Source organism: Saccharospirillum salsuginis, assembly GCF_014651855.1.
Taxonomy (GTDB): domain Bacteria; phylum Pseudomonadota; class Gammaproteobacteria; order Pseudomonadales; family Natronospirillaceae; genus Saccharospirillum; species Saccharospirillum salsuginis.
The window spans coordinates 57,672-173,014 of the sequence record NZ_BMXR01000007.1; the positions used below are offsets into that span (position 1 = coordinate 57,672).

97 protein-coding genes, 1 tRNA gene and 1 pseudogene (2 of these 99 cut by a window edge) are annotated in these 115,343 nt (G+C 59.6%); 52 read left to right on the forward strand and 47 right to left on the reverse strand.

All coding sequences use genetic code 11. The annotated features are described in order from the left end of the window. From putP to IE111_RS14355, 7 genes are all read left to right on the forward strand, one after another. Positions 1-520: the final stretch of a sodium/proline symporter PutP gene (gene putP / locus IE111_RS14325; protein WP_189609925.1), read on the forward strand. Its footprint begins 941 nt before the window's first position; only the last 520 of its 1,461 coding nucleotides appear in the window; its start codon lies beyond the left edge, outside the window; it ends in the stop codon at positions 518-520. Between the two features lie 447 nt (positions 521-967). Next, positions 968-1,798 carry a transporter substrate-binding domain-containing protein gene (locus tag IE111_RS14330; RefSeq protein ID WP_189609927.1) on the forward strand — a complete coding sequence of 277 codons (831 nt, stop codon included), beginning with the start codon at positions 968-970 and terminating at the stop codon, positions 1,796-1,798. A gap of 169 nt (positions 1,799-1,967) precedes the next feature. Beyond that, a complete protein-coding gene (locus IE111_RS14335) occupies positions 1,968-2,645 on the forward strand; it encodes an amino acid ABC transporter permease (RefSeq protein ID WP_189609930.1) in 678 nt (225 codons plus the stop codon). Next, the gene (locus IE111_RS14340; protein ID WP_189609933.1) at positions 2,642-3,304 is read left to right on the forward strand and encodes an amino acid ABC transporter permease; all 663 of its coding nucleotides are present in this window, start codon (positions 2,642-2,644) and stop codon (positions 3,302-3,304) included. Before IE111_RS14335 ends, IE111_RS14340 begins: the two co-directional genes overlap by 4 nt. Beyond that, complete coding sequence (locus IE111_RS14345) at positions 3,301-4,023, forward strand: amino acid ABC transporter ATP-binding protein (protein WP_189609935.1); 723 nt, start codon at positions 3,301-3,303, stop codon at positions 4,021-4,023. Before IE111_RS14340 ends, IE111_RS14345 begins: the two co-directional genes overlap by 4 nt. Positions 4,024-4,035: 12 nt before the next feature. Continuing rightward, a complete protein-coding gene (locus IE111_RS14350; protein WP_189609937.1) occupies positions 4,036-4,806 on the forward strand; it encodes an AraC family transcriptional regulator in 771 nt (256 codons plus the stop codon). Positions 4,807-4,928: 122 nt separating this feature from the next. Beyond that, positions 4,929-5,273, forward strand: coding sequence for a carboxymuconolactone decarboxylase family protein (locus IE111_RS14355; RefSeq protein ID WP_189609940.1), 345 nt, complete (start codon positions 4,929-4,931; stop codon positions 5,271-5,273). Between the two features lie 122 nt (positions 5,274-5,395). Here the strand turns inward: IE111_RS14355 and nhaD are convergent, their stop codons facing one another. Together nhaD and IE111_RS14365 are read right to left on the reverse strand one after the other, a co-directional pair. Beyond that, positions 5,396-6,751 (reverse strand): sodium:proton antiporter NhaD, encoded by a 1,356-nt coding sequence (gene nhaD, locus IE111_RS14360; RefSeq protein WP_189609942.1) that lies wholly within the window; start codon positions 6,749-6,751, stop codon positions 5,396-5,398. Positions 6,752-6,823: 72 nt separating this feature from the next. Beyond that, positions 6,824-7,153 carry a hypothetical protein gene (locus IE111_RS14365; protein ID WP_189609944.1) on the reverse strand — a complete coding sequence of 110 codons (330 nt, stop codon included), beginning with the start codon at positions 7,151-7,153 and terminating at the stop codon, positions 6,824-6,826. 171 nt (positions 7,154-7,324) lie between these two features. On the opposite strand from IE111_RS14365, the gene IE111_RS14370 reads away from it, so the two are divergent. The 4 genes from IE111_RS14370 to IE111_RS14385 all read left to right on the forward strand — a co-directional run bounded on the left by IE111_RS14370 (position 7,325) and on the right by IE111_RS14385 (position 12,886). Then, a complete protein-coding gene (locus IE111_RS14370; RefSeq protein ID WP_189609946.1) occupies positions 7,325-7,915 on the forward strand; it encodes a DUF998 domain-containing protein in 591 nt (196 codons plus the stop codon). Then, a complete protein-coding gene (locus IE111_RS14375) occupies positions 7,912-8,793 on the forward strand; it encodes an AEC family transporter (protein WP_189609948.1) in 882 nt (293 codons plus the stop codon). Before IE111_RS14370 ends, IE111_RS14375 begins: the two co-directional genes overlap by 4 nt. 204 nt (positions 8,794-8,997) lie before the next feature. After that, a complete protein-coding gene (gene cfa, locus IE111_RS14380) occupies positions 8,998-10,218 on the forward strand; it encodes a cyclopropane fatty acyl phospholipid synthase (RefSeq protein ID WP_189609950.1) in 1,221 nt (406 codons plus the stop codon). Between the two features lie 532 nt (positions 10,219-10,750). Next, positions 10,751-12,886: a M4 family metallopeptidase gene (locus tag IE111_RS14385; RefSeq protein WP_189609952.1), complete on the forward strand. Its 2,136-nt coding sequence runs from the start codon at positions 10,751-10,753 to the stop codon at positions 12,884-12,886. A gap of 150 nt (positions 12,887-13,036) precedes the next feature. On the opposite strand, the gene ppsR is transcribed toward IE111_RS14385, so the two are convergent. Further along, on the reverse strand, positions 13,037-13,867 hold the full coding sequence (ppsR, locus tag IE111_RS14390; protein WP_189609953.1) for a posphoenolpyruvate synthetase regulatory kinase/phosphorylase PpsR: 831 nt from the start codon (positions 13,865-13,867) through the stop codon (positions 13,037-13,039). A 227-nt stretch (positions 13,868-14,094) separates the two neighbouring features. On the opposite strand from ppsR, the gene ppsA reads away from it, so the two are divergent. Continuing rightward, positions 14,095-16,467, forward strand: a complete 2,373-nt coding sequence (ppsA, locus tag IE111_RS14395) for a phosphoenolpyruvate synthase (RefSeq protein ID WP_189609955.1) — start codon at positions 14,095-14,097, stop codon at positions 16,465-16,467. Between the two features lie 12 nt (positions 16,468-16,479). Here the strand turns inward: ppsA and IE111_RS14400 are convergent, their stop codons facing one another. The 3 genes from IE111_RS14400 to IE111_RS14410 form a co-directional block, all read right to left on the reverse strand. Then, a complete protein-coding gene (locus IE111_RS14400) occupies positions 16,480-17,040 on the reverse strand; it encodes a NapC/NirT family cytochrome c (RefSeq protein ID WP_189609957.1) in 561 nt (186 codons plus the stop codon). An 11-nt stretch (positions 17,041-17,051) separates the two neighbouring features. Then, positions 17,052-18,236, reverse strand: a complete 1,185-nt coding sequence (locus tag IE111_RS14405; RefSeq protein ID WP_189609959.1) for a hypothetical protein — start codon at positions 18,234-18,236, stop codon at positions 17,052-17,054. A 107-nt stretch (positions 18,237-18,343) separates the two neighbouring features. After that, positions 18,344-19,390, reverse strand: coding sequence for an endonuclease/exonuclease/phosphatase family protein (locus IE111_RS14410; RefSeq protein ID WP_229805370.1), 1,047 nt, complete (start codon positions 19,388-19,390; stop codon positions 18,344-18,346). A 265-nt stretch (positions 19,391-19,655) separates the two neighbouring features. Here IE111_RS14410 and IE111_RS14415 point away from each other — a divergent pair, with 265 nt between their 5' ends. Continuing rightward, on the forward strand, positions 19,656-21,089 hold the full coding sequence (locus tag IE111_RS14415; protein WP_229805371.1) for an MBL fold metallo-hydrolase RNA specificity domain-containing protein: 1,434 nt from the start codon (positions 19,656-19,658) through the stop codon (positions 21,087-21,089). An 11-nt stretch (positions 21,090-21,100) separates the two neighbouring features. On the opposite strand, the gene IE111_RS14420 is transcribed toward IE111_RS14415, so the two are convergent. Continuing rightward, the gene (locus IE111_RS14420) at positions 21,101-22,336 is read right to left on the reverse strand and encodes an MFS transporter (protein WP_189609961.1); all 1,236 of its coding nucleotides are present in this window, start codon (positions 22,334-22,336) and stop codon (positions 21,101-21,103) included. Positions 22,337-22,428: 92 nt separating this feature from the next. On the opposite strand from IE111_RS14420, the gene IE111_RS14425 reads away from it, so the two are divergent. Continuing rightward, positions 22,429-23,367 carry a LysR family transcriptional regulator gene (locus IE111_RS14425; protein ID WP_189609963.1) on the forward strand — a complete coding sequence of 313 codons (939 nt, stop codon included), beginning with the start codon at positions 22,429-22,431 and terminating at the stop codon, positions 23,365-23,367. Between the two features lie 10 nt (positions 23,368-23,377). On the opposite strand, the gene IE111_RS14430 is transcribed toward IE111_RS14425, so the two are convergent. Both IE111_RS14430 and IE111_RS14435 read right to left on the reverse strand, forming a co-directional pair. Beyond that, positions 23,378-24,592, reverse strand: coding sequence for an ammonium transporter (locus tag IE111_RS14430; protein WP_189609965.1), 1,215 nt, complete (start codon positions 24,590-24,592; stop codon positions 23,378-23,380). Positions 24,593-24,857: 265 nt separating this feature from the next. Next, a complete protein-coding gene (locus IE111_RS14435; protein WP_189609967.1) occupies positions 24,858-25,166 on the reverse strand; it encodes an isoamylase early set domain-containing protein in 309 nt (102 codons plus the stop codon). A 387-nt stretch (positions 25,167-25,553) separates the two neighbouring features. Between IE111_RS14435 and IE111_RS14440 the strand changes: the two genes are divergently transcribed. The 3 genes from IE111_RS14440 to IE111_RS14450 all read left to right on the forward strand — a co-directional run bounded on the left by IE111_RS14440 (position 25,554) and on the right by IE111_RS14450 (position 29,290). After that, positions 25,554-26,810, forward strand: a complete 1,257-nt coding sequence (locus tag IE111_RS14440) for a hypothetical protein (RefSeq protein ID WP_189609969.1) — start codon at positions 25,554-25,556, stop codon at positions 26,808-26,810. Continuing rightward, the gene (locus IE111_RS14445) at positions 26,794-28,209 is read left to right on the forward strand and encodes a GTPase/DUF3482 domain-containing protein (RefSeq protein WP_189609972.1); all 1,416 of its coding nucleotides are present in this window, start codon (positions 26,794-26,796) and stop codon (positions 28,207-28,209) included. Before IE111_RS14440 ends, IE111_RS14445 begins: the two co-directional genes overlap by 17 nt. Positions 28,210-28,276: 67 nt before the next feature. Then, complete coding sequence (locus tag IE111_RS14450; protein WP_189609975.1) at positions 28,277-29,290, forward strand: alpha/beta hydrolase; 1,014 nt, start codon at positions 28,277-28,279, stop codon at positions 29,288-29,290. 54 nt (positions 29,291-29,344) lie between these two features. Here IE111_RS14450 and IE111_RS14455 read toward each other — a convergent pair whose 3' ends face one another. Beyond that, positions 29,345-29,785 carry a hypothetical protein gene (locus IE111_RS14455; protein ID WP_189609977.1) on the reverse strand — a complete coding sequence of 147 codons (441 nt, stop codon included), beginning with the start codon at positions 29,783-29,785 and terminating at the stop codon, positions 29,345-29,347. A gap of 434 nt (positions 29,786-30,219) precedes the next feature. Between IE111_RS14455 and IE111_RS14460 the strand changes: the two genes are divergently transcribed. The 7 genes from IE111_RS14460 to trhO all read left to right on the forward strand — a co-directional run bounded on the left by IE111_RS14460 (position 30,220) and on the right by trhO (position 43,751). Next, positions 30,220-32,271 (forward strand): type VI secretion system Vgr family protein, encoded by a 2,052-nt coding sequence (locus tag IE111_RS14460; protein WP_189609979.1) that lies wholly within the window; start codon positions 30,220-30,222, stop codon positions 32,269-32,271. 35 nt (positions 32,272-32,306) lie between these two features. Further along, entirely contained in the window at positions 32,307-34,670 is a 2,364-nt protein-coding gene (locus IE111_RS14465) for a type VI secretion system Vgr family protein (protein ID WP_189609982.1), read from the forward strand. Then, positions 34,670-35,302, forward strand: a complete 633-nt coding sequence (locus IE111_RS14470) for a transthyretin-like family protein (RefSeq protein ID WP_189609984.1) — start codon at positions 34,670-34,672, stop codon at positions 35,300-35,302. Before IE111_RS14465 ends, IE111_RS14470 begins: the two co-directional genes overlap by 1 nt. Before the next feature lie 45 nt (positions 35,303-35,347). Beyond that, positions 35,348-39,592, forward strand: coding sequence for a hypothetical protein (locus IE111_RS14475; protein WP_189609986.1), 4,245 nt, complete (start codon positions 35,348-35,350; stop codon positions 39,590-39,592). 19 nt (positions 39,593-39,611) lie between these two features. Next, entirely contained in the window at positions 39,612-41,084 is a 1,473-nt protein-coding gene (locus IE111_RS14480; protein ID WP_189609988.1) for a leucine-rich repeat domain-containing protein, read from the forward strand. A 670-nt stretch (positions 41,085-41,754) separates the two neighbouring features. Beyond that, on the forward strand, positions 41,755-42,540 hold the full coding sequence (locus IE111_RS14485; protein ID WP_189609989.1) for a hypothetical protein: 786 nt from the start codon (positions 41,755-41,757) through the stop codon (positions 42,538-42,540). A gap of 212 nt (positions 42,541-42,752) precedes the next feature. Continuing rightward, positions 42,753-43,751: an oxygen-dependent tRNA uridine(34) hydroxylase TrhO gene (trhO, locus tag IE111_RS14490; RefSeq protein WP_189609992.1), complete on the forward strand. Its 999-nt coding sequence runs from the start codon at positions 42,753-42,755 to the stop codon at positions 43,749-43,751. Here the strand turns inward: trhO and IE111_RS14495 are convergent. The 3 genes from IE111_RS14495 to IE111_RS14505 form a co-directional block, all read right to left on the reverse strand. Continuing rightward, the gene (locus tag IE111_RS14495) at positions 43,733-44,800 is read right to left on the reverse strand and encodes an aldose epimerase family protein (RefSeq protein ID WP_189609994.1); all 1,068 of its coding nucleotides are present in this window, start codon (positions 44,798-44,800) and stop codon (positions 43,733-43,735) included. The genes trhO and IE111_RS14495 overlap by 19 nt on opposite strands. A gap of 98 nt (positions 44,801-44,898) precedes the next feature. After that, positions 44,899-46,050 (reverse strand): galactokinase, encoded by a 1,152-nt coding sequence (gene galK / locus IE111_RS14500; protein WP_189609996.1) that lies wholly within the window; start codon positions 46,048-46,050, stop codon positions 44,899-44,901. Further along, positions 46,050-47,099 carry a UDP-glucose--hexose-1-phosphate uridylyltransferase gene (locus IE111_RS14505; RefSeq protein WP_189609998.1) on the reverse strand — a complete coding sequence of 350 codons (1,050 nt, stop codon included), beginning with the start codon at positions 47,097-47,099 and terminating at the stop codon, positions 46,050-46,052. The genes galK and IE111_RS14505 overlap by 1 nt, the downstream gene beginning before the upstream one ends. Positions 47,100-47,272: 173 nt before the next feature. Here IE111_RS14505 and IE111_RS14510 point away from each other — a divergent pair, with 173 nt between their 5' ends. From IE111_RS14510 to murI, 4 genes are all read left to right on the forward strand, one after another. After that, entirely contained in the window at positions 47,273-48,289 is a 1,017-nt protein-coding gene (locus IE111_RS14510) for a LacI family DNA-binding transcriptional regulator (RefSeq protein WP_189610000.1), read from the forward strand. Positions 48,290-48,608: 319 nt separating this feature from the next. Beyond that, a complete protein-coding gene (locus tag IE111_RS14515; protein WP_189610001.1) occupies positions 48,609-48,902 on the forward strand; it encodes a hypothetical protein in 294 nt (97 codons plus the stop codon). Positions 48,903-49,202: 300 nt separating this feature from the next. Beyond that, on the forward strand, positions 49,203-50,324 hold the full coding sequence (gene ald / locus IE111_RS14520; protein ID WP_189610003.1) for an alanine dehydrogenase: 1,122 nt from the start codon (positions 49,203-49,205) through the stop codon (positions 50,322-50,324). A gap of 388 nt (positions 50,325-50,712) precedes the next feature. Further along, complete coding sequence (murI, locus tag IE111_RS14525; RefSeq protein WP_268245032.1) at positions 50,713-51,498, forward strand: glutamate racemase; 786 nt, start codon at positions 50,713-50,715, stop codon at positions 51,496-51,498. Between the two features lie 19 nt (positions 51,499-51,517). Here murI and IE111_RS14530 read toward each other — a convergent pair whose 3' ends face one another. After that, positions 51,518-51,772 (reverse strand): DUF2164 domain-containing protein, encoded by a 255-nt coding sequence (locus IE111_RS14530; RefSeq protein ID WP_189610007.1) that lies wholly within the window; start codon positions 51,770-51,772, stop codon positions 51,518-51,520. Between the two features lie 158 nt (positions 51,773-51,930). On the opposite strand from IE111_RS14530, the gene IE111_RS14535 reads away from it, so the two are divergent. The 7 genes from IE111_RS14535 to IE111_RS14565 all read left to right on the forward strand — a co-directional run bounded on the left by IE111_RS14535 (position 51,931) and on the right by IE111_RS14565 (position 61,978). Further along, positions 51,931-53,220 carry an ABC transporter substrate-binding protein gene (locus tag IE111_RS14535; protein ID WP_189610009.1) on the forward strand — a complete coding sequence of 430 codons (1,290 nt, stop codon included), beginning with the start codon at positions 51,931-51,933 and terminating at the stop codon, positions 53,218-53,220. A gap of 86 nt (positions 53,221-53,306) precedes the next feature. Then, a complete protein-coding gene (locus tag IE111_RS14540; RefSeq protein WP_189610011.1) occupies positions 53,307-55,133 on the forward strand; it encodes an ABC transporter transmembrane domain-containing protein in 1,827 nt (608 codons plus the stop codon). Between the two features lie 354 nt (positions 55,134-55,487). Next, entirely contained in the window at positions 55,488-57,116 is a 1,629-nt protein-coding gene (locus IE111_RS14545) for a BCCT family transporter (RefSeq protein WP_189610013.1), read from the forward strand. A 380-nt stretch (positions 57,117-57,496) separates the two neighbouring features. Then, on the forward strand, positions 57,497-58,576 hold the full coding sequence (locus IE111_RS14550) for an ABC transporter ATP-binding protein (RefSeq protein ID WP_189610015.1): 1,080 nt from the start codon (positions 57,497-57,499) through the stop codon (positions 58,574-58,576). A 77-nt stretch (positions 58,577-58,653) separates the two neighbouring features. Further along, the gene (locus tag IE111_RS14555) at positions 58,654-59,751 is read left to right on the forward strand and encodes an ABC transporter substrate-binding protein (RefSeq protein WP_189610017.1); all 1,098 of its coding nucleotides are present in this window, start codon (positions 58,654-58,656) and stop codon (positions 59,749-59,751) included. 106 nt (positions 59,752-59,857) lie between these two features. Next, positions 59,858-61,123, forward strand: coding sequence for an ABC transporter permease (locus tag IE111_RS14560; protein WP_229805372.1), 1,266 nt, complete (start codon positions 59,858-59,860; stop codon positions 61,121-61,123). A 3-nt stretch (positions 61,124-61,126) separates the two neighbouring features. Then, positions 61,127-61,978, forward strand: a complete 852-nt coding sequence (locus IE111_RS14565; protein WP_189610019.1) for an ABC transporter permease — start codon at positions 61,127-61,129, stop codon at positions 61,976-61,978. Positions 61,979-62,135: 157 nt separating this feature from the next. Here the strand turns inward: IE111_RS14565 and IE111_RS14570 are convergent, their stop codons facing one another. From IE111_RS14570 to IE111_RS14605, 8 genes are all read right to left on the reverse strand, one after another. Further along, positions 62,136-62,642, reverse strand: coding sequence for a glycine cleavage system transcriptional repressor (locus IE111_RS14570; protein WP_189610021.1), 507 nt, complete (start codon positions 62,640-62,642; stop codon positions 62,136-62,138). A gap of 2 nt (positions 62,643-62,644) precedes the next feature. Then, a complete protein-coding gene (gene gcvP, locus IE111_RS14575) occupies positions 62,645-65,536 on the reverse strand; it encodes an aminomethyl-transferring glycine dehydrogenase (RefSeq protein ID WP_189610024.1) in 2,892 nt (963 codons plus the stop codon). A 109-nt stretch (positions 65,537-65,645) separates the two neighbouring features. Continuing rightward, on the reverse strand, positions 65,646-66,035 hold the full coding sequence (gene gcvH, locus IE111_RS14580) for a glycine cleavage system protein GcvH (protein ID WP_189610025.1): 390 nt from the start codon (positions 66,033-66,035) through the stop codon (positions 65,646-65,648). 149 nt (positions 66,036-66,184) lie between these two features. Next, on the reverse strand, positions 66,185-66,388 hold the full coding sequence (locus tag IE111_RS14585; protein WP_189610027.1) for a hypothetical protein: 204 nt from the start codon (positions 66,386-66,388) through the stop codon (positions 66,185-66,187). Between the two features lie 430 nt (positions 66,389-66,818). After that, the gene (locus IE111_RS14590) at positions 66,819-67,382 is read right to left on the reverse strand and encodes a cob(I)yrinic acid a,c-diamide adenosyltransferase (RefSeq protein ID WP_189610029.1); all 564 of its coding nucleotides are present in this window, start codon (positions 67,380-67,382) and stop codon (positions 66,819-66,821) included. A gap of 183 nt (positions 67,383-67,565) precedes the next feature. After that, positions 67,566-69,236, reverse strand: coding sequence for an ATP-binding protein (locus tag IE111_RS14595; RefSeq protein ID WP_189610031.1), 1,671 nt, complete (start codon positions 69,234-69,236; stop codon positions 67,566-67,568). Further along, positions 69,233-70,123, reverse strand: a complete 891-nt coding sequence (locus IE111_RS14600) for a ketopantoate reductase family protein (protein WP_189610033.1) — start codon at positions 70,121-70,123, stop codon at positions 69,233-69,235. The genes IE111_RS14595 and IE111_RS14600 overlap by 4 nt, the downstream gene beginning before the upstream one ends. A gap of 264 nt (positions 70,124-70,387) precedes the next feature. After that, complete coding sequence (locus tag IE111_RS14605) at positions 70,388-71,377, reverse strand: GGDEF domain-containing response regulator (protein WP_189610035.1); 990 nt, start codon at positions 71,375-71,377, stop codon at positions 70,388-70,390. Between the two features lie 182 nt (positions 71,378-71,559). On the opposite strand from IE111_RS14605, the gene IE111_RS14610 reads away from it, so the two are divergent. From IE111_RS14610 to gspD, 7 genes are all read left to right on the forward strand, one after another. Further along, positions 71,560-73,440, forward strand: a complete 1,881-nt coding sequence (locus IE111_RS14610; protein WP_189610038.1) for a DUF294 nucleotidyltransferase-like domain-containing protein — start codon at positions 71,560-71,562, stop codon at positions 73,438-73,440. Positions 73,441-73,444: 4 nt separating this feature from the next. Further along, the gene (locus IE111_RS14615) at positions 73,445-74,176 is read left to right on the forward strand and encodes a 3'-5' exonuclease (RefSeq protein ID WP_189610040.1); all 732 of its coding nucleotides are present in this window, start codon (positions 73,445-73,447) and stop codon (positions 74,174-74,176) included. A gap of 307 nt (positions 74,177-74,483) precedes the next feature. Then, positions 74,484-74,771 (forward strand): co-chaperone GroES, encoded by a 288-nt coding sequence (gene groES / locus IE111_RS14620; protein ID WP_189610042.1) that lies wholly within the window; start codon positions 74,484-74,486, stop codon positions 74,769-74,771. Between the two features lie 41 nt (positions 74,772-74,812). Then, on the forward strand, positions 74,813-76,462 hold the full coding sequence (gene groL / locus IE111_RS14625) for a chaperonin GroEL (RefSeq protein ID WP_189610044.1): 1,650 nt from the start codon (positions 74,813-74,815) through the stop codon (positions 76,460-76,462). A gap of 167 nt (positions 76,463-76,629) precedes the next feature. Then, positions 76,630-77,364, forward strand: coding sequence for a type II secretion system protein N (gene gspN, locus IE111_RS14630; protein WP_189610046.1), 735 nt, complete (start codon positions 76,630-76,632; stop codon positions 77,362-77,364). Further along, the gene (locus tag IE111_RS14635) at positions 77,365-78,285 is read left to right on the forward strand and encodes a type II secretion system protein N (RefSeq protein ID WP_189610048.1); all 921 of its coding nucleotides are present in this window, start codon (positions 77,365-77,367) and stop codon (positions 78,283-78,285) included. Positions 78,286-78,317: 32 nt separating this feature from the next. Continuing rightward, positions 78,318-80,273: a type II secretion system secretin GspD gene (gspD, locus tag IE111_RS14640; protein WP_189610050.1), complete on the forward strand. Its 1,956-nt coding sequence runs from the start codon at positions 78,318-78,320 to the stop codon at positions 80,271-80,273. 227 nt (positions 80,274-80,500) lie between these two features. Here gspD and IE111_RS14645 read toward each other — a convergent pair whose 3' ends face one another. From IE111_RS14645 to IE111_RS14665, 5 genes are all read right to left on the reverse strand, one after another. Then, positions 80,501-81,235, reverse strand: a complete 735-nt coding sequence (locus tag IE111_RS14645; protein ID WP_189610052.1) for an SGNH/GDSL hydrolase family protein — start codon at positions 81,233-81,235, stop codon at positions 80,501-80,503. Between the two features lie 252 nt (positions 81,236-81,487). Beyond that, a complete protein-coding gene (locus tag IE111_RS14650) occupies positions 81,488-81,889 on the reverse strand; it encodes a SirB2 family protein (protein ID WP_189610055.1) in 402 nt (133 codons plus the stop codon). Positions 81,890-81,891: 2 nt separating this feature from the next. Next, on the reverse strand, positions 81,892-84,207 hold the full coding sequence (locus IE111_RS14655) for a nitric-oxide reductase large subunit (protein ID WP_189610057.1): 2,316 nt from the start codon (positions 84,205-84,207) through the stop codon (positions 81,892-81,894). A gap of 357 nt (positions 84,208-84,564) precedes the next feature. Next, a complete protein-coding gene (locus tag IE111_RS14660) occupies positions 84,565-85,107 on the reverse strand; it encodes a PEP-CTERM sorting domain-containing protein (RefSeq protein ID WP_189610059.1) in 543 nt (180 codons plus the stop codon). Between the two features lie 378 nt (positions 85,108-85,485). Then, on the reverse strand, positions 85,486-85,740 hold the full coding sequence (locus IE111_RS14665; protein WP_189610061.1) for a hypothetical protein: 255 nt from the start codon (positions 85,738-85,740) through the stop codon (positions 85,486-85,488). A gap of 961 nt (positions 85,741-86,701) precedes the next feature. Between IE111_RS14665 and IE111_RS14670 the strand changes: the two genes are divergently transcribed. From IE111_RS14670 to IE111_RS14685, 4 genes and pseudogenes are all read left to right on the forward strand, one after another. Continuing rightward, the gene (locus IE111_RS14670; RefSeq protein ID WP_189610063.1) at positions 86,702-86,971 is read left to right on the forward strand and encodes a hypothetical protein; all 270 of its coding nucleotides are present in this window, start codon (positions 86,702-86,704) and stop codon (positions 86,969-86,971) included. Positions 86,972-86,982: 11 nt separating this feature from the next. Next, positions 86,983-87,171: pseudogene (locus IE111_RS24805) on the forward strand (type II toxin-antitoxin system RelE/ParE family toxin); the annotation flags it as partial. 8 nt (positions 87,172-87,179) lie between these two features. Continuing rightward, positions 87,180-87,491, forward strand: a complete 312-nt coding sequence (locus IE111_RS14680; RefSeq protein ID WP_189610067.1) for an addiction module antidote protein — start codon at positions 87,180-87,182, stop codon at positions 87,489-87,491. A 133-nt stretch (positions 87,492-87,624) separates the two neighbouring features. Beyond that, complete coding sequence (locus IE111_RS14685; protein WP_189610070.1) at positions 87,625-88,272, forward strand: tyrosine-type recombinase/integrase; 648 nt, start codon at positions 87,625-87,627, stop codon at positions 88,270-88,272. A gap of 9 nt (positions 88,273-88,281) precedes the next feature. On the opposite strand, the gene IE111_RS14690 is transcribed toward IE111_RS14685, so the two are convergent. After that, positions 88,282-90,198 (reverse strand): ATP-binding protein, encoded by a 1,917-nt coding sequence (locus tag IE111_RS14690; RefSeq protein WP_189610072.1) that lies wholly within the window; start codon positions 90,196-90,198, stop codon positions 88,282-88,284. A 294-nt stretch (positions 90,199-90,492) separates the two neighbouring features. Continuing rightward, positions 90,493-90,584: transfer RNA gene (locus IE111_RS14695), tRNA-Ser, on the reverse strand. Positions 90,585-90,750: 166 nt separating this feature from the next. Between IE111_RS14695 and IE111_RS14700 the strand changes: the two genes are divergently transcribed. Beyond that, positions 90,751-91,074, forward strand: coding sequence for a YqfO family protein (locus tag IE111_RS14700; protein ID WP_189610074.1), 324 nt, complete (start codon positions 90,751-90,753; stop codon positions 91,072-91,074). A 59-nt stretch (positions 91,075-91,133) separates the two neighbouring features. Here the strand turns inward: IE111_RS14700 and adk are convergent, their stop codons facing one another. Next, complete coding sequence (gene adk, locus IE111_RS14705; RefSeq protein ID WP_189610076.1) at positions 91,134-91,784, reverse strand: adenylate kinase; 651 nt, start codon at positions 91,782-91,784, stop codon at positions 91,134-91,136. 353 nt (positions 91,785-92,137) lie between these two features. Next, positions 92,138-94,753, reverse strand: coding sequence for a phosphoenolpyruvate carboxylase (ppc, locus tag IE111_RS14710; RefSeq protein ID WP_189610077.1), 2,616 nt, complete (start codon positions 94,751-94,753; stop codon positions 92,138-92,140). A 240-nt stretch (positions 94,754-94,993) separates the two neighbouring features. On the opposite strand from ppc, the gene IE111_RS14715 reads away from it, so the two are divergent. Further along, positions 94,994-96,346, forward strand: coding sequence for an aldehyde dehydrogenase family protein (locus IE111_RS14715; RefSeq protein ID WP_189610079.1), 1,353 nt, complete (start codon positions 94,994-94,996; stop codon positions 96,344-96,346). A gap of 138 nt (positions 96,347-96,484) precedes the next feature. Here the strand turns inward: IE111_RS14715 and IE111_RS14720 are convergent, their stop codons facing one another. From IE111_RS14720 to IE111_RS14750, 7 genes are all read right to left on the reverse strand, one after another. Beyond that, on the reverse strand, positions 96,485-98,236 hold the full coding sequence (locus IE111_RS14720) for a glycogen debranching N-terminal domain-containing protein (RefSeq protein ID WP_189610082.1): 1,752 nt from the start codon (positions 98,234-98,236) through the stop codon (positions 96,485-96,487). A gap of 8 nt (positions 98,237-98,244) precedes the next feature. Then, positions 98,245-99,666: a carbohydrate ABC transporter permease gene (locus IE111_RS14725; protein ID WP_189610084.1), complete on the reverse strand. Its 1,422-nt coding sequence runs from the start codon at positions 99,664-99,666 to the stop codon at positions 98,245-98,247. Then, a complete protein-coding gene (locus tag IE111_RS14730; RefSeq protein WP_189610086.1) occupies positions 99,659-100,759 on the reverse strand; it encodes a carbohydrate ABC transporter permease in 1,101 nt (366 codons plus the stop codon). Before IE111_RS14730 ends, IE111_RS14725 begins: the two co-directional genes overlap by 8 nt. A 170-nt stretch (positions 100,760-100,929) precedes the next feature. After that, positions 100,930-102,162, reverse strand: a complete 1,233-nt coding sequence (locus tag IE111_RS14735; RefSeq protein WP_189610088.1) for an extracellular solute-binding protein — start codon at positions 102,160-102,162, stop codon at positions 100,930-100,932. A gap of 94 nt (positions 102,163-102,256) precedes the next feature. Continuing rightward, entirely contained in the window at positions 102,257-103,213 is a 957-nt protein-coding gene (locus IE111_RS14740) for a LacI family DNA-binding transcriptional regulator (RefSeq protein ID WP_189610090.1), read from the reverse strand. Between the two features lie 261 nt (positions 103,214-103,474). Continuing rightward, a complete protein-coding gene (locus tag IE111_RS14745; RefSeq protein WP_189610092.1) occupies positions 103,475-104,017 on the reverse strand; it encodes an NUDIX hydrolase in 543 nt (180 codons plus the stop codon). Between the two features lie 49 nt (positions 104,018-104,066). Next, positions 104,067-104,426: a DUF3135 domain-containing protein gene (locus IE111_RS14750; protein WP_189610093.1), complete on the reverse strand. Its 360-nt coding sequence runs from the start codon at positions 104,424-104,426 to the stop codon at positions 104,067-104,069. 213 nt (positions 104,427-104,639) lie between these two features. On the opposite strand from IE111_RS14750, the gene IE111_RS14755 reads away from it, so the two are divergent. The 3 genes from IE111_RS14755 (at position 104,640) to IE111_RS14765 (ending at position 106,807) form a co-directional block, all read left to right on the forward strand. Beyond that, on the forward strand, positions 104,640-105,257 hold the full coding sequence (locus IE111_RS14755) for an NUDIX hydrolase (RefSeq protein WP_189610095.1): 618 nt from the start codon (positions 104,640-104,642) through the stop codon (positions 105,255-105,257). A 111-nt stretch (positions 105,258-105,368) separates the two neighbouring features. After that, a complete protein-coding gene (locus tag IE111_RS14760; RefSeq protein WP_189610097.1) occupies positions 105,369-106,361 on the forward strand; it encodes a DUF4062 domain-containing protein in 993 nt (330 codons plus the stop codon). Further along, entirely contained in the window at positions 106,361-106,807 is a 447-nt protein-coding gene (locus tag IE111_RS14765; protein WP_229805373.1) for a helix-turn-helix domain-containing protein, read from the forward strand. The genes IE111_RS14760 and IE111_RS14765 overlap by 1 nt, the downstream gene beginning before the upstream one ends. A 51-nt stretch (positions 106,808-106,858) precedes the next feature. Here IE111_RS14765 and IE111_RS14770 read toward each other — a convergent pair whose 3' ends face one another. The 9 genes from IE111_RS14770 to IE111_RS14810 all read right to left on the reverse strand — a co-directional run bounded on the left by IE111_RS14770 (position 106,859) and on the right by IE111_RS14810 (position 115,105). Then, positions 106,859-107,791, reverse strand: a complete 933-nt coding sequence (locus tag IE111_RS14770; RefSeq protein ID WP_189610099.1) for a DegV family protein — start codon at positions 107,789-107,791, stop codon at positions 106,859-106,861. A gap of 174 nt (positions 107,792-107,965) precedes the next feature. Then, positions 107,966-108,601, reverse strand: coding sequence for an endonuclease III (gene nth, locus IE111_RS14775; RefSeq protein WP_189610101.1), 636 nt, complete (start codon positions 108,599-108,601; stop codon positions 107,966-107,968). After that, positions 108,598-109,353, reverse strand: coding sequence for an electron transport complex subunit E (locus IE111_RS14780; RefSeq protein ID WP_189610103.1), 756 nt, complete (start codon positions 109,351-109,353; stop codon positions 108,598-108,600). Before IE111_RS14780 ends, nth begins: the two co-directional genes overlap by 4 nt. Next, positions 109,353-110,063 carry an electron transport complex subunit RsxG gene (gene rsxG, locus IE111_RS14785; protein WP_189610105.1) on the reverse strand — a complete coding sequence of 237 codons (711 nt, stop codon included), beginning with the start codon at positions 110,061-110,063 and terminating at the stop codon, positions 109,353-109,355. Before rsxG ends, IE111_RS14780 begins: the two co-directional genes overlap by 1 nt. Next, the gene (locus IE111_RS14790) at positions 110,056-111,084 is read right to left on the reverse strand and encodes an RnfABCDGE type electron transport complex subunit D (protein ID WP_189610106.1); all 1,029 of its coding nucleotides are present in this window, start codon (positions 111,082-111,084) and stop codon (positions 110,056-110,058) included. The genes rsxG and IE111_RS14790 overlap by 8 nt, the downstream gene beginning before the upstream one ends. Next, positions 111,081-112,862: an electron transport complex subunit RsxC gene (rsxC, locus tag IE111_RS14795; RefSeq protein ID WP_189610108.1), complete on the reverse strand. Its 1,782-nt coding sequence runs from the start codon at positions 112,860-112,862 to the stop codon at positions 111,081-111,083. Before rsxC ends, IE111_RS14790 begins: the two co-directional genes overlap by 4 nt. Then, positions 112,859-113,440 carry an electron transport complex subunit RsxB gene (rsxB, locus tag IE111_RS14800; protein ID WP_189610110.1) on the reverse strand — a complete coding sequence of 194 codons (582 nt, stop codon included), beginning with the start codon at positions 113,438-113,440 and terminating at the stop codon, positions 112,859-112,861. Before rsxB ends, rsxC begins: the two co-directional genes overlap by 4 nt. Before the next feature lie 6 nt (positions 113,441-113,446). Next, positions 113,447-114,031: an electron transport complex subunit RsxA gene (gene rsxA, locus IE111_RS14805; protein ID WP_189610112.1), complete on the reverse strand. Its 585-nt coding sequence runs from the start codon at positions 114,029-114,031 to the stop codon at positions 113,447-113,449. 216 nt (positions 114,032-114,247) lie between these two features. Further along, positions 114,248-115,105 (reverse strand): DMT family transporter, encoded by an 858-nt coding sequence (locus IE111_RS14810; protein WP_189610114.1) that lies wholly within the window; start codon positions 115,103-115,105, stop codon positions 114,248-114,250. A 200-nt stretch (positions 115,106-115,305) separates the two neighbouring features. Here IE111_RS14810 and IE111_RS14815 point away from each other — a divergent pair, with 200 nt between their 5' ends. Then, positions 115,306-115,343, forward strand: partial view of a UDP-glucose dehydrogenase family protein gene (locus IE111_RS14815; protein WP_189610116.1) — the 5' portion only. 1,309 nt of this gene lie beyond the right edge of the window; 38 of the gene's 1,347 nt are visible here — the first part of the coding sequence; the start codon lies at positions 115,306-115,308; the stop codon falls past the right edge of the window.

Sequence of the window (115,343 nt, forward strand, 5' to 3'; positions counted from 1 at the left end):
GGCGCTGTTCCATCCGCTGGTGGCCGGTGTTCTGCTGGCGGCGATCCTGGCGGCCATCATGTCCACGGCCGACTCCCAGTTGCTGGTGTCCTCTTCCGCTCTGACTGAAGATTTCTATAAGTCCATCTTCAACAAGGATGCCGATCCGAACTCGCTGATGAAGATCGGCCGTATCGCCGTCGTCGTCATCGCCGTAGTCGCCTGGTTCCTGGCGTTGAATCCGGAAAGTTCTGTTCTGGGTCTGGTGTCCTATGCCTGGGCCGGCTTCGGTGCCGCCTTTGGTCCGGCCGTCATCCTGTCGCTGTATTGGCCGCGCATGAACCGTTTCGGCTGCCTGGCCGGTATCGTGGTCGGTGGCTTGACTGTGGTGATCTGGAAGCAACTGTCCGGTGGCATTTTCGATGTCTATGAAATCGTACCCGGCTTCCTGCTGGCAACACTCGCCATCACTGTTGTCAGCGTTATGAGCTCTGTCCCGTCCCGCGAGATGGAGTTGAAGTTCCAGGAAGTGAACGGCTAAACCCATCTCTTTCGGTTCGTGCACGATAAAGCCGGCGTTCCGCCGGCTTTTTTTATTTACCCTGCCATTGAATTCTTCCGTTGTTGTAAACTCTTCAAAATAAATATGCACTGAATCAGTGCGTCATTCGATAGGTTTTCAATCCATATTGGAGCGGAAAACTCGACAATTGGAATTTAATATCACTCGTTAATTCCTTTTCGATTGGCGATAAACACATTGATAGGATTCAGGAAGTTTATCGTAGGATTTATCAAATCTTTCCGGTCGGTCTGAGTAATATAGATAGGGACTTGCGAATCCTTCCGACGATATTCGAAGTCGAATAATAATGATAAATCGCTGTCCGAGGCATTGAACCGTTCAGCTTCGATACGCCGTCACCATCGCCTGTATCCGAAGGTGCGGTTGGCCGTGGCCAGCGCACAAATTGGAGAGTCAAACCACATGAATAACCTGTTCAAAGGTGCCGCATCCGCTGTGTTGGCACTGTCTGCTTCTGTCCTGATCACCGGCCAGGCCGCCGCCGATAAACTCGACGATGTCCTCGCCGATGGCGAGTTGCGGTGCGCTGTCGTACTGGATTTCCCGCCCATGGGGTTCCGCGATTCCAATAACGAACCGGTCGGTATGGATGTCGACATGTGTGCCGATCTCGCTGCCGCCATGGGCGTCGATCACCAGGTGGTCGGCGTGACCTGGGCCGAGCGGATTCCCGCTTTGATCTCCGGTAAGGTGGATGTTGCCATCGCCTCATCTTCCGACACCCTGGAGCGGGCTCAGACCGTGGGCTTCACCGTTCCCTACATGGTGTTCCAGTTCCAGGCGCTGTTGAAAGAGGATGCGGACATCACCGCATGGGAAGACCTTGAAAGCGCCCGTGTTGGTGCCGCTGTCGGTACCACTTACGAGAGCGAGTTCCTGGCCTACAAAGACACCCATTGGCCGGATGCCGAGGGTCGCTATGTTTCCTTCCAGAGTGAGAATGAATCGTTCCTGGCCGTGTCGCAAGGCCAGGTCGATGCGGTCATCGTCACCGATACGGCCGCAGCGAATGTCGTCAATTCCGACAAGTACGGCGAACTGAAACTGGGCCCGGTGGCTCCGTTCGGTGCCGACTATGTCGGCATGATGACCCTGCGTCAGGAATACGGCTGGATCAATTATCTCAACCTCTTCATCAACCGTCAGATCCGCAGCGGTCGTTTCGACGAGTTGTATGCCAAGTGGATTGGCGGCGAACCGCCGGCACTGGACATTCCGGGTGTTTACTACTGATTCGGCTGCGCCTTTGCCGGATTCGAGTCGGATATTCCGGCGGTACTCGACCGGCAAAGGTCTTTTTTCGAATCCCGTAGTACCGTGAAAAGTACCGAGAATAGTACCGTGAAACCAAGCAGTGGCCTGTCCACAGACAGGTCCACTTGGCTCAGAGGTAGAGAGCTGTATGGATTATCAATTCTTGTGGCGCCCGGTCATCCAATCACTGCCGCAAATGCTGGGTGGTGCTTCGGTGACTTTGCAGGTGTCGGTTCTGTCCATGGCGATTGGCATGGTATTGGCGCTGATACTCTGTTTCGCCAAGATGTCGTCCTTCGCCGGTTTACGATTCGTCGCCAATATCTGGATCGAGATCGCCCGTAATACGCCGGCATTGTTTCAATTGTATTTCTTCAAATTCGGTCTGGGTGCGGTCGGTATTCTGATCGATTCCTACATTACTGTCGTCATGGCCCTGGCCTTCAATACCGCCGGGTATATGGCGGAAACGTTTCGAGGCGGTTATGCCGCCATCCCCAACACCCAGCTTCGGTCGGCGCGATCCCTGGGAATGACCGCCTTCCAGGCTCAGGTGCATGTCATGTTTCCGCAATTGCTTCGAGCCGTCTATCACCCCATGACCAATCAATTCATCTGGGTCATCCTGATGAGTTCGCTGGGCATGCTGGTCGGGCTGAGGGAGCTGTCGGGGGAAACCCAGTTCCTTTATTCGAAGACATTCCGTGCTTTCGAATACTTCGCGGCGACCGCGATCATCTATTACCTGATCGCCAAACTGGTACTGGGGCTGATGACGTTGATCGGCAACAAGGTGTTCGGGTTGAACCGGGGAGGTGTTGCATGACCACCGTAGCCGTTTTCGGCGATTTACAACCGCAGGACCTGCTTTTCCTGGGCGAGGCTGCCTTGCGTACTCTGTTGATTTCCAGTGTGGCCATCGCGACCGGAAGTCTGGCGGGCATTGTCTTCGGCTGGATGATGGCGGCCGGCAACCGGACGGTGCAGTTCGCGATGAATGCACTGCTGGATATTTTTCGCAGTGTGCCCTTGCTGATTCAGCTCATCCTGTTCGATGCCTTCGTCTCCATCGCCGGGTTTCCGATGCCGGCTTTTTGGTCGGGCACTATGGTTTTGTCCGTCTACACCTCGGCCCTGGTGGCTTCGGTGGCACGCGGCGGTATCGAGTCCGTGCCGGCCTCCCTGCGCCGCGCCAGCCGGTCGTTGGGGCTGAGCTACTGGCAGGACATGCGGTATGTCGTCTGGCCGGTCGGGCTGAGATCGGTATTCCCGTCCTGGGTCGGGGTATCGCTCAGCGTGATGAAGGACTCCGCCCTGGTGTCCGTCATCGGGTACATCGAGTTGCTCAAGGCGTCCCAGATTCTCATCACCCGCACAGCGGAAACCTTCTTCATTCTGGGTATCGCGGGTCTGTTTTATTTTGCTCTGTCATTTCCGCTGTCCCGGGCCGGGCAGTACGTGGAAAGAAGGTGGCAACAGTCATGATTAGTGTGAAAAACGTTCGTAAGTCCTTCGGCGATGTCGAAGTGTTGAAAGGCATCGATCTGGAAGTGAACCAGGGTGAAGTCCTGTCGGTCATCGGCGCCTCCGGTTCCGGCAAGTCGACGCTGCTGTATTGCATCAACGGTCTGGAACCCGTTCAACAGGGCGTGATCGAAGTGGACGGCATGAGCGTTCACGACAAGAAGACCAACCTGAATCACTTGCGCCAGAAGATCGGCATGGTGTTTCAGCAGTGGAATGCCTTCCCGCACCTGACCACCCTGGAAAATGTGGCCCTGGCGCCGCGAAAGGTGAAAACGCTGCCCAAGGCGGAAGCCGAGGCTCTGGCGGAAAGCCAACTGAAGCACGTCGGGCTCGGCGACAAAATGCACCTCTATCCCAACGCCTTGTCCGGCGGTCAGCAACAGCGATTGGCCATTGCGAGAGCCCTGGCGATGGAGCCGAATTACATGCTGTTCGACGAGGCGACTTCCGCGCTGGACCCCGAACTGGTCGGCGAGGTGCTCGATACCATGCGCCTGTTGGCGGAAGAGGGGATGACCATGATCGTCGTCACCCACGAGATGGGGTTTTCCCGGGATGTCTCGGATCGCGTTGCCTTTTTCCACAAGGGGGTCATCGAGGAAATCGGCGAACCCGAGCAGGTGTTCGGTCAGCCGTCGAGCGAACACCTGCAAAAATTTCTCGCCAAGGTTCGTTAAGAGGTCGATGCCATGCGGGATGCCGTGAGCAAATTGATGCGGATGCCGCAGCAGCCCGATCACCACCATCACACCCATCATCAGCTTGTGCTGGGTATCGAAGGGCAGGCGGTGTTCGATCTGTTGGGCGGTGGCGAAAGCCGGATCGCGCTGGGAGACGGCTGCCTGGTTCCATCGCAATGCGAGCATCAGTTTCAAGGGTCGCACGCCAACCGGATGCTGGTGGTGAACTTCGAACCCGGTGGTGTGTTTCAGAATGAACTGGAGCGGGAGATGCTGCAGCAGCTGTTTTTCAGGCCGCTGTATATTTCCGTCGATGCGCAGTTTTGCGATCTGTTGAAAGCTCTGGCGTATGAATTGCACCAGTCCGGATCGGCCGCGCACATACAGCATCACATTCGTTCGCTGATGCTCTACTCACTGTATGAGCGCGTGGTGGGGCGGCAACCGGAAGCAGCCTCCGGCCATGATCGACTGAATCTGACCCGGCTGGATGAGTACATTCAGGCTCACCTGCATGAAAAAATTCAGGTCGCACAATTGGCGGAACTGTGCCATATGAGCGTGAGTCGATTTCATGCCTGTTTTCGGGAGCGAACCCGCTTGTCCCCGTACCAATACGTCATGAAACGTCGTGTTGAGCGAGCGGCCTGGCTTCTGCAATCGACTTCCCTGCCGGTCAGCGAAGTCGCCGGTAGAACCGGGTTCGTCAGTCGCAGCTCCCTGAATGTGGCCATCAAGCGGGAGTTCGATGTCTCACCGGTTAAGCTGCGCAGGGATTAGCGGTATCTCTTGAGAGGTATATGTGACGCGGTTTTTAAAGGTTTTTGGCATAAGTTGATCCGCGTCAACTCCCGGCACTCGCCTACCTTGTACATTAGTAAAAACTAAATAAGGAGGCGATTATGAACGCAATGCTCGACAACCTGAAAGCCCTGACTCCCAGCCTGATTGCTTTACGCAAAGATCGGCCGGACATGTACGATGCCTTTCAATCGGTAGGCAAGACAGTCTACAAAGACGGGGAAATCTCTCATCTGAACAAGGAACTGATGGCGACGGCGATCGCTCTCAGCCAAAAATGCGACCCCTGCATCGCGCATCATGTGAAGGCCCTGGTGCGCATGGGGGTGACTCGCGGCGCTTTTGAGGAAATGCTGGAAGTCGTGGTGCAGATGGGCGGTGGCCCGGGCTTGATGAAAGCCGGGGAAGCCCTTGGCGTATTCGACGAGCTGACGAAAAAAGACTGACGCTGGATTGACTGGATTAAAAAAGGCTCCTTTGGGAGCCTTTTTTGTACATGGACGTACTTATACTGCGGGTACAGGGCGGTCCGACGTTGCGGGGTGCGGGAGCCGTGTTTGACTGCCCGCTACACCATCATCTGATACGTAAACGCACCGGCCACATAGCCCAGCAGCGCCAGTGGGGTGATGTATTTGAGATACCAGAAGAAGTTGATGCGTTCCATCCCCATAGCGGCGACGCCCGCCGCCGAGCCGATGATCAGACAACTGCCGCCGGTACCGGCCGAATACGCCAGGAATTCCCAGGTCGGGTGATCGGTCGGGTATACGCTGAGGTCGTACATGCCCATGGTGGCGGCAACCAGGGGAACGTTGTCGATGACGGCGGACATCAGGCCGATCAGGAACACAATCACGTTGATGTTGCCGATCGTCTCGTCGAGCCAGACCGCGAGATGATGCAACAGGCCGGTCGCCTCCAGCGACGAGACGGCCAGCAGAATGCCGAGGAAGAACAGGACGCTCGGTGTATCGATGCGCTTCAGGATACGGGTGATGTGGAGCTCGGTGTCGTCGTCGTAATCCGCGCGGTGATGAATGATTTCACTGACCACCCAGAGTACGGACAGACTGAGCAGCATGCCCATGAACGGGGGCAAGTGGGTGAGTGTTTTGAAAATCGGTACGAACAGCAGGCCGCCGACGCCGACACCGAAAATGATGTTGCGATGGCGTTTGGTGACGATGTCGACTTCGTGCTGGTGCACGCGCTGTGGCGGCTTCACGTTCTGACCGCGTTGCGACCAGCTTAACCAGAGCATGGGCACGATCGCGCAGACCAGTGACGGGATGATCAGCGTCTTGATGATGGCCAGTGTGGTGATCTGGCCGCCGATCCAGAGCATGGTGGTGGTGACGTCGCCAATCGGCGACCAGGCTCCGCCGGCATTTGCCGCGACCACGATGATCCCGGCGAAAAACAAACGTTCCTGTCGGCTGGCGATCAGTTTGCGGATCAGGGAAATCATCACGATGGTCGTGGTCAGGTTGTCCAGAGCAGCGGACATGAAGAAGGCCAGGCCGGTAACCATCCACAGCAGCGCGACCTTGCGAGTCGCTGTTATCCGGTCGGTGATGATGGCGAAACCGCCGTAGGCGTCGACAAATTCGACGATGGTCATGGCGCCGAGCAGGAAAAACAGGATGGAGGAGATTTCACCGAGAAAGGTGAGCAACTGGTGTTCGCCGACCCAGGTATGAACCAGCTCGGCACTGTTCATATGGGCGTTTTCTTCCAGGAACCAGTTCGGCAGGCTGTCGATGGCGACCAGATCACCGGCGAAGAGGATGTAGACCGACCAGCAGAGCACCGCGCTCATGATGGCCGGGGCCGTTTTGTCGATCTTCAGGCCGTGTTCGGCGATGATCGCCAGGTAGCCCAGGGTAAAAAAGGCAATGATCAGAAAAAGCGCAAGGGACATTTGCAGCTCCTGTTAAATGTGTTTCAGGCACGGTCGGAAAATCCGAACGGACGCCCGCGAGAAAAAGGGAGGTCACACTATAACAGGGTAGGGCGGGGCTTGCGGCCAGTAACTCCAGTGATGACTGACGGAGATCAACTCAGCGCAGGGCGCACTGTTGAGCCCTGTGTTTCGCATTGGGGCCGCTAAAGTCGGCCGGGTGTTGTCAATACCCAGGAAGGGAGGGTCGGAGCTGGTCGGGTCGTTGCCCGACAGGGCGGCGAAGCCGTCCCGAACCGGCTCATCCGGGGCCGCCTCCGAATCGATGCACCGCTGAGTCTCCGTCGTTTGCGCCCAGGCCGGCACACTGGCCAATACCGTCAAGGCGAACAGCAGTGAATGCAACGAATGAAAGGCAGACATGGGTGGCATCTATCCGGTCGGAGACCGGCGTATTATTCAGAAAGTCGGTTCAATTGCAAAAACAACCCGGTTTACCGGGTCGGACGGAACGCCTCTTCCTACTTTATGACACTGTACGAGCCCCCGATGGCTCGGTAAGCTAGCCGCTCATTTTTGTGGAGTCCGTCACGGGTGTTGACCAAAACCGTCTTTCTATCGGCCCTGGCCAGTGCCTTGCTCATCCTCATGCCCTGGGTGTTGGGCGCACAGGTGAGTGGCTATGATGCGACCCGCTTCATCAGCGAACTGGGGGCGTTGGATATGCCCAATCGGTCCATGGCCAACGGCGCCTTCTTCCTGATCGGTGCTTTTTGGATGGGCACGACCGAGGCCGTCCGTAAAGGACTCGAGCCGGCGCCGATGGACCCCTGGATACGATTCGGCGTCATCGCCTTTGCCGCCAGCTACATTGGCAGTGTGATCTTCCCCTGCGATTACCAGTGCCCTGTGGGCGGTTCCTTCAACCAGACCGTACACAACACCCTGATCTGGGTCCTGTACGCCGGTGCCTTTGTCGCCGCGGTGCGCATGCCGCTGCCGGGGCGAGTCGGTCTCGGCCGCACCCTTAAAGTACTGACCGTGGTGTGTTTCATGTCCATGCAACTGGCGGCCTGGGAGCGGGACTGGTGGCCGGGTATCTGGCAACGCGCCTATGAAGCCTGTTTCGTCGTGCTCTGGTGGCTCTGGCTGAACAACCTGTACTCGCGGAAGGAGGCCGAATGATCGAACGCATAGCCGGCATTGTCGTCCCCATCTTCCTGGTGGTGGTGGTCGGTTACCTGTACGGGCGCAAGCATGCCCCCGACATGGAAGCGGCCAACCGCATCAATATGGACGTCTTCACCCCCTTTCTCATTCTAAGCGTCTTCGCGTCCAGACCGCTCAACCTGGGCGACTATGCGCCGCTGGCACTGGCGGGAATTCTGGTCACCCTGGTCCCCGGCATCGGTGCCTGGCTGCTTGCCCGGGCCATGGGCGTGCAATGGAAAACCTTCGTACCGCCGATGATGTTCCGCAACAGCGGCAACATGGGCCTGCCGCTGTTCCTCTTCACCTTTGGCGAGCAGTACATGCCCGCCGCCGTCATCCTGTTCATCGTCGAAAATACACTGCATTTCACGGTCGGCATGTGGATGCTCAACCCGGGAACCCGGCTGTTGCAGGTGCTGCGCAACCCGATGATTCTCGCCGCCATCGGCGGCCTGGTGATCGCCGGGTCCGGCATCAGCCTGCCCGACTGGCTGGTCCGCTCCCTTGAACTGCTGGGCGACATCGCGGTACCGCTCATGCTGTTCGCTCTCGGCGTCCGTCTCGTCAACCTCGACCTCGCCGGCTGGCGCATCGGGCTCGTCAGCGCCGTCGCCGCGCCGATTCTGGGTGTGATCATCGCCTGGCCTTTGGCCGTCGGCTTCGGTCTCTCGCCCGTCCAGCAGGGCATGCTCATCCTGTTCGGCGCCTTGCCGCCGGCGGTACTCAACTACCTGGTCGCCGAACGGTACAACCAGCAGCCCGAACAGGTGGCCGCCATGGTGCTGTTTTCCAATGCGGCCAGCCTGGTGGTGATGCCACTGGTGCTAGCCTGGGTACTTGGGGGCTTGTAGGGCGGCGGCGCGGATTCCGCCACACCGCCTCCGAGTCACCATCAAACGCTGTAACCGTGCAAAATTTGTACTATTGACTATATTGAGGGAATTAATTCGAACACACCCGAACACTCGGGTTAGTGTGCATGTATGGATGCCTGAGGGCCTTCAATAGCAGTAGAGCGCATTCAGGCACTTTATTGCGGATTACAGGAGGTTGGGATGGCCAGTTATACCGAGATCAAGACGGACAGCCAACGCAGTCTGGCGCACTCAAACCGGGACGCCTGGCAACAACGCTCCCGACGCAAGATCAGCCCCAACACCAATCCCCCCGATTTTTTCGTCAAACTCCTCGAGCCCGCCGATATTCGCCTCAACGGCGACCGTCCCTGGGATATTCGCGTTCACAACCCCAAACTGTACAAGCGGGTTTTGCGCCACGGCTCGATCGGTTTCGGCGAAGCCTATATGGAGGGCTGGTGGGACTGCGACCGGCTCGATGAGATGTTCACCCGGTTGCTCGGCGCCGGTATCAGCCAGAATGTCAGTGGTGTGATGCGGCTGAAAATGGCGTTGGGCGCTCTCAATTACCGGTTGTTCAACTTTCAGAGCATCAAGCGCGCCTTCCACGTCGGAGAACACCATTACGACATCGGCAACGACCTCTATCGTCGAATGCTCGACCCCCTGATGAACTACAGCTGCGGTTACTGGGCCGAGGCGGATAGCCTCGACGATGCGCAGATCGCCAAGCTGGATCTGGCCTGCCGCAAGCTGAAACTGGAGCCGGGCATGAAACTGCTCGACATCGGCTGCGGCTGGGGGGCCATGGCCCTGCATGCGGCCCGGCATTACGGCGTCGAGGTGACCGGGGTTACGGTCTCCCGGGAGCAGAAGAAGTGGGCCGACGAATTGACCAAAGACCTGCCGGTCGATATCGAATTGATGGATTACCGGTCATTGACCGGGCAGTACGACCGCATCGTGTCGATCGGGATGTTCGAGCATGTCGGCGTCAAGAATTACCGGACCTATTTCCGCAAAGCGGCCGATTTGCTGACCGACGACGGCCTTTTTCTGCTGCATACCATCGGCGATGAGCGTCGCAGCCACGCGCCGGAGCCTTTCATCCACAAATACATCTTCCCGAACGGCAAGATTCCCTCACGCCGGGAAATCAACGACACCAGCTTTGGTTTGTTGAGATTGGAAGACTGGCACAATTTCGGACCGGACTATGACCGCACCCTGATGGCCTGGGCCAACAATGCCCAGGCGGCGTGGCCCGAACTCGGTGACCGCTACGATACCCGGTTCCGGCGGATGTGGATGTACTACCTCCACAGTTGCGCCGGGTTCTTCCGCTCACGCAAGGGGCAGTTGTGGCAGTTGGTGTTCAGCAAGCCGGACAACCGGAACGAGTACCGCAGCCTGCGCTGAACGCCATCAAAGACTCTGAACCGGAACGTCGAACGGCCGCCTTGAGCGGCCGTATTTGTGTCTGAATCCCGGTCTGAGGTCGTAATTGTGTCTTTCTGTTCATAAATGGAACGACCGTCATTAAATAGCAGATTGAATACCAACCTTGCCAATAATCGCAATAAAACATTCCGCAATGTGAAATGGTTAACATTGTTTGAAAAAAATTGACCTTTTGCTGACCAATCCACTGTCACGACTGAAAAATTGTTGCATCCTGAAATTCGTTCGGTGACCCCGAACCGGGCTTGTTCAAAAGCCCAATTGGTTTGAGAAAGAGAGCGGCATCGCCTACCGCGGGCATTCCCCGCCGCTCTGGTCGTCTTCTGCAGTCTTGCCAACACAATGCTGGCCGTGGGTCGGGGCAGTGCTTTGCATCAGCACATCAAGGAAGGGTGAGCTGGTGAAAGCATTGCCGTGGGGTGACCCTCCCAACCGATCCGCGTCCGGAGTCAAAACCCATAAAAAAAAGATCAAAAGGATTACAAGAACCATGAAAAAACTCCCAACGAGGATGACTCTCTCACTCGCCGTGGCCCTTGCGGCCGGCGCCCAGGCGGCAGACCGCGTTCCGGCGACCCCGGATCTGTTTTCCGCCCAGGGCATTGCCGCAAGCGCGGATGTCTCACTGAACGAGGTCCGTTCCCGGACCCTGGCCAACGGCAAAACCATTACCCGCTACCAGCAAGCCCATCAGGGCGTACCCGTCTGGGGACAGGTCGTCACCCGGTCCGGCCAGGGCGTGGCCGCGGACGTCAGCGGTGACGTGCTGGAAGGGCTGGCCACCGAAGTGCCTTCCGTGCGTCCGTCCGTCAAGGCGTTCGACGCGGTCAATCGAGCCATGAACCACGTTATGACCCTGCGTAATCAGCAGGGCATTACCAGCGGCGCCACCTCGGTCGCGGCGTTGCAATTGGCGGCGAAGAACCAGAACCAGCAGTTGTTCATTCACATCGACGATCAGGACCAGGCGCGCCTGGCCTACCTGATCAACTGGGTGGAATACGGCGACGAGCCGTCACGCCCCTTCGTCTTTGTCGATGCCCATACCGGCGAGGTGCTGGAACAATGGGAAGGTTTGGCGCATCAGGACGCGACCGGGCCCGGCGGCAACGAGAAGACCGGTCAGTACGAGTACGGTACCGACTACCCGGCGATGCAGGTGGATGAAAACTGCCGCATGGACACGCCGAACGTCGAGACGGTGGACATGCAGAACAACACCAGCGGTGGCAGCGTGTTCTCCTTCACCTGCCCGTACAACGACAACCGCTATACCAACGGTGCTTATTCGCCGCTGAACGACGCGCATTTCTTCGGCAACGTCGTGTTCAACATGTACAGCGACTGGTACAGCACGGCCCCGCTGACGCAGAAACTGCGCATGCGCGTTCACTACGGCAACAACTACGAAAACGCCTTCTGGGACGGCCAGCAGATGACCTTCGGCGATGGCGCCAACCGCTTCTATCCGCTGGTCAGTCTGGATGTGTCGGCGCACGAAGTCAGCCATGGCTTCACCGAGCAGAATTCCGGTCTGGTGTATCGGGATCAGCCGGGCGGCATCAATGAGGCCTTCTCCGACATGGCCGGTGAAGCGGCCGAGTACTACATGAAGGGCAGCAACGACTGGATGGTCGGTGCCGATATTTTCAAAGGAGACGGGTCTTTGCGTTATATGGACGACCCGACCAAGGACGGCAACTCCATCGGCCATGCCTCCGACTACTACAGCGGTATGGACGTGCACTACAGCTCGGGCGTGTTCAATCGGGCCTTCTACCTGATGGCCACCAGCAACGGCTGGGACACCCGCAAGGCGTTTGATCTGTTTGTGCTGGCGAACCAGATGTATTGGGGCACGAACAGTGATTATGTGGATGCAGCCTGTGGCGTGGTCGATGCCACCGGCGACCTGGGCTACGACCTGAGCGTCGTGACCTCGGCCTTCGACACGGTCGGTGTCTCCACTTCCGGCTGTACCGGTGGCGGCGACCCGGGTGGCAGCGAACTGGAGAACGGCGTTCCGGTCACCGATCTGAGCGGTTCCCAGGGCAGTGAAACCCGCTTCACTCTGGACGTGCCCAGCGGCGCCAGCGATCTGCTGTTCGAAATGTCCGGTGGCAGCGGCGATGCCGATCTGTATGTGAGCTTCGGTAGTGAACCGACCACCAGCAGCTATGACTGCCGTCCGTGGAAAAACGGCAACAGCGAAAGCTGCTCGTTCGCGAGCCCGTCCACAGGGACCTACCACGTGATGATCCGTGGCTACTCGTCCTATTCCGGCGTGAGCCTGACGGGTTCTTTCACCGACGGTGGCACCGGCGGCCCGGATTCCGGTTCGGAGTCCAATCTGTCCGCGAGCCAGGGCCAGTGGCTGTACTTCCCGATCGACGTGCCGGCCGGCATGAGTTCACTGGATGTGGACATCAGCGGCGGTAGCGGCGACGCGGACCTGTACGTGCGTCGCGGCTCCCAGCCGACCACCAGCAGCTATGACTGCCGTCCGTACAAGTGGGGCAACGCTGAGGAATGCAGCTTCAGCAATCCGGCCGCGGATACCTGGGTTGTCGGCATTCGCGCCTATGAGTCCTTCTCCGGTGTGACCATGAACTGGTCCTACCAGTGATGTGATGCTCTGATGTGACAGAGGCAAACTGACAGGGGGCTTCGGCCCCCTTTTTTAATGGACCCCCTCCCTGACCCTCCCCCAAGGGGAGAGGGAATAAAAATCAGTCCCCTCCCCCTCTGGGGGAGGGTTAGGGAGGGGGAGAATCTTTCACGCACTCCGAATCCGGTCCCGCAATCCTTTCTCGACAATAATCCGCGTCGAAATCTCCTCGATCGATAGTCGCGTCGTGTCGATGTACGGAATCCCGAACCGTTTGAACATGGCCTCGGCCATCCGCACCTCGTCCTCGCACTGGCGCAGCGACGCGTAATCGCTGTTCGATTTGCGGCCGTCGCGAATCTGGTTCAGTCGCTTGGGGTCAATGGTCAGGCCGAAGAGCTTGCTACGATAGGTCTCCAATATCTTGGGCAGGCGAGGGTGTTCGAAATCCTCGTCGGTCAGCGGGTAGTTGGCGGCGTAGACATTGGCCTGCAACGCCAGAAAGATACTGGTCGGGGTTTTGCCGCTGCGGGACACACCGACCAGAATGATGTCGGCCTGATCGTAGTGATGGATATGGCGACCGTCGTCGTTGTCCAGCGCGAACTGCATGGCGTCGATCCGGCGCTGGTAGGGGCCCTGGTCGGCGGAGACCTCGGGGCGACCGATCCGGATATTGGACGGCTGGCCCAGCAGATGTTCGAGCGGCGACAGAAAGGTGGTGATAATGTCCACCAGGTGGGCATCGCAATCATGAATGATGGCGCGAACCTTGGGGTCGATGATGGTCTCGACCACGATGGGCGTCAGGCCGCTTTCGCGACCGGCCTTGGCGATGCGGTCGACGGCGTTGCGGGCCTTTTGTTCGGTATCGACGAAGGACAGGATGGTTTCGTCGAAACTCAGGCCATCGAAGTGGGACAACAGGCTGTGGCCGACGGTCTCGGCCGTGATGCCCGTGCTGTCGGAAATGAAGTACACCGGTCTGGGATTTGCCATGGGAACTCCTGCTTGAATCGAATAACGCGCTGGCAGCCGACTCATCCTAAGTCCGACAGGCTGCTAGGCTACAGAGTATAGGGTCACATAATTTGATCCCGCGCAAACATTGAAGGGGAAAATGTCGATCATTCATTGGATGAATGCACAATCGGCGTAATATGAGGTTTAATACAACCGCCTATCAACAACACTCACCACGGCCAAGAAAAATACTGGAGACAGCCATGGATTTCGTCGTCGATTTCAAAGAACTCGGTATAAAGGACGTCCCGCATGTGGGCGGCAAGAATGCCTCCCTGGGCGAGATGATCAGCAACCTGGCATCGGCCGGGGTCAGTGTCCCCGGCGGTTTCGCCACCACCGCGGAGGCCTATCGGGAGTTCCTGCGTTTCGAAGGCCTGAAGGACCGCATTGACGAGACGCTGAACTCACTCGACGTCGATGATGTCGAATCCCTGGCCCGCGCCGGCAGTCAGATCCGATCCTGGGTACTGGCCGCGCCCTTCCCGGACAAACTTGAGGCGGAAATCCGCCAAGCCTACCAGGAACTGACCCACGGTAACCCGGATTTGACGCTGGCCGTTCGTTCTTCGGCCACGGCCGAAGACCTGCCCGACGCCTCTTTCGCCGGCCAGCAGGAAACTTTCTTGAACATCCACGGCATCGACGCCGTCCTGCACGCGGTCAAGGAAGTCTTTGCCTCCCTGTTCAACGACCGGGCCATCGCCTACCGGGTGCACAAGGGGTTCGACCACGGCCAGGTGGCGCTGTCGGCCGGTATCCAGCGCATGGTGCGCAGCGACGTCGGCGCCTCCGGCGTGATGTTCACCATCGACACCGAATCCGGCTTCGAGGACGTGGTGTTCATCACCTCGGCCTACGGACTGGGGGAAACCGTGGTGCAGGGCGCGGTCAACCCGGATGAATTCTACATTCACAAACCGGCGCTGGAACGGGGCAAGAATCCGATCCTGCGTCGTACACTCGGCAGCAAACTGATCAAAATGATCTACGGCGACGCCGCCCAGGCCGGCAAGTCGGTCAAGACGGTCGAGGTGCCGGAGCAGGAACGTCAGCGATTCTCGCTGACCGATGCCGAAGTCACCGAACTGGCCAAGCAGGCCGTCATCATCGAAAAACACTACGACCGTCCGATGGACATCGAATGGGCCCGCGATGGCAACGATGGCAAGCTGTACATCGTCCAGGCCCGGCCGGAGACAGTGAAGAGCAACCACGGCAACGTCATCGAGCGCTATGCACTGAAAGAGCGTGGCAAGCGGCTGGTCGAAGGGCGCGCCATCGGTCAGCGCATCGGCAAGGGGCCGGTCAAGGTCATCCAGGACTTGACCCAGATGCACCAGGTGCACGCCGGCGACGTTCTGGTCACCGACATGACCGACCCGGACTGGGAACCGATCATGAAGCGCGCCTCGGCCATCGTCACCAACCGTGGCGGGCGCACCTGTCACGCGGCCATCATCGCCCGTGAACTGGGCATTCCGGCGGTCGTCGGCTGTGGCAACGCCACCGAAGCGCTGGCCAAGGAAACCGAGGTCACGGTGTCCTGCGCCGAAGGCGACACCGGTCGGGTCTACCGGGGCCAGTTGGACTTCGAAGTCGACAAGAGCGACCTCAGCGCCATGCCCGAGCTGCCGTTCAAGATCATGATGAACGTCGGCAACCCGGACCGGGCGTTCGACTTCCGGGGTCTGCCCAACGCCGGTGTCGGCCTGGCGCGTCTGGAGTTCATCATCAACCGCATGATCGGCGTGCACCCCAAGGCGCTGCTGAACTACGACGAAGTGCCGGTCGAGGTGCGGGAAAGCATCGATCACCGCATGGCCGGGTACGACGACCCGGTCGCTTTCTACATCGAAAAGATCGCCGAAGGCGTCTCCTGCATCGCCGCCGCCTTCTACCCGAAACCGGTGATCGTGCGCCTGTCGGACTTCAAGTCCAACGAATACGCCCACCTCGTCGGCGGCAGCCAGTACGAGCCCCAGGAAGAAAACCCCATGCTCGGCTTCCGCGGCGCCTCGCGCTATGTGTCGGACGCCTTCCGCGACTGCTTCGATCTGGAATGCCAGGCGATGAAGAAGGTGCGTGGCGAGCGGGGTCTGGACAACGTTCAGTTGATGGTGCCGTTTGTCCGCACCGTGGAAGAGGCCAGCCAGGTTGTCGATATCCTGGCCGAGAACGGCCTGCGCCGGGGCGAAGACGGCCTCAAGCTGATCATGATGTGCGAATTGCCGACCAACGCCCTGTTGGCCGACGAGTTCCTGGAACACTTCGACGGCTTCTCGATCGGCTCCAACGACCTGACCCAGTTGACACTGGGCCTCGACCGGGACTCCGGGCTCATCGCGCATCTGTTCGACGAGCGCAATGCCGCCGTCAAGAAGCTGCTCAGTATGGCGATTCAGGCCTGTCGCAAGCAGGGCAAGTACATCGGCATCTGCGGGCAGGGTCCGTCCGACCACCCGGACCTGGCCGAATGGCTGATGAAGGAAGGCATCGATTCCGTCTCCCTGAACCCGGATTCCGTGCTGAACACCTGGCTGTACCTGGCCGAGCATCAGGCCACGAAAGCCTGATATCGACCCGTGTCACCGGGGCAGGCGGTGCGCCACGCCCCGGTGGCAATCGATGCAGGTCATCCCCTTTTCCTGCCAGAAGGTCGGGTTATGGCTGTTTTGAGCCCGAACCGATTGCAGTGCCGGCTCCCAACGTGTCGGATCGTGACAGGTACGACACGCCCGGGAGTCGTTCGACGCCATGTCGCGCCAGATGGCTTCGGCCATCTCTCCCCGGTGTGACTCGAAATTCTCCAGATTGATGGTCCCGACCAGCTGATGATACACATCGGCCGTGGCCTTCGCCTTGGTGATCAGCTTCGGCACGAACTCGTGGGGGATATGGCAATCGGCGCAGGTCGCGGCGACGCCATGCTCGTTGGAAAAATGGGCCGAGGCCTGATATTCCTCAACCACGGTATCCGTGCCGATGTGGCAGCCGTAGCAGAACTCATTGGTGCTGGTGGCGTGCATCACGCCGTTGAAACCGGCCCAGGCCACCATCCCCATCAGCAGCGCCAACCAGCCACCCAGGGGGATCAGCAACCACCGCCATCGGGGTGGCCAGCGCCACAGCGACTTCCAGAAACCCATAAACCGACTCCTCAACGTGGCCGTGTCGAACGATCGAAAGCGGGATCAAGCGCTGTGATCGTGTCCTGCAGTACCTGAACGGTATAGGGCATGTTGTGGATGCCGAGACTACGATCTTCACTGAAGAACTTGTAATTGAACAGCGCCGCCATTTCCGCTTCCGAACGCATCAGATCGTCCGGCGCCCGGCCGTTGAAGTCTCCGGATGCGGTGTAGATCGGTGCCGGACCTTGCTGCAGCAGACCGGTCCCGCCCGGATTAACCAGTCGGTCGAGCAGGCCCTGAACCTCGGCCTGAGCGATTTCCTCCGACCCGTCGGCATCCCAGTCCGCGCCGGCCGGCGTGTCGAACAGTCGGCTGCCATCAACGGCTTCGATGCCTTCATGACAACCCTGACAGGCCGCCGCATTGACCGTGACGTCCTCGCCTTCGATGTGAGCGATATTGAAACTGTGACCGCCCACCGAGGCGCTTAAACTGTAGCGCCCCTCCGGCAGCGGCATGTGGCAACCGACACAGGCCCCTTCCACATCGAATCGGTGTTGCGAGCTGCCGTAGGTTTGGTTCTCGAATTCAAAAGCCCCGGTCCCGGCGACCAGGTCGGCCTGGGGGCCGTGGTGGGGACCGAAATAGCTGCGCACCTGATTCGCCGGAGTGGCCTTGACCGCATCCGCGGCGGCCGTGCGCGCCTGGTGGCAGTTGGCGCAGAGATTACCAGCACCCATATCGAACTCGCGACCGCTGACCAGAGTCACAGCCTCGGTCGTACGCAGGCTGAAATCGCCGCGTTCATGGGGCTCATGGCAGGTGAAACAATTCGGCTGGGAGGGCCATTCGATGAAACCATCCCGATCCACCTCGCCGCTGGCCAGGGTTTGTACAAACCCCTCGTGCGTGTGGCAACTCTGACACCCCCCGCCATTGGCGTAAAAAGCGTGGGGCTCTTCCAGATCGAAGCCGAGGTGGTGGCCGGATTCCAGATATTGCGTACGTGCGCCCTGCAAGGGGTAATCCGCCGTTTCACCGTGGCAGGTCGCGCACTCGGAAGGAAAGGACCCATCAACCGAGGCGAGACCGGTCGAAGCCTGCTGATCATCCGGCTCCGCCAATGGCAACCAGCGCCCGGCCGTCAGAGAGGCGAGTGCGATTACAGTCAAAATGGCGATGAGTATCGCGATCGGAGTATGTCTGGACATGGTCTCTCCCTGAAAGGATTGTTATTGGTTTTATAGGCAACCAGTGTGTCAACGCGAGGCATCGACAACTTGATCCATATCAGAGAATAGACGCTTTTATGACAGAGTCAGATCCGGTCGCAGTCCAGCCAGACCGCGCGATGATCCGACGCCCGCGCCACCACCTCCGCGAAGGGGTCTTCCGGAACTGGCCAGAAAACACCGGTATCGCCAACCCGCCAATGTCGGGACGGCAGCAGATAATCGCTGCGCATGCCCCAATCGGCCGTATGCTGATCGGCATCGGCGACATCCGGTCTCACCCCGACGGCTCCCGGACTGATCGGTCGAACGGCTTGAACCCGGGCATGACCCAACAATGCCTGAATCGCCCCCGGGCGACTGTCCCCGGCAATCGGCGAGGCATTCAGATCGCCGGCCACGACAAAAGCCGCGTCCGGAGACAGGCCACCGCGACGGCCGGCATCATCCACCGGGTACTCCGCGCCACCAATATAATCCACCCAGAACCGAATCTCATCGCCATTGCGACACACATTCCGCCGCTCCGGCCCATCGAACGCCGGCGGCGTCGGATGACTCACCAACAAATGAAACGGCCGGTCCTCCCCGCGCAACACCAGATCCCAATGCGACTTGCTCGACACCGGCAATACCGCCAGATCATCCGCATCGTAAAACGCCGACCCATCCGGCCAGCGCGGCAGATCCGCCCCCGGCATGTCCCGCCACAAAAACTGCCGGAACGTCCGACACGCCTCCACATCGATCGGCACCCGGGACAACACCGCCATCCCGTATTGCCCCGGAAAGGCCCCAAACCCCAACGGCGATGACCGCCCAACCGCCAGACTCTCATCCTTCACCAGATCCCGCCCCGACGGCACACCCGTATTCACCGGCGCGGTAAACGCATACGGATACGGCGTCATCACCCGACCCAGCCACACCTCATTCAACAACCGCAACGCCCGGTGCTCATCGTCGTAATCCAGCTCATTCAACACAAGCACATCCGCATCCAGCCGTCGAATCACCTCCACCACCGCCCGCAACTGCGCGCTGCCGACTCCCTCCAGTTCCCTGACCAGAGCCATGGGTTCTTCCCGAAATAAAGCGACATTGAAGGTCACGATTCGCAATGGACGAGTCATAGATCTCCTAACAAACAAAGGTTTTGGATGCGTTGTATGTGTTGGCACGACTGAAAGCGCACGAGGTGGGGGGAATCCCAGCCGGGGATGTCCACAGCATGGATGCTGTGGCCAAGTCTACATGGATGTATTCACGACGACCCCGGATGGGGTTTCCCCCACCTCGGGCGCGGATTAATACCATAGAAGAAAACTGAGCCACACTTAGCCTTACCACCTGACCCAAATCAAGGCACCCAACTCAACATGGACTAACTTACCCCAAATGACCAACGAAAAGGCCCGATCCGAGATGTCCGCCAACCCGACCCTGCAGTTTCTGGGCGCCGCCCAACAAGTCACCGGCTCCTGCCACCTCATCCGCATCAACCGCAAAAACATCCTGCTGGATTGCGGCATGGTCCAGGGCGCCAACCAGGTCCGTGAATGGCACCGGTTCCGCTTCCGGTTCAACCCCGAAAAAATCGACCTGGTCATCCTCTCCCATGCCCACATCGACCACAGCGGCCTGCTGCCCCTGCTCGTCGCCAAAGGCTTTCGCGGCAAAATCCTCTGTACACCGGGCACCCGCGACCTGCTGCCGGTACTGTTGAACGACTCCGTCCTGCTCTACCAGAAAGACCTCGAATGGCAGAACAAACGCCTCAAGCGCCAGGGCAAACCGACCCTGCCCACCGTCATGACCACAAAAGACGTCGACCGGGTCATGAAACAGGTCGAGCGACTGTCCTACGACAAACAGGGCTTCCCGATTCCCGGCATCGAGGTCGTCTTCCGCGACGCCGGCCACATCCTGGGGTCCGCCATCGTCGAACTCTGGCTCAAGCACGGCCAGAGCATGCGTCACCTGGTGTTCTCCGGGGATCTGGGCAACACCGCCACCGTACTGATGCACCGCCCCAGCCAGATCGACCAGGCCGACATCGTATTAATGGAAAGCACCTACGGTAACCGCAACCACCGACCGTTCAGCGACACCTACGAAGAACTGGCCAGCGTGCTCGAACAGGCCCATGGCGACGGCGGCAATGTGTTCATTCCCGCCTTCGCCCTGGGGCGCACCCAGGAACTCCTGTATTGCCTGGGGCAGCTCTACCACCAGGGCCGATTGAAACAAAGCCGGGTGTTTCTGGACAGCCCCATGGCCTCCAGCATCACCGACATCTACAACGACAGCCTGCAGCGGCTCGACAAGAAAGACACCCGGGCGATGGCCGACCGGAACGCCCGTACCCTGCAGGAATTTCTGCCCATCCTGCGGGTCACCGAATCGGTCGAAGAATCGATCGCCATCAATCGAATCAGTCAGGGCGCCATCGTCATCGCCGGCAGCGGCATGTGTAATGGCGGTCGCATCACCCACCATCTGAAACATAACCTCTGGAACAGCCAGAACCACCTGATTTTCGCCGGCTTTCAGGCACGGGGCACCCTGGGACGGCAACTGGTGGACGGGGCCACCCGGGTCAAGCTGTTCGGCCAGACCATCGCCGTCAAGGCGCAGGTTCACACCCTGGGCGGATTTTCGGCCCACGCCGGGCAAACCGAACTGATCGAATGGGCGCGTCACATTGGCGGTCGCCCCCGGTTCTATCTCGTCCACGGCGAGCCCGAGGCACAGGAAGTCCTGCGGCAGGCGCTGGTTGAATACGACATCGACGTCGAGATTCCCGAGCCCCGTCAGAAAGTGGATCTGTAACGCCGTATCGGTCAGGACGCTTCGGCACGGGCTTCCACTCGGGGCAAACGCCGACCGACACATCCGGTCAGCCCGCGCAGCGCGAGCAGGCCGGCAAGCCCCAACCAGAGTCCGTCGATACCGATCCACTGGACCGCGTAGGACAACCCGTAGGCCATGACCACACCACCCAGCTGCAGACTTAGGCTGAGCACGCTGAACAAGGTCGAGCGAACCTCGCTCGGGACTTCCTCGGCCATCAGCATCTCGAAGGGTGCGTTGATCATCGACAACACCAACATAAACATCAGGTAAGCCGGTGCGTAACCCGCCAAGTGTTCCTGCAGGGCGAGGATCGCCATCAGTGGGCCCAGCATCAGAACGATGCCCAGAATCAACCGATCCGGAGTAATCGGAAAGCGCCGGTTCAGGACGCCGATCACCATGGGGCCCAAAGCAGCCGCCAGGAAATAGCCGGCGGCCAGCCAGCCGAAGACGGCATAGTCGACGCCGGGTGCGATTTGGGTGACCCGTGGCTGCCAGTAGGCTTCGAGCGAAAACAGCACCAGCCCGATGATAACGGCGGTGGCGAAGACGGATTTCAGTCGTGGGTTGCCGAAACCAAAGGTGACCGCGATGCGCAACTGGCTGCGGATCCCGCCGTCACCCGCTTGCGGCTGTTTCGGATCCCCCTCGTGGAACAGCCAGCGCAGCAACAACAGGTGCACGCCGGTGACGGCCGCCTGCGCCCAAAGGTTCCACTCGGTCGGACGCATCTTATCCGCCCGGACGGGCTCCAGCCAATCCGGCAGGTAACCCCCGAGCAGGGCGCCACAGGCAATGGCCAGAGCCGTAGCCACATGGAAGCGGGCGATGGCCGAAGGTATCCGGTCACCCTGGTTTGAGGCGTTTAACCGGTCGACCTGCCAGGCTTCAATGCTGCCGGAGTCGAGCGCCCGGCCGATGCCCAGCAAGGCGATGGCGGCCATTGCGCCCCAAAAGGAATCCATCAGGGCGGCCAGCAGGACACCCGCAAGCACCAGCAGGCGAGATACCCCGTAGACTCGAACCCGGCCATGAATATCCGCCATGGCGCCAAGCGGCAGCTCCAGAACGGCTGTCGTGGCACCGAAGGTGCCGAACAGTAAGCCGATTTGCCAGAGATCGAAGCCTTTTTCCTGGAGAAACAACGTCTGGACGGCGAGAAACAGGCCGATGCCAAAGCCGGCCAGACCGTGGTGCAGCGTGAGTCGGTTTATCAGCGACATGAGGGCGAGTCTCCTTGCGTTGGCGTTGTCGAGACTCTAGGCTGACGTTACTGTAAAATAAATAGAGCGTATATTTATAATGGATAAACCAAGTGTTTAAAATAGACTGGCTGCAGTCGTTCGTCCGCGTCGCCGACACCCGCAGTTTCAGCGAAGCCGCCCGTCGATCCGGCCTGACCGCCATGGCGATCAGCAAGCACATCGCCCGATTGGAATCCGAACTGGGCGAACCCCTGTTCGAACGCAGCACCCGGGTCGTGCGCCTGACCGAGTTCGGCGGTCTCTTTCTGGAACGGGCGGAACATTTGCTGCGTGAACAGGCGGCCCTGGCGGACTGGGTGCACAGCCGTCACGAGGAGCCGAGCGGCGTACTCAAGGTGATGGGCATGGAATCCGCCTTGCTGGCTTTGGTCGTTCCCCATGTCAGCGCGTTTCATGAACGCTACCCACGCATCGAACTGCACATCGACTCGGTCAATGAACTGGTGGACCCGGTGACGCGGCCCTTCGATATCGCCTGGGGCGTCGGGCGGTATCTGGGCGACCTGCATCCCGGCCTGGTGCGGCGCCGACTGATGACGACCGACTACGGTGTCTTCGCCAGCCCCGACTACCTGCAACGATACGGCGTCCCTAATCATCCCGGCGAACTGGTCGATTCCCATCATCGCGTGTTGCCGCAACTGCACGATGAGCCGAACAACTTCCTGATCATCAACGATACGGGCATCACTGGAGGGGATTTCCCCGTTTGCTACCTGGACGCGCCCGTCAAGACCAGCGCGGGGCATCTGGAACTGTGTATTCAGGGGATGGGATTGATGAATGCGTCTTCGGATCTGCCCGACGTCCGGCGGGCGGTGGCGGCGGGTCGGATTGTGCCGGTCCTGGAGGAGTACTGGTTCAGATCGATGGATATTTACATCTATACCCACCAGGTGCGCCAGCGACAGCCGAAGGTGGATGCCTTCCTGGCGTTCTTTCAGGAGCGGATAGGAGTGTTGGGCCAGCCGGCGGTGGAGCCTGACTGACCCATAGGGATCAGTCGTCGTCGGAGGTCGAACCGATCTTGTGAATGCTGAGGTCGGCGCCGTTGAATTCCTCTTCTTCCTCGAGCCGCAGACGGGCGATCTTCCCGACCAGTCCATAGACCAGGAAACCGCCGATAACGGCGACCAGGACACCGGTCAGTGAGCCAACCAACTGGGCCATGAAGCTGACCCCGCCCAGACCACCCAGGGCCTGGCTGCCGAAGATGCCGGCCGCGAGACCACCCCACAAACCGCAAAGACCGTGCAAGGGCCAGACACCGAGCACATCGTCCACCTTCGGCAGGCGATTCTGCGCCCAGGTGAAGATCACCACGAAGAGACCGCCGGCCACGCCACCGGTCACTAGGGCGCCGATGGGGTGCATGATGTCCGAGCCGGCGCAGACGGCGACCAGGCCGGCCAGTGGGCCGTTATGAATGAAGCCCGGGTCGTTGCGACCGGCCAGCATGGCGACGATGATGCCGCCGACCATGGCCATCAGGCTGTTGACGGCGACCAGGCCGGAAATGCCGTCCAGTGTCTGGGCGGACATGACGTTGAAGCCGAACCAGCCGACGGTGAGGATCCAGGCGCCGAGGGCCAGGAAGGGAATGTTGGACGGCGCGAAGGCGACCAGCTTGCCACTTCGGAAACGCCCCATCCGGGTGCCCAGCAGGTAGACGGCGGCGAAGGCGATCCAGCCACCGACCGCATGCACGACGATGGAACCGGCGAAATCGTGGAATGCGGCGCCGAACTGACGTTCGAGCCAATCCTGGAAGCCGAAATTGCCGTTCCAGACCAGCCCCTCGAAGAACGGATAGACCAGCGCGACGATCAGGAAGGAACCGGCCAGGAACGGATAGAACCGGGCCCGCTCGGCGATGCCGCCGGAGACAATGGCTGGAATGGCGGCGGCGAAGGTCAACAGGAAGAAGAACTTGACCAGGTCGTAGCCGTTGCGTTCGGTCAGGTATTCGGCACCGGTGAAAAAGGTCTGGCCGTAGGCGACCCAGTAGCCGATGAAGAAATAGGCGAGGGTGGATGCGCCGAAATCGGTCATGATCTTGACCAGGGCGTTGACCTGGTTCTTGTGGCGTACGGTGCCCACTTCCAGGAATGCGAAGCCGGCGTGCATGAACAGCACCATGATGGCGCCCAGCAGAATGAAAAAGGTGTTCGAGCCGTTGATCAGGGTTTCAACGGCACTGCTCAGATTTTCCAATGCGGGTCTCCTTGCGGATGTGTCGTATCGGGCATTCGGATCATTTGTTGTTATGCACCGCGGTGGTGCTTGTGGACGCGCTGATCCGAGGTTCGGGGGAGGTAATAGCGAGATCTGTGCCGATTCAGTGCGATTCGGCGGAAGGGCTTATGGTTGAGGCGCAAAAAGGGTGCAAACCCTTGGGTGGCGTCCGGATTGGAGCATCAAGGGCTGAGTTTTTGGTGTAAAACGGTGCAAGCCGGGGTTTGGCTGCACCGATTTTGGGCTAGAGCCGTACGACGGAGTTCTCTACCGCGAGTTCGGGCACCTGGACATAGTCGTCCGCTTCCCAGTCGTTTTCCCAGACCCGGCCGTCGATGAGGTAGCGGTACTGGTATTGCTGGCCGGCTTCGAGGTCCATTTCGAGTTTGAAGTCGCCGGTTTTGAGGCGCTTCATGGGGGTTTTCTCACGCGACCAGTCGTTGAAGTCGCCGACCAGGGTGACGGTTTCTGCTTTGGGGGCGGCGTCTTTCGGTAACGTGAAGGTGCATTTGCAGATGGGTTTGGATTTCAGATAGCGCTTCTTGATACTCATGGTGGTGCGTCCCTCCTGTGAGCCTGATTGGCTGGATTCAGACTAGCATCATACGGACCAATTTGAAGGAAAAATGAAAGTGGATGCCATGATCTGGGTCAGTGGATTGTAGGAGGTGGGGTCCGCGACCGGTGCCGGGGGTAACTCCCTCGGGGTCGCCGTGAACCCTTCCATGGGGGCTTGACCTCGGCATCCTGCCTCACACATCCCCGATGGAGTTACCCCCGGCACCGGTCGCTCACCTCAGTGGCTCGAAACAAATCGCTCTAGTGCATATGTCAATTCGAAAGTCTGAGGTATTCAGAGTGTGTGCAAGTGTGTCTTTCGACAGAGGACGAGTCGCCACGTCACTGTTAGACTTCGCTGAAACCCGATTCCAGAATCTGAATGAAACCAACCAAACCCGAAACACCGACTCCCGCTACGAATCATCTGTTTGAACTTGGCCTGCGTTGGCTGGATGCCGATGAAACGACGGTGCCCAAGTCCGGTGCGTCCGCTTCCGATTTTCATGAGTTCCTGCACCGGGCTGAGTCGTTGCCGTCACAGCGCCGGTTGCGCTGGGCGCGGTTGTGGCCGTTGCTGGCGATGGTGAACGGGGTCTTGGCGTTCAGTGGGTTGTTGGTGTGGCCGAATGGGAGCGGGGTGCATCTGCTGCTGTTTTTGATGGCGTTCTGGTTTGTACCGGTGGTGATGTGGGTGTGGACCCTGGTGGCGTCGCTCGGGTTGAAGCGTGCGCCGTGGTGGCGGGGTTTGATGACGCCTCATGTCGATGGGGTGGTGGCGGTCTGGTGTGCCCGCCAGGCGTTGTTGGCGCAGTTGGGGTTTGTGTCGGCGGGGCTGGTGTGGATGTGGCTGATGTTGGCGACCCGACAGGTGATTTTTTACTGGAGTACGTCGATCGATGCGGTATCGAGTCGGGTGGATGATCTGTTTCGTGCCTTGAGTCTGGGGGTGTTGGACACGCCGGATGCGCTGGTGGTGGGCGCCGCTCAGGCGGGGGCCATTACCGGGTGGGCGCAGGAGCTGTTGTCCCATTCGTATTTCTGGGCGGCCTGGTTGAGTCAGGTGTTGGTGCTGTGGGTTCTGGTGCCGGTGGTGGTGGCGCTGGTGGTGTTTCATGGGGTATTGCGCCGGCGGATCGGGCAGTGGCCTCGTTGGAATCGGGTTATGGCGGTGCGGTTCGAGTCGACCTCGAAACCGGCGTTGTCGTTCGAGGCGCTGCAGCCGGAGCAGCCGGTGACGGAGCCGTTGACGCATCGGTTTCCGATGGTGGAGGCGCGGCCGACGGAGCCTGGTTTTGTCTGGCAGTTCGGGTTGGATTCGCGACCGGCGGGTTCGGTGCTGCTGGGCGGGGAGCAGTTTCGGGATGATCTGGCGTTGATCGATGAGCAGGCCGATCGTTTGCGGTGCTGGTACATTCCGGGCCATGCGGTCCCGACGGGAGATCTGGCGGACTTGATCGCCCGGCATCGGGAGCGTGGGGGCGATCCGCAGCTCTGCGTGATGGTGGCGGCCGATCAGGACGGCTTCCGGTTGGAGGCCCTGAAGCACAGCTGGAGCGCGTTTCTCGATCGCAATCAATTAACGGTGCCGCTTGAGCTGGTTCGGGAATCGGAGGTGGCGCATGACGGGGCTCGATGATTATCCGGTCTTCGCGGTGGTCGGCCATCCGAATCAGGGTAAGTCGAGCGTGGTCTCGACATTGGTTCAGGACGACCACATCGCCATATCACCGGTCAGCGGAACGACCCGCGAAGCGCATCGTTACCGATTGATGCTGGGCGAGCAGACACTCTATGAACTGGTCGATACCCCTGGTTTCCAGCGGGCCCGCCAGGTGCTGGACTGGTGTGCGTCGCGCAGTCAGGGTGCGGCGGACCGTCCGGCGTTGCTGGCGGACTTCATCGACGCGCATCGCCACGACAGCCGGTTCGCCGACGACTGTGCCTTGCTGCAACCGATATTGGATGGCGCCGGTATTGTTTATGTGGTCGATTCGAGCCGTCCCTACAGCCCGGCGTTCGAGGCGGAGTTGACCTTGCTCTCCTGGACGGCGCGCCCCCGTCTGGCCTTGCTGAACCCGGTCGGTCAGTCGTCTCACGAGGTCGAATGGCAGTCCGCGCTGAATCAGTATTTTTCGCTGGTGCGCACCTTCAATCCCCTGCTTGCCGCCTTCGATCAACATTTGTCGCTGTTGCGGGCCATGGCCGAGATCCATACGCCCTGGCGCGAGAATCTGTTGCGCAGTGTCGAGGCGTTGAACGAGCAGCGACAGCAGCGCCATGAGCAGGCAGCCGATGCATTGGTGGTGTATCTTCAGGCGGTGTTTCGCTATCGGTTGCAGTTGCCGGTGACCGGGGGCACGAAAGAGACGTTGCGTAAAACCGGTCTGACCCAGTACAACCGGGAATTGCAACGTCGCGAGCAATCGCTGCAGCAACAGCTGGCGAAGCTCTACGGACATACCCAGCTTGATTGGGACAGTGAATGGCGCGCACTGCGCACCGAGGACCTGACCGATGCCCATGAATGGCGGGTCTGGGGGTTGTCCCGTCGGCGGTTAGCGTCATTGTCCGGCGCGGCCGGGGCTTTGTCCGGTCTGGCCGTGGATGCGGCCGTCGGTGGCACGTCGCTGCTGCTCGGGGCTGTGGTCGGGGGCACTCTGGGCGGGCTTGCCGGTGGCTTTGCCGGACGCGACGCGCTCAGCTTCCAGCTGATTTCCAAGGTGCCGGGCTATGAACAATGGCAACTCGGTCCGGTGTCCAACCTGGAATTCGCCGTGGCACTGGTCGGGCGAGCCTTGCGCAGTTGGTATCAGTTACGGTTGCGTAACCACGCCCGCCGCGATGCGTTGATGGTGCATACCCCCGATCTGGCGCAGTGGATGGACGGCCTGGACCGCAAGCAGCAAGTCCAATTGCTGTTCTGGTTGCGTAAGTTGATGAAGCGATCCGTGACGCCAGGTGAAGAAAACCAGCTGAAATCCCTGATTTTAGCGTTAGGGGAGCAAATGGATAAGCCAGATGTAAAAAAGATATGATTGCTGGCTATTCTGGTGCTACGATTTAGCCCTATAAACGCTCATTGACGAAAAGGCGGTGTCTTAGGTGCTCTGGTTGGTGTTGGTCGTCCTGGCGGCGGCGTTGGCGATTGGGTTCGGCCCGCGACCCCGGGTCGTATTGCATTGGTTGGCGGAGGAGTTGCCGACCGATCTCGAGCGCCTGCCGGACTGGTTGTCCGGGCGTGAGGCACAGGAGGAGAATATCACCGAAGGTGCCGAAAAACACATCGAATTCGCGAATCCCGACCGGCCCGCCAAAACCCCTTATGCAGTGCTCTACCTTCACGGCTTCTCCGCCACCCGCCAGGAAATCGCCCCGGTCCCCGAACGCGTAGCCAAAGCGCTGGGCGCCAATTACTACGGCGCCCGCCTGACCGGACACGGGCAGGACGGCGACTCACTGGGACGCTCCACGGCCCGGCAGTGGTTGCGCGATACCGCCGAAGCCTGGCAAGTGGCCTGCGAGCTGGGCGAGCAGGTCATTGTCATCAGTTGTTCCACCGGGAGCACCCTGGCCACCTGGCTGGCCGAGCAACCCTCGACCCAGCACCGGTTGGCCGCTCTGGTCCTGTTTTCACCCAACTATCAACCCAAGCACTGGGCGTCGCATTTGTTCGGCTGGCCCTGGTCGCGCCATTGGCTGAAATACCTGGCCGGGGAACACTACGGCTGGGAAGCGGCCGGCGAACTGAACAAGCGCTATTGGACCAACCATTACCCGACCCGTGTGCTGCACGAACTGCAAGCCCTGGTCATAGCCGTGCGCAACAGCCCGGTGGACAAGATCAGGGCGCCTTCGCTGTTCATTTACAGCGATGACGACCAGGTCGTGAACGCGCGCTACACCGACGGTGTCTATCGACGCTGGGGCGCGGATGTGACCGAACGCATCCGGGTCAACGATGTCGACGACTCCAACCACGTTATAACCGGGGATATTGTGGCGCCGCAAAACACCGAAACCAGCGTCCGGCAGATTCTGGAGTTTCTGGAAAGGCAGGGGATAGGACAGCGAACCAGAAAATTGACTGAAGAGGCCCGTGATCCGGCCACGCCATAGAATAGTAGGTTGGATTAGCGCGTGAGCGCGTAATCCAACATCCACACCTTTGAGCTAGAACATCAAACCAACAGTGAAATAACCATTCCCGGGATGAGTACCGCCCTCAACGAAGAGAATGCGGCTGTTGATCTGAATGTTGATGCCGACTTCACCAGCCAGACCGAACGACGGGTCCCGGTCCGAACCCAGGCCGGGGCCCAGGCTTCCGTAAATGTCCAGGCCGGTATCCAGCGGAAACAGCAAGCCAATGGACGCATCGCCACCGAAAGCCACTTCTTCGGTGAAGCCGACCCCCAGTTCCAGTTCACCGTAGGGGTTCAGGCCGTTGTTTTGCAGGGCCGGCACGCGAACCGGGAAGCCGATGGCCCCGATCACGCCAACACCCCCACCGTAGGAAGCCACGCCGAATTCGGCGCCGCCGCGACCGCCGGCGGATGCCGTGCTCACCAGAGCCAGTAAGGCCAGGGCGGTTACCACTATGCGTTTATTCATGAAAGCACTCCTTTTGTGCCGGTGGAAAATCGAAAATAGACGAACGCAGTCAGTCTAGCCAGCTTCGTCGGACAGGTGAAGCCGAATTCAAGCATCGTTAAAATACTCGTCCAAAACGGCGCGACCGTACTTGCAGTGGATCCGGTGCAGCAGTGTATTTTATGTGATCAACTTCACGACGTCCTTCCTGTACTTTCCTTACACTGTGCGACCTTCAAATTGAGATTTGAAACAAGGACGGGCCTTTTCAGCAGGGAGCTATGGTTGACTCTTTTATCTCCCTCCCTACGTGCTGAATCCTCACAGTTCCGAACGTCTTCCTGTATTAAGGAGTCTGGGGGCGTTCGCGGCATGATCTCCGGCCTTGTTTTGGATAACAACTTCGGCGGCATTTATCCCGTGTGACCTCCACCGCCTACACAAGGAGAACCCCCATGACGCTATCCATCGCAGGGATCAACAAAGCGATGCGCGAAGTCGGCCTCGCCGACGAGAGCCAATACTTCCTCAAGATCGCGAACGTACCGGACGACAACTGCCTGGTCGAGAGCGTCCGCCTGGACGGCTGGACCTTTCACCGGGACTTCTCGATCAGCGTCAAGGTGTTGTTGCGTCATGAGCTGCCCGACGATGACGTGATCGGGCTGAACGCCACGCTCTCGGTCATCGACCGGGGCGTTCTCTCCCCGTTGCACGCCATCGTCACCGAAGTGCGCGACGCGGACGGCAACGGCGACTACGCCGGCCTGGAACTGACCCTCGGCTCCGCCCTGTGGCCCTTGCATCAACGTCGCCACAACCGGGTCTTTGTCGACCGCAGCGCCAACGACATCGCCCGGGACGTGTTGGAGCAGGCTTTGGACGGGCACGGTTCCGTCGAAGTCCTGGCCAAGACGACTCCCGTACTGCCGATGACCGTGCAATACGAAGAGACCGACTACCAGTTCGTGCGCCGCATCCTGGCGCGTGAAGGGGTCTACCTGCACCTGCATCAGGCCGACGGCGACACCATCGTGCAGTTGGTCGGCGACCTGAGCCAACTGACCGAAGGTGAAACCCCCATCCCCCTGCGCTATGCCACCAACGCCGGCGCCGCGAAAAACGACGAGCATATCTTCAAAGTCACCCGGGTGCGCAACGCCGCCACCCGTCAGTTCCAACTGGCCGACACCAACCCCTGGCTCAGCACCGACCTGACCTCGCAACACGACGTCGACCTGGCGAGCGCGGACGGCGTGCAGCACCATTGGGGCCTCAACACCCAGGACACCGACCGCAGCCAGGCGCTGGGCGACCGCCTGGCCGAACACGCCCTCTGGCAGGCCAGCACCCGGGTCTTCGAGACCACCTGCCGCAGCCTCAAACCGGGCAGCCTGATCGAACTGACCGATCACCCCGAGTTGAGCGGCAGCTTTCGGGTCGTCGAGGTCTTGTTCAGCGGCTCCCAGCGGGGCGCCGCCGGCAACGGCCTGGGCGGGCAGGAAAACGCCTTTCAGTGTCGGGTGACCGTCATACCGGCCGACCTGGCCTATCGCCCGCCGTACCAGCCGCGACCGCCGGTCTACGGCACCTTCACCGCCACGATCGACACCGAAGTGGACGAACGCGGGCTCTACCGGTTGCGCTACCCGTTCGACGCGCGCACCGAGTCCGACGGACCGGCCAGCCCGCCGACCCGCCTGATGCAGACCCTGGGCGGCGAAGACCACGGCATGCATTTTCCGCTCGCCAAGGGCACCGAGGTGGCCGTGACCTGCGAGAACGGCGATCTGGACCGTCCCATCGTGCTGGGCGCCCTGTACAACCGCCAGGCCCACAACCCGGTGACCGATGGCAACGCCCGACACAACCTGATCCAGACCCGGGCGGGACAACGCTTCCTGATGGACGACACCCCGGAACAGGAAGCCATCCACCTGGAAACCCCCGAGGCCAAGAACCGCCTGAGCCTGAGTGCCGAACAGGACGCCCACCTCGCCACGCTGGAATCCGTCGAAGGCGATGTCCGCCTGCACGCCGGCGAAGCCATGACGCTGGAAAGCGGTAAAAACCAGACCACCACGGTCGGCGCGGACCACACCGTTCACGTCAAAGGCAACCAGCAGCTGCAAACGGAAGAGGGCAAGATCACCGTCGAGTCGGCGACCGACATCGAGTACAGCGCCGGCGAGGCCATCCGGTGGCAGACCCGGGAAGGCGAGATGACCCTGAGTTCCGGCGCCGCCATGCAATGGCAGGTGGGCGACGGCCTGACGCAACAGATCGACAGCGGCGACTGCGAAGTGCGGGTCAATGACGGCAGCTTCCTGCTGGAGGCCGCCGCCGACATCCTGTTCAACGGCATCGACAGCGGCACCCTCACCCTGGCGCAGGGCGACGGCCTGATCCAGATCGACAGCGGCGGCAACCTGACGTTGGACGCCCCCCAGGTGGACATCACCGCCGACACCATCGCCATCAAGGGCGGCACCATCGGCAATAACTGATCCCGCCCCAGCCACCGGAAAAGGAACTCAACATCATGACAACGGCCATGCAAAGGACCCGGATCCGCCTGACCGTCTCGGGCTACGAGTGCGCGGTGCAGTCACTGACCGGCGAGGAAGCGTTGAACGCCCCCACGCGACTGACCGTCACCACCGCGGACGATCTGCCGTTCGAACTGGACGAACTGCTCAACCAACCGGTCGCCCTGAGCCTCACCGGCCCCGGCGCACTGGAGCGGCGCTTCTCACTGACCGTCTTCGACGCCGAGGAAGTCTGGACCGGCCCCCGACCGCAACTGACGCTGCACCTGGCCAGCAAGGTGTGGCGCGGCCGCGAGCAGTTCCACAGCCGCCTGTTCATGGACCAGCCGCGCGACCGGGTGATCCGCCAGTTGCTCGCCGAGATGGGCTACGCCCCGGACGAGGTCGACCTGCGCCTCGACCCGGTGCCCGCCCATGAAGGCCCCTTCCTGCAGGCGCGTGAGTCCAACCGGCATTGCCTGGAACGGCTGCTGGCCGAGGTCGGCGCCAACTACTGGTTCGAACCGGCCGAGAGCGACTACAGCGAACGCCTGGTGATCCGCAACGACCCCCTGATCAGCCCCTACCTGCCGCACATCGAATGGGCCCAGGCGACCTCCGGCCTGGCGCCGGACCAGCAACTGAACCGCATCACCGCCGCCTACCGACGCTGGCGCTGGCAGCCCGCGACCCGCGGCCACGCCGTCACCGGCAGCGCCGCCGGCGCCCAATCCAACGACCGCGCCACGCACCAATCCTTCGAACCGCCGCGCCCGCGCAGCGAAGCCGAACAACGCGCCCTGTTCGCCCAGCAACACCGCGACCAGAGCCGCTACACGCTCGAACTGCACAGCCACCAGCCGCTGCTGACCGCCGGCCATACGTTATCGCTGGACGCCCACCAACTGCCGGTCCAGACCGCCGGCGACTTCCGCATCATGAGCGTCCAGCACCACGCCGAACCGACCGGTAGCGACGACCCCGCCAGCGGCGGCGTGCAGTACCGCAACACCGCCGACGTCATCCCCCGGGCCACCGCCGTCCGCCCGGCGCTGACCACCCCGCCGGACCTGCCGCAACTGTTCCCGGCCCGGATCGAAAGCCGCCGCGCCTACGCCGAACTGGGCGCCGATGGCCGCTACTACTTCCGCTACGACTTCGACCGGAGCGACCAGCCCCACGCCCAGGCGTCTCAACTCACCGAACGGCTGGCCCCCTACGCCAGCCCCATGGACCCGGAGCAGGGCAAAACCATCGGCTGGCACTTCCCGCTGCTGAACCGCAGCACCGTCATGGTCAGTTGCCTGAACAACGACCCGGCGCGGCCGCTGATCCTCGGGTTCGTGCCCAGCCGCGGCCAACTCGGCCCGGTCACCAACAAAAACGCCACCCAGAGCCGCATCGTCACCCCCGGGCAGAGCGAACTGACCTTCGACGACGCCAAAAAGGCCGAGTGCATCGCCCTGCACACCTTCGACCGTCAGCTCTGCCTGGAACTGAACGCCGCCCAGGCCGAACCCTACTGCCAGATCCTGGCTCAGTTCGGCGGCATCCGGCTCTACGCCGAACAAAACCTGGACCTGACCACCGACAACGGCAATCTCGACGAACGCATCGGCGCCGACCGCAGCCAGACGGTCAAACAGAACAGCGCCACCACCACCGAAGAGGGTGCCGTCCAGTACCAGGCCAAGACCGAACAGCACCACACCGCCCAACTGACGATGACCCAGGCCGCCGAAGGCGACTACAGCCTCTGGGTGCAGGAAAAACACCTCAGAATGGACGCCAAGACCGGCCACAGCACCACCGTGGACGCCGGCGATTATCAACTGCAGGTTCAGGACGGCGCCGTCATCCACCAAGTAGCCGGCGACATCACCATCCTGGGCAACGGCGGCGGCGACATCCTGCTGGTTAAGGGCGACGCCGGTATTAAGATGGACGCCGGCGGCAACATCAAACTGTTCGGCGCGAAGATCACGCTCAAGGGGCAGGGTGGGGTGACGTTCAACGGGGATGTGCAGTATGAGACCGGGGCCGGGAACGAGCCGGAGGAGGCTGAAGCCCTGAACCTGGAAGTGCTGTCCGAGACCGGGGCGCTCAGCCTGGACGGAACCCAGCCGGTGGAAGGCTCATCTCATGCCTACCAGCGCGACACCCAAGCTGTTGAAGAAGATGCGTCCGAATGGGCCGATATCGAAATCGTGGACGCCGCAGGCAACCCGGTCCCCCATCGGGAGGTGGTAGTCTCTCGGCCGGATGGCTCGGAATTGCTGGCCCGAACCGATCAATACGGCTATTTGCACATCCGCAAGTCCAACCTGAAGGGCGCAACCGCGCGAGTGCTGAACCGAAAGGTTAAAGGAGTCGAGTGATGTCCGAACATCAGGTACGCGATAACGAATGCATCATTACCATCGCCGCCGAACACGGCGTGTCCGTGTCCGATATTAAAGACCACGCGGGCAACCAGACGCTTCTGCAGGAACGGCGCTTGTTGAATTGTCTGGCTGTGGGGGACCGAGTGGCCGTTCCGACACAATCGAGTGGTCAATCCTTGTCGTTGGAGACCGTCAACCGCCTCCAACTGGCCGAGGACCGCTTCCTGCTGCCGCTAACCTTCCGGGATGAACAGTCCAAACCCGTCTCGGGATTGACCGTCCGGTTCTCCTGGACGGACGATCAGGGCACCGGGCACATCGACGAAGCGACAACCGACGGCAATGGCACCGCCCGGTTCGAGCTGCCGCTCGACTGTGAGAATGGCGTCATGGAGTATGAGCGTGGAGACGACCAGACCCGGGTGCGCCAGCCGGTAAGTCTGGGGCGGCTCGACCCGCCCGAAACCCCGGCCGGCATGCTGCAACGAATACGCCGGCTGGGTATGCGGCCGCTGGACCGAACGGCCTCTCACACCCCGGAGGACATCCTGGAAGCCTACGCCGATGAACTGGGCATGGATGTCGATACCATTAAAGACGCGCTTGCCGGTGATGCCAGCCTGTAAGCAGATTTGCGAAACGGAACAAGGACTACGCACAGGGCCGTATTTATGAACTATCCGACGCTAGCTGATTTCGAACTGGACACTTACGAATACCGCAATTACCTGTACAGAGCGTTGCTTGACCTGCAATCCCAGTACGAAGCGGTGCCCTTTGAAAAGTCGTACCAACGACGTCGACTCGAAGAGCGCATCGACCGGCTGGTGGATGAACTGAGCACCCTCGAGCGCGTGCACGAACGTACTGTGACCCAGTTTGTACGGGATCGGAGCAACCCGGACCGCAGCCCGATCCAGCGGCGACCCGCCTTCGACTACGATGGGTTTCGCCGGAATATCGAAGCATTGGCCGAGTGCGGTGCCGATGACCTCGAAACCGAGCACATGCCAAAATGGCGTGAGTTGACGTCTAAATTGAAAAAGCGCCTGGATGACTTGAAACAGGAGCTGGCATTCTCAAACCTTGACGCCCTGGAAGACAGCAACCCGTTCCGTGCCCTCCCGCGCAGTCTGGAAGCCGTACATCGCCTTTTGACGCAGAACCCGGCGTCTCTAAACTTCCACAAGATCGAACCCTTCATTGAGCGTGTGGAGCGCGAGTGCGAGGAATACTTGTCGGGTGACCGCCCGCTGGCTCGTATGCACTGCATAATGCCCGTCTTTTTCGAAGCGGATTACGTTGAACAATGGGTTGAACTTGAATTGAACCTGGCGGGCGAAGGTTACCTGAATCCGAAAGCTACCCTCGCGCAGAAAGCCTTCTTCAAAAGCGACGTGATTCTGTTTTGGGGGCAACTGAAAGCGGACGCGCAAGAGCTTGACCAACTGGCAGACACCCTGCGTGACGCCTTCCGATACAAATACGATGTGGTAGGCCCGATGTCGTATGTCGCCCGCCATACCCGGCATGACCCGAGTCGTTCCACCAACCTGTTTCAACGGATGATCCAGCCGGTGCGCCCCCGGTTCGTTGACGAGAATGGCGAACCCTACCGCAACACCCAGGTGCTGTGCTGGCGCTATCACCCGCAAAAGGACAACGCCCTGGGCCGAACCGAACTGGACCATGAACTGGGGCGCTTGTTCACCGTCGGTATTCTCTACCTCGATAGCGATGGCTACCCGACCCCCAGAAAACCAGACTTCATTACGCAGGGCAAGTCTGAACACGGCCACGAACTGCGCGCCGAGGTGGACCCCGAGACCGGTCATTTCATGCTGCTTGAAAAGAGCCTGGCGCGTTGGACGGCCGACCGGAAAGTCCCCTACATCGACGACCCGCTGACCGGGAACTGGATCAGCTATGAGTACCCGGACCATACCGCGAATATGAAACAGGTACTCGACAATGTCGACGCCACAACCGACCAGAGACGGGGCGAACTGGACTGGCCCCCGAATCTCTTTAAAAACAGCCACTTGTCGGGTGAAAAGACCCTGAAAGCGGAGCTGCACAAAAAAGACGTCAGCGGCTACTTCGACCTGATGGGCGGCTACAGCTACGGTTTCATGGTACTGCCACTCGGCTATGGTTCGCTCTCGATACAAGACCTGGCCTCCCTGCCCACCCGAGCGACCCCCTACGAGGCACCTGAACTGGACGGCGCTGAAGCAAGTAACGCCGTGGCCGTAAAATACCGGGTGGATTACAGTACGGAACAGCTACAGCTTCCCCGAACCCTGCGTCAGCTCACCCACGAACTGGTTCAGGCCCGTGACGACATCCACAAAGCCAAACAGCACTTGATCCAGGTGAACGCCCACAAACGCGAAGACATGAGAACCCTGGGCTACATGGCCCAATGGGTCAAACAAGGCGTGGACGCCCCGGTCGAACGGCTGGACCCGGACGACATCAGCAACCGAAAGGCGCTGGTGGAGGCCATTCGACGGTTCCAGGAAGCCATCGGCGAAACCGTGCTCGACCCGCCGGAGCCGACCCAGGTGCTCGACAAAGACAGCCGGCGGGAACAGCACCTGTTCCAGCGTCAGACCGATTGCAAGGCGGCGGCGGAACACTACATCGACGTAATCAAACGCGGCTTCCGGCACTTGAACGACAGCAAGGCGAAAGCGGCTGTAAATACTTGGCTGGACCAGCAAGAGGACTTACCGGAGACGGTTCAGTCGGATTGGGTCAGTTGGCAGTTAAGCAAAGTCGATAGATCCGATACCACTCGAGTTGGGAAGGCTCGCTCGGCAGCGGAACATTGGAAACCTCCAGTCAGTGCGGTAGAGGGATTGGCGACACCATATACTTCGCTAGTTTATGATGCGTATGCTGGGTTGTTAGCCTACTTGGCGATGAATCCGTTACCAAAGAAACTACTAAAAAGTGGCTCGGATTCCGACGAAGATTCGAACGATCCACAGAGTAGTGAGTTTGGTGAGTTCAATTTGCAGAACAACTATCTAGCTCCGCTATTAGTAGAATGGGCTAGCGGATCAGACATGAATTTGATGGTTGAAAAAGTCAGATCAGTGGCCGACCGAAGCGATTCATTGAGTAGGTCATTAATGCCACAATTTTTTGACGGAAAACTTGAAACTGAACTACCGTCGTCGCCATTATCTGATCTTATAGGGAATATATACGGTTCATTCAAGACTACCTTCATTAGAGGCCCAGGAGCTCCGTCCTTAATGCAGGCGGTTTTTGATTTGGGCGGCCAAGTGCTCAAGCAGCACTACAGTCCTCATATTCACAGTCAAACTCAACTCATGGTTCGCTTATACGCCCTTCAATATCGTGTAGCAGCAAAGGTTGGAAGTCGATCGCAGACCGAACACCTATCAAGAGTTATCTATGGGACTTTGGCAAAAGGCGACCCAATCGCTATGCGTCGCATTTTGAACCATGATTCGTTGGCCGAATGGGCCTACGGTGATGCCCAGGGTGCGATTTCGAAAGTTCACCGAATTGAGGCGACAATTAAAGGGCTTGATCTCATCTACACGACTTGTATGGGAGTGAAGAGTCTCATTGACCTCATGGATGGACGGGATCAGGAAGATCCTGACGAACACGCCTTTCAGGATACGCTCTATCGTATTGCGACAAAGACAGTTGAATATGGTGGACCACTCTCAACTGCATTGGCTGCTCCCTCTCAAATGGCATATTGGGCAGAATTCGCCGCTGGTAAGGGAGGCAACTCGGAAAGAGTGGCCAAGTCGCTTTTCAAGAAAGAGTTCTTTCGCTATTCGGATGAAGCCGGTAAAGCCTTTTACGGGTCATCAGTAGGACGTTGGTTGACAGCCGGTAACAATCTGAGCAAGTCCGCCATGGGCTGGGCTAACCGGGTTTGCATCCTCATGGAAGTCGCGACCTTCTATGTCAACACCCGAAACACCCTGACCAGTATGGCGGAGGGCGACCAGGGCGACATACTGCTCAACGCGCTGAAAACCGTCAATTCCGGTATCTTTCTCGCCGCGTTCGCCTTGAACGCGGTGCCGGTTGTCGGGACCGCCTTGTTCGTGGGTGGTTTGGTCATGTCATTGGCGATCACAGCATGGGAGTTCTACTGGAATAATTGGGGGCAAAGTCAATGGTACGGTGATACTTCCGTCATTTACGATAAGCACTGGGATATGCTGGTCGGTCAGGACCATGCGCTGGAATACAAAGATAAAGACTACGGTGCTAGTGAGAAGATGGTGGTCTCTGTAAGCTATCTATGTGAAGAGTTGAAAAAACAGATTTCACGCAGTTACTACACTCTACCCAGGACGATAGGCTATCAGTGTGTCGAATATGGCCCGACATCCGCTAATAAGATGACGGCCCGGCTGACCGAATCGTCCGACATGTTGCTGATCAAGAAAATCAACCTCATAGAAAGCGAGATGAGTTGGGGTGAATTTTCCTGGTGTGCCATCGCCAAACAGTTGGATGTCGGCTTTGTCAGCCGGGAGACCCTATTGAAATGTATTGAGCTGAATGACGGCGAACTGTCCTGGGTAATGAAAAGACAAGGCGAAGACCCAGGGCTATACATATCCGATGAAGAAGAGGCCAAGGCTAAGAATGAGTGGTTGTCGTTTATTGAAAACTTGGGTCTGGAAGCCGAACAAAACTCGAATTCACCTTTTGCCCGAATCGTGTGGCGAGCCCTGGTCAGTGGTGGCCGTTTCCCGAAACGGGAAACGGAAGAAGGCGAAGAACTCTATACCGTTGATCAGTTGAGCAATTCGGTCACCCGTCCATCGGATGTATCACACGAAGATTGGCGTGAGTTCCTGAAGTGTTGGATAGAACGGGAGAAGACCATACACGGTAAGCAGGGTTGAAGATAGAGGTATGCGATACATGAATGGTATTAAAGTATTGGCAGCGTTGGTTGGAGCAGTAACGGTATGGAGTGTCTTTGCCGCAGAATGGCCGGAACCACCGTACACGGAGGAGAAGATCAAAAGGTTTGTCAATAATGATGAGTTGAAAATTGCGAGCCAGTTATACGACTTTAGCGAGGACAACCCTGATAACGTAGATGTTTACTCTAAGAGTGGTCTATTAATCCAAGAGAAAGTTATTAGCAAAAATGTTGGTATTGATGAATTGTCAGAGCCCTCTATTATCGAACGCACCCAGAACTTTAATGAAAGAAGTGAGGAATACTCTGCACCTTTTTACAGTGCTTATTCTAAGTTGTTGTGGAATCGTGAAGGAGATCTGGTCGGTGTTTATCCTAGCTATATATCCCAGAACGACATAGAGTATATCAATGACTTAAATAATTTAAGGTACCTTTACCTGAGTGACCAAAGAGATAAAAGTGTTGAGTTGGACTTTAATCAACTGTCCAGTGATTTTCCATTGTTAGGTGTCTATGTTTCTAATGTTACGGCAAAGGGGTTGCGTCGGTTCTGTGATTTAAAGGAAATAGAGCATGTGGAGATTGTTGAGTCTAGGATTGTAGATCCTTTGCCAATGAGTGGTTGTAGTGAAAGTCTTAGGAATATCATGCTCGTGGAGAGTCATATTAATAATTTTGAAATATCTTCACTTTCGGGACTAAAAAGCTTGGGAATATTTGGTGGATATTTAGAAGGCTTGACTATTGATGGCGACACACTGCCAAACTTAAAGACTTTGCATATTACAAATACGGACCTTCCTGACAAGCTAGATAAGGTTAAATTGCCAAGTGGACTTGTTCAGCTTTATTTGAATTATTCAAAAGATAGTGCTCTTTCTAACCTGGTTGTTCCTGATGGCGTGGAGTTTATTGATTTGAAATTCTCAGAATTGGATGACTACAGTTTTCTGTCAACCGCAAAAGGCCTAGAGTATTTGAGGCTCAGAGGTAGTACATTCGAACAATGGGAGTTGTTGTCTAATCTAGGTCAGCTTGAATATTTGGATCTTCATGCTATGAATATAACAGATTCTGACTTAAAGCACATAGGTAAATTGAGAAACCTTAGGTATTTAAATTTATCCAATACAGATATAACAGATGAGGGTCTTGAGTACATTAGTGAGTTAACCAATTTGAGATTCTTGAACTTAGGAGGGACTGGCATATCGAACTTGATGCCTTTGTCTAACATGGGATCTATGATATCTCTGAACTTCTACAGAACCAATGTTACTGATATGGGTTTGATTCCATACTTTGAAAACATTAAGTTTCTCGGATTTGCTTTAGATAGCCATTATGAAAACGAGTCTGGGTATACGGATGATATTCATGAAATGATGATGAATATTGATTTCAACTATATATGCACTCGACATGAAGAATGTGGGATACCGGCTTGGAAGGTTGGAACTCGATGAGATGTTAGATTTGTCAATGTAAGTCAGTGCCAATTTAGTCAACATACTGCTCAACGCGCTCAAGACCGTCTATTCCGGTATCTTTCTGGCCGTATTTGCCTTGAATGCGGTCCCGATTATCGGCACCGCCTTATTCGTGGGTGGTCTGGTCATGTCATTGGCGATCACCGCGTGGGAGTTCTACTGGAGCAACTGAGGGCAAAGCCAATGGTACGGTGATACTTCCGTTATCTACAACAAGCACTGGGACATGCTGGTCGGTCGGGGCCACGCATTGGAATACAAGGATACCCAGTATGGTGTCAGAGAGAAGATGAAGGTAGCGGTGGGCTACCTGTGCACGAACCTGAAAAAGCACGTAGACATTTCCTACTGGAGTGAATCTACGACGGTGAGGTACCAATGTGTCGAATACGGCCCAAAACTTTCCCGAACCACCTTGGGCGGGGTTAATTGGGTTTTCCGAGGGCTGTATTTGAGCTGTGTCACAGGTGATGGTTTGGAACTGTACACCGAACATGGCTAACAGCGCCGATTTCTCCAGCCGCTCCCGTTCCAATAGGCTGAGATTGAGAGACATGTCCGCCAGAAAATTATTTGTGGAGACGTTCGGTCGCCACTGACGATTGAACGAGCCCCTGTCATAAACAAGCAAACAAGGAAGACACTGATGACTGATGTTCAAACCGATACGACCCTCTGTGACCCGCAGGATATGGCCGGTCGCCTACACACCGCTCTGTCGGACCTGGTGCGTGACTGCAAGGCCCGAATGCTCCGGCCAAGGCCGGGCCATCAACCCACCGCCGACTTGAGTGGCTTTCGTCTGGGTATCACCTGGCTGGCGCAACAACGGCAAATGGATTCCATGCTCGATCTCGCGGAGCAACTGGTCCGGGAGGCGCCGGCCCTGGTGGGCGGGCATGGTCGCAAGCCCGAGACGCTGGACCAGCTGCGCGCCTGCATGGTGCCGGTTTTGCGCGCACTGCCCGAGGTGAACCGCCCTCCGGCGCAGCGTCTGGAATGGTTGTTCGGCACCTTACTGGTGGACGAGTTGCAATGCCTGCCGCATGCCGAGGTAATGGCCGTGCTGGAACGGAATGCGTTCCAACCGCGGCATTGGCAATACATCGTCCCTTATCTGGAACAGAATCTGCCGAAGGTAAAGGGCACCGGCCTGTCCTGGCAGGGCCAGGAACGTCGACGGCGTCTGTTGGGGTATGCGTGGCAGGCCTGCCAAAAAGCCGGTTGGGCGGATCGGGCGGAGGCGTTGTTCCGGCGAGAATTGTCGGTCTGCGCCTGTTATGGCGAACTGGCCGAGTTGTTGGTTCATCGGGGCGATGTTGAAGAAGCGCAAACGGTACTGTTGAAGGGCATTGCCAAATACAACGCCAGCCGTCCGGAATTGACGATGGGCTGGCTGGATCGGCTGGAAAGCCTGAATGGAGTGGGGTGACCCATAATCGGTGTATTGTCGAAAGCCGCATCCCGGTACGGTGATCGAACACCGAATCACGCCATTGATCGCAGGTTGCGGCCGCCGTCCCCGTCTTGCCCTGGTTGCTTAACCTGATAAAATCCGCGCCCCGGTCGGGCATGGCATGATCAGGCCCGTTGAAAACACCCATGGCTCTGAATTTACGATTCAGCCCGCTATAGGATCGATCCATGACTCAAAGCATCGTAGTAACGGCGCTCTACCATTTCGTGCGCCTGGAAGATTTTGAAGCCTACCGTCAGCCGCTGCTGGACCTGATGAACGAGGAAAGCATTCGCGGTACGCTCCTGCTGGCCGGAGAGGGCATCAATGGCACCGTGGCCGGCAGCGCCCCCGCTATCGAACGGCTGCTTGGCTGGTTGAAAGATCAGCCGCCGTTCGCCGGCCTCAGTCACAAGGAATCCTTCTGTGACGAGATGCCGTTTTATCGCACCAAGGTCAAATTGAAGAAAGAGATCGTGACTATGGGTGTCGACGGCATCGACCCGCGCCATATCGTTGGAACCTACGTCAAACCCGAAGCCTGGAACGATCTGATCTCCGATCCGGATGTGCTTCTGGTCGATACGCGGAACGATTATGAAGTCGCCATCGGTACCTTCAAAGGCGCCGTCAACCCGAACACCAAGACGTTTCGGGAGTTCCCGGAATACGTTCAGGAGCAACTCGATCCCGCCCGGCATAAAAAAGTCGCCATGTTTTGTACCGGAGGCATCCGCTGCGAGAAATCCACGGCCTTTTTAAAGCAACAGGGGTTCGACGAGGTGTATCACCTGGAAGGTGGCATTCTCAAATACCTGGAAGAGGTGCCGGCCGAGCAGTCCCTGTGGCAGGGCGAGTGTTTCGTGTTCGACAACCGGGTCACCGTCAAACACGGCCTGGAACCGGGCGGGTACGATCAGTGCCACGCCTGCCGCATGCCGATTTCGGAGGCCGACAAGCAGCACGCCCATTACGAGCGGGGGGTTAGCTGCCCGCATTGCTACGATACCGTGACCGAGGAACGCCGTCAGCGGTTCATCGAACGCGAGCGTCAGGTTCAACTGGCCAAGCAGCGGGGCGAGGCACACATCGGGGTTGAGGCGCGCGAGTCGATCGCCGAGCGTAAGGCGCGCAAGGCCCGGGAGCGCGCCGCTCAGCGCGAACTGGATCAGTCCTTGCCGAACTGATACCGAATCAAAGCCCGGTAGGGTGTGCCGGGCCGTACCACGCAATCCGGAAAGTCGGCGTGGTTCGGAGAGTCCGGCCAGTATCCGGGCTCATAACAAAACGCGCCGTGGCGCTCATAGCGTTCACGGTCGTTCTTCGGCGTTCCCTCCAGAAAATTGCCGGTGTAGAACTGCAGGCCGGGCAAAGTGCTGAAGCATTTCAGCCAGCGTCCGCTTTCCTTGTGCCAGGCTTCGCCCAATAATTGCGGAGCAGACCGGTTTTCCCGCCCGAACACATAGTTGTGATCGTAACCGCCGGCCCGTTTCAGAGTCGGGTCGTCCAGCGCGACCAGGCGGTCGGCCACGTCCGTCCATTCCCGCAGGTCCATCACGCTGTCCGCCACCGGCAGTACCCGACCGGTCGGCAGGGCGGTCTCGTCGGCCTCGGTATACTGGTCGCTGTGAATGCGAAATTCGTGTCCGGCCAGTGAACCGTGTGTCGAGCCGGCCAGATTGAAGTAGGCGTGGTTGGTCAGGTTGACCAGGGTCGGGCGATTGGTGGAGGCCTCATAGCGCATCTCGACGCTGTTGTCCGGCAACAACCGGATGACCTGTTCCACGTCCAGATCGCCGGGAAACCCCGCTTCACCATCCGGCGAACGATAGCGGAAGGTCAGTGTCGGGACATCGTTGTCCAGAGTGATGTGGCTCTCCCACAGCTGGTGCCCGAAGCCGGGTGTGCCGCCGTGCAGGTGGTGCGGCGAAGAATTCACATCGAGCGTCAGCGGCTGCCCATCCAGCATTGTCTTGCCAAAACCGATGCGGTTGGCGTAGCGCCCGACGGTCGTTCCCAGGTGGGCACGCTGGTCGATCAGGGCTTGCAGGGTGTCGCACCCGAGAATCAGGTCGGTGGCTACGTCGTCGCCCAGGGTAAAACCGATAAAAGCGGCACCCAGATTGGTAAAGCGAGCCCGGGCTCCGGCTTCGTTGCCCAGGGTATAGGCTTTGACCGTACGACCGTCTTCGAGTTGACCCAGGGTTTCTTCGGCAATCAGGGTATTGATGGACACGAGATGCTCCAGTCATCGCTCAAAAGGGCGCCATTGTCCAAGGAAGCGGCGGGCAAGTCCATTGGCGGGGCGCGTTTTCACTCCACCCGGGCGCTAATTCAAGCCCCCGGAAAAGCACCGTCCACGGGGTGGCAAATGTGCACGCTGGGTTCGATGCCGTATTCGACGGCATAGCGTGCCCGCACGATGCCGACAACTCCTTCGACCCGGCTTTCCGGTACCAGGGCGACCACGCAGCCACCGAAGCCGCCGCCGGTCATGCGCACACCGCCCTGGGAACCGAGCGTCTCGGAAATCATCGCCACCAGGCCGTCGATGGGAGGGACGGTGATCTCGAAATCCTCGCGCATCGACGCGTGGCTCTCCGCCATCAGGCGCTGGATGCGCGACCAGTCGCCACTCTCCAGCGCATCGGCCGCCGCCAGGGTGCGGGCGTTCTCGGTGATGACATGGCGGGCGCGGCGGTAGGTGACGTCGTCCATGTCACCGCGGTAGTGTTCCAGCCGTTCCATATCGGCGTCTCGCAAGGCCTGAACATCCATGATATGAGCCGCTTCTTCGCACTGGAGCCGCCGGGTATTGTATTCACTGCCGACCAGGCCGCGCTTGACATTCGAATTGACGATCACGATGGCGGCATCGGCCGGCATGGCCACCGGCCGGGTCGCCAGGCTGCGACAGTCGATCAGGGCCGCGTGCCCCTGTTGTCCGCGAGCGGAAATCAATTGATCCATGATGCCGCATTGGCAGCCGACAAAGTCGTTTTCAGCCTTCTGGCCGATAATGGCGGCCCGGGTACCGTCCAACGGCTCACCGCTGAGCCCGGTCATGGCTTTGGCGGTGACGATTTCCAGTGAGGCTGAGGAACTGAGCCCCGCGCCCTGGGGCACATTGCCGGCGATGACCAGGTCCGCACCGCTCAATCGATAGCCTTCGCTGAGGAGTACCTGGCAGACGCCGCGAATATAGTCCGACCAGGGGGCGTCCAGGTCCCGGGAGATCGGGGCGTCCAGATCGAATTCCGACCAGGCTTCGTCCAGATCCAGCGCGCACAGCCGAACCGTTCGATCCGGGCGGGTGCGTCCGGCGATGACGGTGTGATAATCGATGGCGGCCGGCAGGACGAAGCCGTCATTGTAGTCGGTGTGTTCGCCGATCAGATTGACGCGTCCCGGCGCCTGGAACGTCGCCTGTGCCGGGGCGCCAAACAGACGCTCGAAGCCCGATCGGGTTCGGTTCAGTAAATCCATCAGCGGGCCTCCTTGTAATGGATGTCGCTCAGCGATTGCAGCCGTTCGGCGGCCTGTTCCGGCGTCAGGTCACGCTGGGGTTCGGCGAGCATTTCATAGCCGACCATGAACTTGCGCACGGTCGCGCTGCGCAACAGTGGCGGGTAAAAATGAGCGTGTAACTGCCAATGGCCGGCATCGGAATCATCGCAGGGCGCACCGTGCCATCCCATGGAGTAGGGGAAGGCGGTATTGAACAGGTTGTCGTAGCGCGTGGTCAGCCGTTTCAAGGCGTCGGCCAATGCATCCTTCTCCGCATCGTTCAGTGCGTTCAGATGCGGACGGTGCGCTTTCGGCAACAACAAGGTCTCGAACGGCCAGGCCGCCCAGAAGGGCACCACGGCGATCCAGTGCTCGTTCTCCACCACCGTGCGCCGGCCGTCTTCGGCTTCGCGTCGGGCGTAATCCAGCAGCATCGGCGAACCGCTTCGGTCCAGATAGTCCTGCTGGGATCGGTCCTCGCGGGCCGGCAGCGACGGCAGGCTGGTATTGGCCCAGACCTGACCGTGCGGGTGCGGTTGGGAGCATCCCATGACCGCGCCCTTGTTTTCGAACAACTGCACCCACCGATAGTGGCGGCCGAGGTCTTCCAATTGTTCGACCCAGGTGTCCACCACGCGCCGAATAGCCGGTAACGGAAGTTCCGGCAACGTCTTGGCGTGATCCGGACTGAAACAGATGACCCGGGCCTCACCGCGTTCGGCGCGAACCCGCATTAACGGGTCATCGTCGCCTTCGAATTCCGGCCCGTCCGGCATCAAGGCACCGAAATCGTTACCAAAAACAAAGGTGTCCTGGTACTCGGGATTATGATCACCGGAGATGCGCTCGTTGCCCGGACACAGATAACATCCCGCGTCAAAGGAGGGGAGTTCGACATCGTCCGACGCTTCGGTCTGACCCTGCCAGGGGCGCTTGGCACGGTGCGGGGACACCAATACCCAGTCATCGCTTAGCGGGTTATAGCGGCGATGCGGGTGATCGGTCGGGTCGAATGACGTGGTCTTCATAGTCGTCTCCTAAAGCAATGGCGACCAGTCTATCGAATTTGAAAACGTTTTCAAGCATCTCAATCCCACGCCAAACCCGACGCATCGTTGTAACCCGGGGGGAAAGCGGTCAAACTTGCGGTGGAAACCGATTTCGAGCCCAGCCACAACGACCAGAACCAGGAGCACCATCCTTGGCCAACATCAAAGATGTCGCTAAAGCCGCCGGCGTATCCGTCTCCACGGTGTCCCGTGTCATCAACCACTCCGCCTCCGTGGTACCGGAGAAACGCCAGGCCGTCCTCGCCGCCATGGACGAACTGGACTACCGGCCCAACACCCTGGCCCGGGCCCTGGTCAGCAACAAATCCAACTGCATCGGCCTGCTGGTCGGCGAAATCGACTCCCCCTTCTTCGCCCAACTGATGGCCGGCGTCCACCGCGTCGTCCTCGACGCCGGCAAACACGTCATCGTCACCGCCGGCTACCACCACCCCGAGCACGAACGCGAATCCATCCGCTTCCTGCTCGAACGCCGCTGCGACGCCCTGGTCGTCCACTCCAAGGCCTTGCCCGACGAAGAACTCATCAACCTGCTCGAACAAGACGTACCCATCATCATCATCAACCGCCTGATACCCGGCTGGGAACACCGCTGTGTCTACCTCGACAACGAATACGGCGCCTACCTCGCCACCCGGCACCTGCTGACCAAGGGCCACACCAACATTGCCTACATCGGCACCAACATCGCCATCGAAGACGGCGCCGACCGCGTGCACGGCTACCGTCGCGCGCTCGAAGAATTCGGCATCGAATTCGACGAACGCAAACTGGTCAAAGCCTTCCCCGACGAAGAAGGCGGTCATTACGCCATGGCCGAAGTCATGAGCCGCCGACTCGGCGTCACCGCCGTCTTCTCCTACAACGACGCCATGGCCGCCGGCGCCATCACCATGCTTCAGGACGCCGGCCACCGAGTCCCCGAGGAAATCTCCATCGTCGGCTTCGACGACGTCATCCTCGCCCGACTGCTCAACCCCCGGCTCACCACCATCCGCTACCCCATCCACGAAATGGGCGCCCTCGCAGCCCGCATCGTCCTGCACGACCTCGACCCCAAAATCCCCAGCGTCGAGCAACCACTCAGGTTCACCCCGAGATTGGTTGAACGACATTCCGTCAGAGATGTCAGTTTGGTGGGAGCTTAACAGCCTAATTGAAGTCAGATGACGGAATTGGCGTTGGTGGTCGCAACAAGCGCATTGGCGGTTTGAGTGTTGATAGTGGAGGCACTGGTTTGAGCGACGGATGCCGGTGGTTCCCCATCGGGGAAGTCCGCAGCAAGGATGCTGCGGTCTAGGCCCCATGGACGGGTTGAGTGGGCGGCATACCGCACGACCCCGAGGGGGAACCACCGGTAGCCGGCGCGGGTTCCTGGCACGTATCTTCCCGAGCCGTCGCCAAACCAACCACCTAACGACGCTATTTGGTAGAATACTTCAAGGAACCACCGACCAGGAGAAACCCATGAATCAGAGAGAGCGGATGATCGCCTGGTTCTCCGACCAGATGGACCATCACCGCATCCACTTCGCCGACACCCACCAAATGTACGACTTCGACGCCCCAGACAACCGCGCCGCCGAACGCCTGCTGTGCGAAGGCGACCGCCACTTCCGCCTCCTGTTCAACCGACCCGTCTCCCCGCTCGAACTCAACGAAGCCTTCTACAGCGCTTGCTACTACCGCAACAAAGTCGACCGGATCGCCCGGGAACGGCCCTGGTGGCACCGTTTTTTGCGCTGGATCTCATCGCCATAGCCGCCTAACCGTCCCGCCAGCGTGACAGACCCGCCATACAGCCCGTGACAGGCCTGTCTTGATCATCGCCTTGAGGTTATGAAAGAGGATTATCCTGTAAATGGAGTGGTTTTCAGGATTATAGGTGGTGGGGGCTCCATTCTGTATTAAAAAAGCGGCTAATCGGCCCGTGATTCAGTGCCTCTTTCGAGGCATCTCTTTCTATACTGATCGGCATCCGAAACGCCGGTCCGTCACCGTCTCCCACGGATGACCGGCCCGAACAACCACAAGAACCGACCAGCCTCAGGGGGTTTCAGCATGAAAGTAGGTGTACCCAAGGAAATCAAAAACCACGAATACCGCGTCGGCCTGACGCCGACCGCCGTCCGTGAATTGGTGCATAACGGCCACGACGTCGCCGTGGAAACCCAGGCCGGTGCCGCCATCGGCTTCACCGACGACGAATTCAGGACCGCCGGCGCCGAGATCCTGCCGACCGCCGAAGCCGTTTTCGACTGGGCCGAAATGATCGTCAAAGTGAAAGAGCCGCAGGCCGTCGAGCGCAAAATGCTCAAGCCACACCACACCCTGTTCACCTACCTGCACCTCGCCCCCGACGTCGCCCAGACCCGCGACCTGATCGAATCCGGCGCCACCTGCATCGCCTACGAGACCGTCACCGACCGCCACGGCCGGTTGCCGCTGCTCGCGCCCATGTCCGAAGTCGCCGGCCGTATGTCCATCCAGGCCGGCGCTCACTGCCTGGAGAAAGCCCAGGGCGGACGCGGCCTGCTGCTCGGCGGCGTACCCGGTGTCGAACCGGCCAAAGTCACCGTCATCGGCGGCGGTGTCGTCGGACAGAACGCCATCGCCATGGCCATCGGCCTGGGCGCCGAAGTCGTCGTTCTCGACAAGAACATCGACACCCTGCGCGCGCTTGACCATCAATATTCCAACCGCATTCGTACCGTGTATTCCACTCGCGAAAGCGTCGAGCAACACGTTCTCGAAGCCGACCTCGTCATCGGTGCCGTCCTCATTCCCGGCGCCGCCGCCCCGAAACTGGTCACCGCCGAGATGATCAAGCGCATGAAGCCCGGCGCCGTACTCGTCGACGTCGCCATCGACCAGGGGGGCTGCTTCGAAACCTCCAAAGCCACCACCCACGCCGAGCCGACCTACATCATCGACGACGTGGTCCACTACTGCGTCGCCAACATGCCCGGCGCCGTCGCCCGCACCTCCACCATGGCCCTGAACAACGCCACACTGCCGTTTACCCTGGCCATCGCCAACAAAGGCCCGAAACAGGCCATGCTGGACGATGCGCACCTGTTGAACGGGTTGAATGTGTGCAAAGGCAAGTTGACCTATAAGAGTGTTGCTGAGGACCAGGGGCTCGAGTTCGTTGAGGCGAAGGCGGCTTTGGAGCAGTTGTAGGGGTTGTGGTTTGTGTGTTGGATTACGGACCTTCGGTCCTAATCCAACCTACTGACCCACGGTGCGCGATGCGCACCCTACGGTTGGCGGATCACGCTGTCGCTCTTCCGCCCTACAGGTTAACGCCCAACATGAGTTGGGTTTGGTTGGGAATCACCACCTGACTCAGCGACAGGGGAGGGGGTTAACCTAGCCAGGGAAGTGGGCAGCAGGGATGCTGCCGTCTAGCCTACAGGGAGGTATTGAGTGGGCGGCACACCGCGCGACCCTGGATGGGTTTGCCCCCTCCTCTGGCGCGGACCATTGCCACCAGCGTCCAACCTCCCCAGTTTACTTGCGTTCAAACTCGCCGTAGTCTTGCCTGCCACGAAGGCAAGGGGGTAGTCATGTGATCGGCGTTTTTGATTCTGGAATCGGTGGTTTGACCGTCCTGGCCTGGATCCGTCAGCGCCTGCCGGACGCCCCCCTGGTCTATGTCGCCGACCAAAAACACAATCCCTATGGCTCCAAACCCGATTGGGCTCTGCAGCAGCGCTGCGACAGCATCGCCGACTGGCTCATCAACCAGGGCGCCACCGTCCTCGTCGTCGCCTGCAACACCGCCACCGCCCATTGCATCGACGCCCTGCGCAAACGCCACAGCATCGTCATCGTGGGCGTCGAGCCCGGCATCAAGCCGGCCGCGCTGGGCTCCCGCTCCGGTTCCATCGGCATACTGGCCACCGAAAACACCCTCGCGTCCGAGCGTTATCAGTCACTCGCCGCCCGGTTCAACCCCAACACCCGCATATTTAATCAATCGTGCCCGCACCTGGCCGACGCCATCGAACTGGGGCCCGACAACCCCGACATCGACCGTTTGCTGCACGAATACGTGCCCGGTCTGGTTGAGGAAGGCGTCGATCGCCTGGTACTGGGGTGTACGCACTATCCGCTGGTGCGCTCGAAGATTCAGGCCCTGACCGGGGAGCACATTCAGTTGATCGACACCGGGGAAGCCATCGCGGCCGAAGTGGGCCGTCGCTATCAGCCGGAGCCGGCCGCCGTCTCGACGCGATTGATCACGACCGGGTCATTGGAGCGACTGGAACGGCTGATCGAGGCGTGGCCCATGTTGAAGGACGCATTCGGGAATGCGGTGTGCGAAGTCGCCCCGGAAGGATTGGCTGGTTAGCCGGGCCGTTCTCCGCGCATCAGGGCTCCGGTTGTTCCAACGCGTAAACGTCATCCTCGATCCGCGCGTGGTACTCCCGCAACAGCGCCAGAGCCGATTGTATGGCCTGGTTGTGGATCGCTGGAGTCAATTGTTCGACGAAATAGTCGACCACCGAATCAGCTTCAAATTGCCCCAGTTCCAGGTTTAATTCACTCTCGAACCACCGTTGAACGCCCTGATTCAGGGTTTCACGGGCTTCCTTGGTCATCAGCGGGCGGGTCGGGTCGTTCATGGCGGCGGTCCTGTGCGTGCAAATGGGGCGGTCACTGTAAAATGATGTGTCGGGGTGGTCAAAAAGGGTGCGGCTTGGTTTATAATGCCATCTTAAACGTTTAAGAAAGCGTTTGATTCGACACACAACAATCACAACAAGACGAAACGAGGGCCGTTATGCAAGTCAGTCAGCTGTCCGTTCGCACCTGCCTTACCCTTTTATTGACCGCCATCCCGGGCTTTTTGATGTCGGGCGCTGCTACGGCTGCCCAGATCACCATCGCCTGCGGTGCTGTCGGCATGGAGCGGCAACTGTGCGAGGAAGGGGCCGCACGTTGGTCGGAACAAACCGGCCACGACGTGGAAGTCATCGCCACACCGGAATCCTCCACCGAACGCCTGGCGATGTATCAACTGTTACTGCGCGAGCGGCACGACACCGTCGATGTCTACCAGATCGACGTAATCTGGCCCGGTTTGCTGCATGAATACCTGCTCGACCTGTCGCCGTACATTCCCGACGAGAATGCCTTCTTCCCCAATCTGATCGCCAACGACACCATCAATGGGCGGCTCATCGCCTTGCCCTGGTACGTTGACACCGGTCTGTTGTACTACCGGAAGGATTTGCTCGACCAGTACGGCTACGACGTTCCCGCCACCTGGTCGGAGCTGGAACGGATCGCGACCGACATTCAAGCCGGCGAGCGTCCGCAGAATCGGGAATTCTGGGGGTATGTCTGGCAGGGCAGCGACTACGAAGGCCTGACTTGCAATGTCGTCGAATGGCTGGTCAGTCACGATGCCGGCAATGTCGTCGACGAAGGCCAGACGGTGACATTGAACAACGACAAAGCCGTCAAGGCGCTGGCCACGGCCGCCAACTGGGTCGGCAAGATCACATCACCGGCCGTGCTCGGCTATCGGGAAGAGGATGCCCGGGCGCAGTTCGAGGCCGGCAATGCCCTGTTTATGCGCAACTGGCCCTATGCCTGGAGTCTCGGCAACAATCCGGAGACCTCGGATGTGGCCGGCAAGATCGGCGTGACCGTGCTGCCGCGCGGCGACGAAGGGCAACCCACCGGGGCGCTGGGCGGCTGGCATCTGGGCGTGACCAAAGCGACCAAAAACCCGCAACTGGCCGCCGATCTGGTGCGTTTTCTGACCAGCGAAGCCGAACAGCGTCGCCGGGCGGAACACGGTTATCTGCCCACGCGCAGCGCACTCTACGAAGATACGGCTCTGACGTCGCAAAACGCCGTGTTTGAACCCGTCGGGCAGGCATTGAACAACGTAGCCTTGCGTCCATCCTCCTCGACCGGTCGTATCTACAAATACGTCTCCCGCTACCTGTCCCAGGAAACACACGATGTCCTGGCCGGTGAAAAATCGGCCGAGGCCGCGGTCGAATCGATCTCCCGCCGCATCGTCGAGAAGAGCCTGGGCGACTTTTCCATGTTGCGCTAAGACATAAGTCACTTTTTCAGGGGGCGGGGCTTGGTAATCGGGCGCCGCACCCTGATCTCGACAAGGTTTCATAACAGGAAGCCGTCATGTCGACCCAGTCCCCGGATTCGAACCAACCCGATCCCACCCGTGTGCAGGCACCCGAAGCGCCGCGGGTGCCCTTCGGTTTTCTGGCCCAGCTGTGGCCTTATCTGCGTCGCTATCGCGGCATCATGACCGGTGCCGCGGCGGCATTGATCCTGACCTCTCTGCTGACCCTGGCGCTGGGGCAGGGCGTACGCCTGGTGATCGACCAGGGTATCCTCGCCGAATCGATCGGCGCGCTGAACCGGACGCTGGGGCTGGTGATGGTCCTGGTCGTGGCTATGGCTGTCGGTACCTTCATCCGTTTCTATCTGGTGACCTGGCTGGGCGAGCGCGTCTCGAACGACCTGCGCGCCGATGTGTTCTCGCACCTGGTGCACATGCACCCCAGCTACTTCGAGGAAAACAAAAGCGGCGAGATCATGTCGCGGCTGACCACCGATACGACCCTGTTGCAGTCCATCATCGGCTCCAGCCTGTCGTTCGCGTTGCGCAACCTGCTGACCGTAACCGGCGGTTTGATCATGTTGCTGGTGACCAACCTGAAACTCTCCGGCGTTGTCCTGCTGGGCGTGCCGGCCATTCTGATTCCGGTGCTGTGGATGGGGCGCCGGGTACGCACTCTGAGCCGTCGCAGTCAGGACACCGTGGCCGATGTCGGCACCTATGCCGGCGAAATCATTCGCCAGATCAAAACGGTGCAGAGCTATGCTCGTGAAAGCTTTGAAAAGGCCGCTTTCCAGCGTGAGGTCGACGAGGCCCTGAACGTGGCTCGCCAACGCATCCGTCAGCGTTCCATCCTGATGGCGGTGGTCATACTGCTGGCCTTCACCGCCATCGCCGCCATGGTCTGGGTGGGCGGTTACGATGTCATGACCGGCCAGATGACCGGCGGTGAGCTCGCCGCCTTTGTCTTCTATGCGGTGATGGTGGCCTTCGGCGTCGCCGGGGTGTCCGAAGTGTATGGTGAGGTGCAGCGGGCCGCCGGTGCGACCGAGCGTTTGATCGAATTGCTGGCCGAACCGTCGCTGATTACCAGCCCCGCCGAACCCGAGGCTGTCAATGCCGACAGTCCGGTGCATCTGTCGCTGCGCGATGTCACCTTCAGCTATCCGAGCCGGCTCGACCGACCGGCGCTGGACGGCGTGACGCTCGATATCCGTCGCGGCGAGACCGTGGCTCTGGTCGGGCCCAGCGGCGCCGGCAAATCGACCTTGTTCGAGCTGCTGCTGCGCTTTTACGACCCGCAACAGGGGACCATTGAATTGCTGGGCCGGGACGTTCGGCGGGTCACTCTGGACGCATTGCGCGAACATATGGCGCTGGTCCCCCAGCAACCGGTTCTGTTCAGCAACGATGTCTGGCACAACATCCGCTATGGCCGGCCGGACGCACCGGATCAGGCTGTGATCGATGCCGCGCGGGCCGCCAACGCCTATGATTTCATCCAGGATTTGCCGGACGGATTCAACAGCGATCTGGGTGAGAGCGGTGTACGTCTCAGCGGCGGCCAGAAGCAGCGACTGGTGATTGCCCGGGCCATCCTCAAGGATCCGGACATCCTGTTGCTGGACGAAGCCACCAGCGCGTTGGATGCCGAGAGTGAATTCCAGGTCCAGCGGGCGCTCGACAAGCTGATGAAGAACCGAACCACGCTGATCATCGCCCATCGATTGTCCACTGTGCTCGGCGCCGATCGCATCGTGGTCATGGACCAGGGTCGGGTCATCGCCGAGGGCAGCCACCAGGAACTGCAGCGGAACTCGCCACTTTACCGGCGGTTGGCCGAATTGCAGTTCGGCGAGCGACTGGAAACCGTGGACGACTGATCAGTTATTATCCAATGACCCCTTCCGGACCGTGGCTTTCGAAACCCGGTCCGACTTTTAACCCCGCTCCAGCCTGAAAGCGACCTTTCATTCGCCATTTCCGTCGCGCTCTTCCAAATCCCGACCGATGCGTTAGTGTGTATTTGTTACAGTCGTAAAGAGGGGTTTTCATACCGCTCGGGGTTGTAAAGAAAGCGTCTGACATTTATTGTTTAGACCACAAAATAAAGGCCGGATAAAAACGTCTATACTGAGCTTCGCCGTGTGGAGGGGTGATGTTGGGCGTGTCCGTCCGGGCGCCCACCGGGTCCACTCGGTGGATGAAGTACTTACATTTCAGAGTAGGGGACTTAAATGACCGAAAACACGGATATGATCCCTCCCGAAGGGAAGGCGAATCCGATCGACACCGACTATCAGGTCGGACAGGACAATGTTCAGTTCAACATTGGCCCGTTCGGCCTCGACATCCACAACCGGGTGTTCATGATTTCGGGCCTGACGATCGTCGCCTTTGTCTTTCTGACGCTGGCCTTTCAGAGCAGCGTGGGTCCAATGTTCGAAAACTTGCTGTCCTGGCTGTACACCAACTTCGATTGGTTCTTCCTGTTGAGCGGCAACATTTTCGTCTTGGCATGCCTGGCACTGGTTGTCTCGCCCTTCGGTAAGGTGCGTCTGGGCGGTACCGAAGCCAAGCCGGACTATACCTACCCCGGCTGGTTCGCGATGCTGTTCGCCGCCGGTATGGGCATCGGCCTGATGTTCTATGGCGTCTCCGAGCCGATGAGTCACTTCCAGACGGCCGTCGGCGGTACCGCTGCGGAAGAAGGCATGCGAACGGACTGGGCTCCGCTGGGTGCGGCCGAAGGCGACAACGAAGCCGCGCGTCGTCTGGGTATGGCGGCCACGATCTATCACTGGGGTATGCATCCCTGGGCGATCTATGCGGTGCTGGCTCTGGGCCTCGCACTGTTCGCCTACAACAAAGGGTTGCCGCTGACCGTGCGCTCCATCTTCTATCCGATCCTGGGTGAACGGGTATGGGGATGGCCCGGCCACGTCATCGATATTCTGGCCGTATTCTCGACCATCTTCGGGCTGGCGACATCGCTCGGCCTCGGTTCGGCTCAGGCCACCGCCGGCCTGAATGCCCTGTTCAACATTCCCGACGGGAACACGACCCAGGTGATCCTGGTTCTGTGTATTACCGCAGTGGCCCTGGTTTCCGTGGTCGCCGGGCTCGACAAGGGCGTCAAGCGACTGTCCGAGATCAACATGGGTCTGGCGTTGCTGTTGCTGTTGTTCGTGATCATTGTCGGTCCGACTCTGGCCATCATCACCGGCTTTTTCGGCAACCTGTGGTCCTACGCGCAGAATTTCCCCGGGTTATCGATGCCGTTCGGGCGGGAAGACGCCAACTTCAGCCAGGGTTGGACGTCCTTCTACTGGGCCTGGTGGATCTCCTGGTCACCCTTCGTCGGCATGTTCATCGCCCGGGTCTCCCGTGGCCGAACCGTCCGTGAATTCATTGTCTGCGTGTTGTTGATCCCCTCCGCCGCCTGTGCGCTGTGGATGACCGCCTTCGGCGGCACCGCGATCAGCCAATACGTCAATGAAGGCTATGAAGCCGTGGTCAATGCCGGTCTGGACCTGCGTCTGTTCGAGATGCTGGCCGCCATGCCGCTGGCTCAAATCACGTCCTTCATCGCCATCGTGCTGGTCATCGTCTTCTTCGTGACCTCGTCGGACTCCGGTTCGCTGGTGATCGATACCATTACCGCTGGCGGCAAGATGGAAGCACCGACACCCCAGCGCGTGTTCTGGGCCTCTTTCGAAGGTCTGCTGGCCGTTGCGCTGATCGTCGGCGGCGGGCTGACGGCGTTGCAGGCGATGGCGGTGTCAACGGGTCTGCCGTTCACCATTATCCTGCTGGTCGGATGTTTCTCCCTGTACAAAGGGTTGGCATCCGAGCCGAGGACTTGAGGTCGAGTCGTTGACCGATAGAAAACGGGCCCGGTGCGGCCCGTTTTTTGTATCTGGACCGAAAATTGCTGTACCTGATTGACTTGATGAACGCGCCCGGTCGCCCACGGGTCTATGCTTGCCGTTGGTGCATTGGCGGCATGGTCCGCACCTTGGCGATGCGCGTATTTACTTTGAGCTCTCAACACCTGTTAGGCCCATGCCGGTAAGGCTCCGGACTCATGAACCGGTGGGCATGCCGCAAAGAGGCAATGTCCGCGTCCAATTACGGAATTGTAGGGATTCTTTGAGAAAAGACGGTGGACGGACGAAGGCCAGCCTGTTATTTATAGGTATAAGGGTATCGAGCGACCCAAAACCCAGCATAGGAATAATAAGAAGTGGAACCGTTCGCGCAGTTTAAAAACGTACAGAAAAGTTATGATGGTGAAACGCTCGTCGTAAAAGATTTCAACCTGGACATCTCGCCCGGCGAATTCGTCACACTCCTCGGGCCATCCGGCTCGGGCAAGACAACCTGCCTGATGATGATGGCTGGTTTCGAGACACCCACCCACGGTGAAATCCTGCTTCAGGGGTCACCGATCAACAGCCTGCCGCCCCACAAGCGCGGCATCGGCATGGTGTTTCAGAACTACGCACTCTTCCCGCACATGAGCATTGCCGAAAACCTCGCCTTCCCGTTGGAAGTACGCGGGTTGAGCAAGGCCGAGACCGAAGAGAAGGTCGCCAAGGCCTTGTCCATGGTCCAGTTGACCGGTTTCGAGGGCCGGCGCCCGGCACAGTTGTCCGGCGGCCAGCAACAGCGGGTCGCCCTGGCGCGCGCCCTGGTGTTCGACCCGAAACTGGTGTTGATGGACGAGCCCCTGGGGGCGCTGGACAAAAACCTGCGGGAAGAAATGCAGCTTGAGATCAAGCACATCCACGAGCAATTGAACGTGCCGATGATCTACGTGACCCACGATCAGGCCGAGGCGCTGACCATGTCCGACCGCATCGCCGTGTTCAACGATGGTGTGGTCCAGCAGCTGGCGACGCCCGATGTGCTCTACGAAGCGCCCGAGAACGCCTTTGTGGCCCAATTCGTGGGTGAGAACAACCGCTTCATCGGCGACGTCGTATCGCTGGATGCGGATCGGTGTCAGGTCAAGGTGAACGGCGATTCGGTGATCGATTGCCTGCCCGTCGCGGTCACCGAAAATGGCAATCATTCCACCTTGTCGATTCGTCCCGAACGGGTTGTCATCAACCCGGACGAGGGTTCGTTTCCCAACATCTTCGAAGCCGAAGTCAAAGACGTGATTTACCTGGGTGATCACCTGCGCACCCGCGTTAGTGTCTGCGGTAACGGAGATTTTGTGGTGAAAACACCGAATGCCGGCGGCAACGGTGCATTAAAGCGTGGCCAAAAGGTTCGTGTGGGCTGGTCCCTGACGGATTGCCGCGCGCTCGATGCGTAACAACGCATTCGATTTTCGAAAACAACAATAACTCAAACCGGGTCAACCCCGGTTCCAGACAATCAGGAGAGCTACCCATGAAAAGCATGAAGCTGACCACAGGTAAAACCCTGGCCGGGATCGTAGGACTGTCACTGGCCGCCGCAGCGGCACAGGCCGACACTCTGAACATCGTATCCTGGGGCGGCGCCTACACTGCGAGCCAACAGAAAGCCTACCATGAACCCTGGATGGAGCAGACCGGGGACGAAATCGTCAACATCGACCGCTCGGCCAATGGCCTGGCCGGTCTGCGTGCCCAGGCACAAGCGGGCAACATCACCTGGGACCTGGTCGACATGTTGCCGGCCAACGCCATGATCGCCTGCGACGAAGGCCTGATCGAACCGATCGACCATGACACCCTGCTCAAAGCGGCGCCGGACGGCACACCGCCGACCGAAGACTTCATCGACGGTTCCCTGACCGAGTGCTTCATCCCGCAGATCGTCTACTCCAACGTCATCGGTTTCAATTCCGATGCGTTCCCGGAAGACAACCAGCCGTTCCTGATGGAAGACGTCTTCGACGTGGAAAACTTCCCGGGCAAGCGTGCGCTGCAGAAAGCACCGATCAACAACCTGGAATGGGCTCTGGTCGCCGACGGTGTGCCGGTTGAAGACGTCTACGACGTGCTGGAAACCGAAGAAGGCGTTCAGCGTGCCTTCGCCAAGCTCGATACCATCAAGGATCACGTGATCTGGTGGGAAGAGGGTGCCCAGCCGCCGCAACTGCTGGCCGACGGTGAAGTCGCTTTCGCTTCCGCCTATAACGGTCGTCTGTTCAATGCCGCTGTCAACGAAGGTCAGCCGTTCGAAATCATCTGGGACAACCAGGTCTTCGAACTCGATGGCTGGGTGGTACCGGTCGGCAAGATGGACAAAGTCCGGGACTATCTGGAATTCGCCACCGATACCCAGCGCCTGGCGGATCAGGCCAAGTACATCTCCTACGGCCCCGCTCGCGAGTCTTCCGCGGCCCGCGTCAGCACCCACGCCGAAACCGGTGTGGACATGAAGCCGCACATGCCCACCTACGGTCCGAACTTCGCCACCGCCATCCAGAAGAACGATGCGTTCTGGGCGGACTACGGCGATGAGCTGAGCCAACGTTTCAACGCTTGGCTGGCTCGCTGAGTTCGTAACCGATAGCGCCCGGCCGCCTGGCCGGGCGTGACCACTGTTTTAGGTTCGCCGGTACCCACAGGTCCGGCGATTTCCCCAGACCGAACAGGATTCCGATGTGACTCAGAATGACATGGGACAGGCCCCGGTCCTGACCACGGCCGATGGGTTGCCGTTAAAGACCAGTCTCATGCGGACGACCCGCCGCCACCGTATACGTGCTTTTTTGCTGGTCGCTCCCTTGTTGCTGTTTTTGGTGGTTGCATTCGTGCTGCCGATTCTCGATATGCTTAAACGCAGTATCGAAAATCCGGAAGTACACAATCATATGTCTCGCACCGTCGAAGCACTCGAGGGTTGGGACGGCGAATCCATCCCGGACGAACCGGTATTCGCCGCACTGGTGCAGGATCTGGTGGAAGGCGGTGAAGCCCGCACCATCGGTACCGTAGCCAGCCGATTGAACTACGAAGCCTCCGGCATGCGATCGTTGATCATGAAAACCTCGCGTCGGGCGGGCCGTATCGAAGAAGGCCCCTATAAAGCGGCCGTGATCGACATCGACGAGGATTGGGCGGATGTCGATACCTGGCGCCTGATCGAGCGCGAGTCCGATCCCTTTACGCTTTCCTATTATTTGTCGGCCGTCGACATGCGTTACGACGCCGAAGGCAATATCGTCGACCAGCCGGACTACCTCAAGATTCATAACGCCCTGTTCATCCGCACCTTCTGGATGAGCGCGGCCATCACCGGGTTGTGTCTGGTGCTCGGCTATCCCATCGCCTTTTTGCTGGCGAACACGCCGTTGCGGTATTCCAACCTGTTGATGATTCTGGTGCTGTTGCCGTTCTGGACATCATTGCTGGTGCGCACCACGACCTGGATCGCCATTCTGCAACAGCAGGGGGTATTGAACGATCTGTTGGTCGGTATCGGGCTGATCAGTACCGACAATCGATTACAGATGATCTACAACAAGACCGGCACCATGGTCGCGATGACCCACATCCTGTTGCCGTTCATGATTCTGCCACTCTATTCGGTGATGAAGACGATTCCGCCGCACTATATGCATGCGGCCCGATCACTGGGTGCGCGCCCCTTCCTGGCGTTCCGGCGGGTCTATTTCCCGTTGACGATCCCGGGCATCGGCGCCGGTTCCATCCTGGTGTTTATCCTGTCGATCGGTTACTACATCACGCCGGCCCTGGTGGGTGGACAATCGGGTATCTTCATCACCAATTTCATCGCTTATCACATGCAGACCTCGTTGAACTGGGGGCTGGCAGCGGCGATCGCGTCCATCCTGTTGTTTGTGGTGATCGCTTTCTATCTGGTATACAACCGAGTCATCGGTGTCGACAACGTGAAGTTGGGGTGAGGCATGGCTGTACCTTCCTACGCAACCCGAGGCGAGCGCATCTGGTATTACCTGTTCCGGGTGATTTGTGCCGCCATTTTCCTGTTTCTGGTGGGCCCCTTGCTGGTCATTATTCCGCTCAGCTTTAATTCCGAGCCGTATTTCACCTTCACCGATTCGATGCTCGCGCTGAAGCCGGAAGGGTATTCGCTGCGCTGGTATCAGGAATTCTTTACCAGTTCAGCCTGGCTGAACGCGATCAAGAACAGTGTCATCATCGCCATTGCTTCGACCTTTCTGGCGACGATATTGGGGACAACGGCGGCGCTCGGTTTGTCGAGCCGGAACATGCCGTTCCGCAATACCATCATGGCGTTGTTGATTTCACCGCTGATCGTACCGCTGATCATTTCGGCGGCCGCGATGTTCTTCTTTTTCTCGCGCATCAATCTGACGCAAACTTACCTGGGCGTGATACTGGCGCACACGGCACTGGGGATTCCCTTCGTGGTGATCACCGTCACGGCCACGCTGAGCAGTTTCGACCACAGCCTGACGCGCGCCTCGGCCAGTCTCGGCGCCGGGCCGGTACGGACCTTCTTCAAGGTGATTCTGCCGTTGGTGACGCCGGGGGTTGTATCCGGTGCCTTGTTCGCCTTCATCACGTCGTTCGATGAGGTGGTGGTCGTGCTGTTCGTCAGCGGACCGGAACAGCGGACGATTCCGATTCAGATGTGGTCGGGTATTCGCGAGCAGATCAGCCCCACGATTCTGGCCGTGGCGACCATGATGGTGACCCTGTCGATTCTGTTGTTGACCACGCTGGAATTGTTGCGGCGTCGGTCGGAGCGGTTGCGTGGGTTGTCTCCTGGCTAGACTTCGTAGGGTGGGCATTGCCCACCTTGTTGTCGGTGGCGCAATCGTCAATATCGGCACTCAATAATGGTGGGCAGTGCCCACCCTACAAGAGCGTAGGTCGGGTCGGTCCGACGTCTCGGTAGCGCGAAGCGCGTAACCCGACTTTAACCTTCCCTCATTCCCCCAACTTCGCATCCACCATCAAATCCGGCGACAAGCCCTCCAGCCCACTCACCACTTTCTCGATGGACTGGTCCTCGGTTAATCCCACCTCGACCACGGCCTTGAACAAGACCCCGCCGCTCATCGATGCCGGCTCCACTTCGGTGCTCAGGTCGATGACGTTCACATGCATCACCGCCAGCGCCCGGGTCACTTCCCGGACAATACCGGGGCGGTCGTTGCCGACCACCTCGATGGTGTAGGCCTGTACCGTTTCGGTATCGGCTTCGCCGACTTCGATCTGAATGCTCAACCCGTCGTCGCGCAGCGCCTGCAGGGCCTGCTGCAACGGGCCATAGTGATCCTGCTCCAGTTGCACACGGATGATGCCGGCGAAGCGGCCGGCCATGGTGGCCAGTCGGCTTTCCAGCCAGTTGCCGCCTTCGGCCTCGATGACGGAGGCGATTTTTTCCACGATGCCCGGCCGGTCCGACGCCATCACGCTCAATATCAATTCCATGGTCACTCCTCTATATAGCTGTCCGGGCTCGGACAGGAACAAAACAGGTTGCGGTCGCCCCAGACGTCGTCCACTCGATTAACACTGGGCCAGTATTTGCCCTGGGACACCCAGGGCAGCGGGAAGACGGCGGTCTGACGGTCGTAAGGGCGTTGCCAGTCGTCGATGAGGTCCTGCTGGCTGTGCGGCGCCTGGACCAGGGGGTTGTTGTCCGCCGGCCATTCGCCGCGTCCGACCTTGTCGATTTCCTGGCGGATCCGGATCATGGCGTCGACGAAGCGGTCCAGCTCGGCCAGGCTCTCGCTCTCGGTCGGTTCCACCATGAAGGTGCCCGGTACCGGGAAGCTCATGGTCGGCGCATGAAAGCCGTAGTCCATCAGTCGCTTGGCCACATCGACCTCGGTGATACCGGTCTCCGCCTTCAGTGGCCGAAGGTCCAGGATGCATTCGTGCGCCACCCGGTGGTTTCGGCCGGTGTAGAGAATGGGATAGTGGTCCTTGAGCCGGGCGACCAGGTAGTTGGCGTTCAGCAGAGCCACCTGGGTGGCCAGGCGCAATCCCTCGGCGCCGAGCAAGCGGATGTACATCCAGGAAATCGGCAGAATGGAGGCGCTGCCGAAGGGCGCAGCGGAGACGGAACCCTGGTCGTTCATGTCCAGCATCGAGCCGACCACCGGGTGACCGGGCAGATAGTTCGCCAGATGTGACCGGACGCCGATCGGCCCCATTCCCGGACCACCACCGCCGTGCGGAATGGCGAAGGTCTTGTGCAGGTTGAGGTGGGCGACATCGGCGCCGATGGCCGCCGGGCTGGTGACACCGACCTGGGCGTTCAGATTGGCGCCGTCCATGTAGACCTGGCCGCCGGCTTTATGGATGGTCTCGCACAGCTCGCGAATGCCTTCCTCGTACACACCGTGGGTGGAGGGGTAGGTGACCATCAGACAGCTCAGGCGGTCGCCGGCGTCCGCGACTTTGGCGTGCAGGTCGTCCAGGTCCACGTTGCCTTCGGCATCGGTTTTCACCACGACGACCTTCAAACCCATCATTTGCGCCGAAGCCGGGTTGGTGCCGTGGGCGGACTGGGGGATCAGGCAGATGTCGCGCTGGCTCTCACCCTGGGCGGCCTGGTAACGGCGAATGGCCAGCAGGCCCGCGTATTCACCCTGGGCGCCGGAATTCGGCTGCATGCTGATGGCGTCGAACCCGGTGATGGCGCGCAGCATGGTGTCCAGTTCCTCAAGCAGCACGCGGTAGCCCTTGGTCTGGCTGCGCGGCGCGAACGGATGGATGCGGCCGAATTCGGGCCAGGACACCGGGATCATCTCGGCCGTGGCATTCAGTTTCATGGTGCAGGAACCGAGCGAGATCATCGAGTGGGTCAGTGCCAGGTCCCGGTTTTCCAGCCGTTTCAGGTAACGCAGCATCTCGTGTTCGCTGTGGTGGGTATTGAATACCGGGTGTTGCAGGTAGTCCGAACTGCGCTCCAGGTTTTCGGGCATGAAGGTGGTGCCCTGGTCGGTGATCTGTTGGTCGATCTCGGCGACGTTGAAGTCGTGATCGCCCATCAGCACATCGAACAGGTCTTCCACATCTTCCCGGCTGGTGCATTCATTCAGGCTGATGCCGAGCGTTCCCTTGGGGTCGATGCGCAGATTGATCTGTTTGGCCTCCGCGCGTTCCAGGATCAGGTCGCGGTTGCCCTGGGGGTCGATGGTCAGCGTATCGAAGAAATGGCTGTTGACGATGTGAATGCCCTTGGCTTCCAGGCCTTCGGCTAGAATCCCGGTCAGACGGTGAATGCGCTGGGCGATGGTGCGCAGACCGTCCGGCCCGTGGTAGGCGGCATAGAAGCCGGCCATATTGGCCAGCAGCACCTGGGCGGTACAGATGTTGGAATTCGCCTTCTCGCGGCGGATGTGCTGCTCGCGGGTCTGCAGGGCCATTCGCAGGGCCGGCTTGCCGCGGGTGTCCTTGGAGACGCCGATCAACCGGCCCGGAATGCTGCGTTTGAAGTCATCCCGGCTGGCGAAGAAGGCGGCATGCGGACCGCCGAACCCCAGCGGCACGCCGAAGCGCTGGCTGTTGCCGAGCACCATGTCCGCGCCCATTTCACCGGGCGATTTCAGCAACAGCAACGCCATCAGGTCGGTCGCGACCACGGCCAGGGCGTTCTTTTCATGCAGTTGGCCGATCACCGGCTCCGGGTCGCGTAATTCGCCGTTGGCACCCGGGTATTGCAGCAGGGCACCGAACACGTCCTGGTCCGCCGCTGTCTCCAGCGGGCCGGTGACGATTTCGAACCCCATGTATTCGGCGCGGGTGCGCACCACGTCCAGCGTTTGCGGCAGGACGTTTTCGTCGACAAAGAAAGTCATCGATGTGTTGCGGCGAGCGCAGCGCTTGGCCATGGCCATCGCCTCGGCGGCGGCCGTGGCTTCGTCCAGCAGGGAGGCGTTGGCCAGGTCCATACCGGTCAGGTCGGCGACCATTTGCTGGTAGTTGATCAGCGCCTCGAGCCGGCCCTGGGCGATTTCCGGTTGGTAGGGTGTGTAGGCCGTGTACCAGCCCGGGTTTTCCAGGACATTGCGCAGGATGACGTTTGGCACCTGGGTGTCGTGGTAGCCGAGGCCGATGTAGCTCTTGAACACCTTGTTCTGGCGGGCGACGGCCTGCAGGTAGTCCAGAGCGTCCGCTTCGCTGGTGGCGCGCTCAATGTTGAGATCCGCATCCAGCCGGATGGATTCGGGCACGATCTGCCCGGTCAGATCCTCCAGGCTGTCGGCCCCCGCGGCGGCCAGCATCCGGGCCTGATCGGCTTCGTTGGGGCCGATATGGCGGCGGATGAAATCGTCTTTGGCTTCCAGTTGATCGAGCGAAATAGGTGACGTCATGGCGATCGGTCTCGGCTGAATATAGGCAGGGTGGCCGGGGTGGCCGGCACGGCGACTCGGGTCCGGTGTGGGCGGGTTCCGCGAAGGCGGACCCGCCCGGGGGTGCGCATCAGTCTTCGGCGCACTGGTCCTGGTAGGATTCGGCGTCCATCAGGTCCTTCAATTCACCGGCGTCGTTCAGCTTGACCTTGAAGAACCAGCCGTCTTCGTAGGGGTCTTCGTTGACCTGCTCGGGTGCGTCTTCCAGTGTTTCGTTAACGGCCACGACGGTTCCGGTGACCGGACAATAGACGTCCGAGGCGGCCTTGACCGATTCGACCACGGCGACGGCGTCGCCGGCGACGATATTGGCCCCTTCCTCGGGCAGTTCGACGAAGACGACGTCGCCCAGTTGTTCCTGGGCGTAGTCGGAAATTCCGATGGTGACGATGTCTTCACCTTCTTCACGTACCCATTCGTGAGAGGTGTTGTATTTCAGATCCGCAGGGATAGTGCTCATGGTTCAACCCTTGTTCGATGATTGTTCTGTTCAGAGGCTCCCTCTGTGCGCGCGCTAATTTACCACGTCAGCGCGCTACGGAGCTACTGGACCGGCGATAGGGTAGGAGTAGGGTACTTGGTTATTTTCGTCAAGTTGGCGGGGCGGATTCACCCCTCGTTCGGTTTGCCTTCGATGTAGAAGCGGTCGGCTTTCATCATGCGGATGAGCATCAGGGAGGAGAGCATGGCGGCGTCGCCGGCCTGCTGGCGCAGCTCGACGAGGTTGCGGTCGGTACGGTTGTCGGGACTGAACGCGAATTCGATCAGTTCGTCCTCGGACAGGAGGTTCTTGCCCAAAATGATAGCGGCCATGGGGTCTCAGCTCGTAACTGAATGATGTTACCCATCGTATCGGCGGGCATGGCCTCAGGTTTAGTCGGTGGCTTCGAAAATGTGACGGAGTTTTGGGTGGAAAAATTCCCGGGAATCCGCGCCTGCTGCCAGGGGTTCCCATTTGGGGTCGCCGTAAACCCTTCCATGGGGGCTAAACTTCGGCATCCATGCCTCAGATTCCCCCAAATGGGGACCCCTGGCATCAGTCGCTCGCTCCTGCGGCTTCTATATCACAGACCATCAGAAATTCAGCCTTCTTTCTTATTTCGACTTACTCCCTGTTGGCTATCTATTCGGACCTGTTGCCGGGCATGCACAACCTGTAGGAGCGCACGCCGTGCGCGACACTAACGGTGGCACCAGTACAACCGCTCACACAAGGCGCACGCGGACCATGGCTCCCGTAGAATCAGCCTTCTTTCTTATGCCGACTCTGCCAAAGCACTTCCTGCTGCCCGTCTTTTCGGGCCAGGTGCCGGGCATAGACAAACAACAGGTCCGACAGGCGGTTCAGGTATTGTTGCGCCAGGACGTGCCCCTTCGGCTCGGCGTTGTTGAACGAGACCATGGTCCGCTCGGCGCGCCGGCAGACGCTGCGTGCCATGTGGCACCGTGCCGCGGCTTCGTTGCCGCCGGGCAGGATGAAGTTTTTCAGCGGTGGCAGGGCTTCGTTCAATCGGTCGATGTGGGTTTCAAGGTCCGAGACCAGGGCTTCTTCGAGCAGTTCGTAGCCGGGCATGGCCAGTTCGCCGCCGAGGTCGAACAGGTCGTGCTGGATCTGGCTCAGCATGGCCTGGTCGGAGGCTTCGTCGGCCACTGCGATCATCAGCCAGCCGATGATCGAGTTCAGTTCGTCGATGTCGCCGATGGCGGCGATGCGCAGGCTGTCCTTGCCGATGCGGCCCTGCATGCCGAGCCCGGTTTCGCCCTTGTCGCCGGTTCGGGTGTAAATCTTCGATAGTCGATGTCCCATCTTTCGCTCTCTTGATGCTCTGGATTTAGTTACCCACCGTATGTTGGCACAGTTTCGTAGGGCAGAAGAGGCCTAGCCGATATCTGCCGTTGGAAGGATACCGTGACACGGTCCAGCCCACAGGCACAGTTGGCAATGGCAGATTACGGCCTTTGGCCTCTTCTGCCCTACGGTAGGGAGGGGCTAAGCCACTTCCGAGGGCGCTTCCTCGTCCGCCACGGTCAACGGCAGTCGAATTTTGAAGCAGGTGCCTTCCCCCAGTTCGGATGAGACGCTCATTTGTCCGTGGTGGTGGTTGGTGATGATAAAGAAACTGACGGACAGGCCCAGGCCGGTGCCGACGCCGACGTCCTTGGTGGTGAAGAAGGGCTCGAAGATGCGTTTGCGGGTGGCTTCGTCCATGCCGGAGCCGTTGTCGCCCACTTCAATGACGCATTGGTTGTCGTCGACGTACTGCCGGATTTGGATGATGCCTTCGTCGATGTCGTTCAGCGATTCAAACCGTTCCCGGATGGCCTGGGCGGCGTTTTTCATCAGGTTCAGCAGGACTTGCTCCAGTTCGGTCATGACGCAGGGCACGGGTGTGGACGGGGCACGGAAGTCCTGGTCGACGAAGAGATTGTGTTCGGTGAAGCCCGCTTTGAGGTTGTAGTCGTTCAGCGCGATGTTGATCGCTTGTTCGATCAATTGCCCGATGGGATAGGACTGCAGCCAGAGGTCGCTGTTGCGGCTGAATTGCAGCATGTTACTGACGATGCGCGATGCCCGCAGGCCGGACTCGGTGATGTTGGTCAGAAAGTTCGGGACTTCCCGGGATATCAGGTATTGCTGCATCAGATCCAGGTCGAGGCCGATGTCGTTGGCGTCTTTCTGGTTTCGGTTCAGGTGCGGGTCGAGCCGGCGCTGGACGTTTTGCGCGTTCTGCACGATGGCGCCGAGCGGGTTGTTGATTTCATGCGCCATGCCGGCGGCCAGGCCGCCGACGGACATCATCTTTTCGGTTTGCACCATGACCTCTTCGAGCCGGTATTGTTCGGTCACGTCGTCGAGCCGGATGACCGCTCCCCGGGTTTCGGTGTGTTGCAGCGGGTAAACCACCAGTTCGACCCGCATTGGACTGCCTTCGACATCCAGTTCCAGGTTATGGCGGGTTTTGACAGATTGTTCGGACAGGGCCTTGATGATCAGGTCGCGGTGCTGGCCGAGGAAGGGAAAGGCGTCGTGCAGGGGAAAGCCGACGGCTTGGTCGTTGCCGCTGCCGCTGATGCGCGTCGCTTCCGTGTTCCATTGGGTGACCGAGAGGTGTTCGTCGACGGCGATCAGGGCCGAGGGCATGGAGTTGATGATGGAGTTCAGGTAGTTCTGGAACTCGGTCAGTTTGTTCTCGACCTTCTGGCGTACCTGCACCTCGAACGTCAGCCGGCGCATGGTTTCGCGGGCCTCTTCAGCCATGGCTTCGGATTCGCGGTGCGCCTGGGTCGCTTTGTCGCGTTCCGCTTTGAGGTCCGCCTCGCGTCGTTCCATCTGGTCGAGCATGGCATTGAAGGTGTCCACCACCTTGCCCAGTTCATCCTGATGCTGGCGATGGGCGCGCAGTTTGGTGTCGTGTGTGGTGGTGACCTGGTGCGAGACCAGCATCAGCTGGTTCAGCGGGTTGAGGAAGTGCCGTCGGAAGATCTGCAGCAGGATGGCCGAACAGAGCAGGGCGATCACCACAATTAGACACATCACCACCAAAGGGTGCAGGTGTTCGCCCGAGAAAAACAGAAAGCCGATGCTGACGATGGTGATCACCGTCGTGCCGAGCAGCCACCAGAGTATGCGGCCGAGCAGGGTGGGTGTGGCGTATCTCATGAACGGGCCTTAAGGACTGCCTCATACCAGCGAGTCAGTTTAGGCGCTTTTATGTCCGCCTCAAAGGCCATTCGAATCAGAAAGCCGTTGATGAACTCGATTTCGGTCGGTCGGCCGGCTTCGACGTCCACACGCATCGAAGAGTGGTTACCGGCGGTGGCGCGGGCGACCGCGCGAATGCGCTCGGCCAGATCGTCCGGCAGCGGGTGGTCGCAGGCTCGGGCGATGGCCCGGATCTCGTCACTGAGCGCATCGACCTCAAAGGCCCAGTCTTCTTCGGCCAGGGCGCCGTTGGGCAGTCGTTCGACGGCGGTGATCGGGTTGATGACGGCGTTGATGGCCAGCTTGAGCCAGAGCTGGTCTGCCGGGGAATTGTCCCATTGCCAGACCAGCGGTCCGGCCTGGTCACACAGCCAGTGGCCGAGGGTTCGGGTACGTTCGCTCAAAGCGTCGCCTTCGGCCGGGCCGATCCAGGTTTCCCCCTGGCCGGTGTGGACGATGCGACCGCTGTCGTCGATCAGGGCGCCCTCGGTGGTCGAACCCCACAGTACCCGCCCCGGTGCCTGGTTCGCCAGCCATTGTTGCGGCCCGAGTCCATTGCAGCAGACCAGCCAGCTGACGTCGGGCAGCATGGGCAGCAAGGGTGTGACGGCCATTTCGACCTGGGTGGCCTTGCAGGTGACCAGTACCAGGTCGATGCTGGCGAAGTCCGTTCCTTCGGGCGGGAATCGCCAGTTCAGAGTGTGAGGTTGACCCTGGTCGACCAGGGTGTCGGGCAGGGTAAGGTCCGGACGGTGGCGGAAGGCCATCGGGGTGGAGACATGTTGCAGGTGCCAGGCGAAAAGTCCGCCGATGGCACCTGGGCCAATGATCAGGACTGTGGTCACAGGTGATTCCGGTGTTGCAATGTCATCCCATGGTAACGCTGGAGGCAGAGTGATTCATCCTGGATAGGGCCGTGCGGGATGTCGCCCACTCAACCCGTCCATGGGGGCTTGACGGCAGCACCGATGGCTAGCGCCGGCCGCCGGGTTGACCCAGGCGGGGATGTCGACAGCCATGGATGGCTGTCGTCAAGCCTCCATGGATGGATTCACGGCGACCCCGACTGGGTCAACCCGGCAGCCGGTGCGGGTTCTGGTATACCCCCGTTAGGCGCTGCGATTCCCGCGCCACAGGTGTAAAGCCTGCCGCTGGTCCGCCGGTATATCGTTCAACCGCAACATCGCCTGTTCCAGCATCCAGTCGGCCGTATCCGGCAGCGCCTGGCGGGAATCGACCAGATCCAGCTGGATGCAGCCGGACAGGGTCACGAAGCCGGCCGAGGTCGAGTAGGCCTTGGTGAAAATCGCCTGGTCGAGCCGCCGGATCAGGGCCTGGGAGGCGACGCTGTCGCCAGGGCCGTAAAACAGCAGCCCCAGGGTGTTCTCACCCAGGCGGGCGATGTCGTCCAGCGGGCGGGAGTGTTCCTTCAGGCGCTGGCTGGCCTGGCGGATAATCTCCTTTTTCAGCGCCCGGCCGTAGCGTTGTTCCAGTTCGGCGAGGTTGTCCAGCCGGCACAGTACCAGGCCCAGATGGCCGGCCCGCCCTTTCATTTGCAGCAGGCCGCGTTCCAACTGTTGGCGAATGAACTGGGCATTGCCCAATCCCGTCGCCGCATCCAGCCGATTCATCCGGGTTACGACACGGAACTGCTCCTTGAGTTGACGTTCGCGCTCCAACAGGGAATTGTGCAGGCGGGACAGGCGCTGACCGGCGTGTACCCGGGCCTGCAACTGGGTCTTCAGTTGGGTTTTGCCGATGAAATCGTCCACGCCCTGGGCGAACGCCTGTTGCATGGCGGCGTCATCTTCTTTGGCGGTCAGCAGCATGACGTAGGTGAAGTGATTCTGGCGCCGGTTGAGTTCGCGCACCAGTTGGGTCAGTTCCAGGCCGTCCATGCCGGGCATCAGCCAGTCCGCCAGCAGCAATTCGGCGGGGCGTTGCTTCAGCGCATCCAGGGCGTCAATGGCGTTGTCGGCGATGCGGATATCGCGAAAACCGGCCGACTGAAGCATACGCTGAATGAGGGCGCTGCTGAATTTGGTGTCGTCCACGATTAGAATGGACGTTGACTGAGGGGCGTTCGAGGTGTTGGTCATGGTCCGTTTCCCTGGCGTTGGGTACTCTTGTCACACTCACCGGGGCTGGATGTCACCCTGATTCGGAGTACCGGATTGATATCATCGGCATTCATTGCCACCGTGGCAGTATAAGCCTCGGCGGGTGCCTCAGGCAATGCCTCCCGTCACAGACCCGTAAACCGGCCAATTAGAGGGCGTCAATGGAAGTCGAACACCTGGAAATTCGTGAACATATGCGGCGATTCCCGCCCTTCGATGGGTTGTCCGAGGAGCGGTTGAACGACATCGCCTCCCAGGTCGAGGTCGGCTATTTCAAGGCCGGCAGCGTGATTCTGGAATTCGGACAGGACATCAAAGACCTCTATTACATCCGCAGCGGGGCCGTCGAGATCTATCGCCGCAATGGCGAACTGTACAATCGACTGTCGGAAGGCGAGATTTTCGGGCAATTGGGTCTGCTCATGAGCCGCAAGGCCCGTTTCCCGGCCAAGGCGCTTGAAGACACCCTCATTTATTTCATCAACCAGGAGCTGTTCGACGTCCTGTGGGAAAATGAGGATGAATTCGCCGATTTCGTCGAGATTGAAGACCAGTATGGCCTGCGCAAAGCCATAACCCAGCGCCAAAGCGAGAACGACCTGCTGTCGTCCCGGGTGCGCAAGCTCATCACCCGCGAGCCGGTCGCGCTGCCGAGCAAGACCTCGCTCCAGGATGTCGCCCGGCACATGACCGACGAAGGCGTCTCTTCCCTCATTATTACCGAGGACCAGGTGGGTGAGGGCGGTGAAGCCCACCCCAGAATGGTCGGCATCATCACCGACCGGGATCTGCGTACCCGGGCATTGGCCGAGGGGCTCGCCTACGACACACCGATCGCGGACATCATGTCGTCCGACCTGATCACCGTCGGCGCCGACGACTTCGTGTTCGAGGCGATGCTGATGATGCTGCGCTACAACATCCACCACCTGCCGGTACTGCACCGCGACCGGCCCATCGGTGTGATCGCGCTGTCGGACATCATTCGATACGAATCCCAGAGCAGCATCTATCTGGTCAACGACATTCACCACAAGCAAAACCAGGCGGAACTGGGCGCCCTGACGCCGGACATTCGCGCCACTTTCGTGCGCATGGTCAACGAGGATGCCAATTCCCACATGATCGGCAGTGCCATCGCCGGCATTGGCCGCAGCATCACCCAGCGACTGCTGGAGCTGGCCGAAGCCGAGCTCGGTCCACCGCCGGTACCCTATTGCTTCCTGGCGTTGGGCTCGATGGCGCGCGACGAGCAGTTCGTGGTTACCGATCAGGACAACGCCCTGGTGCTCGACGACGCTTTCGACCCGGAACAACACGACGATTACTTCATGAAGCTCGCCACCTACGTCAGTGACGGTCTGGCCGCCTGCGGCTACGACTACTGCAAGGGTGGCATCATGGGCACCAACCCCACCTGGCGGCAGCCGTTGCAGGTCTGGAAGCAATACTTCACCGACTGGATCGAAAAGCCCGACCCGCAGGCGCTGCTCAACAGCTCGATCTTCTTCGACCTGGACGGCATTTACGGCGAGACCGACTTCGCCGAGATCCTCAAGGACCTTGTCGCCCGGCGTGCCCGGCGCAGCCAGATGTTCCTGGCCTGCCTGGCCCGCAACGCCCTGAACCGGACGCCGCCGCTCGGTTTTTTCCGCACGTTCGTTATGGAAAACGACGGCAAGCACAACAATTCCATCAATCTGAAACGTCGGGGCACCGCGCCGTTGGCCGACGTCATTCGCGTGCACGCGCTGGCCTGCGGGTCCACCGCGCAAAACTCCTTCGACCGGCTCGACGCCATCGCCGATGCCCGTGTGCTCGGCCACACCAACGGCGACGAACTGCGCGACGCGCTCGAATTCATGGCCATCGTCCGCGCCCGCCACCAGGCGCTGGATATCGAAGCCGGACGCGACCCCGACAACAACGTCGAACCCGAACACCTGTCGTCGCTCGAACGGCGCACGCTCAAAGACGCCTTCCAGATCCTCAGTAACGCCCAGAAATTTCTGAAAATGCGTTACCAGGTCAATCGGGTGTGATGCCGTGTTCTATCTGAACCGCGAACCGCACCCCGCCGACTGCGTGCCCGACTGGTCCGAACGCTTCCAGGAACTGGCCGCGCAGGCGCGGGACGAGCGCCTGCGCCGTTTCTACCAGGCCGGCAGTGTCACCCCGGATACCCCGTTGAGCGACGTTCCTTTCGTCGCACTCGATTTCGAAACCACGGGGCTGAACCCGAATCGGCACTCCATCGTCAGCATCGGCCTCGTACCGTTCGACCTCAACCGCATCCGCGTACGCGGCTCGAAGCACTGGATCGTCAAACCCAGGCTGCCCCTGCACCAGCGCTCCATCACCTTTCACCGCATCACCCACTCCGACATCCGCAGCGCCCCCGACCTCGACGAGGTGCTCGACGACCTCCTGCAGTCCCTGGCCGGTCGCATCGTTGTCGTCCACCACCGGTCCATCGAGCGGCAATTCCTCGACGTCGCCGTGCGCGTCCGCCTCAGGGAGAGCATCGAATTCCCCGTCGTCGACACCATGGAGCTCGAAGCCCGCCTCCACCGCAAACGCCGTCGCGGGGCGCTGGCCAAACTCTTCGGGCGTGATCCCGTCTCCATCCGGCTCGCCGACAGCCGCGAGCGCTACGGTCTGCCCTACTATCCGCCGCACCACGCCCTGACCGACGCCCAGGCCAGCGCCGAGCTGCTGATCGCCCAGATCGCGGACCGGTTCTCGCCCGGCACCCCGATCCGCGAGATCTGGGCTTGAACGGAGCATGGAGGAGACCCTGCCGCTGATACGAGCGGTTGATGCCGGTGGGGCTTAGCCGGGGATGTGCGAGGCATGGATGCCGAGGTCAAGCCCCCATGGACGGGTATACGGCGACCCCGGCTGAGCCCCACCGGCAGCAAGCGCGGACCCGGGTTTGTCAAACCGAAAATTTTTTCGAATCCGGGGTGTTGAAATGATTTTTGCATGGCCCCATTACTGGGGGGCATCGACATTCCGGGCGGTTCTGGACGGAAACGCCCTGCTAACAAAAACCTCCCAACATGTGATTTAGGAGATTGGATCCATGAAAATTCGTCCTTTGCATGATCGCGTAGTGGTACGCCGCAAGGAACAAGAGGAAAAGACCGCTGGTGGTATCGTGCTGCCGGGTTCTGCCAAAGAAAAACCCTCCCAGGGTGAAGTCCTGGCAGTGGGCAACGGCCGCATCCTTGACAACGGCGACACCAAACCACTGGATGTGAAGGTTGGCGACACCGTGGTCTTCGGTCAGTACGCGGGCAGCACCGTTAAAATCGAAGGTGAGGAACTGCTCATCATGACCGAAAGCGACATCTTCGGCGTAATCGAATAACAACCCCTGTCGTAACTCGAATTTTAGGAAGGTAATACAACATGGCTGCAAAAGACGTAAAATTCGGTGATTCCGCCCGCCAGAAAATGCAGAAGGGCGTTAACCTGCTGGCCGACGCGGTTAAAGTAACCCTGGGTCCCAAAGGCCGGAACGTTGTTCTGGACAAATCCTTCGGCTCTCCGGTCGTCACCAAAGACGGCGTATCGGTCGCCAAGGAAATCGAACTGGAAGACAAGTTCGAGAACATGGGCGCCCAGATGGTCAAGGAAGTCGCTTCCAAGGCCAACGACGAAGCCGGTGACGGTACCACCACCGCCACCGTACTGGCCCAGGCGTTTGTCAACGAAGGCCTGAAGTCCGTCGCCGCCGGCATGAACCCGATGGACCTCAAGCGCGGTATCGACAAGGCCGCCGAAGCCGTTGTCGCCGAACTGGCCAAGCTGTCCATCCCCTGTGAAGACTACAAAGCCATTGCCCAGGTTGGCACCATTTCCGCCAACTCCGACGCCACCATCGGCAAACTGATTTCCGATGCCATGGAAAAAGTCGGCAAAGACGGTGTCATCACCGTTGAAGAAGGCAGCGGCTTCAGCGACGAACTCGAAGTCGTCGAAGGCATGCAGTTCGACCGCGGCTACCTGTCTCCTTACTTCATCACTAATCAGGAGACCATGACCGCCGAGCAGGAAAACCCGTACATCCTGTTGGTCGACAAGAAAATCAGCAACATCCGTGACCTGATTCCGGTACTGGAATCCGTCTCCAAGGCCGGCCGTCCGCTGCAGATCATCGCAGAAGACATCGAAGGCGAAGCCCTGGCCACTCTGGTCGTCAACAACATGCGCGGCACCGTCAAGGTCTCCGCCGCCAAGGCGCCTGGCTTCGGCGATCGCCGTAAGGCCATGTTGCAGGACCTGGCCATCCTGACCGGTGGTACCGTCATCTCTGAAGAAGTCGGTCTGAGCCTGGAAACCGCCACCCTGGAACACCTGGGCAGCGCCAAGAAAGTCACTTCGACCAAGGAAAACACCACCGTGGTCAGTGGCGCCGGTTCCGACGAAGACATCAAGGCCCGTGTTGAGCAGATTCGCGCCGAGATCGAGCAGTCCACTTCCGATTACGACAAGGAAAAACTGCAGGAGCGCGTTGCCAAGCTGGCCGGCGGTGTTGCAGTGATCAAGGTCGGTGCTGCTACCGAAGTGGAAATGAAAGAGAAGAAGGCCCGTGTCGACGACGCCCTGCACGCTACCCGTGCGGCCGTCGAAGAAGGCGTGGTGCCGGGCGGCGGTGTTGCCTTCGTTCGCGCCCTGTCCAACCTGGGCGAACTGCGCGGCGACAACGAAGACCAGAACACAGGTATCGCCCTGGCCCTGCGCGCCATGGAATCCCCGCTGCGTCAGATCGTTCGCAACGCCGGTGGTGAGCCGTCTGTTGTGCTGAACGAAGTGAAGGCCGGCAGCGGCAACTTCGGTTACAACGCAGCCAACGGCGAATACGGCGACATGATGGAAATGGGCATCATCGACCCGACCAAGGTATCCCGCTCTGCTCTGCAGGCGGCGGCCTCTGTCGCGGCGCTGATGATCACCACCGAAGCCATGGTCACCGACCTGCCGGACGACGATAAAGGCGGTGCCGCTCCGGACATGGGCGGCATGGGCGGAATGGGTGGCATGGGCGGCATGATGTAAGCAGCCCGGAACCCTGTTCCAAACCTCGAAAAGCCCGGCGTTTTGCCGGGCTTTTTAGTGTGTAACCCCCTCTGTCAGCGCGACGTAAAACGTTTGTCGCCCTAACCGGCCTTCTATACACTGGCCTCCCGATAATCCGCAGGGAAGTTCAGCAACATCATCACTCCATGAAAATAAATATTAGATTACTGGTACTCTTCGTCCTGGCGTACCTCGTGGCTCTGGTTGCCCTGACACCGCTCAGTTGGGTTCAGCAATACGCTGATCCGCTGTTGCGCGCTCAAGGCATTCAGTTGGACGACACGCACGGCAACCTCTGGCAGGGAAGTGGCCAATTGAACCTACGCACCAACGAATCGCTGCAACTCGAGTGGGATACCCGCCCGCTGGGGTTGTTCACCGGTCGTTTGCCGGTGGACGTTCGCCTGTCCAATCCGCACCTTGAAATGTCCGGTCAGGTACAGGTCAAGCCGACCGGCCTGGCCCTGAATGGCGTATCCGGCTACATCGACGAGCCGGTGTTCCAGCGTTTCGCCAGTGCCTATAACGCGAGCATCAAGGGGCGTCTGGTGGCTTCCGACGTCTCCGCCTCCGTCGGCTGGGGCCCGTCTCTGGGCGACGCCGATGGCGACCTGACCTGGTCCGGTGGCCCGCTCGATGTTCAGATGGGGCGTTCCAACCGCACCTTCGAGGTTCCGCAAATGCAAGGGGACATCACCAGTGGCGACGAAGGCTGGCGCCTCGATATCCGCGCTCTGGACGATACCCCCCTGATCGACGCCTCCGTGGCGCGCGACGGCAATGCCCGCATCGCCGTTCAGCGCAGCCTGGCGGAACGTATGAATATTCCGGTACCTGGCGGCCGCCAGACGCTGGTTGAGATGTCCCAGAAGGTGTTTTAAATGGAATGGCTTAACCAGTCCCGTCGTTATTGGCTGATGCTCCAGAAAGTCCTGGTTGTTCTGCTGGTCATTTTCAGCGCGGTGCTCGCCGCCCGCTTTACCTGGCTTTGGCTTGAACCCGTTCCCGAGGTGTCGGCACCCACCATCCGTCCGGCCGCGAATGCGAACGGCGGCGGTGGCACCAATCTGGAACAGTTGGGCCGGCAATTGGCGTCCCGCGAGCTGTTCGGCGAATTCCAGCCGGAAGAAACCGAGCAGGAAGAGCAGCGCCCGGTCGAGGCGCCGGAGACCCAGTTGCGTTTGACCCTGCAAGCCGTCCTGGCACAAGCCGGCGAGGGCAAGGGCTTCGCCATCATCGCGCAGCGCAACGGCCAGTCGAAAGCGTTCGGCGTGGGTGACGATGTGTTCGGCCAGGCCGAACTGGCCGCCGTCTATGGCGACCGCGTCATCCTGAGCCGCAACGGTCAGATGGAAACGTTGCGCTATGAGCGTACCGAATCGTCGGCCATGTTGCAGCGGGCCGAGGAGGACACGACCGCCCGGGTGGAAGAAAACTTCGAAGAGACTTTCGACCAGGCCCAGGAAGAAGTGAACAGCGGCGCCGACATGCGCGCCCAGATGGAGCAAGTCGCCTCCTATATACAACAGCGCGCCAATTCGGACCCGGAAGGGCTGCTCAACGAAGTCGGCCTGGAGCCAACCGGCGAAGGCTACCGGGTCACCCGGCGCGCGCGTCAGCTGCAAATGGCCGGTCTGCGGCCGGGTGACATCGTGACCGCGGTCAACGATAACCCGGTGGGCAACATCGCCCAGGACCAGGCGCTGCTGAACCAGGTCATGCAAAGCGGTGGTGAGCTGAAAATCCAGATTCAGCGTGGCTCCCGGACCTTCACCATTTATCAATCCATACCGAATTTCTGATCGGAACCGGCACTATGAGAATGAGTAACCCCATGCAACCCAAGGCAATGACACGATGGATCGCGGGCCTGTTGATGATGCTGGTCATGAGCATGCCGGCCTGGTCCGAAGAGCCGACCTACCAACTGAACATGCAGGACGCCGAGATCAAGGAGGTTATCGATCTGGTGGCCAAGGTGACCGGCAAAACCTTCATCGTCGACCCGCGGGTACGCGGTCGCGTGACCGTCCTTTCCGACAAGGAACTGACGGCCGATGCCATTTATGAAATCTTCCTGGCCACCATCGAGGTCTACGGCTTCTCCGCCGTGGAGACCGAAAACGCCATCAAGGTGATCGGCCAGGCCGACATCAAGTCCGCCGGTATTCCGGTGGATACCGAAGGTGCCATCCAGGGCGAGGAGATCATCACCCGGGTGTTCGCCATCCAGAACACCTCCGCGATGGAGCTGGTGCCCATTCTGCGGCCTTTGGTCGCCAAGTACGGCCATTTAGCCGGCGTCAGTACTGCCAATGCCCTGATCATCAGTGACCGGGCCGAGAACATCGAACGCGTCGACGAAATCATCCGCCTGCTCGACAAGGCCGGCAGCGAGGAAATCGAAGTCGTCACGCTGGAGCACGCCTGGGTCGGCAACATTATTACCCTGCTCGAGCGAGTGGCGCCGACGCCGGTGACCTCCGGCAACCAGGGTGGTCAGCAGCGTGCCGGCACCCGGGGCGTTCATCTGGTCGGCGACGAGCGCAGCAACCGCATCATCCTCAAAGGCGAGGCCGAAGCCCGCGCCCAGATCGTCGCGCTGATCAAGCAACTCGACGTGCCCACCGAGGAAAACACCTCGTCCAAGGTCATATTCCTGAACAACGCCGATGCCGCCCGTATGGCCGAGCTGCTTAAAGGCATGGCCGGCGCGGTTCAGCAACAGCAGCAACAGGGACAGGGGCAGAGCGCACCGCCAAGCGGCCCGGTCAGCATTCTTCCGGACGAAGACCTGAACGCTCTGGTCGTTCGTGCCGAGCCTTCGGTGATGACCGAGATCGAAAGCATCATTCGCCAGCTGGACATTCGCCGTAAACAGGTGCTGATCGAAGCCGCAATCGTCGAAGTGAACGGCAACATCAGCGATGCCCTGGGCGTTCAGTGGGCCACCAATCCGCTGGAAGCCGAGAACGGCGTACCGTTCGTGTCCACCAACTTCTCCGAAGCGGGCGCTTCGATCGCCGACGTAGCTCAGGCCGCGGCCGCCTCCAACATCGGCGCGATACCCAATGGCACCTTCGTCGGCCTGGTCGACCCGATCAGCGATACCCCGAACTTCGCCGCCATCATCCAGGCGATCGAATCCCAGTCCAACACCAACCTGCTGTCCACGCCGAGTGTCATGACGCTGGACAACAGCGAAGCCTTCATCACCGTTGGCAGCTCCGTTCCGTTCAAGACCGGCGGCAGCGGCACCGACGAGAACCCCTTCGTCATCGAACGCCAGGATGTCGGCACCACGCTGACCGTCATCCCGCATGTCCAGCAGGACGGCTCTGTGCGACTGGAGGTCGACCAAGTGGTGGAATCCATCTCCGGTGGCAACTCCTTCGGCGCTGTGGACATCATCACCGACAAGCGTCAGGTCAAAACCGAGGTGCTGATCGGCAACGGCAAAACCATCGTACTGGGTGGTCTGATCGACGACACCATCATCGAACGCGAGAGCCGGGTGCCGGTGCTGGGTCGCATCCCGATCTTGGGCAACCTCTTCAAGAGTCGCTCCACCGAGCGCCAGAAGACCAACCTGATGATCATCCTGCGCCCGACCATCGTCCAGGGTGCCGGAGACGACTTGCGTCAACGCCGTATGCAGGGCATCTGGGACATCCGTATCCAGACGCTCGACGGCTTCGACAACAGCCTGAAAGCGCCCACTGTCGACGACCTCTTCCAGGGGCAGCTTGATGGCGGCCCGGCGGAGCAGCCGGAACAATCGGAACAGTAAAGTAGTGAGTGTAATTTAGGGTTTACGAAAGAGGTGGTTTTTCAAAAAACGGTAATGGGGAGTGATGAGTTTACATTGCTCCGCCGAACCGTAAGATACGCCTCGTTTTGACTCTCTTGCATTTAGTTGCTTTAGGCCCGGACCACTTTGGTGTTCCGGGCTTTTTTTCGTCTGAAGGAAACCCTGGGCGGACAGATCCGACACCTCCGGTTTGACGCCCGTCGCACTCAACCGCGCGTGTTGCCACCACCCAGACGGTGTCGAATCAGCGTCGCCAGGGCGTCCGCCCAGACCCGATACGCCCGGAAGCCGGGATGGAAACCGTCCACGGCGATAACGTCCGGCGTCGGAGCAAAGTCGGGGTCAACCAGAGCGGCATGGTCCAGACCCTTGAGGACCGTTCTCAGCTCTTCATTCAGCAACACGGCTCTGTGGCCCAGATACTGCCGCAACGGTGTGGGCAGGGCCGGAAAGTCCTGCATGGGGGGAACTGTGGTGAATATCACCAGCCGACATCCCAGAGCAGTGTGCAGACGGTCATACAAGGTCCCAATACCCTCCCTCCACCGAGCAAGCGAGCTCCCTCCGGTGACATCGTTCACACCCGCGGATATCACCGCCACATCCAACACCGGGTGAGTCACCGCCCGGGAAAGTTCGATAATACCGTCCAGCGTGAGCCCTGTTTTGGCCAGAAGCGTCCACCTAACCCGGAAATCGAATGACAATGCATCGACCAACCGGCCGGACAAGGCTTCCGACTGATACTTTACCCCGACGCCGGCGGCGGCCGAGTCACCCAATATCAACAGGTTGAGTGGCTGACCGGTGCCCGCGATGCCCTCACGGTCGCCTTCCGGTTCGGGCAAGCGGGGCGTCACTTTGCGAACGTAAACGGCTTGAGCCAGGAGCAGGGGGCTCAGGGCGAGAGTGGTGAGGCGGTGTCGGTTGACGGCGGGCATGGTTGTTTCCGCGGGACCAGTTGGACAGAGGAGCGGGCAGCATCGCCAAGGCGCGATTGGTCAGTGACTTGTGGGTGCGTAACAGGTGGAGAATCAAACGCTCGTTGATTCCCTGTACTGGACCCTTTCAGCGGTTGTGGACGCATGGATGACGCTGGTTGTGGTTGACTGCGAACGACGTGATATCGATCGCATAGTACCACAATTGACGGGGCTAGCCCCCGGTGGCACAGCCTGGTGTATGCACGTCCATTAGCTCACCAATTGGTGAAACACCCCCAGCGGATGATGCGTTCGCGCAACTGAGTAGATGAAGGCGTAGACCGCGATGGCCCCAAACCAGAGGCCCGCTCGTACCGACAATGAACGTGCCTTCCGGAATGCCGCCACGCCCAGTGCGATATATACCCCGAGCAGCAACAGTTTGACGGTCAGCCAGTCGTGGGCGAACGGATATTGCCGCACAATGGTGGCCAGCATTAGCGCCGCCGTCAGAAAGACCGTATCGATGGCGTAGCCCACAATCCGGACCGGAACGGACATGGCCAATTGTGAGCCCGCGAACAGGGCGAGCCCACGCAGCAGGAACAAGCCCCCGCTGGCGAGGACAGCCACCACATGGACTCGCTGAATTTCAAGGTAGAACTCCGCCATGCTTACCGACCGGTTGCGGGCGACGTTTCCCGGTGGCGGTCCGCTTCCGCTGTGTCACGGTCGGGCACTGCACCCTCGGGCGTCGGGAATACCCACAAGCGGATGACAAACCAGGCGAAAATCAAGGCACCGATGGCGAATATCGTATCCCCCGGAACGCGTAACCACACCAGCAGGTCGACGATCGGCTGCTGCATGAATTCGGCTGAGCGGGCATACCAGTAGCCCTGGTCCAGGGATGCGAACAACTGCAGGGTACCCAGTGGTAACAGCGTCAGCAGGGCCATAAGCGCGAGGCCGATATTCAACATCCAGAAACTGGTTTTAAGCAGGCCTTCGTGCCAGGCGAGATGAGGTTTCATGCCCCGCAGACAGAACAGCACAAGCCCGATGCCCAGCATGCCATAAACACCGAACAGGGCCGTATGGCCATGCAACGGCGTCAGGTTCAAGCCCTGCATGTAATAGAGCGACAGGGGCGGATTAATGAGAAAGCCGAACAACCCGGCCCCGACCAGGTTCCAGAACGCCACCGCGATGAAAAACATCACCGGCCATTTGTAGCGCTGCATCCAGGGCGTGGCGATACTCATGCGATAGTGGTGATACGCCTCGAACCCGATGTACGCCAGAGGTACGACTTCCAGGGCGGAGAAGCTGGCGCCGAGGGCCAGAACCGGAGTCGGCGTACCAGAGAAATACAGGTGGTGCAGCGTGCCCAACACACCGCCCGCCATGAATATGATGGTGGCGAACAACACGGCCACTGTGGCCGTCTTGATTTCCAGCAAACCCAGCCGGGTGAACAGAAACGCGATGACGGCCGTCGCGAACACCTCGAAAAAACCTTCGACCCACAGATGCACCAGCCACCAACGCCAGTATTCCACCATGGACAGGTGGGTGTTTTCGCCCCACATCAAAGAGGCACCGAAAAACAGGCCAATGGCAACGGTGGAGAGAAACAACAACCCCACGATCGATCTCGATTCGGATGCGCTGCGCAGCGTAGGCCACAAGGCACGGCCCACCAGGAACAGCCACAGTATCAGACCGATGAACAGGAACCACTGCCAGAAGCGGCCGATGTCGGCGTATTCCCAACCCTGGTGACCGAACCAGAAATTGTTGTCCAGACCGAGGCTCTGCATGACCGCCAACCATTGCCCCGTGAATGAACCCACAACGATGACCAGCAGACAAACCCACAACACGTTGACCCCGAGCCTCTGGTAGGGAGGCTCGTAGCCGGATACAGCGGGCCCGATGTACAGACCGGTACCCAACCAGGCCACCGCGATCCACAGCACCGCCAGTTGAGTGTGCCATGTGCGCGTAATGGAGTAGGGCAGATACTCGGCCATTTCATACCCGTATACCAATTGACCTTCCACCTGGTAGTGCGCGGTGATGGCACCGAACAGGATCTGCACCAGGAACAAGGCCAGCAAAACCCAGAAGTACTTGGCGGTGGCCAACATGGAGGGAGTTACCACCACCTGCCCCATCGGGTCCGAACCGGGGTAGCGATGAGGCGCCTCCTCCTTGTCGTGATTGACCGCGTAGTGCCAACCCAACAAGCCGATACCGGCCAACAAAAAGGTCACGCTGAAGGCGGACCACAAAAAGGTACTCGGCGGCGGCTGATTGTCGACCAGTTCTTCACTGGGCCAGTTGTTGGTGTAGGTAATGTCGCTGCCCGGGCGTTCGGTCACGGCTGACCAGGCTGTCCACCAGAAAAAGGCCGAGAGCAGGCGGCGATGCTCGGGGTCTGGCACGGTTCCGTTCTTCATGGCGTAGGCTTCGCGCAAATCCGCGGTTTCCGGGTCGTTACCGAACAGGCTCTGGTAGTGTTCGGACACAGCGGCGATCGCATCCGCGCGATCCTCGTCTACTGTGATGACGCCGGTCTCGGGGTTGTAGGTATTTTCGCGAATCATGGCCACCAACCGGCCCTGTAACGCAGACTGTTGCTCGGCATCGAGCGCCGCGAAGCGTTCGGCGTTGTAATCGCGATTGGCCCAATTGTTCAGAATGGCCATGACTTCACGGTGTAACCAGTCCGCGCTCCAGTCCGGAGCCACGTAACCGCCATGCCCCCAGATGGAACCCAACTGCATTCCCCCCATCGACTGCCAGACCTGGCGGCCGGTTTCGATGTCGTCTCGCGTATAAACGACGTCGCCGTTCTCGGATACGACCCGTTCCGGCATGGGCGGGGCTTTCTGATAGATTTGATTGCCACTCCAAAGCAACACAGCGAAAGAAGCTAAAAGGAGGGCCGCAAGCAGAAACCAGAGTTTTCTTGTACTTGTCATGCTCATCCTCCAAAAACCGACAGAGCTCCACCTTCGGGTTGATTCACTGATCAACCGCGAAAGCGTGAGTGGGTTAACGTCAAAACATCACCGGTGTATGGTTTTTTTACAGCTGGACACACCCTAGTAGAGAGGGAGCGTACTGCAAAGTGACGGGTCCCGGGCGACGATACCCCTTCCTGGGTAATCGATAATGCGACGAACGGTTTCAGTGGACGCTATAGCGGGGCGATGTTTCGGCGGGAGGTTTGTATGCGTGTGGTATTTGGAAGACGAAAAAAGTCGACGGAGGTTTACTCCGTCGACCATTTGGTAAGGGGGTTACGGGTCAACCGAATGGTTTAGCGGCTGCCACGATCAGGCTTGGCCGTTGTCCATCCGGCGGTTCCGTCGTCTGGACAGATACAAGCCCAGTACACCGGCTGCCAGCAACGCACTCGTTCCCGGTTCGGGGACAGGCACCGAGTCGCTGTTGAATTCAGTCACATGGCTGAACTGCAAATCTTCCAGTTTATGGGTTCCGAAATGCTCCGCCAGATCCAACACCCCCCAGTCCATGGACTGGTTGTTGCTGAACAGCGCGAAGTGGGTAGAGTCCTTAACCACGAAGTGGGAAGGTTGAGAAGTCAGCCCAAAGGCGACGACTGAGCTCGATTCCTGGGTGACATACAGATCGACATCTTCTGTTTTGTCTTCATACCAGACCGAGTAGCCCAGAATGCTCTCTATCCAGGCTTGTTCCGTGGTGGGGTTGGCATTGCCCAGTGAGGCTTGAGTGGTGCTGGCGACCCAGGTGTCCAGGCTACCGACGTCGGTACTGTCCGCAAGCGAGTAACCATAAGACAGGGAACTGACGCTGAATGCCAGGGCGAGACCGAGGGTGAGTTTTGTAAGGTTCATGATAAGACGCTCCGATGCCTTCAAATGTGAACCTCAAGACCTTGCTTTCCGAATGCAGGGGTTGAGTCGGCAATAAATAAGCAATTAGCGGGCCTAAATCGTAAGTTGTTGAAAAATGGGTTTTTTATCGGGTTCTGGCTGGCTACATTTTGGTGGATGTAAGGTAAATCGACAGTTTTTGTGAGGTCTGTCACATAAACGGGTTGGGATCAGTATGCGGGCTCAGTTGTGAGGCTTGGTCGCTTCCTGGAGCCCAATTGGCGGGGTGTAAAGGTATTCGACACAGGGTCATCGCCTCTACTCTTCCATGGCTTGCAGCTCGGCTTGTCGCGAAGTGGGCTTGGGTGCCTGTCCAAACCCACTAATGGCTATTCCGCCTTACTCCCGGCCATGAATTTCGAAATCCAGCGCATCGATGACGCAGGTCATCAACGAGTAGAAACCGGTGTTGGCTTCCTGTTTGGGGGCAACACCGGGGTTTTCGGAAAATTCCCGTAGAGTGCACAGGGCATTGCGGGTGTTGTTCAGCGTATCGACCGGGAGAATGCCGATCAGGGGGTTGTGGGTGGCGGGTAGGTCTTTTATGAAATACTCGGAGGGTGAGTCTCCGGACGGGTGTTGACGGTTTGGCATGATTGGATCCTGTTGGTTTCAGTAGTAGGGGCGGCTAATTCTGGAAGCCGGGTGTCAACTGACGCCAACAGACGCCGGGCGGTATTCCCCCGTAGGGTCTTATATTTCCGCCTCTCCACCCAGCCATAGGCATAGGAGTGCCCGACTGCAGGATCACAGGCACAAAAATCCCAGCTAACGTGCTGGTGGGACGCTGTTGGTTTCAGTGGCGTCGATTCTACGGGTCGGGTGGTTCAAGTCAATTTGAGAATAACTCAGTGTAATCTTTTGTACGGGCGCCAAAATCTCCCGGATTGTCTGATCTACGCTATGGGTCACCGGAAAGAATCAGGCGGACACTAGACCGTCGACAGAAGGAGGGATTCCATGCGAACCCACGCACAACGACCCAGACGCAGGATTCAGCGTAAAAAGGCGACATCGACACAGCCACGCAGAACCGGTCTGGAGCAAAGCTCCGACGTACGTGCTGTTTTGCAGATGCCCGTGAATAACCGTACCCGTTCGGAAAACAGAGGATCGGGATCTCATCGTTCCAGGCTGGAGCGAGAGAATGCGTCACAGAGATCAACCGAGCCCGGCGCTCGACTGGCCGCGCTCGCAGACCGAGTCAATGTGTTCAAACAACGAGTGCGCGCCATCGATCGGGACGAAGACGGATTAACACTTCCGGGACGAACCACACGCGGAGGCGTGACGAGATGTACACGACACAGACGTGCCACTATGACGAAGCCACGGCTTACCGCACCGGCATCGAAGTGTGCGAGTCCGAAGACGTTCGGCAGAAATGTGCCGAAAAGGGCGAATTGGAAGAATACCGGCGGCAAATGAGCGCGTGGAGGCGGTTTATGCGCGACCCGCCGAATTGTACTGGGTAGTGTTGAACAATCACTTGGGCTCGATGTATAACACGCTGAAAGTCAAAACAGTGAAAGCCCAATCCATGGAGGAGACAAGGATGCATCGATATTTGGCGGTATTGAGCACGATAGGGGTAGCAAGTTGCTCAGTTTTTGAACCATCCAGTGCATTGGATCGACAAATGAAAGGATGCAAACAGGAGCGTGAAGGTGTATTGGACCAGTACGGTATCCCGGATAAAGTCATAGTCTTTGAAGAGGGTGACTATTACACCCAGCACTGGAGTTACCAGTTGCAACCGGTCACTTATATTCTCAGGGAAACTGTTTCTTCCGGTGACTGTCTTGTGAATGAAGTAAGAATGTAGTTGGGCACTTAGGGGATGTGAAGCAGGTAAAAGGGGCTTTTGGCATCCAAGAACTGAGGGTACATTTAGGACCTGGTTACCGCGTGTACTTTCGTGAGCATGATGGGCAAATAATCATCTTGCTTTGCGGGGGAGATAAAAGCTCTCAAAGGCATGACATCAAAAAGGCTATCCAGATTGATAAAGAATTGAGTGAGTGAGGCAGTATATGGGCGAAAAATTACACGATTGGAACCCGGCGGAGTACTTGGAAACTCCTGAAGACATCGAGGCGTTCCTGGAAGAGGCGTTTGACACCGGCGACGTCAGCTATATCTGCAAAGCCTTGGGCGTTGTCGCCCAGGCAAAGGGTATGAGCCAGATCGCCAAAGAGACAGGGTTGAATCGCACACAATTGTACAGATCATTCAGCCCGTCCGGTAATCCGACGCTTGAGACAACGCTAAAAGTGTTGCATTCCATGGGTGTCACTTTGAAAGCAGTACCAGAACAGCACCAATCACAGCCTGATCATCATTGATTTGCCTGTCGTGTATTCCAAATTACCCAGTGGTTACGATGGGTGTCCATGTAGTCCAAAAAAGGTCTTCGGTGACGTTCACGTCGACGAGCTCACGCCACAGCATGTTCGCCGGTTCATGGACCAGCGCGGTATGAAATCGAAGACCGGCGCCAACCGGGAGAGGTCGTTTCTGTCGTTGGTATTTTCCTGGGGGTATGAACGCGGCCGTTGCAAAGGCAACCCGTGTAAAGGCGTCCGGAAGTTTACCGAGAAACCCCGGGACCGGTATGTTGAGGATTGGGAGTACGAGGCGATCTACAAAAACGCCTCACCGCGACTGCAGGCCGCGATGGATGTAGCTTGGCTGTGTGGGGCGCAAAAGGCGGACATTCTAAAGCTGCGCCGGCAGGATTTTCGGGAGGATGGGCTTTACATCGAGCAGAGTAAAACGGGGGTGAAGCAGATTAAGGAGTGGACGCCGCGACTTCGTCAGGCGATCGACAAGGCGTTGGCCGTAGAAAGCAAGCACCCGACGATGTTTGTTTTTCATAATCGGAGTGGGACGAAGTTGTCGGCGGAGAGTTTAAGAGATGACTGGTCGAAGGCTTGGGAGAAAGCTATAACTGAGTACGCAAACCTTGAAAGGTTTACTTTTCACGATTTAAAAGCAAAAGGGGTAAGTGACTACGACGGTCCGAATAAACGTGCCTTTAGTGGGCACAAGACTGAACGACAAGTTGCCAGCTATGATCGAAAAGTAAAACGATCCCCCTCATTAGACCCTAGCTCAAAATACTAGTCGGTATCGCTATTTTTGTACTTCTGCGAAAACAGTCTCGAATGCTTTGGGTATAAATTTTCCATTGGATATATTAATCATCGACAGATTGACTATAGAGTGCATTAGCTGACCACTCTTTTTATCTTTCCAGTATTGGTTGAGTCTTGGGTATTTATCCAGGAGTGTTTTTTCTAGCTCATGACCGTTCATTTTTAAATAGCCAGAGTCAGTTTTTAGTGTTTGCCCGGAAATATAGTCGATATTGCTGTCTTTCTGGTTTTCAAACCCGGTAATGTTTTTTACAAAAATATCTAATGATCTCTGGAGTAATTCATTGTCATTAATCCATTCGGACCAATGGACGTCCTGAGTGCATATGTTCTCCATACTCAAATAATCCGGATGGTGAACGGCTAAGAGCAGAAGAGTGCATATGGGATCTAGTGCTAAGTTCTCTATCGAATAGGCTAGGCCTGGTGCCAGCACTTTTACACATTGGTGATGTTCATTAGTCAGGTCCCAGTCTATAATGCCTCGAATAGTCTCGTTGTCATTGCTTTGTAGGGATTCCACTTGAGCAATGACATGAGAACAACTACCAACTCCATTCAGTGACTCAATAAATTGCTTTATCTTTGAGTCATCATTTATGTCAAAAAACTGCCTGGCTTTTTTTTCAATCTGCTTTCCAGGCATTTTAGGTCCTGAGCTTATGAAATTGAGGGAGATCTTAGGGTCAATTATTTTGGATGAGTGACTGATTTTTGAATAAATAGCTTGATAAACATCCGCGTCATATTTGCTTTCTACAAACACCTGTCTTCGATTCTCTGGGCTAATTGATATTTGAGTAACACCATCCAATAGATCAGATATGCCTTTGTCTTTGTTGGTCTTTTTAATGTTGTTGTTTTCTACTACGAATACGCTGTCTTCAGGAGCCAAAGCGACGCTTGTAGGTGAATGAGTGGTTATGATTATCCTTGTATTGTACTGTTGGTTGAAAACCGTGAATACTTCATACATTTTTACAACCATCTTCGGGTGTAAAAACGCGTCCGGTTCGTCGAGAAGTAGCAGTACAGGAGGATCAATTAAATCAGGGTCATAATATTGGCTATTAAAAAGTGTTATTGCTAGCCAAAGTAGTGTTTTCTCTCCAGAGGATAAAGTGTTTGCGTTGACTATGTTTCCATTTTTTCTTTCTATTAATTTTGCATTGTAATTGTAGCTTTTTGAGTTTTCATCAGGTTCTTCAAAGTAGAATTTACTGTCAAATATAACGTCGATGATGTTGTTGAGTGATTTCCAAGGGCGGGGGCCGAATCGAATTTCAAACTCTTGGTCTGTTAGAAATGGTGTGTTGTTATCTTTAGTCTTTGCAATAAACTGATTGAACTGGTTTTGCCATTTTCTTCTGATGTATTGATTGCATATTAGTGAGATATTCTGAACGCCTAGGATTTGCCTGTTTTGTTCTTCGAAATTAAGGATGATGTCGTCATGAGTAAGTTGGTCTACAGATTTGTCCGCTTTTTTAGCAATAGAATGGCATAGTCTATACAGTGTTTCATATGGGAGTGATTTTTCAAACCTTTGGTTTATATGACGTTGCTCTTTGGGGTTAAGAGGCTCTAAAAATTTGTGTTTGAATTCGTCATAGCATTGAAGAGTTGAGGTTAATGTTATCTGGTAATTGCTTTCACTGTATCCGCCGGAAAAGTTTGGGGTAAGTTTATTTTGTTCGACAAGTAAAACTTCACTATTTTCCAAGTCACTGCCATTAATTGATGCTTTCGTTGCTTTTTGTCTGATGCTTTCTAAAAGGCGAGTCTTTCCACTTCCATTAATTCCAGTCAGTACTGTTATAGTATCGCCAATTCTCGTAGGCGCTGATATTTTAAACCCATTATACTCTTCAACGCCAACTAGTAGTAATGACATTTCTTCCGATCACCTAGGTCGTATCAATTCATGATAATGTCGTGGGTATGGAGCTTTCAGTCAAGTGTTGATAACTGCCGCCAAAGTGAGATCGCCTATTAGCAATATTTAGAAAGCTATTTGCGCTAGTGGTGAATTGCGACGATCAAGCGGTGCGGATGCTGGCACCTATCAGCTAACGGAGTAGGTAAGGCGGTGTGGTTCTTTGAACTACTGTATATTCCCCGCTCTGTTCCCCAAAGTTCCCCAGAACGAAAAAGGGTCAGTGGCTACTAACCACTGACCCCAGGAATATGGCGGAGAGTGAGGGATTCGAACCCCCGGTGGGCGTAAACCCACGGCTGATTTCAAGTCAGCTGCATTCAACCGGACTCTGCCAACTCTCCGAACAACGGCGCGCAGTTTACCGAACTGAGGTTGGGTGTCAACTATTATGTGCTAACCTGCTGAAATTAAACGGAAAAGGGTGGGGGCGGTGTTTGTGTGTAGGCATCTGGTTCGCTTTTGTCGCGCACGGCGTGCGCTCCTACATTGAAGAGCAGAGGAGGGGTTATGTACTTGATTGCGGTGTATGTGCCGGCTTCGGATAAGGATGCCTTGATCGAGGCGATGGGGAAGGCCGGGGGTGGCCGGATCGGGGATTATGAGGCCTGTGCCTGGTCGACGTTGGGGCAAGGGCAGTTTCGTCCTCTGGATGGGGCGAATCCGCATATCGGGTCCGTGGGGGATCTTGAGCGGGTTGAGGAGTATAAGGTGGAGATGGTGTGCGAGAAGCCCCGGGTGAAGGCGGTGTTGGAGGCGATGGTTGAGGCGCATCCTTATGAGGAGCCGGCGCATCATGTGTTGCCGATTTTGGGGAAGGGGGATTTTGAGTAGGGGGTGGTAGGCGTGCGCGACCGGTGGCCCGGTGGGCTGGTCGCGCACGGCGTGCGCTCCTACAGCGAGGCGAAGATTTTGTCGCGGATGTTTTCCACGCTGCCCTTGCCTTCGATGTAGACGTATTTGGGGGCGTTTTCCGGGTCTTTGCTCGCCCAGTCCTTGTAGTAGCCGACCAGAGGCTCGGTCTGGGCGTGGTAGACGTCCAGGCGCTTGGCGACGGTCTCTTTCTTGTCGTCTTCACGCTGGATCAGCGCTTCGCCGGTCACGTCGTCCACGTTGTCCTTCTTCGGCGGGTTGTGGTCGATGTGATAGACCCGGCCGGACGCTTCGTGGACACGGCGGCCACTCAGGCGGTTGATGATCTCATCATCGGCGACGTCGATGTCGACGACGTAGTCGATGCGGATGCCTTCGTTCTTCAGGGCTTCGGCCTGCGGAATGGTGCGCGGGAAGCCGTCGAACAGGCAGCCGTTGGCGCAGTCCGGTTGGGCGATGCGTTCTTTGATCAGGGCGATGATGGTTTCGTCGGAAACGAGACCGCCGGAGGCCATGACTTCCTTAACCTTCAGACCCAGAGGAGAGCCGGCCTTGACGGCGGCGCGCAGCATGTCACCGGTGGAAATCTGAGGGATGTCGAACTTTTCCGTGATGTATTGGGCCTGGGTGCCTTTTCCGGCGCCCGGCGCACCCAGCAAGATAATGCGCATTGACGGTAGACTCCTGTATTTCAGTTAATGTTATAAAGGTTCAATCCAAAATCGGGAATTCCGGACCGGTGCCGAGAAGCCTGCAGTGCGGTCGGTCGGCACAGCGCGGTCGGTGTCTTGAGGGTTGGCGAGCGCCCAAGCAGCGGGCGCCGGCCTGAATCTGTGGTGTAATCGCTTGTTGTCCTTCTTGTCTCAAGCCGCATGATGCATCCTTTTGGGGCACTCTTGCGACGGCAATCGAGGGCTAAGATACCCCCCATGGCCGTCAAGCTCAACCATCCAGGCCTAGACTTCCGTCGAATGGCGGAGGCGGGCAAGTCCGGCATCGGCCATTGTTGCCCGCCGTTTCATAATCAACCGGTGTTTCGCATACCGGCGGCGATCCCGGCCATGGTGACCTTGAGCGCGCGCTCGAGGTGCGGGTCGAAGTTGCCGGTCTTGCGTTCCCGCTTCATCAGTTCCGCCTGAAGGTAGTTTAACGGGTCGGTGTAGGGGTTGCGCACCTGGATCGATTGCGCCAGCAGGGCGTCGCCGGCGAGCAACTCGTCCTGGTGCTTGACTCGGTTGAGCAGCACTTCGCACTGTTTCAGGTCGTCGCGCAGCTGTTCGCCCAGGCTGTGCAGCTCTTCCGGTACCAATTGTTTCTCGTAGTAGGCGGCGATGGAGCGGTCGGCCTTGCCGAGCACCATCTCCAGCAGGTCGAGAAAGGAGCTGAAAAACGGCCAGTGGTCGAGCATGTCCTGGAAGGTTTCCGGAGCCTGTTCCACGCCGTATTGCAAGGCCTGGCGGGCACCGAGCCAGGAGGGCAGGTTGAGACGCACCTGCATCCAGGCGAACACCCAGGGAATGGCGCGCAAACTTTCCACGCCGCCGGTGGCCTTGCGTTTGGCCGGCCGGCTGCCGAGGGCCAGTTTGCCCAGTTCCTGTTCCGGGGTCAGGCTGCGGAAGTAGGGGACGAAGCGTTCGTCTTCGCGAACGATGCCCCGGTAGCCCTTCAGGCTGGCCTGGGACATCGCCTCGATCAGCTCCCGCCATTCCGGCTTCGGCGCGTCGTTCGGTTCCAGGGTGGCGCGCAGGGTGGCGGCGACGTAGATGCCGAGGCTGCGAACGGCCACGCGCGGTAGGCCGAACTTGTAGCGGATCATCTCGCCCTGTTCGGTCACCCGGATGGCGCCGCGCACCGAGCCCGGTGGCTGCGAGGCCATCGCCTTCTCGACCGGGCCGCCGCCGCGACCGATGGTGCCGCCACGGCCATGGAACAGCATCAGGTGGATGTCTTTCTCGGCGGCCAGCTTGACCAGGTTCTCCTGGGATTTGTACTGGGCCCAGGTGGCGGTCAGCTTGCCGGCGTCCTTGGCGGAGTCCGAATAGCCGATCATCACGGTCTGGCGGCCGCCGGTGTACTGGCGGTACCAGTCCATGGACCAGAGCTTCTCCATGACGTGGAAGCTGCGGTCCAGGTCGTCCAGCGTCTCGAACAGCGGGACGATGGGGACGTTCCAGTTCAGGCCGCTCTCTTTGAGGATCAGCGCCACGGCGAGCACGTCCGAAGGCTGGCGCGCCATGGAGATGATGTAGCTGGAAATCGTCTCGGATGGCTCCTCGGCCAGAATGCGCGCGGTATCGAGCACTTCCTGGGTGTCCGGGCCCGGTACCCAGTTGCGCGGTACCAGCGGTCGCTTGCTTTCCAGTTGTTCGATCAGGAAGGCCTGACGCTCGTCCTCGTTCCAGGTGCTGTACTCGCCCAGTTCCAGGTATTGAGTGATCTCGTCGATGGCCTGAACATGGCGGTCGCTGTCCTGGCGGATGTCGAGTGGCACCAGGTTGATGCCGAAGCAGTGCACGCGGCGGATGCTGTCGAGCAGGGCGCCGTCGGCGATGCGTTGCATGCCGCAATCGACCAGCGACTGGTAGCAGTCCATCAGCGGTTCGAGCAGGTCCTGACGGCTGAGGATGACGTCTTCCGGCGGCTTGACGGTCTCGCCCTTTACCCGGCGCTCGGCCCAGTACAGGGTGTTTTCCAGGCGCGTGCGCAGGCCGTGCAGGCGGGCGCGGTAGGGGGTTCGGCTGTTGTCCACCTGGGCCAGCAGCTCGTCCGAGGCTTCGCTCATGCTCAGGTCGCCGGCCAGGTCGTGGATGTCCTTCAGGTAAAGGTCGGCGGCCATCCAGCGGCCGAGCAGCAGCACTTCCCGGGTCACGGTGTGGGTGACGTTGGGGTTGCCGTCCCGGTCGCCGCCCATCCAGGAATAAAAGTGGAAGGGTGATGCGTCGACGGGCAGGCCCTGGCCGAGGCGGCGACGGGCGCTGCGGTCCAGTTCGCGCATGAACTGGGGAATGGCCTGCCACAGGGAGTTTTCGATAACGGCGAAGCCCCATTTTGCTTCGTCCACGGCGGTCGGCCGTTCGTCGCGGATCTCGTTGGTGTGCCAGATCTCGTCGATGGTGCGGCGCAGGCCGGTTTTCAGCTCGTTGCGCTCGTAGGGCAGCAAATCAGTGCGTTTCAGGTCCGCCAGTGTCTGGGCGATGCGTTCGTATTTGCGGATCAGGGTGCGACGGGTGACTTCGGTGGGATGAGCGGTCAATACCAGTTCGATGTTGAGGTTCTTGAGCGCCTGGGCGACGTCGTCCTTACCCAGGTTGCCTTCCAACTGCTCCAGGGTGTCTTCCAGGATGTCGCGTTGCTGCGCTTCGGCACTGGCGAAATACTGTTGTTCGGCGATGTTGGCCAGGTTCAGGAACTGGCTGAAGGAGCGGACGATAGGCAGAATGTCCTTGTCTTCGAGCGTGCCGAGCTCCTCGATCAACGGGCCAGGGTCGCTTTCCTCGGACACATTGACGGATTTGCCCAGCCGGCGGATTTCCTCGACCTTGCGAAACAGCTCCGGCCCCTGGTTCTCCAGAATGGTGTCGCCCAGCAACTCACCCAGCATACGGACGTTTTCGCGCAGCGTGTCGGGAATTACAGTCATGTGTCGCTCTCTCCCAAGGAATGGTTAACATTATGAAACGATGCTTTAGAATGCGACCCTTTCCCGGTGCATTCGTCGATTCGACCCCATTCGGCACCCGAATGATAGGCTAACTAGATAGTGGCACCCGAATGAACGGATGCTAGGGAAAATGTGGCTAAATTACAAAATTTCCACGGCTTTAGCGCGATAATTTAAGAAATTGCCGTCTACCCCCCCCTTTGAATGAAAGGAAATTACATGAGCGTCTTCCAATCCGTTAATCCCGCGACCGGCAAGACGCTGCACACCGCCCCCGCCTGGACCCATACCGAACTGACTACGGTACTGGATCACCAGGCCGCTCAATGGCCCGCGTTGGCGAAGGCCACTGTGCCTCGCCGACTAGTGTGGCTGGAAAGCCTGAAACAGCAACTCTCCAGCGCCAAAACCGTTCTCGCGCGCACCATTACCCGGGAAATGGGCAAGCCCATTCGCCAATCCGAGGCCGAGGTCGACAAGACCCTGGCGTTGATCGACTTTTTGCTCGGCCACGCGGACTCCGCACTGCATCCGCGCACCCTGGCGAGCGATGTTCAGCAGGCCTATGCGCCACTGGGCGGCATTCTCGGCATCATGCCGTGGAACTACCCGATCTGGCAGGTTTGCCGGTTTGCGCTGCCGGCCCTGGTGGCGGGCAACACCGTCGCGGTCAAGCCCGCGCCCAATGTGCTGCTGTCGACCCGGATGCTGGAACAACTGGTCGCCGACGCCGGTTTCCCCGACCAGTCGCTGCGCGTGCTCCAGGCCGATGTCGAACAGCTCGATCACGCCTACGATCACCCGCACATCCGCCAGGTGCATTTCACCGGCAGCAGCCACGCCGGCCGCGACATCGCCGCCGCCTGTGGCCAACGGCTCAAACCGACCACGCTGGAACTCGGCGGCAACGACGCCTGGCTGTTGACAGACAGCGGCGACTTGCCTCGATTCGTCGAAACCGCGCTCGCTTCGCGCATGAACAACAGCGGTCAGAGCTGTTTGTGCGCCAAACGCTGGCTCATCCCGCACGGTCGGCTGGACGCCGTACTGAACGAACTCGACACCCACCTCAAAACCTACACCCCGGCCCCGCCGGAACAAACCGACACGACGCTGGGCCCGCTCGCCCGGTCGGACATCCAGGCCCGCCTGCTGACCCAGTGGCAACGGCTCAAAGCCGGTGCCAAGGTGCGCAGCGAAGACCCAAGCCTCGAAGGCCTCTACACCGGCCCGGCCTGGGCGGTGACGGACGAACCGCTCAAGAGCCCGGTCTGGCCGGATGAGATCTTCGGGCCGGTGTTGCAACTGGCGACCTATCGGGACCTGGACGAAGCGGTGACCTGGGCGAATCACAGCCGGTACGGCCTCGGCGGCTCGGTCTGGGATGCGGACCCGGCCCATGCGCGGGACATCGCCCTGAAGCTGAATACCCGGAACATCGGGATCAACCGACCCATGCGCAGTCGGATCGATGTGGCGTTTGGCGGCATGGGGGACTCCGGGTGGGGGGCGGAACTTGGGGTTGATGGGTTGCGGGGGTTGGCTCGGGGGCAGATGCAGTTTTTGGATTGACTGCGTAGAGATTCCCTCTCCCTCTGGGAGAGGGCTAGGGAGAGGGTCAAAAAAAAAGACCGACCCAAAGGCCGGCCAAACAGGCGAGGCACTCCCCATGAGCCTCTATGACAACAAGTACACCAAAGCCGCCGCGGCCTAGGCCTGGGGCCGACAGGCATCCAGATAGGGCAGTGGCGGGTGGGTGGCGCGGTCGTAGCCGCCCACCAGCTCCGGTAATCGTCCGTCGTCCTGGCTGTTGGCCAGGTCGGTCAGCGCTTCGGCCACTGTCCTGAATTCCCGTTCCCGCCCGTACCGTTTCAACCCCGCCGCGAACAGGGCGGTGTCGTGCGGCCAGACCGAGCCGTTGTGATAGGACAGCGGGTTATGCAGGGCCGCGCCGGTGCTCAGGGTGCGCAACCCCCAGCCGGACCAGAGGTCGTCGGCGAGCATGCGCGGAATCAGTTTTTCCGCCTCCGCCGGACGGACGGCGCCGGTCCACAGCAGGTGGCCGGAGTCGGAACTGTTGACGTCGAGCGGTCGGCTATCGGCGTCGATGGCGATCGCGAAGTTGTCGTGTTCCGGCATCCAGAACAGGTCGTGCAGAACGGCCTGAATCGCTTCGGCGGCGTCGTCGTATTGTGCCGCCCGATCCCGCTCGCCGAGCGTGCGGTAAAACGACGCAGCGGCCCGGTAGGCGGCGAAGGCGTAGCCTTGCACCTCGGCCACGGCCAGGGTGCCGCCACCGAGCGTTCCGTCGGCGTAGCTGAGCGAGTCCTGCGAGTCCTTCCAGCTTTGTACGGCGAGCGCCCGGTCGTTGCCGGTGAACACGATCAGCCCCCGCTCGTCGCGGTAGCGTTCCATCCAGGCCAGGCCCGCTTCCCAGTGTTCGCGCAGTTCCCGAATCAGGCCGGTCTCGCCGGTGTGCTCGACCAGATCGTGCAGCAGCATCAGGTACAGGGGCGTCGCGTCGGCGGTGCCGTAGTAGGTGTAAAACGGCAACCGGCCGGTGCGGCTCAGTTCGCCGAAGCGCTGTTCGTGCAGAATCTTGCCCGGTTGTTCGTCGCGAAAACGGTCTTCCCGACGCCCCTGGTGCCGGCCCAGGAACCGCAACACACCCCGGGCCAGGTCCGGGTAGCGGGGCAGCAGGAACCAGGCGGTGATCAGCGAATCCCGCCCGAACGGCGTCACGAACCAGGGAATGCCAGCGGCGATGTTGAGCCCGTCCGGGGTGGCCAGCAGCAGGCAGCGCAGGTCGTCGGCGGCCTGGTCGAACGCACGGCTGGCCGCCGGGTCGGCCGGGGCCTGGCCCAGCCAGTCGGCGGGCATGTCCACCGGGTCGTGCCCAAGCGGCAGGGAGCTGGTCACCGCGACCGTCACGGTCAGCGTGCGGCTTTCACCGGGCGCCAGCACCAGTCGTTCGTGGAACTGCGCCCCGTCGATCAGCGCGCTGACATCGAAGGTCTCGCCGTCGGTGGCCTGAAATTGCGCCCGGTAGTCGTGGGTCCCTCTGGAACAGCTCTGGGTGCGGTGGTCCAGGTCGGCGAACTGGCCACGCACCTCGAACATGTCGGCAAAGTCGCTGTCCAACGCCAGGGCGATGTCGAGGCTGTGTTCGCGCCGGTCGGTATTGCTCAGTGTCAGTTGGTCCACCAGGCCGTCCCGGGTCATGCGCAGACGGCGTTCGATGCCGATTTCCTGGCGGTGGTCGACCGAGCGCGACCAGTATTCGGTCATCGTCTGACCGTCCCGGGCGACCCGTTTGAGGCAGTCGAAGCCATCGAACGCCCAGTGGTAGCGGCTCAGCACGCGGGTGTCGAGAAAATACAGGCCGCACTCGCGCAGGTTCGGGGTCACCTGGCCTTCGTCATCCAGAATCAGATAGGCGAAGTTGTGTTTCAGAGGGATCATTAAAGCCGTTACTCCTTACTGCCGGAGGCGATGGGGTTATCGACGATGTAGCGCTGGAACACCATGAACAGGATCAGCACCGGCACGGTCGACATGAAGGCGCCCGCCAGGATCAGCGACCAGTCCCCGGCGCCGCCATAGGCGTTGCGCAGCGACAGAAGCCCGACGGGCAGGGCGAAGGCGCTGGGCGGGCTGTTGATCAGCACCAGCGGCCAGAAAAAGTCGTTCCAGGCGCCCTGGAACGCCATGATGGTGATGGTGATCAGGGCTGGCTTGCTCATCGGCAGGATGACCTTGTAGAAGGTCGTCCAGTAGCCGGCGCCGTCCATCAGGGCGGCTTCCTCGATCTCGCGCGGCACGCTCTCGAAGAACTGCTTCATGATCAGCACCTGCGCCGAGACGACCAGCACGATGATCACCGCCCAGGGCGTGTTCAGCAGGTTGATCTCACGGATGACCAAGTAGTTGGAAATAAAGGTCACCTGAATCGGGATCATCATGCTCACCAGCATGGTGAAGAAGACCGCCCGCTGACCGGGGAATTTCAGCCGCGCCAGGGCATAACCGCCCGTGGTTGCCAGCACCAGCGTCAGCGCGACCCGGCCGAGGGAGATCAGCAGGCTGTTCTGGAACCAGCTCATGAACAGGCTGTCGCCGGTGTTCAAGTCGACGGATTCCTTGAACACCCGTCGGTAGTTGTTGAACACATAGCCGAGCACGCCGGGGGTGACGTTTTCCCAACTCGCCACCCGACCGCGCCGTTCCATCCGCGTCGGCGGCAGAGTGGCGTCGATCAGCGTCTGGCTGCGCGGCGCCTGGCTCGAGAAGGGCACCCGCTCGATGCGCGGCCCCTCGCCCTCGTATCGGAATCGGACGTGCCAGGTGGCCTGTTGCCACTGTTCGGTCACGCCGTCTTTGTTGGTGAATTCATAGAGCGGGCCGTCCTCGCGACGAATGTCCAGATCCGAGGCGTAATCGACCGCGAAGTCGGTATAGACGGCGGCGGCCATGCCGGTGCCGGGCCGCCGCCGGGGAATCTCGATCGCGGGCGCGGCCAGTTCCTCGCCCACCGGCGCGGCGTAGGTGAGGTGAAAGGTCACCTCGCCACCGGGCGAGAAACCGCCCCACCAGGCGTTGCCGCTGCCTTCGCGGCCCTGTTCCCAAGCCCCGGCCCAGTTCACCGGGTTGATCTGCGCGAACCAGAAGCGGAATGGCTGCTCCAGCGGGTCTTCCTTGACGCTCGCCAGCAAGGCGAACAGGAAGGTGCCCAGCAGGACGGTGGCGATCGAGATCAGCACGCCGTACATCAGCACCAGGGTGGACGCCTGGCGGCGGCGCACGGCGGCCTGCTCGCGGCGGGCGTCCGGCCGGTCCGAAAGGCGACCGGATGCGAGAGTTGTCTGCACGGAGTTGGAGGAAGTCTCAGTCATTGGTGGTCTCCGATACGCCGACGGAACGTTGAATCAGCACCATCACCAGGGTCAGCAACGCCAGCACCAGGGCGCCCGCGCTGGCCATGCCGATGCGCGGTGTGCCGCCCGGCGGGAAGGCGTTGTGATAGGTGAAATAGGCGAGGGTGATCTTGGACTCCAGTGGCGCTGCGTCGCCGAGCAGAGCCACCTGGTCGAACATCTGCAGCGTGCCGATGATGCCGAGCGTCACCACGGTGAAACTCACCGGCATCAGCCTTGGCCAGGTGATGTACCGTATTTGCTGCCAGGCGCTGGCGCCTTCGAGACGGGCGGCCTCGTACAGCGAATCCGGAATCGACTGCAGGCCGGCCAGGTAGAGCAGCATCAGGGTCGGTACCGTGGTGAAGGTGTTCATCGCGACGATGGCCCAGATGGTGCGCGGCAGCGGACCGAAGGTCTCGCGGGTATTGAGCCAGGTGACGGTGACCGGTTCAGCCAGGTCGCGCACGCCGACGCCCAGACCGGCCAGCACCAGGGTGGCGATCGCCGTCACACCCAGGCTGACGATCAGGTGAAACGGGTCGCCCCAACGCACCCAATCGTAGCGCCGCCGACCCAGCACGAACTGCAGCGTCTGCACCGCCAGAAAGATCCCGAGCGCGACCGCCAGCAGGCCACCGTGCGCCGACAGCCAGGACAGCCCCTGGTTCAGCACACCCTTGCGCTGGAACAGCCACATGAAGATCAGCGTCATGGCCGCGCTGGAAAGGATCGACGGGAAGTAATAAATGGTCCGGAAGACCCCCTTGCCCTTCACCTGCTTGTTCGCCGCCATCGCCAGCAGCAACGCCAGACCGGTCTGCAACGTGGTCACGACGATGGAAAACGCCAGCGAATGCTTCAGCGCCAGGATGAACAAGGGGTCGCCGACCAGCGCCAGGTAATTGCCCAGGCCGTTCCAGACCGGAGCCGAAAACAGGTCGTAGGACTGCAGGCTGAACAGAAAAGTTCGGCCCAGGGCATAGACGAAAAAGACGAACAGGGAGACGCAGAACGGCAGGATGAAGAGGATGCCGGCGATGCGTTCCTTGTGGGCCAGGGATTTGTTCATGTTGGGCTCCTGGTTGGGGAGGGGGATCGGGATTTCGGTTGGGATGGGGTTGGTTTGGGCGGCAGATATCGGCTGGGCCTCTTCTGCCCTACAGGTGCTTTGGCACGGTTATGTAGGGCGGAAGAGCAGAGCGATATCCGCCGTTTTAAATCAACCTCAAAACCTCCCAACTACCGCCCGGTCAACCGATCAAACTGCTCCTGCGCATGCGCGATCGCCTCATCGATACTCCGTTCCTTCAACAACGCCGCACTCAAAGCTTCATCCACAATCGCCTTCCACTCACCGCCGTACTCGCCGAACTGGAACGGTTCGACCTGGCCATCGCTGGCGCCTTCGAACACGACCCGGCTGGTGATGGCCGCGGTGCTGTCGCCGTTGAAAAAGTCGTTGTCGGCCAGGGCTTCGCGGCTGGGCAGGGCGAGGCCGCTTTCCAGGACCCATTGCTGGGCTTTCTCGGACGTCAGCAGTTCGACGACCTTGTGTGCGGAGTCTTTCACGTCGCTGTCGGCCGCGACGCCCCAGGCGACGGTGAACACCAGGTTGCCGCGATCGCCGGTTTCCGGGTGCTTGGGAATGCCGACGGTGCTGTAGTACTTGTTCGGGGCCTGATCGCGCAGGAAGCCGATCATCCAGGCGCCTTCCATCGCCACAGCGGTGTCGCCGTTACCAAAGCAGCCGCCCGTCCAGCCCTGGCCGAGATCGGTGGCCAGTACGCCGGCGTTTTCGTCGGGCAGGGTGACGTAGAATTCGAAGGCTTCGCGGAAGCGGTCGTCCAGCACGGTGTGGCCCTGGTCGTTGATCGGCTGCCAGCCGGTGGCCAGCGCGAAGGCCGCGAAGCGTGCGTAGTCCGGCACCACGCAGATGCCGTAGACGTCGTCGAGTTCCGCCTGCACCTGCTGCAGCTTGGTGCGGAAGTCGTGCCAGTCGTCGTCCATATCCGGGTAGTCGACGCCGGCATCGTCGAAGATGTCCATGTCGTATTGCACCGCCAGGGTGTTGAAGTCCTTGGCGATGCCCATCAGTTGCCCCTCGTAGGTGAACGCCTGATTCAGCGCGGGCAGCAGTGCGTCGGCGACGTCCTGATTGTCAGCCGGCACCGGGTCGATCTTGCCGGATTCGAAGATCGGGTAGGCCCAGAACGAGTCGACGTAGAAGGCGTCCGGCGCGGTGCCGGCGGACAGGGCATTGGTCAGGATCTGTGCGAAATCCCCTTCGACCGGCTCGTATTCGACCGTGATGCCGGCGGCTTTCAGGTCGTCGTCCAGCACCTCGTTGATCAGCGAATTGACGACGACAATGTTGTCGCCGCCCCAGCCGCTGATGCGGACCACATCGTTGGCGAGCGTTGGCGTCGCGGCCAGAGCGATGGCGGCGGTCATGAAGGTTGTTTTTATTGTCATGGCGTCCTCTCTTGCGTTTTTTTGTTGGAGTAAACGTTTACGTTCCAGGTTGTTAAAAAGGCCGGACTGCCTGGGAGCCCGACCGACGTTGCGGTCAGGCGCTTTCGCGTCGGACCAGGGTAACCGGGGTTATTCGGGTTTGCGTTTTCGCGCCCTGCTGGGCTTTCACCAAGAGGTCGGTCGCGGCCTCGGCGATGCCGCTGATGTCCTGTCGGATGGTGGTGATGCCGTCGCTGAAGACCGGCAGATCATCGTAGCCCACCAACTTGACGTCTTCGGGTACGCGGTAGCCCAGGTCGGTCAGGGCGGTGCGCACGCCGTAGGCGATTTCGTCCGTCTCGCAGAACAGACCGTCGAACGGGAAGGGACGCTCGGAGTATTCGGCGCGCAGCGTTCGATAGCTGGTCAGGGTCGGCGTGGTGGAATCCGGCACCCGACAGGTGCCGCCTTCAAGACCGTGCTTGGCCAGGGTGCGATGAAACCCCTCGGCCCGCAGGTGGGTGCCCTTGTTGGGATGATCGATTTCGACGCAGGCGAGGGCGCGACACCCGAGCTCAACCAAGTGTTCCGCAGCCAGAATACCGCCCCGTTCGTCGTCCGGGCAGACCCAGAAACCGTCGTGCCGCTTGCCGACCGCGACAAAGGGCACTTTGGCCTCGTGCAATTGGGCGATGCGGCTGTCGTCTTCCTCGATGCCGAGCAGAATGGCCGAGGCCGTTTCCGCGATCAGCGTCTCCATCTCGCTGTGGTGATAGAGCACCGGCATTAAACCGCGACGGTGCAGATGCTTGGTCAGGTGTTCGAACATGATGGACACGTAGGGGTTCACCTGCCAGTCGTGCATGCCCATGCTCAGGCCGACGGTGGCCGTGCGGCCCTCCTTCAACTGGCGGGCGGCGACCGAAGGCGAGTAACCGAGCTCGGCGCAGACATCCAGAATACGGGCACGCGTGGCTTCCCCCAGCCCCGGCTTGTTGTTCAGGGCCCGGGAGATGGAAGCGACGGAGACATTGGCCCGACGGGCGGCTTCGCGGATGGTTTTACGGTCCATGATGGTGCGTTTTTGTTGTTGAGTGGGGGTACGTTAGCGCAGGAGAAAAAGAAAGTAAACGTTTACGTTGGTGGGGTAGTTGTGTTGCTCACGGCGAGCATTCCTACGGGGGCATGATCTGTAACGGTAGGGCAGAAGAGCGACAGCGATATCTGCCGTTGGAAGTAAAAAGTGCCAGCGCATTCACCATTGCCACCGGATTAAACGGCAGATATCGCTGTCGCCCGAAATGTCGGACCACTTCTGCCCTACGGTGTTCCGTTACCTTCTGTGGCGAAACACGGCCGTATTTAAAACCGGCACGGGGTCGGCCTCAATATGCTCCAAAAAATGCCGCAAGGTGGCGGACACCGTCCGGAAGGCGATCTCCTCCCAGGGGATGTCCCCGGCCTCGAACAAGTCCACCACGCTGCTTTCCGGTGTGGTGTCGAATTCGTAATTCGGCATGTCTACGCGGTAGAACACATGAACCTGGTCGAATTCGGGCAGGCTGATCATCGACAGCAGTGTGGGGTTCCGGCCATCGACACAGGATTCCTCCACGGTCTCACGCAGGGCGCCTTCGACCGTGGTCTCGCCGTTTTCCATAAAACCGGCCGGCAGGGTCCAGTAGCCGAGGCGGGGTTCGATTGCCCGCTTGCACAGCAGGATACGGCCGTCCGGGGCGACGGGCAGGGTGCCGGTGATCAGGCGGGGGTTCTGGTAATGGATGGTGCCGCACTGGTCACAGAGGTAACGCGGGCGGTTGTCCATTTCGGGGATGTCGAAGCGGACCGGTTGTCCGCAATGGCTGCAAAAATTCATCGATGAACGCGACTGTGGCTTATGAACGTCTGACTGGGGGATTAGCCTATCAGGACTGGTCCGGTTCGTCTTCCCGCGTGTTACCGAACAGTGGAATCACCGGTGCCTTGGGGCGGTCGTCGTCGGGTGTCAGGGAGCCGAAATCGTTGAGGGTGTCGCGCAGGGTGTTGACCCGGTCGTACATCAGCTGCGACATACGGATGCAGCTTTGCACCGGGTTCTTGGCCCGGCGGCGTTCCATGTCGATGATGAACTGAAGACCCTTCAGCCGGCGCTGCTGGCTGGCCGGGGCGTGCTCGATGAAGTCCTCGATCAGCGTATGGCGCAGGTCTTCCAACCCGTCCGGGTCGCTCGTGGCCAGCTCCATCAACTGTTCGAAACTGGGGAGTTCTTTCTTGAGCTCAGACATTAGCGTCTCCTCGCGAACCGCTCTCTTCCTTGAAACCTCCCGGTCAAATTACCACCGTCGGAGCGGGATTGGTACTGACATTGTTCAAAATGTGAACTGTGGGTAAATTTCCCGGACAGAGGTGTCCAGGTAAGGGGTAAAGGTAAGGAAAATGCATGCAAAAGGCCGCAGTTGGCCGGGTATTTCGGCACACTTTGTGCCATATTGTTTTTCATGATATCCGATTCGTCTCTTCTCGCCCGCATGCGGGATCGGTTGGCCGACCATCAGCCGACCCTGTTGTCGTTGAACAAACCTCGAGCGGGCGTTCTGGTACCCATGGTGGCGGGAGCCGAGCCAGCCTTGCTGCTGACCGTGCGCGCCAGCCATCTCAATTCCCATCCCGGTGACGTGGCGTTTCCCGGTGGCATGTGGGAAACCTCGGACGCCGACCTGCAGCAAACGGCGCTGCGTGAAACCGATGAAGAACTGAACATCCCGCCCGATCGCGTGAGCGTATTGGGGCCTTTGTCCACCGGGCTCTCCAAAACCGGTGTTCAGGTGTATCCTTACGTCGGTGTGATCGAGCAGTTGGACGGGTGTCGGGCCAGCCCCGATGAGATCGAGAGCTGGTTTACCGTGCCCTGGTCTTTCTTCGCCACGACCGAACCGGAACTGCAACCGATTCGGCGGCATGGCATTGAATTTCATCTGCCCCATTATCACTACGAGCGTTGGCACATCTGGGGGCTGACCGCGATGATTCTGCTGGAGCTGATCAATCTGGTGGAAGAAACCGACTGGCCGTTGCCGCCGTTTTCGCAAGTCACCCGTCCCGGTCGCGGTGGCTGAGCACGTGTACCGGGAACGCCTCTGAATGCCCCTGAAGTCGCATCAGACGGGGATTGTGTTACACTTCATACACTTCTTCTGCGAAAAGGAAGCTGCAGGCGGTTTAATAAGATGTCAGATACCAAACCCTTGATCATGGTGGCCTCGCTGGATCGCCACCTGCAGAAAGAGCGAAGCGCCCTTTTTGAAGCCCTGATGGCCCAGGGTTGCATTCCCACCGGCTTGCCATTCCCCGCCGTCGCGGCCAACTATCTGTGGAAACTCAACCAGATCGCCATCAACGATGCCGATTATGTGTTTTTGTTGATCGGTCGCGAATACGGTCCCTTGTCCGAAAAAGGCGTCGGCTACCTGCACCAGACCTACGCCGCCGCGCGTGCCGCGCACAAAACCGTCGTCTCCTTTATCTACACCGGCGACGAAAAACCCGTTCTCAGTGAAATCGATCAAACCCGTTTGACCGAACTGATCGCCCAGGCCAAGACCGGCATCAACTACGAATGGGACAGCGAAGAAACGCTGCGCGACAAGGCCGAGCTCGCCGTGGAATATGTGTTGGAAACCTACCCGCAACCGGGCTGGTGCCGGGCACTGGACGAACCCCATGAAAACCGGGAACTCGAAGCCCTGCGCGAACAGGTGGCCCAGTTGAAGCGGGAAATGGAGAAAGATCGAGCGGATACCATCGCGGATCTGTCCCTGTTGCACGACCCCAAGTCGGTCTGGAAAACCCGGTTCAACTGCAAGGCGTTTCGCGAGGGTCAGTTGAAAGTTCTGTCCGGCGAACTCAGCGTACCCTGGAAAACCGTCTTTGGTTGGCTGGCGGCACCGCTGCTGACGCCGATTCCGGAAAACAAGGTGTTTACCCTGCTCAGCGAGTACATGCAGCCTTTGGCCTTGCAGGATATCAAACGTCGCTGGCGCGGCAGTCACGCCGTGGCCGACGTCAAACCGGACCGGGCCTCGTTTGACCAGCTCAAACTGCAACTGCGCGGCACCGAATTGATTCGGTTCGACGACCAGGGCCGCTGGCGCTTGACCGAAGCCGGTGAGAGCGTCGCCATGCACAACACCACCTTGCTATCCAGTACACACCAAGTCTGATGACATTTTCGGATCGACTACTGGAGCTGATCGGCGACAGCTCCGTCAGTGAATTCGCCCGCCGCGTCGGCCTCGGCGAAAGCCTGGTTCGCAAATACCTGAAAGGGTCGGAACCGACCTTGTCGCGCGCCCGCCAGATCGCCGAAGCCACCCACTGTTCACTGGAATGGCTGGCCAGTGGCGAGGGCGACCCCTACCACCAGGCCGACGTCGTCGATATGGGCGCGCTGCAGACCGCCTTGCAAATCATCTCGGACGAACCCGGTATGGAAGCCTGGGTGATCCCCGAAGAGTCGACCTTGATCCGGATGATCGCCGTGTACCAGTATTTGCTGGCGACGAAATTGCGGGACGGGGAATTCGATGAACCTCTGGCGCGGTCGTTCGCCCGGTTTTTGAAGAGTGGGCAGAATCTGGATTCGTTCAAGGCGGAGCGGATCAGATAGGATTGACCTTCTCCCCAGCCCTCTCCCTCTGGGAGAGGGCTGGGGAGAGGGTCAAACCACAAACGCCACACTCAAAGCCCCACGCCCCAACTCCACCGCCGACGTCGCACTCATCGTCGACAACCAGACATGCCCGCCCTGGTGCAACACCACCTCATGCAGTTTCCGGAACAACGGCCGGGTACGAACCTCGGCCAATGGGCCGGCGTAACTGACATTGACGACGCGGTAGGTGATGCGACGTTCCTCCAGTTCTTCCAGGATACGGTTCAGCAGGTGGTCCACCGACTGTTTGCGCGGTGCCCGTTCGATCAGATTGTGCTGGTCGTCGTGCAGACTGAATATCGGAGTGCCGCCCAATCTGAGTTGTTGCTGTTTCAACCAGCCCAGGGTTTCGAACCGTGGGTCTTTAAGCCGGTGCAGGCGTCCGGGGTCGGGGCAGCTGTAGAGCATCTGCACCCGCTTGCGAAATGCATCCAGCGGTTTGCGCAGTTTGTCGATGGAGACTTTGTGTTCCCGGTGCAGGTCCATGGTCTCGTGCATGACCAGGCCGTAGCCGGCGTAGAGCTGGCCGCTGTCGAGCAGACGAACCCGGTAGTGTCCCTTGAGATTGGCCGCTTCGCGGCGTTGGTCCAGTTCCGGTTGCACCACGAAGGAGGATTCGCGCAGTTTTTGGTGAGTCGGTGACCAGGCCTGGGCCGGAGTGATCACCTGCAGGCTGTCGGAATGGTAAATCCAGTGATCGGTCAGATTGAGAATAAAAGCATCGGTGTCTCCGCCCAGTGAACGCCAGGGTTTGTCCTTGCTTTCCGTCATGCGGTGATAGACCGCCTGGGTGTGCTTGTGGCTGCGGTCATCCACCCACAAGGTGCCATCGGACCGGTTCAGCGGTTCCAGAATAGTGGGTAAAACTTTGGCTTCGAAGCGGGTGATCACCGAAGAGGGCAGGTCACAGGTGGCGTCGGTCAGTAAGGTCAGATACATGAGACGGACATCCCTTTCCTACATGATTGCTACAGGTGGGCGAAGTGTAGATCAAATAGGGAAAGTGTGCCGGAGAATGGGTGCATGTGTGTCCGCTTTTGAAAGATGTCGCGCACGGAGTGCGCTCCTACACTCAACTCCGAATTTGTAGGAGCGCACTCCGTGCGCGACCCATCATTCCACTGTTTTATCCTTAAACTCGCACAGATCCTCAATCAAGCAAGCCCCACACCGTGGCTTTCGCGCCACACAGGTATATCGCCCGTGCAAAATCAGCCAGTGGTGCGCGTCCATCAAAAATTCCTTCGGCACCAGCCGCATCAATCGGTCTTCCACCTCAACGACGTTCTTGCCCGGTGCGATGCCGGTCCGGTTGGCGACGCGAAAGATGTGGGTGTCCACCGCCATGGTGGGCTGGCGGAAGGCGGTGTTGAGCACGACATTGGCGGTCTTGCGGCCGACACCGGGCAGGGCTTCGAGGTCCTTGCGGTTGTCGGGCACTTCCCCGCCGTGCTTGTCCAGCAATTGCCGGCACAGTTTGATGACGTTTTCGGCTTTGGAGTTGTACAGGCCAATGGTCTTGATGTACTCCTTCAGCCCGTCCAGGCCCAGGTCGTAGATTGCCTGCGGGGTGTTGGCGACCGGGTAAAGTTTGTCGGTTGCCTTGTTCACGCCCTTGTCGGTCGCCTGGGCGGAGAGGACCACGGCGACCAGCAGTTCGAACGGCGTGGTGTAATTGAGTTCGGTTTCCGGATGCGGGTTGGCCTCGCGTAGGCGTGTGAAGATTTCGGTGCGTTTTTGTTTGTTCATGAAATATTCCCGGTCACCCGAACCCGCTTCGACCCAGCCACGGGCTTGTCTTTCAATCGCTCGGCCCGTGCCTCAAGACCGCTGTCGATCCGGTTTTTCAGCGCGATCAAAAACCCGAGCCCGACGAACGCCCCCGGGGGCAGCACGGCGAACAGGAAGTCCGGGTAATCCTTGAACACTTCGATGCGCCAGTTCTCGGCCACCGGGCCGAAAATCAGCTGCATGTTGGTGAACAGCGTCCCCTGGCCGATCAATTCCCGAATGGCGCCGAGCACCAGCAGCACCGCGAGAAAACCCAGTGACATCATGAAGCCGTCGAGCATCGAGGGCAGCACCGGGTTTTTCCGGGCGAAGCCGTCGGCACGGCCGAGGATGGTGCAGTTGGTGACGATCAGCGGAATGAAAATACCGAGCACCTGGTACAGCTCGTAAGTGAACGCCTGCATCAGCAGTTCGGCGCAGGTCACGAAAGAAGCGATAATCATCACGAAGGCCGGCAGGCGCACGGAGTCCGGCACGTAGTTGCGGATCATCGAGACAGCGGTGTTGGAGCCGACCAGGACGACCATGGTCGCGATGCCGAGACCCAGGGCGTTGACCACGGTACCGGTGACCGCCAGCAGCGGACATAAACCGAGCAACTGCACCAGGGCGGCGTTGTTGTCCCACAGGCCGTTGCGGGTCAGTTCCCCGGCCTGGCCTTTCGGTCGGGTGTCCGTGGTGGCTTCTGGGGTGACTTCCGGTTCAGACATTAGGCACCTTCATTGGCTGTGTCGGCCGCGTCGGTGTCGGGAGCGGCCGACGCGGGTTCGTTGGACAGGAGTACGGCCCGGTTTTCGGTGTAAAACCTGAGCCCCCGGGCCACGGCGCGAACCACGGCCCGTGGCGTGATGGTCGCACCGGTCAGCTGGTCGAATTCGCCGCCGTCTTTCTTCACTTCCCAGTCTTCGGGCGGGGTCTTGTCGAACGACTCGCCGACAAAACTCTGTATCCAGTCTGTCTTGCCGGATTCGATCTGGTCGCCCAGGCCGGGGGTTTCCTTGTGCCGAATCACCCGAACGCCGAGCAGTTCGCCGTCGCGGTCCACCGCCATGATCAAGCGGATGGCCTCGGTATAGCCTTCCGGGGCGACCAGCGGCAACAGCACGGCGGTGACCTCGCCCTCCCGTTTGGCCTGGAACCAGTCCGCCGGTTGCGGCAGGCGCAACAGGGCCCGATTGCTCAGGGTATCCAGGGCGGTGCTGTAACGGGTGTTGAGCAGGTCGTTGTCGTACGTGTCCTCGGGCACCAGTTCGAACAGGGTGCGCGCCTCGAAGGCCGCTTCGTTCCGGTCGATCCGCTCTTTGGTCAGCGTTTGGGTGACGGCGATGATACCGGCCGTGAAGATGGCGAACAAACCCAGGCCGATGGCGCTGCGGCGAATCGCCTGACTCAGGGTGACGGTGTCCTGGTTATCACTCATTCTTGTAGCCTTTCACCGGTTTCTCGTGGCCGTAGACGCGGGGCCGGGTGTAGTGGTCGATCAGGGGTGCTGCGAAGTTCATCAGCAGCACGGCGAAGGCCACGGCGTCCGGGTAGTTGCCCCAGGTCCGGATCAGGTAGATCAGCACGCCGATGCCGAAGCCGTAGACCAGCTTGCCCTTGTTGCTGGTGGCGGCGCTGACCGGGTCGGTGGCGATGAAGAAGGCCCCCAGCATGGTGGCGCCGCCGAGCAGATGCAGGCTCAGCGGTACGCGGACGTCGGCGTCCCAACTGAACAGCAACGCCATACCGCCGAGCCCGACCAGAAAGCTGACCGGAATGTGCCAGGTGATGATCCGTTTCCACAACAGAAAGGCGCCGCCACCAAGGAAAGCCAGGTTGGCGATGTCCCAGCCCTCGGCCACGAAGGTGCCGAAGACCGGTTTTTGCAGAACTTCGGACGCCGTCAGCCGGGCGATGTCCAGTTTGTAGACATCGAGCGGTGTGGCGCCCGTCGCACCGTCGATCGGCACGGTGCCGATGAAGATGACGGACAGGGTGTCGAACAGGCCGAGCGTCATGTCCGGGTTGGCCCAGCGGGTGGTCATGTACAGCGGCAGCGAGACCAGCAGCAGGGCATAGGCGACCATGGCCGGGTTGAAGGGGTTGTGCCCGAGGCCCCCGAACAGTTGTTTGGCGAAGATGATGGCGATCAGCGTGCCCAGCACGGTCAACCACCAGGGCGCGAGCGGCGGCAACGCCAGGGCGAGCAGGGCGGCGGTGACCAGGGCGCTGAGGTCTTTCAGGAAAAAACCGACCGGGCGGGCGCGCCATTTGAGGATCAACCCCTCGGCCAGCACCGCCGTGCCCATGGCCAACGCCATGTTGATGACATAGCCCCAGCCAAAGGAAACGGCCAATACCACCCAGCCGGGCACCAGTGCCAGCAGCACCATGCCCATAACCCAGGTGACGGACAACGGCCCGGTGGTGTGCGGGGAGGTCATGCGGACGACGCTCATGACTGGGTTTCCTTTTTCCGGGCTTCATCCAGCGCTTTTTGCGCCTGGCTGTGTTTCTCTTCGAGTTTGTCCAGCGCCTTGCGCAGCGCCGGCGCCATTTCCGGGGACTCCTGTTCAGCCACGACCAGGCGTTCGTTGGCTTTCTTGACCTTGGTGGCGGCCAGCTCCAAGGCTTTTTCCAGATCCTCGATGCTTTTTTCCGCCGTGGCCTCGGCTTTCTGGGCTTTCTTGGCCTGGGAGCGGGCAATGGCCGCCTTGATGGCATCGTCTTTCTCGTCGCCGCCACCGCCTTCGGCGTTTTTCTTGGCACGCGCCTTGGCCGCGGCTTCCGCGCGGGCCTTGCGACGGGCTTCCTTCTCGGCTTTTTCGCGTTCCAGGCGGGCCTGGCGGGCTTCGAACCGGGCCCGGGCTCTCTCCGACTTCAGGTACTCTTCTTCCTCATGCCGGATCTCGCCCTTGGCGTAGCGATAATACTGCACCAGCGGAATGCGGCTCGGGCAGACATAGGCGCAGGCGCCGCACTCGATGCAGTCGAAGATCGAATGCAGTTCGGCCGCTTCCAGGTCTCGGTGTTTCGAGGCCCACAACAGTTGTTGCGGCAGCAGGTTGGCGGGACACACCTGTTCGCACATGCCGCAGCGGATGCACGGATTATCCGGCATCGGCGCCGGCAGTTCCGTGCGCGTCGGCGCCAACAGACAGTTGGTGGTCTTCACCAGCGGGGCGGTGATGTCCGGCAGGGCGAAGCCCATCATCGGGCCGCCCATGATGACGCGGTCCGCTTTCTTCAGGTGGACGCCAGCGGTATTGAGCACGGTTTCGATGGGCGTGCCGATCAACACCTCATAGTTGCCGGGGCGTTCGGTGGCCTCGCCGGTGACGGTGGTAATGCGGCTGATCAGCGGTTCGTCCAGCACGACGGCGCGGTAAATCTGCGCCAGGGTGCCGACGTTCTGGCAGACGATGCCGAGGTCGCTGGGCAAACCGCGCTTGGGCACTTCCTCGCCGGTGACCAGTTGAATCAGCTGTTTCTCGCCGCCGCTCGGGTATTTGGTCGGGACGACGCTGAATTTGATGTCCACATCGCAGTGATGGGCGGCGGCATGCATCGCCGCCAGGGCTTCCGGTTTGTTGTCTTCGATGCCGAGGCGAATCGTATTCGCGCCCAGCATGCGGGCGGCGATGGCGGCACCCTGGACGATCTCCTCCGCCCGCTCACGCATCAGCCGGTCGTCGGCCGTGATATAGGGCTCGCACTCGGCGGCGTTGATCAGCAGGGTGTGAATCGGCTTGTGCTTGTTGCGGTATTTGACGTCGGTCGGGAACCCGGCCCCGCCCATGCCGGCCAGACCCGCGTCGCGCACGCGCTGGATCAGGTCCTCGACATCGGCGCTTTGCCAGTCCTTGATCGGGTGGCGTTCTCGCCAATCGTCTTCCCCGTCGGCTTCCAGCACGATGCAGGGCGCGGACAGGCCGGATTCGTGCGGGATGGCCCGGTCTTCGATCGCGCAAATGCGACCGGAGGTCGGGGCGTGCACCGCCGCGCTGACCCCGCCGACGGCCTTGGCCAGCACATCGCCCTTGCGCACGGTATTGCCGACGCCGACCACCGGCTCGGCCGGGGCGCCGATGTGCATGTTCAGCGGCAGCACCAAGCAGGCCGGAACCGGCAGTGTCTCGATCGGTGTGGTGTTGGAAATGGTTTTCTTCTCGGCCGGGTGGATGCCGCCGTGGAAGTCGAACACCTTGTCGGACGCGATCACGGATTGTGGTGTCATGCGGCTTCCTCCCGGCGCGGTGTGGCATCGGTCGCGATCAGGTCTACACCGGTGGCCGGTTTGTCCCAATGCCAGGTGCGCAGGGTTTCCTCGACCGGCACCATGTCGATGCAGTCGACCGGGCAGGGCTCGACGCACAGGTCGCAGCCGGTGCATTCGCTTTCGATCACGGTGTGCATCTGCTTGGCCGCGCCCAGAATGGCGTCGACCGGGCAGGCCTGGATGCACTTGGTGCAGCCGATGCATTCATCCTCGCGGATGATGGCGACCATCTTGCCTTTTTCCTCGCCGTGTTCGGCGTCCAGCGGTTCCGGCTCGACATCGAGCAGATCCGCCAGGGACTGGATGGTGGCCTCGCCGCCCGGCGGACACTTGTTGATCTTGTCACCCTCGGCGATGGCCTCGGCGTAGGGCCGGCATCCCGGGTAGCCGCACTGGCCACACTGGGTTTGCGGCAGGATGTTGTCGATCTCGTCGACGATGGGGTTGCCCTCCGGCTTGAAGCGAACGGAGGCGAACCCGAGCAGCGCGCCGAGCACGGCGGCCAGAATCAGCAATGTAATAACGGCTGTCCACATAATCGCTTACCCCAAGGCCACCAGACCGGAAAAACCCATGAACGCCAGCGACATGATGCCGGCTGCGATCATGCCGATGGCCGCGCCTTGAAACGGCACGGGAACGTCGGCCACGGCCAGACGCTCACGCAGGGCGGCGAACAGCACCAGCACCAGTGAGAACCCGACGGCGGCGCCAAACCCATAAAGAAACGATTCGACTAGGCTGTTCTGACGACTGATGTTCAACAAGGCCACCCCCAGAACGGCGCAGTTGGTGGTGATTAATGGCAGGAAGATGCCCAGCACGCGGTAGAGCAGGGGGCTGGTCTTGCGCACCAGCATCTCGGTGAACTGCACCATAAAGGCGATCACCAGAATAAAGCTGATGGTTTTCAGATAGGTCAGCCCCAGAGGCTCCAGCAACCAAGTGTAGATCACGTAACTGGCGACCGACGACAGCGTCAGCACAAAGGTCGTCGCCGCCGACATACCCACGGCCGTATCCAGCTTGTTGGACACCCCCATGAACGGACACAGGCCCAGAAACTGAACCAGGACGAAATTGTTCACCAGGATGGTTCCCACCAACAGCAGGATGTATTCGCTCATAGGACAGCGGCCTTCAACCAGCATCTATTAATAAGGGTGGGTATTATCGTGAAATGATATATGCCTAACAAGGTGAATGAGGGTTGGTTGTTATTGTTTTTAGTTATGGATTGTGGGTTGGAAGGATTAAGGGGATTGTAGGAGCCATGGTCCGCACTCGGCTCCGTGCGCGACCATTGTTGCCACCGCATGTCCTGTCGCGCACGGAGTGCGCTCCTACAAAGCAATCAAAGCCACCCCAATAATCGCCATCCCAAGCCCCACCCAGGCCTTCCCGCTCGCCCGGCTGCCCCGAATCCGGTCGATCGAGAACGCCATGATGGCGCAGGTGGCGATCAAAGTCTGGACGACACCCGCCTCGGCCCGCTTCACCGCCAATTGCTGGAACCAGATGGCCAGCAAGGTCCCGATAAAGGTGCTGACCACCAGAATCAGCCAGCGGCGTGCCGTCAGCCGGGGCCAGAAAGGCTGTCGGCGCACCGCCAGCACCAGCGGAATGGCGACAATGCCGGCACTGAGGCGCAAAAACGACGCCTGGCTGGCGGGCATATCGACGCTCAGGAAGACTTCCCGCATGAACACCATGCCCAGCGCCTGACACAGGGCCGCGCCGAGGGCGAAGCTCATGCCGAGGAACGGATGGCTGCGGTGGGCCGGGTTGCCCGGTTCCAGCACCCAGAACAGGGCCGGGATGATCAGCGCTGCGCCAAGCCATTGCCAGAGCGTCAGGAACTCGTTCAGCCACAGCATGCCGAGCAGAATGGCGAACAGCGGAGCGGAGGATTCGGCAATGGACAGGGTCGTGCGTTCGCCGATGCGATTGAGCGCGGAGAATATAAACGTATCGCCCAGGGTGATGCCGATGACCCCACTCAGAATCAGCGGCCACCAGACATCCTCGGGGATGGCGACCCACTGACCGGTCGCCGCCATCAGAACCGCCAGACCGATGCAGGCCAGCAGCCCTTTCCAGAAATTCAGCTGCAACGGAGCCAGGGTACCGCCGAGATGACGGAAACCATAGGCCGCCACTGTCCACGACAGCGCCGCCAGCAAAGCAAAGAGTTCGCCCATACTGCGTCTCGAATTGGGAGGAGCGGTGATGTAACACTGTGCGAGAGCCCGCAGTCAACCTCGGACGGTAGGAGCGCACTCCGTGCGCGACATAATCGGTGGCATATTATCCTTCCAATCGCGCACGGAGTACGCTCCTACAAACCAGAATTCTCAGGTACAATCCGCGCTTTACACCTTGAGCGAAAGGGATCCTCCCCATGAAAGTAACAGTATTTGGTATCGGTTATGTCGGTCT

Bases quoted from the DNA above. Each gene is read 5' to 3' on its own strand.
- IE111_RS14330 (WP_189609927.1), top strand. From the start codon at position 968: ATGAATAACCTGTTCAAAGGTGCCGCATCCGCTGTGTTGGCACTGTCT.
- IE111_RS14335 (WP_189609930.1), top strand. From the start codon at position 1,968: ATGGATTATCAATTCTTGTGGCGCCCGGTCATCCAATCACTGCCGCAA.
- IE111_RS14340 (WP_189609933.1), top strand. From the start codon at position 2,642: ATGACCACCGTAGCCGTTTTCGGCGATTTACAACCGCAGGACCTGCTT.
- IE111_RS14345 (WP_189609935.1), top strand. From the start codon at position 3,301: ATGATTAGTGTGAAAAACGTTCGTAAGTCCTTCGGCGATGTCGAAGTG.
- IE111_RS14350 (WP_189609937.1), top strand. From the start codon at position 4,036: ATGCGGGATGCCGTGAGCAAATTGATGCGGATGCCGCAGCAGCCCGAT.
- IE111_RS14355 (WP_189609940.1), top strand. From the start codon at position 4,929: ATGAACGCAATGCTCGACAACCTGAAAGCCCTGACTCCCAGCCTGATT.
- nhaD (WP_189609942.1), bottom strand. From the start codon at position 6,751: ATGTCCCTTGCGCTTTTTCTGATCATTGCCTTTTTTACCCTGGGCTAC.
- IE111_RS14365 (WP_189609944.1), bottom strand. From the start codon at position 7,153: ATGTCTGCCTTTCATTCGTTGCATTCACTGCTGTTCGCCTTGACGGTA.
- IE111_RS14375 (WP_189609948.1), top strand. From the start codon at position 7,912: ATGATCGAACGCATAGCCGGCATTGTCGTCCCCATCTTCCTGGTGGTG.
- cfa (WP_189609950.1), top strand. From the start codon at position 8,998: ATGGCCAGTTATACCGAGATCAAGACGGACAGCCAACGCAGTCTGGCG.
- IE111_RS14385 (WP_189609952.1), top strand. From the start codon at position 10,751: ATGAAAAAACTCCCAACGAGGATGACTCTCTCACTCGCCGTGGCCCTT.
- ppsR (WP_189609953.1), bottom strand. From the start codon at position 13,867: ATGGCAAATCCCAGACCGGTGTACTTCATTTCCGACAGCACGGGCATC.
- ppsA (WP_189609955.1), top strand. From the start codon at position 14,095: ATGGATTTCGTCGTCGATTTCAAAGAACTCGGTATAAAGGACGTCCCG.
- IE111_RS14400 (WP_189609957.1), bottom strand. From the start codon at position 17,040: ATGGGTTTCTGGAAGTCGCTGTGGCGCTGGCCACCCCGATGGCGGTGG.
- IE111_RS14405 (WP_189609959.1), bottom strand. From the start codon at position 18,236: ATGTCCAGACATACTCCGATCGCGATACTCATCGCCATTTTGACTGTA.
- IE111_RS14410 (WP_229805370.1), bottom strand. From the start codon at position 19,390: ATGACTCGTCCATTGCGAATCGTGACCTTCAATGTCGCTTTATTTCGG.
- IE111_RS14415 (WP_229805371.1), top strand. From the start codon at position 19,656: ATGACCAACGAAAAGGCCCGATCCGAGATGTCCGCCAACCCGACCCTG.
- IE111_RS14420 (WP_189609961.1), bottom strand. From the start codon at position 22,336: ATGTCGCTGATAAACCGACTCACGCTGCACCACGGTCTGGCCGGCTTT.
- IE111_RS14435 (WP_189609967.1), bottom strand. From the start codon at position 25,166: ATGAGTATCAAGAAGCGCTATCTGAAATCCAAACCCATCTGCAAATGC.
- IE111_RS14440 (WP_189609969.1), top strand. From the start codon at position 25,554: ATGAAACCAACCAAACCCGAAACACCGACTCCCGCTACGAATCATCTG.
- IE111_RS14445 (WP_189609972.1), top strand. From the start codon at position 26,794: ATGACGGGGCTCGATGATTATCCGGTCTTCGCGGTGGTCGGCCATCCG.
- IE111_RS14455 (WP_189609977.1), bottom strand. From the start codon at position 29,785: ATGAATAAACGCATAGTGGTAACCGCCCTGGCCTTACTGGCTCTGGTG.
- IE111_RS14460 (WP_189609979.1), top strand. From the start codon at position 30,220: ATGACGCTATCCATCGCAGGGATCAACAAAGCGATGCGCGAAGTCGGC.
- IE111_RS14465 (WP_189609982.1), top strand. From the start codon at position 32,307: ATGACAACGGCCATGCAAAGGACCCGGATCCGCCTGACCGTCTCGGGC.
- IE111_RS14470 (WP_189609984.1), top strand. From the start codon at position 34,670: ATGTCCGAACATCAGGTACGCGATAACGAATGCATCATTACCATCGCC.
- IE111_RS14475 (WP_189609986.1), top strand. From the start codon at position 35,348: ATGAACTATCCGACGCTAGCTGATTTCGAACTGGACACTTACGAATAC.
- IE111_RS14480 (WP_189609988.1), top strand. From the start codon at position 39,612: ATGAATGGTATTAAAGTATTGGCAGCGTTGGTTGGAGCAGTAACGGTA.
- IE111_RS14485 (WP_189609989.1), top strand. From the start codon at position 41,755: ATGACTGATGTTCAAACCGATACGACCCTCTGTGACCCGCAGGATATG.
- trhO (WP_189609992.1), top strand. From the start codon at position 42,753: ATGACTCAAAGCATCGTAGTAACGGCGCTCTACCATTTCGTGCGCCTG.
- galK (WP_189609996.1), bottom strand. From the start codon at position 46,050: ATGGATTTACTGAACCGAACCCGATCGGGCTTCGAGCGTCTGTTTGGC.
- IE111_RS14505 (WP_189609998.1), bottom strand. From the start codon at position 47,099: ATGAAGACCACGTCATTCGACCCGACCGATCACCCGCATCGCCGCTAT.
- IE111_RS14515 (WP_189610001.1), top strand. From the start codon at position 48,609: ATGAATCAGAGAGAGCGGATGATCGCCTGGTTCTCCGACCAGATGGAC.
- ald (WP_189610003.1), top strand. From the start codon at position 49,203: ATGAAAGTAGGTGTACCCAAGGAAATCAAAAACCACGAATACCGCGTC.
- IE111_RS14530 (WP_189610007.1), bottom strand. From the start codon at position 51,772: ATGAACGACCCGACCCGCCCGCTGATGACCAAGGAAGCCCGTGAAACC.
- IE111_RS14535 (WP_189610009.1), top strand. From the start codon at position 51,931: ATGCAAGTCAGTCAGCTGTCCGTTCGCACCTGCCTTACCCTTTTATTG.
- IE111_RS14540 (WP_189610011.1), top strand. From the start codon at position 53,307: ATGTCGACCCAGTCCCCGGATTCGAACCAACCCGATCCCACCCGTGTG.
- IE111_RS14545 (WP_189610013.1), top strand. From the start codon at position 55,488: ATGACCGAAAACACGGATATGATCCCTCCCGAAGGGAAGGCGAATCCG.
- IE111_RS14555 (WP_189610017.1), top strand. From the start codon at position 58,654: ATGAAAAGCATGAAGCTGACCACAGGTAAAACCCTGGCCGGGATCGTA.
- IE111_RS14565 (WP_189610019.1), top strand. From the start codon at position 61,127: ATGGCTGTACCTTCCTACGCAACCCGAGGCGAGCGCATCTGGTATTAC.
- IE111_RS14570 (WP_189610021.1), bottom strand. From the start codon at position 62,642: ATGGAATTGATATTGAGCGTGATGGCGTCGGACCGGCCGGGCATCGTG.
- gcvP (WP_189610024.1), bottom strand. From the start codon at position 65,536: ATGACGTCACCTATTTCGCTCGATCAACTGGAAGCCAAAGACGATTTC.
- gcvH (WP_189610025.1), bottom strand. From the start codon at position 66,035: ATGAGCACTATCCCTGCGGATCTGAAATACAACACCTCTCACGAATGG.
- IE111_RS14585 (WP_189610027.1), bottom strand. From the start codon at position 66,388: ATGGCCGCTATCATTTTGGGCAAGAACCTCCTGTCCGAGGACGAACTG.
- IE111_RS14590 (WP_189610029.1), bottom strand. From the start codon at position 67,382: ATGGGACATCGACTATCGAAGATTTACACCCGAACCGGCGACAAGGGC.
- IE111_RS14595 (WP_189610031.1), bottom strand. From the start codon at position 69,236: ATGAGATACGCCACACCCACCCTGCTCGGCCGCATACTCTGGTGGCTG.
- IE111_RS14605 (WP_189610035.1), bottom strand. From the start codon at position 71,377: ATGACCAACACCTCGAACGCCCCTCAGTCAACGTCCATTCTAATCGTG.
- IE111_RS14610 (WP_189610038.1), top strand. From the start codon at position 71,560: ATGGAAGTCGAACACCTGGAAATTCGTGAACATATGCGGCGATTCCCG.
- groES (WP_189610042.1), top strand. From the start codon at position 74,484: ATGAAAATTCGTCCTTTGCATGATCGCGTAGTGGTACGCCGCAAGGAA.
- groL (WP_189610044.1), top strand. From the start codon at position 74,813: ATGGCTGCAAAAGACGTAAAATTCGGTGATTCCGCCCGCCAGAAAATG.
- gspN (WP_189610046.1), top strand. From the start codon at position 76,630: ATGAAAATAAATATTAGATTACTGGTACTCTTCGTCCTGGCGTACCTC.
- IE111_RS14635 (WP_189610048.1), top strand. From the start codon at position 77,365: ATGGAATGGCTTAACCAGTCCCGTCGTTATTGGCTGATGCTCCAGAAA.
- gspD (WP_189610050.1), top strand. From the start codon at position 78,318: ATGCAACCCAAGGCAATGACACGATGGATCGCGGGCCTGTTGATGATG.
- IE111_RS14645 (WP_189610052.1), bottom strand. From the start codon at position 81,235: ATGCCCGCCGTCAACCGACACCGCCTCACCACTCTCGCCCTGAGCCCC.
- IE111_RS14650 (WP_189610055.1), bottom strand. From the start codon at position 81,889: ATGGCGGAGTTCTACCTTGAAATTCAGCGAGTCCATGTGGTGGCTGTC.
- IE111_RS14655 (WP_189610057.1), bottom strand. From the start codon at position 84,207: ATGACAAGTACAAGAAAACTCTGGTTTCTGCTTGCGGCCCTCCTTTTA.
- IE111_RS14660 (WP_189610059.1), bottom strand. From the start codon at position 85,107: ATGAACCTTACAAAACTCACCCTCGGTCTCGCCCTGGCATTCAGCGTC.
- IE111_RS14665 (WP_189610061.1), bottom strand. From the start codon at position 85,740: ATGCCAAACCGTCAACACCCGTCCGGAGACTCACCCTCCGAGTATTTC.
- IE111_RS14670 (WP_189610063.1), top strand. From the start codon at position 86,702: ATGCATCGATATTTGGCGGTATTGAGCACGATAGGGGTAGCAAGTTGC.
- IE111_RS14680 (WP_189610067.1), top strand. From the start codon at position 87,180: ATGGGCGAAAAATTACACGATTGGAACCCGGCGGAGTACTTGGAAACT.
- IE111_RS14685 (WP_189610070.1), top strand. From the start codon at position 87,625: ATGAAATCGAAGACCGGCGCCAACCGGGAGAGGTCGTTTCTGTCGTTG.
- IE111_RS14690 (WP_189610072.1), bottom strand. From the start codon at position 90,198: ATGTCATTACTACTAGTTGGCGTTGAAGAGTATAATGGGTTTAAAATA.
- IE111_RS14700 (WP_189610074.1), top strand. From the start codon at position 90,751: ATGTACTTGATTGCGGTGTATGTGCCGGCTTCGGATAAGGATGCCTTG.
- adk (WP_189610076.1), bottom strand. From the start codon at position 91,784: ATGCGCATTATCTTGCTGGGTGCGCCGGGCGCCGGAAAAGGCACCCAG.
- ppc (WP_189610077.1), bottom strand. From the start codon at position 94,753: ATGACTGTAATTCCCGACACGCTGCGCGAAAACGTCCGTATGCTGGGT.
- IE111_RS14715 (WP_189610079.1), top strand. From the start codon at position 94,994: ATGAGCGTCTTCCAATCCGTTAATCCCGCGACCGGCAAGACGCTGCAC.
- IE111_RS14720 (WP_189610082.1), bottom strand. From the start codon at position 98,236: ATGATCCCTCTGAAACACAACTTCGCCTATCTGATTCTGGATGACGAA.
- IE111_RS14725 (WP_189610084.1), bottom strand. From the start codon at position 99,666: ATGACTGAGACTTCCTCCAACTCCGTGCAGACAACTCTCGCATCCGGT.
- IE111_RS14730 (WP_189610086.1), bottom strand. From the start codon at position 100,759: ATGAACAAATCCCTGGCCCACAAGGAACGCATCGCCGGCATCCTCTTC.
- IE111_RS14735 (WP_189610088.1), bottom strand. From the start codon at position 102,162: ATGACAATAAAAACAACCTTCATGACCGCCGCCATCGCTCTGGCCGCG.
- IE111_RS14740 (WP_189610090.1), bottom strand. From the start codon at position 103,213: ATGGACCGTAAAACCATCCGCGAAGCCGCCCGTCGGGCCAATGTCTCC.
- IE111_RS14745 (WP_189610092.1), bottom strand. From the start codon at position 104,017: ATGAATTTTTGCAGCCATTGCGGACAACCGGTCCGCTTCGACATCCCC.
- IE111_RS14750 (WP_189610093.1), bottom strand. From the start codon at position 104,426: ATGTCTGAGCTCAAGAAAGAACTCCCCAGTTTCGAACAGTTGATGGAG.
- IE111_RS14755 (WP_189610095.1), top strand. From the start codon at position 104,640: ATGATATCCGATTCGTCTCTTCTCGCCCGCATGCGGGATCGGTTGGCC.
- IE111_RS14760 (WP_189610097.1), top strand. From the start codon at position 105,369: ATGTCAGATACCAAACCCTTGATCATGGTGGCCTCGCTGGATCGCCAC.
- IE111_RS14765 (WP_229805373.1), top strand. From the start codon at position 106,361: ATGACATTTTCGGATCGACTACTGGAGCTGATCGGCGACAGCTCCGTC.
- IE111_RS14770 (WP_189610099.1), bottom strand. From the start codon at position 107,791: ATGTATCTGACCTTACTGACCGACGCCACCTGTGACCTGCCCTCTTCG.
- nth (WP_189610101.1), bottom strand. From the start codon at position 108,601: ATGAACAAACAAAAACGCACCGAAATCTTCACACGCCTACGCGAGGCC.
- IE111_RS14780 (WP_189610103.1), bottom strand. From the start codon at position 109,353: ATGTCTGAACCGGAAGTCACCCCAGAAGCCACCACGGACACCCGACCG.
- rsxG (WP_189610105.1), bottom strand. From the start codon at position 110,063: ATGAGTGATAACCAGGACACCGTCACCCTGAGTCAGGCGATTCGCCGC.
- IE111_RS14790 (WP_189610106.1), bottom strand. From the start codon at position 111,084: ATGAGCGTCGTCCGCATGACCTCCCCGCACACCACCGGGCCGTTGTCC.
- rsxC (WP_189610108.1), bottom strand. From the start codon at position 112,862: ATGACACCACAATCCGTGATCGCGTCCGACAAGGTGTTCGACTTCCAC.
- rsxB (WP_189610110.1), bottom strand. From the start codon at position 113,440: ATGTGGACAGCCGTTATTACATTGCTGATTCTGGCCGCCGTGCTCGGC.
- rsxA (WP_189610112.1), bottom strand. From the start codon at position 114,031: ATGAGCGAATACATCCTGCTGTTGGTGGGAACCATCCTGGTGAACAAT.
- IE111_RS14810 (WP_189610114.1), bottom strand. From the start codon at position 115,105: ATGGGCGAACTCTTTGCTTTGCTGGCGGCGCTGTCGTGGACAGTGGCG.